Source organism: Chryseobacterium joostei (assembly GCF_003815775.1).
GTDB classification, from domain to species: domain Bacteria; phylum Bacteroidota; class Bacteroidia; order Flavobacteriales; family Weeksellaceae; genus Chryseobacterium; species Chryseobacterium joostei.
This window is the reverse complement of sequence record NZ_CP033926.1, coordinates 4092784-4208126: the sequence shown is the minus strand read 5'-3', so window position 1 is coordinate 4208126 and position 115343 is coordinate 4092784. Positions and strand designations below refer to the sequence as shown.

83 protein-coding genes and 4 tRNA genes (2 of these 87 only partly in view) are annotated in these 115343 nt (G+C 36.1%); 29 read left to right on the top strand and 58 right to left on the bottom strand.

What is annotated here, in order from left to right; translation table 11 throughout:
- From EG359_RS19190 to gwsS, 3 genes are all read left to right on the top strand, one after another.
- Positions 1-257 carry the 3' end of a hypothetical protein gene (locus tag EG359_RS19190; RefSeq protein WP_123867448.1) on the top strand. It extends 607 nt beyond the left edge of the window, so 257 of the gene's 864 nt are visible here — the last part of the coding sequence; the start codon falls outside the window, past its left edge; its stop codon occupies positions 255-257.
- A complete protein-coding gene (gwsG, locus tag EG359_RS19185; protein WP_076356488.1) occupies positions 254-1159 on the top strand; it encodes a grasp-with-spasm system ATP-grasp peptide maturase in 906 nt (301 codons plus the stop codon). The genes EG359_RS19190 and gwsG overlap by 4 nt, the downstream gene beginning before the upstream one ends.
- Positions 1160-1331: 172 nt before the next feature.
- Positions 1332-2399 carry a grasp-with-spasm system SPASM domain peptide maturase gene (gene gwsS / locus EG359_RS19180; RefSeq protein WP_076356484.1) on the top strand — a complete coding sequence of 356 codons (1068 nt, stop codon included), beginning with the start codon at positions 1332-1334 and terminating at the stop codon, positions 2397-2399.
- A gap of 15 nt (positions 2400-2414) precedes the next feature.
- On the opposite strand, the gene EG359_RS19175 is transcribed toward gwsS, so the two are convergent.
- From EG359_RS19175 to EG359_RS19165, 3 genes are all read right to left on the bottom strand, one after another.
- Positions 2415-2792: a hypothetical protein gene (locus EG359_RS19175; RefSeq protein ID WP_076356482.1), complete on the bottom strand. Its 378-nt coding sequence runs from the start codon at positions 2790-2792 to the stop codon at positions 2415-2417.
- Positions 2793-2861: 69 nt separating this feature from the next.
- On the bottom strand, positions 2862-3332 hold the full coding sequence (locus EG359_RS19170; RefSeq protein WP_034682046.1) for an Lrp/AsnC family transcriptional regulator: 471 nt from the start codon (positions 3330-3332) through the stop codon (positions 2862-2864).
- A 134-nt stretch (positions 3333-3466) separates the two neighbouring features.
- Positions 3467-8269 (bottom strand): translocation/assembly module TamB domain-containing protein, encoded by a 4803-nt coding sequence (locus EG359_RS19165; RefSeq protein ID WP_076356480.1) that lies wholly within the window; start codon positions 8267-8269, stop codon positions 3467-3469.
- A 4-nt stretch (positions 8270-8273) separates the two neighbouring features.
- On the opposite strand from EG359_RS19165, the gene tsaD reads away from it, so the two are divergent.
- Genes tsaD through EG359_RS19150 form a run of 3 tightly spaced genes read left to right on the top strand, consistent with a single transcriptional unit; the run spans position 8274 to position 10374 of the window.
- Positions 8274-9290 (top strand): tRNA (adenosine(37)-N6)-threonylcarbamoyltransferase complex transferase subunit TsaD, encoded by a 1017-nt coding sequence (tsaD, locus tag EG359_RS19160; RefSeq protein WP_076356478.1) that lies wholly within the window; start codon positions 8274-8276, stop codon positions 9288-9290.
- Positions 9287-9682 (top strand): hypothetical protein, encoded by a 396-nt coding sequence (locus EG359_RS19155; protein WP_076356476.1) that lies wholly within the window; start codon positions 9287-9289, stop codon positions 9680-9682. Before tsaD ends, EG359_RS19155 begins: the two co-directional genes overlap by 4 nt.
- Entirely contained in the window at positions 9679-10374 is a 696-nt protein-coding gene (locus tag EG359_RS19150) for an RsmE family RNA methyltransferase (protein WP_076356474.1), read from the top strand. Before EG359_RS19155 ends, EG359_RS19150 begins: the two co-directional genes overlap by 4 nt.
- 32 nt (positions 10375-10406) lie before the next feature.
- On the opposite strand, the gene EG359_RS19145 is transcribed toward EG359_RS19150, so the two are convergent.
- From EG359_RS19145 to EG359_RS19130, 4 genes are read right to left on the bottom strand one after another with little or no spacing between them, the layout of a single operon-like run.
- Positions 10407-11048, bottom strand: coding sequence for an XAC2610-related protein (locus EG359_RS19145; RefSeq protein ID WP_076356472.1), 642 nt, complete (start codon positions 11046-11048; stop codon positions 10407-10409).
- The gene (locus EG359_RS19140; RefSeq protein WP_076356470.1) at positions 11045-11884 is read right to left on the bottom strand and encodes a hypothetical protein; all 840 of its coding nucleotides are present in this window, start codon (positions 11882-11884) and stop codon (positions 11045-11047) included. Before EG359_RS19140 ends, EG359_RS19145 begins: the two co-directional genes overlap by 4 nt.
- Positions 11884-12315, bottom strand: coding sequence for a hypothetical protein (locus tag EG359_RS19135; RefSeq protein WP_076356468.1), 432 nt, complete (start codon positions 12313-12315; stop codon positions 11884-11886). Before EG359_RS19135 ends, EG359_RS19140 begins: the two co-directional genes overlap by 1 nt.
- A 4-nt stretch (positions 12316-12319) precedes the next feature.
- The gene (locus EG359_RS19130; RefSeq protein WP_076356466.1) at positions 12320-12988 is read right to left on the bottom strand and encodes a TrmH family RNA methyltransferase; all 669 of its coding nucleotides are present in this window, start codon (positions 12986-12988) and stop codon (positions 12320-12322) included.
- 81 nt (positions 12989-13069) lie between these two features.
- Here EG359_RS19130 and EG359_RS19125 point away from each other — a divergent pair, with 81 nt between their 5' ends.
- Both EG359_RS19125 and EG359_RS19120 read left to right on the top strand, forming a co-directional pair.
- Entirely contained in the window at positions 13070-14098 is a 1029-nt protein-coding gene (locus tag EG359_RS19125) for an asparaginase (protein WP_076356464.1), read from the top strand.
- A gap of 45 nt (positions 14099-14143) precedes the next feature.
- A tRNA-Ser gene (locus tag EG359_RS19120) sits at positions 14144-14230 on the top strand.
- A 354-nt stretch (positions 14231-14584) separates the two neighbouring features.
- Here the strand turns inward: EG359_RS19120 and EG359_RS22575 are convergent.
- The 10 genes from EG359_RS22575 to EG359_RS19075 all read right to left on the bottom strand — a co-directional run bounded on the left by EG359_RS22575 (position 14585) and on the right by EG359_RS19075 (position 31627).
- Positions 14585-14761, bottom strand: coding sequence for a hypothetical protein (locus EG359_RS22575; protein WP_164463084.1), 177 nt, complete (start codon positions 14759-14761; stop codon positions 14585-14587).
- Positions 14758-14988 carry a hypothetical protein gene (locus tag EG359_RS19115; RefSeq protein WP_076356462.1) on the bottom strand — a complete coding sequence of 77 codons (231 nt, stop codon included), beginning with the start codon at positions 14986-14988 and terminating at the stop codon, positions 14758-14760. Before EG359_RS19115 ends, EG359_RS22575 begins: the two co-directional genes overlap by 4 nt.
- Positions 14985-15266, bottom strand: a complete 282-nt coding sequence (locus EG359_RS19110; protein ID WP_076356460.1) for an RCC1 domain-containing protein — start codon at positions 15264-15266, stop codon at positions 14985-14987. The genes EG359_RS19115 and EG359_RS19110 overlap by 4 nt, the downstream gene beginning before the upstream one ends.
- Positions 15267-15295: 29 nt before the next feature.
- Positions 15296-15550, bottom strand: a complete 255-nt coding sequence (locus EG359_RS19105) for a hypothetical protein (RefSeq protein ID WP_076356458.1) — start codon at positions 15548-15550, stop codon at positions 15296-15298.
- Positions 15551-15921: 371 nt separating this feature from the next.
- Positions 15922-16443, bottom strand: a complete 522-nt coding sequence (locus EG359_RS19100) for a hypothetical protein (protein WP_076356452.1) — start codon at positions 16441-16443, stop codon at positions 15922-15924.
- Positions 16444-16510: 67 nt separating this feature from the next.
- Positions 16511-20923, bottom strand: coding sequence for an RCC1 domain-containing protein (locus tag EG359_RS19095; protein ID WP_076356456.1), 4413 nt, complete (start codon positions 20921-20923; stop codon positions 16511-16513).
- 288 nt (positions 20924-21211) lie between these two features.
- Positions 21212-22672, bottom strand: a complete 1461-nt coding sequence (locus EG359_RS19090) for an autotransporter outer membrane beta-barrel domain-containing protein (protein WP_076356454.1) — start codon at positions 22670-22672, stop codon at positions 21212-21214.
- A gap of 968 nt (positions 22673-23640) precedes the next feature.
- A complete protein-coding gene (locus EG359_RS19085; protein WP_076356452.1) occupies positions 23641-24162 on the bottom strand; it encodes a hypothetical protein in 522 nt (173 codons plus the stop codon).
- Between the two features lie 67 nt (positions 24163-24229).
- Complete coding sequence (locus tag EG359_RS19080; protein WP_076356450.1) at positions 24230-30883, bottom strand: thrombospondin type 3 repeat-containing protein; 6654 nt, start codon at positions 30881-30883, stop codon at positions 24230-24232.
- A 126-nt stretch (positions 30884-31009) separates the two neighbouring features.
- Complete coding sequence (locus EG359_RS19075) at positions 31010-31627, bottom strand: hypothetical protein (protein ID WP_123867446.1); 618 nt, start codon at positions 31625-31627, stop codon at positions 31010-31012.
- 738 nt (positions 31628-32365) lie between these two features.
- Between EG359_RS19075 and EG359_RS19070 the strand changes: the two genes are divergently transcribed.
- Positions 32366-34075, top strand: a complete 1710-nt coding sequence (locus EG359_RS19070) for a helix-turn-helix transcriptional regulator (protein ID WP_076356446.1) — start codon at positions 32366-32368, stop codon at positions 34073-34075.
- A 494-nt stretch (positions 34076-34569) separates the two neighbouring features.
- On the opposite strand, the gene EG359_RS19065 is transcribed toward EG359_RS19070, so the two are convergent.
- Entirely contained in the window at positions 34570-37041 is a 2472-nt protein-coding gene (locus EG359_RS19065) for a TonB-dependent receptor domain-containing protein (protein ID WP_084180520.1), read from the bottom strand.
- A 407-nt stretch (positions 37042-37448) separates the two neighbouring features.
- Here EG359_RS19065 and EG359_RS19060 point away from each other — a divergent pair, with 407 nt between their 5' ends.
- Positions 37449-38339, top strand: coding sequence for a DUF2490 domain-containing protein (locus EG359_RS19060; RefSeq protein ID WP_084180518.1), 891 nt, complete (start codon positions 37449-37451; stop codon positions 38337-38339).
- 105 nt (positions 38340-38444) lie between these two features.
- Here the strand turns inward: EG359_RS19060 and EG359_RS19055 are convergent, their stop codons facing one another.
- The 10 genes from EG359_RS19055 to EG359_RS19005 form a co-directional block, all read right to left on the bottom strand.
- Positions 38445-39140: a hypothetical protein gene (locus tag EG359_RS19055; RefSeq protein WP_076356444.1), complete on the bottom strand. Its 696-nt coding sequence runs from the start codon at positions 39138-39140 to the stop codon at positions 38445-38447.
- A 148-nt stretch (positions 39141-39288) separates the two neighbouring features.
- The gene (locus tag EG359_RS19050; protein ID WP_076356442.1) at positions 39289-40821 is read right to left on the bottom strand and encodes a M20/M25/M40 family metallo-hydrolase; all 1533 of its coding nucleotides are present in this window, start codon (positions 40819-40821) and stop codon (positions 39289-39291) included.
- Positions 40822-41324: 503 nt separating this feature from the next.
- Complete coding sequence (locus EG359_RS19040; RefSeq protein WP_076356440.1) at positions 41325-45941, bottom strand: hypothetical protein; 4617 nt, start codon at positions 45939-45941, stop codon at positions 41325-41327.
- A 5-nt stretch (positions 45942-45946) separates the two neighbouring features.
- On the bottom strand, positions 45947-52786 hold the full coding sequence (locus EG359_RS19035; protein ID WP_076356438.1) for a hypothetical protein: 6840 nt from the start codon (positions 52784-52786) through the stop codon (positions 45947-45949).
- Between the two features lie 103 nt (positions 52787-52889).
- Positions 52890-53804 (bottom strand): hypothetical protein, encoded by a 915-nt coding sequence (locus EG359_RS19030; RefSeq protein ID WP_076356436.1) that lies wholly within the window; start codon positions 53802-53804, stop codon positions 52890-52892.
- 4 nt (positions 53805-53808) lie between these two features.
- A complete protein-coding gene (locus EG359_RS19025; RefSeq protein ID WP_076356434.1) occupies positions 53809-57087 on the bottom strand; it encodes a hypothetical protein in 3279 nt (1092 codons plus the stop codon).
- 681 nt (positions 57088-57768) lie between these two features.
- On the bottom strand, positions 57769-59226 hold the full coding sequence (locus EG359_RS19020) for a TolC family protein (protein WP_076356432.1): 1458 nt from the start codon (positions 59224-59226) through the stop codon (positions 57769-57771).
- Positions 59198-62389, bottom strand: coding sequence for an efflux RND transporter permease subunit (locus tag EG359_RS19015; RefSeq protein WP_076356430.1), 3192 nt, complete (start codon positions 62387-62389; stop codon positions 59198-59200). The genes EG359_RS19020 and EG359_RS19015 overlap by 29 nt, the downstream gene beginning before the upstream one ends.
- Positions 62390-62410: 21 nt before the next feature.
- On the bottom strand, positions 62411-63493 hold the full coding sequence (locus tag EG359_RS19010; protein ID WP_076356741.1) for an efflux RND transporter periplasmic adaptor subunit: 1083 nt from the start codon (positions 63491-63493) through the stop codon (positions 62411-62413).
- A 145-nt stretch (positions 63494-63638) separates the two neighbouring features.
- Positions 63639-64025: a hypothetical protein gene (locus tag EG359_RS19005; RefSeq protein WP_076356428.1), complete on the bottom strand. Its 387-nt coding sequence runs from the start codon at positions 64023-64025 to the stop codon at positions 63639-63641.
- A gap of 768 nt (positions 64026-64793) precedes the next feature.
- Here EG359_RS19005 and EG359_RS19000 point away from each other — a divergent pair.
- Positions 64794-65186, top strand: a complete 393-nt coding sequence (locus EG359_RS19000) for a hypothetical protein (RefSeq protein ID WP_076356426.1) — start codon at positions 64794-64796, stop codon at positions 65184-65186.
- Between the two features lie 37 nt (positions 65187-65223).
- Positions 65224-65658, top strand: a complete 435-nt coding sequence (locus EG359_RS18995) for an META domain-containing protein (protein WP_076356424.1) — start codon at positions 65224-65226, stop codon at positions 65656-65658.
- Between the two features lie 76 nt (positions 65659-65734).
- Here EG359_RS18995 and EG359_RS18990 read toward each other — a convergent pair whose 3' ends face one another.
- From EG359_RS18990 to EG359_RS18950, 9 genes are all read right to left on the bottom strand, one after another.
- Entirely contained in the window at positions 65735-65995 is a 261-nt protein-coding gene (locus EG359_RS18990; RefSeq protein WP_076356422.1) for a SemiSWEET transporter, read from the bottom strand.
- 44 nt (positions 65996-66039) lie between these two features.
- Positions 66040-67074, bottom strand: a complete 1035-nt coding sequence (locus EG359_RS18985; RefSeq protein ID WP_076356420.1) for an NAD(P)/FAD-dependent oxidoreductase — start codon at positions 67072-67074, stop codon at positions 66040-66042.
- A gap of 54 nt (positions 67075-67128) precedes the next feature.
- A complete protein-coding gene (porN, locus tag EG359_RS18980) occupies positions 67129-68067 on the bottom strand; it encodes a type IX secretion system ring subunit PorN/GldN (protein ID WP_076356418.1) in 939 nt (312 codons plus the stop codon).
- 20 nt (positions 68068-68087) lie between these two features.
- Complete coding sequence (porM, locus tag EG359_RS18975; protein ID WP_076356416.1) at positions 68088-69680, bottom strand: type IX secretion system motor protein PorM/GldM; 1593 nt, start codon at positions 69678-69680, stop codon at positions 68088-68090.
- 48 nt (positions 69681-69728) lie between these two features.
- Entirely contained in the window at positions 69729-70427 is a 699-nt protein-coding gene (gene porL, locus EG359_RS18970; protein ID WP_076356414.1) for a type IX secretion system motor protein PorL/GldL, read from the bottom strand.
- Positions 70428-70487: 60 nt separating this feature from the next.
- A complete protein-coding gene (gene porK, locus EG359_RS18965; protein WP_076356412.1) occupies positions 70488-71909 on the bottom strand; it encodes a T9SS ring complex lipoprotein PorK/GldK in 1422 nt (473 codons plus the stop codon).
- Positions 71910-72017: 108 nt separating this feature from the next.
- A complete protein-coding gene (gene glmS / locus EG359_RS18960) occupies positions 72018-73871 on the bottom strand; it encodes a glutamine--fructose-6-phosphate transaminase (isomerizing) (RefSeq protein WP_076356410.1) in 1854 nt (617 codons plus the stop codon).
- Between the two features lie 27 nt (positions 73872-73898).
- Positions 73899-75548, bottom strand: a complete 1650-nt coding sequence (locus EG359_RS18955; protein WP_076356408.1) for a DUF4270 family protein — start codon at positions 75546-75548, stop codon at positions 73899-73901.
- Between the two features lie 13 nt (positions 75549-75561).
- On the bottom strand, positions 75562-76332 hold the full coding sequence (locus EG359_RS18950) for a glycogen/starch synthase (RefSeq protein WP_065396536.1): 771 nt from the start codon (positions 76330-76332) through the stop codon (positions 75562-75564).
- 171 nt (positions 76333-76503) lie between these two features.
- On the opposite strand from EG359_RS18950, the gene panC reads away from it, so the two are divergent.
- On the top strand, positions 76504-77352 hold the full coding sequence (panC, locus tag EG359_RS18945; RefSeq protein WP_076356406.1) for a pantoate--beta-alanine ligase: 849 nt from the start codon (positions 76504-76506) through the stop codon (positions 77350-77352).
- Between the two features lie 48 nt (positions 77353-77400).
- On the opposite strand, the gene EG359_RS18940 is transcribed toward panC, so the two are convergent.
- The 4 genes from EG359_RS18940 to EG359_RS18925 form a co-directional block, all read right to left on the bottom strand.
- Positions 77401-77739 (bottom strand): hypothetical protein, encoded by a 339-nt coding sequence (locus EG359_RS18940; RefSeq protein WP_076356404.1) that lies wholly within the window; start codon positions 77737-77739, stop codon positions 77401-77403.
- A gap of 113 nt (positions 77740-77852) precedes the next feature.
- Positions 77853-77925 (bottom strand) — tRNA-Lys (locus EG359_RS18935).
- 54 nt (positions 77926-77979) lie between these two features.
- Positions 77980-78062 (bottom strand) — tRNA-Leu (locus tag EG359_RS18930).
- A gap of 34 nt (positions 78063-78096) precedes the next feature.
- Positions 78097-78169, bottom strand: a tRNA-Lys gene (locus EG359_RS18925).
- 115 nt (positions 78170-78284) lie between these two features.
- Between EG359_RS18925 and EG359_RS18920 the strand changes: the two genes are divergently transcribed.
- Positions 78285-78800: a shikimate kinase gene (locus EG359_RS18920; protein ID WP_076356402.1), complete on the top strand. Its 516-nt coding sequence runs from the start codon at positions 78285-78287 to the stop codon at positions 78798-78800.
- Positions 78801-78818: 18 nt separating this feature from the next.
- On the opposite strand, the gene EG359_RS18915 is transcribed toward EG359_RS18920, so the two are convergent.
- Complete coding sequence (locus EG359_RS18915) at positions 78819-79256, bottom strand: RNA-binding S4 domain-containing protein (RefSeq protein WP_076356400.1); 438 nt, start codon at positions 79254-79256, stop codon at positions 78819-78821.
- A 55-nt stretch (positions 79257-79311) separates the two neighbouring features.
- Between EG359_RS18915 and EG359_RS18910 the strand changes: the two genes are divergently transcribed.
- Positions 79312-80058, top strand: a complete 747-nt coding sequence (locus EG359_RS18910) for a hypothetical protein (protein ID WP_076356398.1) — start codon at positions 79312-79314, stop codon at positions 80056-80058.
- Positions 80059-80324: 266 nt separating this feature from the next.
- Here EG359_RS18910 and EG359_RS18905 read toward each other — a convergent pair whose 3' ends face one another.
- The 5 genes from EG359_RS18905 to EG359_RS18885 all read right to left on the bottom strand — a co-directional run bounded on the left by EG359_RS18905 (position 80325) and on the right by EG359_RS18885 (position 87054).
- Positions 80325-81842: an FMN-binding glutamate synthase family protein gene (locus EG359_RS18905; protein ID WP_076356396.1), complete on the bottom strand. Its 1518-nt coding sequence runs from the start codon at positions 81840-81842 to the stop codon at positions 80325-80327.
- Between the two features lie 52 nt (positions 81843-81894).
- Entirely contained in the window at positions 81895-83241 is a 1347-nt protein-coding gene (gene mtaB / locus EG359_RS18900; protein ID WP_076356394.1) for a tRNA (N(6)-L-threonylcarbamoyladenosine(37)-C(2))-methylthiotransferase MtaB, read from the bottom strand.
- A 66-nt stretch (positions 83242-83307) separates the two neighbouring features.
- Positions 83308-83898 carry a DUF1572 family protein gene (locus EG359_RS18895; protein ID WP_076356392.1) on the bottom strand — a complete coding sequence of 197 codons (591 nt, stop codon included), beginning with the start codon at positions 83896-83898 and terminating at the stop codon, positions 83308-83310.
- Positions 83899-83993: 95 nt separating this feature from the next.
- A complete protein-coding gene (locus EG359_RS18890) occupies positions 83994-86096 on the bottom strand; it encodes a T9SS type B sorting domain-containing protein (protein ID WP_076356390.1) in 2103 nt (700 codons plus the stop codon).
- A 160-nt stretch (positions 86097-86256) separates the two neighbouring features.
- The gene (locus EG359_RS18885; protein WP_076356388.1) at positions 86257-87054 is read right to left on the bottom strand and encodes a hypothetical protein; all 798 of its coding nucleotides are present in this window, start codon (positions 87052-87054) and stop codon (positions 86257-86259) included.
- A gap of 202 nt (positions 87055-87256) precedes the next feature.
- On the opposite strand from EG359_RS18885, the gene glgP reads away from it, so the two are divergent.
- Positions 87257-88921: an alpha-glucan family phosphorylase gene (gene glgP, locus EG359_RS18880; protein WP_076356386.1), complete on the top strand. Its 1665-nt coding sequence runs from the start codon at positions 87257-87259 to the stop codon at positions 88919-88921.
- A gap of 126 nt (positions 88922-89047) precedes the next feature.
- Here glgP and EG359_RS18875 read toward each other — a convergent pair whose 3' ends face one another.
- Together EG359_RS18875 and EG359_RS18870 are read right to left on the bottom strand one after the other, a co-directional pair.
- Positions 89048-89236 carry a DUF6496 domain-containing protein gene (locus EG359_RS18875; RefSeq protein ID WP_076356384.1) on the bottom strand — a complete coding sequence of 63 codons (189 nt, stop codon included), beginning with the start codon at positions 89234-89236 and terminating at the stop codon, positions 89048-89050.
- A 10-nt stretch (positions 89237-89246) separates the two neighbouring features.
- Entirely contained in the window at positions 89247-89720 is a 474-nt protein-coding gene (locus EG359_RS18870; RefSeq protein ID WP_076356382.1) for a hypothetical protein, read from the bottom strand.
- Positions 89721-89850: 130 nt separating this feature from the next.
- Here EG359_RS18870 and EG359_RS18865 point away from each other — a divergent pair, with 130 nt between their 5' ends.
- From EG359_RS18865 to recG, 7 genes are all read left to right on the top strand, one after another.
- A complete protein-coding gene (locus EG359_RS18865; RefSeq protein WP_076356380.1) occupies positions 89851-90075 on the top strand; it encodes a bacteriocin-like protein in 225 nt (74 codons plus the stop codon).
- A gap of 89 nt (positions 90076-90164) precedes the next feature.
- Complete coding sequence (locus tag EG359_RS18860) at positions 90165-92294, top strand: S9 family peptidase (protein WP_076356378.1); 2130 nt, start codon at positions 90165-90167, stop codon at positions 92292-92294.
- A gap of 143 nt (positions 92295-92437) precedes the next feature.
- Positions 92438-94093 (top strand): peptide MFS transporter, encoded by a 1656-nt coding sequence (locus tag EG359_RS18855; RefSeq protein ID WP_076356376.1) that lies wholly within the window; start codon positions 92438-92440, stop codon positions 94091-94093.
- A gap of 132 nt (positions 94094-94225) precedes the next feature.
- Positions 94226-95980 carry a peptide MFS transporter gene (locus EG359_RS18850; protein ID WP_076356374.1) on the top strand — a complete coding sequence of 585 codons (1755 nt, stop codon included), beginning with the start codon at positions 94226-94228 and terminating at the stop codon, positions 95978-95980.
- Between the two features lie 379 nt (positions 95981-96359).
- Positions 96360-97871 (top strand): peptide MFS transporter, encoded by a 1512-nt coding sequence (locus tag EG359_RS18845; protein WP_076356372.1) that lies wholly within the window; start codon positions 96360-96362, stop codon positions 97869-97871.
- A gap of 41 nt (positions 97872-97912) precedes the next feature.
- Positions 97913-98446, top strand: a complete 534-nt coding sequence (locus EG359_RS18840) for a thioredoxin family protein (RefSeq protein ID WP_076356370.1) — start codon at positions 97913-97915, stop codon at positions 98444-98446.
- A 146-nt stretch (positions 98447-98592) separates the two neighbouring features.
- A complete protein-coding gene (gene recG, locus EG359_RS18835) occupies positions 98593-100680 on the top strand; it encodes an ATP-dependent DNA helicase RecG (protein WP_076356368.1) in 2088 nt (695 codons plus the stop codon).
- A 613-nt stretch (positions 100681-101293) separates the two neighbouring features.
- Here recG and EG359_RS18830 read toward each other — a convergent pair.
- The 4 genes from EG359_RS18830 to dapA form a co-directional block, all read right to left on the bottom strand.
- Positions 101294-101740, bottom strand: coding sequence for a response regulator (locus tag EG359_RS18830; RefSeq protein ID WP_076356366.1), 447 nt, complete (start codon positions 101738-101740; stop codon positions 101294-101296).
- Positions 101733-102314 (bottom strand): helix-turn-helix domain-containing protein, encoded by a 582-nt coding sequence (locus tag EG359_RS18825; protein ID WP_076356364.1) that lies wholly within the window; start codon positions 102312-102314, stop codon positions 101733-101735. Before EG359_RS18825 ends, EG359_RS18830 begins: the two co-directional genes overlap by 8 nt.
- Before the next feature lie 294 nt (positions 102315-102608).
- Positions 102609-103112 (bottom strand): GNAT family N-acetyltransferase, encoded by a 504-nt coding sequence (locus EG359_RS18820; protein WP_076356362.1) that lies wholly within the window; start codon positions 103110-103112, stop codon positions 102609-102611.
- A 139-nt stretch (positions 103113-103251) separates the two neighbouring features.
- Positions 103252-104124 carry a 4-hydroxy-tetrahydrodipicolinate synthase gene (gene dapA, locus EG359_RS18815; protein WP_076356360.1) on the bottom strand — a complete coding sequence of 291 codons (873 nt, stop codon included), beginning with the start codon at positions 104122-104124 and terminating at the stop codon, positions 103252-103254.
- Positions 104125-104231: 107 nt separating this feature from the next.
- Here dapA and EG359_RS18810 point away from each other — a divergent pair, with 107 nt between their 5' ends.
- Genes EG359_RS18810 through recO form a run of 4 tightly spaced genes read left to right on the top strand, consistent with a single transcriptional unit; the run spans position 104232 to position 108883 of the window.
- A complete protein-coding gene (locus EG359_RS18810; protein ID WP_076356358.1) occupies positions 104232-104990 on the top strand; it encodes a 5'-nucleotidase C-terminal domain-containing protein in 759 nt (252 codons plus the stop codon).
- On the top strand, positions 104990-105940 hold the full coding sequence (locus tag EG359_RS18805; protein WP_076356356.1) for a bifunctional metallophosphatase/5'-nucleotidase: 951 nt from the start codon (positions 104990-104992) through the stop codon (positions 105938-105940). Before EG359_RS18810 ends, EG359_RS18805 begins: the two co-directional genes overlap by 1 nt.
- Before the next feature lies 1 nt (position 105941).
- Positions 105942-108197: a type IX secretion system anionic LPS delivery protein PorZ gene (gene porZ / locus EG359_RS18800; RefSeq protein ID WP_076356354.1), complete on the top strand. Its 2256-nt coding sequence runs from the start codon at positions 105942-105944 to the stop codon at positions 108195-108197.
- Entirely contained in the window at positions 108197-108883 is a 687-nt protein-coding gene (gene recO, locus EG359_RS18795; RefSeq protein ID WP_076356350.1) for a DNA repair protein RecO, read from the top strand. The genes porZ and recO overlap by 1 nt, the downstream gene beginning before the upstream one ends.
- Before the next feature lie 34 nt (positions 108884-108917).
- On the opposite strand, the gene EG359_RS18790 is transcribed toward recO, so the two are convergent.
- Complete coding sequence (locus tag EG359_RS18790; RefSeq protein ID WP_076356348.1) at positions 108918-109391, bottom strand: GNAT family N-acetyltransferase; 474 nt, start codon at positions 109389-109391, stop codon at positions 108918-108920.
- A gap of 2 nt (positions 109392-109393) precedes the next feature.
- Entirely contained in the window at positions 109394-110011 is a 618-nt protein-coding gene (locus EG359_RS18785; protein ID WP_076356343.1) for a DUF1684 domain-containing protein, read from the bottom strand.
- 133 nt (positions 110012-110144) lie between these two features.
- On the opposite strand from EG359_RS18785, the gene EG359_RS18780 reads away from it, so the two are divergent.
- Positions 110145-111725: a GMC family oxidoreductase N-terminal domain-containing protein gene (locus EG359_RS18780; protein ID WP_076356341.1), complete on the top strand. Its 1581-nt coding sequence runs from the start codon at positions 110145-110147 to the stop codon at positions 111723-111725.
- A 2-nt stretch (positions 111726-111727) separates the two neighbouring features.
- Here EG359_RS18780 and EG359_RS18775 read toward each other — a convergent pair whose 3' ends face one another.
- The 3 genes from EG359_RS18775 to mqo form a co-directional block, all read right to left on the bottom strand.
- Complete coding sequence (locus tag EG359_RS18775; RefSeq protein WP_076356339.1) at positions 111728-112594, bottom strand: AadS family aminoglycoside 6-adenylyltransferase; 867 nt, start codon at positions 112592-112594, stop codon at positions 111728-111730.
- Positions 112595-112597: 3 nt separating this feature from the next.
- Positions 112598-112999, bottom strand: coding sequence for a hypothetical protein (locus tag EG359_RS18770; RefSeq protein ID WP_076356337.1), 402 nt, complete (start codon positions 112997-112999; stop codon positions 112598-112600).
- A 64-nt stretch (positions 113000-113063) separates the two neighbouring features.
- Entirely contained in the window at positions 113064-114569 is a 1506-nt protein-coding gene (gene mqo, locus EG359_RS18765) for a malate dehydrogenase (quinone) (RefSeq protein WP_076356335.1), read from the bottom strand.
- Positions 114570-115067: 498 nt separating this feature from the next.
- Here mqo and EG359_RS18760 point away from each other — a divergent pair, with 498 nt between their 5' ends.
- On the top strand, positions 115068-115343 hold the 5' portion of the coding sequence (locus EG359_RS18760; RefSeq protein WP_123867444.1) for a hypothetical protein. 837 nt of this gene lie beyond the right edge of the window; 276 of the gene's 1113 nt are visible here — the first part of the coding sequence; its start codon is at positions 115068-115070; the stop codon falls past the right edge of the window.

Below are 115343 nucleotides of genomic sequence, written 5' to 3'. Positions count from 1 at the left end.
TAGATGCTGAAGAGTATTCTTATTTAAAAACAAAAATGTTAGAATATATCAAATCTGGAGACTGTGTCCCCCGGGATTACGCCAACATGGTAGACAGGTATAGTCTTCAGATAAGCAAAAAAGGAATGGTGTACGGAATATATCCCAGCTATGATGCAGTGATAGACTCTGTAAAAGTAAACCGTAACAGAAAAAGCATAGGTTTACCCAGCTTTAAGCATGCTTCAAAAATCACAAAAGATTATTTAAAGAAATGATTCTTATTATTTCCAATAACAGCGAAAGAACTACTGTTAAAATCATCAAATGGCTTCTGAAAATGGATAAAAAATTTATCCGTGTACATGAGAATGAAGTCTTTGAAATTAAAGTGATCAATAAAAGTATTTTTTTGGAGAGTAACAGAAATTCTTTTTTTCTGGAAGATATTTCGAGCGTATGGTACAGAAGAGGAAGATTAAAAATAAAACGTCTGAGATATGAAAACCAAGCAGTAAATGCCCATATGAATGAGGTACAGCACTGGCTGGAAGACTATGTACGAAAAACCCTGGAATCTAAAAAACACATTAATAAGGAAAGCAATAGTGATATCAATAAGCTTTTGGTGTTGGAACAAGCACAGAAAATAGGATTGGACGTTCCCAAGTATTTTTTGGCAGACCATACAGACACTATTCTATTGGGTGATACTATTATTAAAACAATTGCAGGAAATCCAATATTAGATTCAATAGATACAGATTTGAATGGCATTATGTATACAACAGTTGTTCAAAAGAAAGAAAGGTCCAGTTTCTTTATTACTTTTTTTCAGGAGAAAATTGAAAAAAATTTTGAAATCCGGACATTTTACCTCAACGGAAAATGCTGGTCTATGGCCATCTTTTCTCAAAATGATGAACAGACGAAAACAGATTTCAGAAAGTATAATTTAACAAAGCCCAACAGAAATATTCCTTATCAACTTTCCCGTGAAATTGAGGAGAAAATTCATCTACTGATGCTTTCTCTTGATCTCAATTGTGGTTCCCTGGATTTTATAAAGGGAAAGAACGGCCGGTTTTATTTCCTGGAAGTAAATACCATTGGTCAGTTTCTAGGGATGTCATATGCATGTAACTATTCGCTGGACAAAGAAATAGCTGATTATTTATGAAGATAAAAGTTAAAGAAAAAAATAAGCTGCCTCTAACATTTAAGCATATAGAGGTTTTTGAGGATCAAAAATTGAAACAGAAAAACGATATTATCTATTTTGTAACATGTGAAAAATATCAAACAGATTTCTACATAAGAGAAAAACCTGTAAAATCTTTAAATCGTTTATTATGAGGTATTTTAATTTATTTTCTACAATACTGATTACAAAGGGTGCAGGCAGAATATTAATCTCCGACCTGCAGAGAAATATTTCTGAGTTATATCCATTAGAATTTAATGAAATGATTGAGGAATTAAAAAACCTTTCCATTGAAGAGGTTTTAGGAATGTATGATGAAGAATCAAAAAAGATCGCTCAGGAATATCTGGATATACTGCTGGAGAATGAATATGGGTTTATTACAGAGAATGGCTGGGATAAAGATTTTCCTGCCTTATCTCATGAATATTCTGAGCCGAGTGTGATAACAGATATTTTTATAGAAATAGCAGATATTAGTATGCTGGATCAACTCAAAATTTCAATAGAGAATCTAGAAATTAAACATTTGGTTATTTACAGTTCAAAATCATTTACAGTAGAAGATTTCATATATATTGACAAAGTATTTAAATCTTCTGTACTCTCAGGAATTGAAATATTCTCTCCATTTTATGAAGAAATAAACGACACATTCATGCAAAACCTCAACCAAGGAACTGAGAGGATATACAATGTCATTTTTTATAATTGTCCTAAGGAATCTTTCAAAACCAAGGATGAATTCAGGTTTACCCTAAACTTTGTGGAAGACCACCTAAAGATATCTTCTTGTGGAAAAGTAGACATGAAATATTTCAATACGAATCTTCCAAAAGTACTGGAAGCTATTAACCACAATTCTTGTCTCCATAAAAAAATAGGAATTGATAAGGATAGCCATATTAAAAACTGTCCCTTAATGCAGGAAAGCTTCGGGAACATCAGGAATGTAAGCCTAGAAGAAGCATTACAACACCCAGATTTTAAAAAATACTGGAACATCACCAAGGATCATATAGAAGTTTGCAAGGACTGTGAGTTCAGATACATCTGCACAGACTGCAGAGCCTATACGGAAAGCTCTCATTATGCCCCGAATGGACTAGACCTTTCAAAGCCTCTGAAATGTGGCTATAATCCCTATACCAATGAGTGGGAAGAATGGAGTAACAATCCGCTAAAACAGAAAGCTATCCATTCCTACAGCCTATAGTATTTTCTTTATTTCTTATTTAAAAAACTTCCACTTCGGAATAATCGCCAGCATTCCAAAACCTGTAAAAAGGAAAAGGTTGGTAACGTCTGTATATAAAAACGTTGATAAGTAGTAATTATGCATGAAAAAATGCAATACCAATAGAGCCGGAAACATAATAATTCCTATTTTTTTATAGAAAAACATCAGGATCAGACCCAGCATCATCAGCACATCAATGGAGAAGATAATATAAAAATACCACTTTGGAATATCAAGGAATTCATGCTGAATATACTCATCAACATCTATTCCCAGTCCCATTACTGTAAACAACATCAAGGCAGCAAATGCCAGTACAAACCCCCATCCTTTCTTCGGATCTTCGTCAAAATACGTGTATTCTTCCATAGGTACAAAAATAAAGAACTTATGAGAGATTTCATAAGTTCTTTTATAGTTATTCGTTTAAAATTTGAATTAAATAGAGATAGCGTTGATCAGTCTATTTTTGTCACTTAGGTATTCTTCCATGGAAATCATACTTTCAGTTCTCATTACATCCTGAATATCATCAATCTGATAAATAATTCTTTTGGCATCATCTGTATTCTTTGCTCTTACTTTACAGAAAATATTATATTTTCCGGAAATAACACTTGCCTCGATTACGTTAGGAATAGTTGACAATTCTTTCAATACTTCTTGAGTACGGTTTGATTTTGTCAAAAGGATTCCGATGAAAGCTGTAAAGTGGTAGTCCAGCTTACCATAATCGATGTTAAGAGATGATCCCAAAATAATACCTGCATCTTCCATCTTTTTCACTCTTACGTGAATTGTTCCAGCAGAAACGTCCATCTGCTTTGCAATTTCAGTAAAAGGCATTCTTGTGTTTTCTACTAAGAAATCAAGAATCTTCTTGTCTATTTCGTCCAGTTGATAGTTCATATTAGTTAAATTACAATTTCTTTAAAAAATCTATGTATTTTTTGCAAATTTACGAAAAATAATTTAACTAAAAAATATATATCAAATATTAACAATAATTAACACGGATGATAAAAATCATTAAAATATTCTGATTATTTAGCATGTGATTTTATAGAATCTGTTTTTATTTCTGCTTTGTCCGTAACGGTTTTTTTATCTTTTTTCTTCTTTTTAAACAAAGAATTGAAGCTTTTACTCCACATAACTCCTACTCCATAAGCTTGATTAGCAGCTCCGTTTGTACTTATCATACCGATGTTTGTAGGCTTGGAATACCCTCGTAGAACCAAAGTACCATCATTTTTCTTGGAAAGGTCATATTCTATAGATCCCTCACCGGAAAGATAATTATTTTGTGCTCCGCTGCTATTGGCGTCGGTTTTAGACAATGGAATTCCTAGTCCGGTTTTAATATTTATCCTAGGTGAGACAGCCACGCTAAGCCCCGCATTAGCCCTGTCTCCAATGTTTGAGTTCTGGTCACCTTTTACATAATTCAGGTCAATCTGGAATTCATTACTCATGGTATTAAGAACGGACCCCAACTGCTTTAGAAGCATATTATATCCTGACGATTCGGCTACGTTCCCTACATTTACATCTACCCCACCTGTGTTGGACACATTAAATGTACTTAAAAGAAGAACGGAACCAAACTGAAGTACTTTTTCTCCCTCCTGGCTCATTTTAGCAGCCAGTGTTTCTCTTACCTGGCTGGAAACATCCATTGCTGTAAGGTTCAGTTCCACTTTAGGATCCATCAAAGATTCGGTAATGTTGGCCTGCAACATAATACTGATAGGCTGAAGTTTCCCCATACTCAGATACTCTCCCGCATTAGAAACCATTCTTACATAGTTGGCTGTAATATCAAGTGCCGGCTTCATAGCGTCACCATCCCATCTGATACTACTATTCTTTTCAATCTGGAAAGTCTTGTTAAGGATTGCCTTGGAAACAAATGTTCCGTTATCTACCTTATATGTTCCGCTCATGGCGATGTTTCCTTGTCTGTTCATCTGGAATTTCAGAGGATCTGCAACTCCCTTTACCGTAATATTTCCTACATCATCACCCACAAGTACATTTACGGTGGTTCCTTTATCTACAGCCAAATTAAAATCAATATTCATATTGGCACCTGTCTTTTTCTTTTCTTCCAGAGTTACCAAACCATCTTTTCCTTCTTTCAGGAACCTCAGCATCTTGAATTCTTCTACATTGGAGGTAGAACTGGAATTAAAGGTGAAAGTACTTCCGTTAAGAGCTTTCATATTAGGCGTTGTAATACTTAGCCCTGAAACCGGTCCATCCACATAAAGATCTCCCTGTCCATATACTCTTCCCCAAAACAGGTCAAAGTCCTTTTGAGTTGTATTAAGCATCAACAGGTTGTCTGCCCTCATTACGAGAGATACCCCCATTGAAGAAAGTGTTTCAAACTGGATCGCCCCAGAAATATTCCCCTTGGAGTTTGATCTACCGTCATGAACTTCGATATTATTGAGGATAGCCAACCCTTTGGTTAGCTGTATTACTGTGTCGTCAAATGAATAATCTACTCCCGTAAAGAGAAGCTTTAATCCAAAATCCTTTAAGGCTATATCTCCATTGTAGTCAAGGTTACGAAGCTTCCCATTAATCTTAAGATCTCCGGTTGCCTTACCTCTAAGATTTCCAAAAATGGTCTGAACAAACTGCTGTGTAAATGATAAGTCAAAGTCTCTCATTTCTGCTGTCAGATCAATAGTTGGAGAAGCGGTATTGTTATTAACCGTACCTGTAAGATTCAGACTATTGTTTCCAAGCACTCCTGCTGAATGAACTTTAACATCAATATCATATACATTCAGAGAGAATCCATTGGTGGCAGAAATAGAGATATCCCCCATTTCATTACCATTCATCTTAATATCATCCACGGTAAGATCTACCAATGGCTGTAAAGTGCTTTTATCCATTTTGATCTTCACACTTCCGTTAGCAAGCCCTTGTATATTCATGCCATTTCCTCCGGACTGCATTTCCAGCAGCTTTTCTATGGCAAAATCACTGATATCAGCATCTAAATAAAAATCCTTGGCCGATTTAAATTGTGCTTCCTTAATAAATAAGGCACTTTTATCAGAATAAACCCTCAGATTGCGAATGTCAAAATCTGCGGTTTTCTTTCTATAGGTAATAGAATGATTAAGCTCCGGACTAGTATCTATCGCCCACGTAACTTCATTGAATTTGACTTCAGTAGGTTCAAATCTAAATACATAATCACCTGCAGCATCTGTAGACTGGTCCACATTAATGGCATATTCTTTAAGGTTTTCATTCAGTTCATCATCTGGGCTTCCGTGTTTAAATACAGTTGCCAGATGAAGCGTATTTCCATTTTCATTATTCCCTTTAAGCTCAAAATCCTTAATAATATTCTTATTATATTCCAATCTGTTAATTCTGGCATACAACTGCTGATCGAGATTAGCTGTATTTATTCTTATCTTAACGCTATCTACCGAGGCACTATCTTTATTAATATTCTTCCGATCATTAATTTTATAGTCAGGATTAGAGGATGCCAAGGCTTTATCTGCATCTGTAATCTCTTCCTCTTTTGTCATGATATATTTTAAAGCTGATGCATCAAGATTCAGGATCAGGTTATTGGAGTTCCCATCATACTCTCCTTCTACCAATGCTCCATGAGGCAGCTTCAATTCGGGCAAGAAATAATTAACCAATCCTTGTTGTACATCAAACTTCATGGCGAAATTCTGTCCTCTGTATAGTTTTCTTGGTGGTGGGCCCACCAGTATTCTTCCTACTCCATTCTCTACCATTCCTGCCAGATCAGCAAGGCTATACTTACCGGAGATTTTACCTGTAGCAGCACCAGGTGCATCTACATCTATCACACGTCCTCCGGCTTCAATGAAGGTCTTTACTTTAGCGTTAGGGATATCATATTTCTGGGTGGCTGTTGCAAAGTGCAGATTATTGGCATTAACATCTAATGTAAGGTCATTAATGGATGACATAGACATTTTACCTTCCACCTGACCGCTTACAATCTGGCTTCCTGGTTTATTGGTAAAATAATTCATGTTCAGATGGGTAACATCCGCATTTACATCCATTGCCACCTTAGAAGTACTGAAATCTATCAGTCCCTTGATGGTAGCTTTTGCCTGTTCATCATTAACCGTAATAAGCCCGTTATATTTTTTATGATCCAATAATCCATCAAGATATAGATTATTGATAACCTTATCCATAATCTCAATGCTGGCAATCTGGGATTTGGTGGTAAGACGCATTGTATTCACATCAAAGCTCTGCCCATTCAGATCAAATTTTCCGGAGATTAAACCTACTGTTTTATTTTTTGTGATTACAGAGGTATTTAAATCTTTTACATCAAGATATCCTGAATATTTTGGCATTGCAGTGCTATACCCTGTTAAAGAAAGTTTGGAAATTTTTGCCTGCCCAATCCCTGTCATCAGATTTCCGTTATCCACATAGATTTGGTCCGGATTTACCTTTGCTGTTCCGTTATATTTTAACTTTCCGAAATCATCAGCAAAATTCTTCATCTTGCTGGAGATAAAAGTAGGCATCATTGCTTTTAAGTCCTTGTAGGTAAAGTCTGTAGAAAGATCTTTTGTTTCGATGGAAAAATGCCCGTTCAGAAGATTGTCTACCTTCATCGTTTTTGTAGCGATATTCACATCAGGATTTCTGATCAGGAAGTCTTCCAGATGAAATTTATTTAACGGCCCCGTCATTTTTCCAGCAAGGTTAAATGGCTTGAAATTATCCCAGTTCGTCACAAAATAGCTGATATCATACCCGCTTACCTGACTTCCCTGTTGTATATTCATATCCCAACGAACCTTATCTGCGAAGTCTGCCCATGAACCATCATGAAGATTGAATTTAATATCTCCCTGAAGTAATGTATGATCTGTATTTAAAGTAAGGTCTTTTAGGGATAAAAATTGCTTGGTTAAGGATAATTCTGTTGAAAAGGTATCAACGATATGGGATTTCCCCCATCTGGAAGTCACAAAGGACATATTATTAATAAGCGCCGAAACATTGGGTCCATTCACCTTAACGTTGGGTGCCTTTAAGTTAAAATTTGTTGCAGTAAGCCATTTTCCATGATCTCCCGAAGAGTTTTCATTAATAATAGAAACCTTGGAATCAAGAATCTGTACTCTTGAGTTTAATTGAAAGGGAGGTTTTTTGGGATCTCTTTTTTTCCCATCATCAAAGAGTTCTGTAAATCTGACAAAATTGGAGATACTGTCTCCTTTATACGTAATGACTTTTATGTCTGCATTAACAAGTGTCAGGGAATTAAAGCTTAAAGAATTACTTTTTCCTGAAATAGCATTCACAGCCAGAGATATCCAGTCTGAATCCGCACGAAATTCACGCGCTTGGATAAAATCTAATCCTTTATAATCTTTTACTTTTAACCCTTTTATCGTTACATTTCCGAAATAATTCACATCTACACTTTCCGTAGAAAATCCGGACTTAAAGTCATTGTTTACAAGTTTTAATGCCTGATCTGCCGCCCATTGCTTGGTCACCGGAAGGTTAACTGCAACCAGTACTCCTCCTACCAGAACAATACCCAACCAAAAAAGAATCAGCAAAAGCTTTGCCCACCAGCTGTAGCTGGTCACATCTTTTATAGCCTGTTTCCCAAACTCTTCTGCTGTTTCTATGGGATGATTAATTGCATCTGAAGCTAGCTCAGATGCTTCTTTAACGGTTTCCCGAACCTTGCCCTCTACATTTTCCACAGTCTTCTGTACCTGATCACCTAGGTTTTCAGTTACGGATTTTTTATTCTCATTCTCGTTATTATTCTCTAACTTTGCCATTATTATGAGCGACTCTATAATTTTAGGTATTGAATCGTCTTGCGACGACACCTCAGCAGCTATCATCAAGGGGAATTCTATTCTTTCAAACATTGCTGCGAATCAGGCCATCCATAAAGAATATGGAGGTGTAGTGCCTGAATTGGCTTCGCGAGCCCATCAACAAAATATAATCCCCGTTGTTGAAAAATCTTTTACCAAAGCAAATATACAACAAAATGCAATCTCTGCTATAGGATTTACACGCGGTCCCGGACTTTTGGGATCTCTTCTTGTAGGAACATCATTTGCTAAGTCATTGGCTATGAGCCTCAACGTTCCGTTAATTGAAGTTAATCACCTTCAAGCCCATATTTTGGCCCATTTCATCGAAGATGCAAATCCTATGCCGCCTACTTTTCCTTTTCTTTGTCTTACCGTAAGTGGTGGACATACCATGATTGTATTGGTAAAGGACTATTTTGATATGGAAATCATCGGAAAAACAATTGATGATGCCGCAGGAGAAGCTTTCGACAAGATCGGAAAGATCTTTGATCTGGATTACCCTGCAGGACCTATTATTGACAGGCTTGCAAAGGAAGGAAATCCTGATGCTTTTAAATTCAACAAACCGAAGTTGGAAAACTTCGACTATTCTTTCAGTGGTATTAAAACTTCTGTTTTATATTTCATTCAAAAAGAAGTTAGAAAAAATCCTGATTTCATTAAGGAAAACCTCAACGATCTTTGTGCTTCGGTACAAAAATGCATCATTGAGATCTTAATGAACAAGCTGGAAAAGGCTGCCAGGGAACTCAACATCAGGGAAGTTGCCATTGCCGGTGGAGTATCTGCCAACTCTGCTCTTAGAAAAGCCATGGAAGATAACAAGGAAAGACTTGATTGGAGTATTTACATTCCAAAATTTGAATATACTACTGACAATGCTGCCATGATTGCCATGGTTGCACAACTGAAGTTTGAAAGAGGAGAATTTACAGATTTGAGAACTTCAGCAACTGCAAAATATGATTTATGAAAATACTCTTAGAAGAAAAATTACTGGGAACACACTCTAAAAAGAACTCAAAATATTACTGGATATTAGAAACAATTACAGGAAAAAATGAGCACTCAGAGGATTCTTTAGATTATTTCCCATCCAGTTCTGAAAAAGGATATATTCAGGATGTAAAAGAAGAAATTTTAAAATCAATAAATTCTGAGCATCCTTTTAGTTTTCCCTACACTCCAAAAGAGGGAGATTATTTATCGATCAAAAACAACCTGAGAAAGCAGGAATACTTAAATCTGATTTTCGTTAATAACAGTTGGATAGAAGAAATATTCATGTGCTCTTATCGGGACTGTGATAACGATGTATACACAACCATCAAAACAGGAGTTGCATTTTTAACTCAGGATATATGAAATTATTTTATGGAGAAATAGCTCATCAACAAGTTATTATCAACGATGATGAGCAACAACATATGGTAAAGGTTCTTCGCATGAAAGATGGAGAAGAAATTCATGTGACTGATGGGAAAGGGAAACTTGCTTCCGGAAAACTTATTATAGAGGGAAAGAAAGCGAGCATTGAAGTAGCTGAAATTAAGGAAGACCTCCCAGACTTTAATCCCAGACTTCATATTGCTATTGCTCCAACGAAGAACATTGACCGTATAGAATTTTTTGTAGAAAAGGCTGTAGAGATGGGGATTTCTGAGATCAGTATTATTGTGACGGAAAAAACAGAGCGTAAGAACATCAATATAGACAAAATCAGAAAGCAGGCTATTGCTGCATCAAAGCAGAGTTTAAGGTTCCATTTTCCGGTTATTAATGATGCTATAAAACTACCTGATTTCCTGAAAAATATTGATCCTGAAAATACTTTTGTAGCACACTGTCATGAAAACCTGGAAAGAATAGATCTTAAAAATATTCCGTCACTGGAACAGGTTACTTTCTTAATTGGCCCTGAAGGTGATTTTTCTGAAAAGGAAATTTCATTTCTGGCTGAGAATAAAATCAAGGCTGTGTCATTAGGTAATCAGAGACTGAGAACTGAAACTGCCGGTGTATTTGTCGCAGCCTGGAATTATTATAATATGATATAAAACTTATTTTGAAAAAGGTGGATAATATATGATTATTCTGTAATCCATTTACCATTTTTTCTATACTGATAGGTTTCCCCCTGGTCATCATTAATTTGGACGCTTTGAAGAACCAATTTTCCTTTTTCCCAGGCATAAACCTTGAAGTAGGTATCTGTAGGCCCAATGTGATAATCAGAAACGATATTCTTTTTCACCGGATCTATTTTAGGATTAATGATGGTATCCAATGGCTTATAGTATTCATACTTTCTTATATTTTTGTTATAAAGCCAAAAGCTGGATGATGAAGTATAGTTTCCTGCCTGATTAACAAGTTCTATATCGTTTAATCCGTCAAAATTAATATCCTGATTAACGCTAAAAAAGGCTTCTCCCTCATTTAAAACCGAAATGGTATCAACAATAATTTTTTGATGGAGAACTTCCTTATCAAATATTCCGATGGATTTAAAATCAATGGTTTCATTGGATCTTTTTATTCCTTCAAGTGTATAAACGTACCCATTTCCTCTTAGGGTTTTTGAAAACGGGATGGTTGCTGTATCTACATCCTCTTCCACTTGTAAGGGTTTACTAATAATGTTTTCATTAGCCATATTTTCTTTTTCGGCTGTTGCTTTTTTACCACAGCTCATTAAGATCATTCCAATGAAGAACACTATTTTTTTCATACTCCCAATGACTGATTGTTACGTTTAAAAATATGATAAGGGAAAAATGCAGCAATCACAAAAGGGATAAGATTCAGGGCACCCGCAAGAACAAATTCGTAGGTGTATAAATGGAATATAATGATGAACAGCATAAAAAAGGTAAGCAATTTTCTATTAAAGGCTCCTGCAAAACAAAGAAACTGAAGCCCAATTCCCATTACAGTCAGTACCACCCAGAAATTATCATAAGTATAGACCTGCTTTATCCATTCCGGTACTACTCTGTCTGCCATCAGATAGTTTTCATAGGTATTTAACTTTGCGGCATCTTTGTCTATCCACAGCAGTTTATCGGTGTGTTTAAGAATATTTTTTGCAGTTCCTAAAAACTTACTCATCCCAGCCAGACTGTATGTAATTAACAATCCAAGATAAAAATACTGTACCTGTTTATAATCTTTTTCATCAAGATTCTTCGGAAGCAGAAAGATACTCAGGAAAAAGCCAAGTATAATGAGATGATTGGTATGGCGGATTCCAAAGTTTGCAGATATAGGAAGATTAATGACTGTAATCAGTAAAAATATCAGCACATTAAGTATATAAGATTGTTTGATAAGCGAAGCCGCGATGCATATTCCACAAGCTACTAAAAGCCCTATGAAAAGCGGCGCACCCGGATACTCCGGAAACATCATTTTCTGAATCCACAAAGCAGGTTCATACAGTTCCTTTGGTCTTCCCGTAAGTTCAGCAAACCTCCCATATTGAGCTACCAACCAATACAAACCAAATATTCTTATGGCATAGTAAGCAATTTTATAATTGAATACAGTAAGCTGAGCGTATTTCATTAGAGTTTGGTAATAAATGTTTTAGTAATATTCATCTTTTTCTCATCCACTTCTATAGGCCTATATTTCTCCTTGTATAATAGATACCCTTGAAACTCCGGCAGGGCATCTTTAGCAAAAATAAGAAGCTTTTTCATATTCCCGTTCCTGTCATTATTTTGATCTATCTCTCCTCCATAGGCATTGATAATACCATCCATATCATTATCCGTATAATGTTTTGTATTGGTATTTAAAATTCTTAAGGTATCGCCATTTTTAACTCCGTAAAGCTTATACCTCTGCCCAAATTCTTCTCCCCCGCAAGGCACTGTAAACAACTTCCAGCTGGCAAAGGGATATATTTCCTTTCTTCCAATTTCTCCCATAACAAGACTTATTAAAGACATGATGAAAGAAAAAATGAATAAATATTTGGTGTATTTTTTCATGAATCTAAAGTATATTTTGTTCGGCTAAATATTTTGCATAAATCTCCTTTCCGCTACTGATGGAGTTTACTGCCCATCGGACTTGCATTTCCAAAAGCTTTTGTTCATTAAGCTTATAATCAATATTTGATTTAAGAAGTTTCTGTTTCAGTTCATACATACAAATTCCTGCTGCCACGGAAACATTATAGCTTCTTGTAAAGCCAAACATAGGAATAGCCAGTGTCTCATCAGCAAAATCAATTACTTCTTCAGAAACTCCTGCCTGTTCAGTTCCGAAAACAAGGGCTATAGGTTCTGTAATTTCATATTCAGGAAGCATTACTGCATTTTTTTCGAGGGATACAGCCAAAATTTTATATCCTCTGTCCTTAATATTCTGCAGAGAGGCAATATTCTTAGGCATTTTTTCAACTTCAACCCATGTTTCTGCCCCTTTAGTAACCGTAAGATTGGGATTGAAAACATTCTCTTCCTCCATGGCAACTACCTTATGGAAAGCACAGGCTTCCACTGATCTTATGATAGCCGCTGCATTTCTGAACTGGTATACATCATCCATCACAGGAAGCACAAAATCAGAACTTTCCTTGGAGAAATGTTCAATCTTTGCCAATCGTTCCTCTGTTAAAAACTGTTTTAAATATTCAAAAGTTTGTGCTAAATCTTTCATTCATTTTCAAATCTTTGCAAATTAACGTAATTTTGGAGTATGAAGCCTAATTGGGGCCTAATTCTTAATTAAAAATAGTACATGAAGCGAAAAGTCCTGCTCATCTATACCGGAGGAACCATCGGTATGGAAAAAGATTATGAAACCGGTAGTCTACGTGCCTTTGATTTTGGTAATATCTTTGAAAAGATGCCTGAAATGAAGCTTATGGAATGTGAAGTTTTCGTACATCCCTTTGCAAAACCACTGGACTCTTCGGATATGGGGCCTGAGGAATGGAGAGTAATCGCCAACTATATTCTAAAAAATTATAATGACTATGATGGTTTCCTGATTCTTCACGGAACAGATACAATGTCTTATACTGCTTCGGCACTAAGCTTCATGTTAAAAGGTTTAAGAAAGCCAGTGATCATGACCGGTTCCCAGCTTCCTATTGGTGATCTGAGAACGGATGCCAAGGAAAATCTTCTGACCAGCCTTTACTATGCAAGTCTTTATGAGAATGATGAAGCGGTTATTCAGGAGGTTGCCATTTATTTCGAATATAAATTATTACGTGGTAACAGAACACTGAAGTATTCTGCGGAGTATTTTGATGCCTATTCAAGTCCCAACTATCCTATTTTAGGACAATCCGGGGTTCATTTAAATATTATCAAGGATAATCTCTTCCGTTGTGATCCTGACGTAGAGTTTCACGTGGATGAACATATTTCCGAGGATATTTTATTCTGGAGAATTTTTCCGGGTATGCATTTAAGCCACTTTAGAGAAATTCCTAAAATGAAGGTTCTTATTCTCCAGGTTTTTGGTTCAGGAACGATCTTCAGTAGTTCTAAAACACAGGAAACGCTTCAGGAAATCAGAAATAACGGTACTGAAATCGTGGTGGTAAGTCAATGTATTTCAGGAGGTATCTCTTTCGGAAAATATGAGAACAGTAACATTTTTTCAAGAATAGGAGCCATTAGCGGTAGAGATATGACTGCAGAGACGGCCATTACCAAAGCTATGCACCTGATAGATAACCCTAATTACTCCGGAAGTTTCGCGGATAACTTTACCAAAAGCCTTTGCGGAGAAATTACTGCTGAAAAAATGCACTAAAAATTTGGTATTTAAATAAAATATCCTATTTTTGCAATCTCAAAAAGAGAGGTGTCCGAGTGGTTGAAGGAGCTACCCTGGAAAGGTAGTATACGGGTAACTGTATCGAGGGTTCGAATCCCTTCCTCTCTGCAAAAAAAAGCGCTGATTATCAGCGCTTTTTTTTTATAACATTTGCATATTTTATTTTTCTGATTTGTTTTATTGAGTACAAAATATTGATAATTTAGTCCACTTTTACACAATAGAATTTCCATGAAAATAAGATTTTACTTAGATACCAAAAACTACTTTAAAAAGTGGTGAACATCCGTTAAGGCTTTATATATGTATCTGCAAAAGATAGAAAGTGCTTTTTTACTCAATATTTTTTATTTGCAAAAGATTGGGATTTCAAAAAAGAAATACCCCAAAAAAGCCCCCTCTTACATATTGCTATTTCAGACTTCTCTTAAAAAAGGCAGAAAGATTCTAAATCTTTTAAATTCATATCAAAACAGCGGTATCATATACGTAAGTAGAGAAACTTCGGAAGGTTTCAATGCCATCCCCTTTAGTATGGATAGAGGTTCCTACAAAGCCAAACTTGTCTGAGCCTTTTTTGTAGTTTACAGAGAACCCATACCCTGTTTCTACCATAATGATTTCATCGGTCATTTTCATTCCGTTAGCATTTGTACTGTTGCCCGGCATATAACAGGGTCATAGTAAGTTGTTGTGGACGAACCACCAATTATACGACCAAGTCCCCAGCCCCATAGTTTTTTATCATTGTTCAGTACGTTAACACCGGCTTTAGGAACCGTACTATTATCATGAGCATGTTCATTGGGTGAAATCCATGCGATGTTCACCAATGGTCCCGTACCCTGCCCATACTGATCGGTCATTTTTGCGGCTGTACCCAGGTAGTTTTGTCTGCGGTAGTACCATCTCCCAATTGTCTATTGCTATTCTCACCCATAGAAAAGAGTCTCCCATCGGTAGCCAGTAGATAATAGGGCTGGGATGTTGTTGTTCCCATTGTCATCCTTATCGTTTTTGGGGTAACGCCAGCCGGCACAGTTGCTTCAGTTGCATAGGTTCTGTTGGCAACGGCAGTTCCATCGCCAAGATAAGTTCCTGTATAATTAAAACCATTCGCCGGTGTTATCTCTGTTGGTGCCAATAAACTGGTTCCTAGCGCGCCCCACCTACTCAGTTCGGGTTAGCCCCTTGTCCCCAAACAGTAAATTTACCGTTGTCAGTTTTTGCTATGGTAGAAACTCCTGCGACGAAATTATCATACTCTATGGTATTAGGGTCTACGGCATTTACATAAGTATTCGGGTTACAGCCTGACACGCATTGTGCTTGTGTTATGATATTGCCCAGAAAGAGCAATATTATTAATAACAGTTTTCGTTTTTTCAGAAGCTCTTCCAGTGATTGCTTCGGATGTTTCTTCATCATAAAGATTTTGTTTTTAGTTATCAAAAAGATATATAGTAACCTACAAACATTCCAGAATCAACACAACTATATGATTAAGAAATACTTATAGGTAAATCTTATGCTCAACTCCTTAGGCACCATCAAACTGATTGATAAAGCCAAGTTTATTTTTCTACTTCTATTGGGAAATACAGATCGATGTATAATCAGATGAAAGGAAAGAGGGACGTGTTATAAAAGATATAATTCGTCATAATTTTTATTTGTTTTTGTGTTTTTTGTGTGTTTATAAAAAATAGTTTTATTCCATTCTTTTCTGTTTTAAATAAGAGCCTTTTACTAAGTAAAGTATTACTTAATAAAAAGGCTCTTTATTATCAAAAATTTAATTATGGTTTCCAGAAAGACCATACAGTGCCATTATATACGGCAAGCTGTCTTTTTGTGGTATCATACGCCATCATTCCCGGAGCGGGATTGATGATATTGAGATGCGGACTTGCCACCTTAGGAAGTATCATTGCTTTATTAGTATCTTCTAATACAAGAATTCCCGATGTAGTGTTGGTGCTTCCTGTACTATAGATCGCAACCTTTGCTCCAGGCTGTTCGGTCTTATCTGCTCCCTGAATGCTTAGATCCGAAGTACCGGAGGTATCCACACTAAAATCAAACCAGGCATTGTCTTTCAGATATTTTACCTTATGGTCTGTGGTATCATAGATCATCGTTCCGTTTTCAGTAATCCCTGATTTGTTGATATTATACGGAAGAACAAGTCCTCTGTTTTCTGTATTGGAAAACTCTAAGGAAACCGAATTGTTGGTAACGGCAGATTTCCCTACCGCCAACTGAGCCTGCACCTGAAAAGCTGACAGAGAAACAGCTAATAATGCTATTGTTTTTTTCATTGCTTTTGTTTTAAAATGGTTAAAAAGAGGCTGAGAATTGATGCTCTCAACCTCTTGTTTACTTTTATTAATCCGGACAAGTTGGTGTTGTTATACAATACCATCCGAAAGTAACTCCGTTATCCTGAGAAGTATACATCTTCATACATTTGTTGGTCGTGTCATACACCATCATCCCTTCTACGAAGTTAGCAGGTGCAATCCCCACAGGATTGGCTCCTGAGAACGCTACCCTGTTTGGTACAAAGCCTTTGGTTTTGGATTCCAAAGCAAGCCAGCCGCCTTTTCTTACCATTGGCCAGTTATCAGAATTTAATCCCGCTCGGCTAAGAGCAGTGATTCCTACCTTGGTATCTAATGCGGTACCCGCTGTAATGCCCGGTTTGTAGCAGAAACCTGAAGTATCTGCACCACATATAGAAACAGTACCGGTACTGTAAGTGTAAGTAGTAGCATTACTATTAGCACTGCTTCCATCACCCATACTACCATTGGTTCTGTGACCTACATACCCAAATTTGTTCTCGCCTTTTTTGACGTTTATTGAAGTATGACCGCCTGTTTCTACAGCAATGATCTCATCGGTCAATTTCATTCCGTTAACTGCGGCACTGTTCCCCGGCATATACATTGGATCATAATTGCCGTTATATGCTGCACCCCCAATCATATATTCATCATTACTACCCCAAGCCCATTGCTTTTTATCATTGGTCAAAACATTAATAGATCCTGTGCTATTAGAAAAAGGATAATTAGAATGCTCATTAGGAGAGATCCATGCAATATTTTCCAGCACACCTACCCCCTGTCCAGACTGATTGGTCATTTTTTGCGGTTGTACCCAAGAAGTTCTTGTTGTTGTGGTACCATCGCCAAGCTGACGGTCTGAGTTGTCTCCCATTGCATATAGCTTGCCATTGGTCGCTAATAGATAATAACTTTGGGCAGCTATAGCTTCGGTCATCCCTATCATTTTAGGAGTTATTCCTGGTGCAGATACTTGAGTGGCATAAGTTCTGTTGGCAGCGGCTCCGCTGTTGATATAGGTACCCGTGCCCCAGGTATAGAGACTACCATCTGAAGTTAAAGCAAACAAAGCATTGGCAGTACCTCGCATAGCAACCACATTGTCAAGGGTTGGATTGCCTGCTGCTGCTGTTTTTACACGGTGCCAAATCACATTATTGGTAGCATCCTGTGCTGTTCCGTCTCCATTTTTGTTACCTGTTGTAGACAATACCCAAGCCTCGCCACTACAGGTGACAATAGCTAATGTTCCGTAAGATCCGAACATCGCCTTGACTTGTTGAGGTATTACACCGGCTGGTAAACCATCAGCTTTGCCATTTACCGTGATTTTGCCAAAGGCACTGGTGTTTTTAATAGAAGAGCTTATCAACATATTGGCAAATCCCCAAACATACAATCCATCTGTAGTGAGCAATGCATATTGATGATTAATAGTAGCACCACCAAAACCGCTTCCAACAGTTGCTCTTAAAGGAGTCCCTATATAGCTAAAGCCATTAGCAGAAGTTATTGCTGTAGGAGAAAGCAAATCTCCAGTTCCATTAGGAGAAGTTTCCTGTCCCCAAGCTTTAAAAGTTCCGTTAGCTTCTTTTACTATTGTAGAGTGGTAACCAGATACCATATTATCATACTCTATGGTATTAGGGTCTACGGCATTTACAAAGGTATTTGGGTTACAATTACCTGTAGAACAACATACGACTCCTGTTACTATAGCTGCAGAGCCTGCTACTCTTTGCTTACCGGATGCTACGGTATAAAATGCATAGTAAGTACCTGGTGCTACCGCAGTAATATTGGTGATTACAGGGCTGCTGGCATCATTGGTAGCGTGCCATTCTACCTCACTTGGGGTAGCGGCTAAGTTGGCATTATTAAGGTTGGCTGTAGTGCCATTGCAGACCTGTAGGTCTTGTACAGCAGGACCAATCTCTGCACCACATGTCATCAAAACGGCAGTATCATAAGCATAAACAGGAACAACTTGAATTGTATTAGAACCATCTCCTTTATTGTAGACAGATAATCCTACAAAGCCAAACTTGTCTGAGTTCTTTTTGTAGTTTAAAGCGTAGTCTCCCCCAGTTTCTACCATAATGATCTCATCGGTCACTTTCATTCCGTTGGCATTAGTGCTGTTGCCCGGCATATAAACAGGGTCATAGTAGGTTGTGAATGAGGTCCCCCCAATTAAACGACCAAGTCCCCAACCCCATAGTTTTTTATCATTGGTCAGTACGTTAATACCAGCTTTAGTATTTGTATCATTATCAGCAGTATGTTCATTGGGTGAAATCCATGCGATGTTCACCAATGGTCCCGTACCCTGCCCATACTGATCGGTCATTTTTTGCGGCTGTGCCCAGGTAGTTTTGTCTGCGGTAGTACCATCTCCCAATTGTCTACTGCTATTCTCACCCATAGAAAAGAGTCTTCCATCGGTAGCCAGTAGATAATAGGGCTGGGATGTTGCTGTTCCCATTGTCATCCCTATCGTTTTTGGGGTAACGCCAGCCGGTACAACCACTTCTGTCGCATAGGTTCTGTTGGCAGCAGCAGTTCCATCTCCCAGATAAGTTCCTGTACCCCATGTATATAACTTACCATCAGAAGTTAAGGCAAACAACGCCAAAGCATTACCACGCATAGCCACTACACCGTTAAGATCTGTTGTAGCCGATGTTTTTACACGGTGCCAAATCACATTGTTTGCGGCATTCTGTACGGTGCCATCTCCATTTTTAGATCCTCCGAAAGATAATACCCAAGCATCACCACTGCAGGTTACAATACCCAAAGTCTGGTGAGAGCCAAACATCATTTTCACATCATTAGGTGTTACACCTGCTGGTAGGCCATCTGCTTTGCCATTTACCGTGATCTTGCCAAAAGCAGCGGTATTTTTAATGGACGAGCTCACTAATCTATTAGGAGAACCCCAAAGATACAGCCCATTAGTGGTTAATAAAGCACTTTGAGCATAATAGTAAATAAATCCCGGAGTAGAATAATCTACAAAACTTCCTGTTGTTGCTTTTAAAGGTGTCCCGGTATAGCTATATCCATTCGCAGGCGTTATCGCTGTCGGTGCTAAGAGACTGCCCCCGGCCGGGCTAGCCCCCTGTCCCCAGATTGTAAATGTACCGTTGTCAGTTTTTGCCAGGGTAGTAACAGCTGAGACGACATTGTCATACTCTATGGTATTGGGGTCAGAGCTGTTTACAAAGGTGTTCGGGTTACATCCGTTTACACAACGGCTGATTGTAATGGTCAATATATTAGAATAAGTATTAGGACAGCCGGATCCACCACTCCATATTGCCTGGTACATCTGCCCATTGGCAGCATTGGTATATGTATACGGATTGGCAGTACTTCCTAAAGATGTCCATGTACTTCCCGAATCGGTGCTGGTCTGCCATCCCACAAGCGTGTAGCCTGTCGGTATAGTAGATTGTATTTGTCCTGTATTGGTAGAAGAAGTTGGCATAGGATTAAGTAATGTAAGCGTAGGCGGTACAGCCGAGCTGATATAGGAAGAAGAACTACTCCCGTTAATCACCTGGTCTGCAGCCCATGCCCAAAGGTTGAGCCAGACTTTATCTGTATTAGAATTGATACCGCAACCACTGGAAACGCCGCCTGTAGTACTAATAATGGAGAAGAAATCACCATCTCCTAAGAGTACATCATTGTAATTATTGATGACAATAGTAGAGTTTCCTACAGCATTCTTTGCCACACTCCAAACCCCGCAAGGAGCCGTGAAATATCCCTGAGCAGATCCCCCCTGGCTAATACCGGCCGATGTTGGTGTCCCAAAGATACCGCTAAAGAGCTTTGTCGTTGTGGAGTCTATTCCACCGGCATCGACAGTGGTAGGGTCGGTATTCCCATTGATGATACTGAGTCCCATTGAGTTGGTGAAGTATTGATTCATTTGTTGCTCAGCACTAATAATAACGTGGTGAGGGTCTCTGCTCCATACTTTCAGCGCATCTATCTCGGCAGGGGTATAATAATTGGTAGCAAAACCTTCAACCAGAGCAGCCATAAATACAACATCATAATTGGCTAAAAGAGCAGCATTGATACTGCCTAATGTACCTGCAGCGGTAGTTACCGTAATGGGATGCGTCACAGTGCCCGATATGCCAAACAAATTTGTACAAGCCAGCTTTGCTTTGGCATTGGTCATGTAAGATCCTCCGAGATTATAGCTTTGCACTGCTCCGGCACCTCTCGATGCGGTGAGTTGTACGTCCAAGACTCTTATTGTCTGGGCACCGAGGCTTCCAAAAAACAATAAGAATACCGGCAAAAATGCTACATTTATATTGTAGTTCTTTACCTTGCTAATTATCCCGTTTCTCAGAAAGAGCAACAGGACAAAAAAGAGACTTTTTGTCTGTTTAAATGTTAGTTTTGTTTTCGTTTTTTTCATCATACATTTGTTTTTAATTTTTGAAATATCATATCGTGCTTAGTGTTTTGCCCCCGGTATTTGTACAGGCAGCAGGACTCAATCATCATGGCGTGCCCCGGAGGATCAGCCCTGTGAGACACGATTACTTTTCTTTTCATCATTTTTGAAATTACATTTGTGTTCTACTTAATTGTTCTATATTGTTTGTTATTTTAATTTTTCAAGGATTTGAAATCTTTTAAAGATTATTGTTTTAACCACCTCGTCCTTCGTACCCCATTTCATTGGATCGGAATTGGGTGGCTATTTTTAATACCTTACCATCAACACTCCGGTTGATGTTCTGTACAATCCACCCACAGGCAAACCCGCACTGGTGGCTGCGGCGTTATCTGCATATTCATTACACCCCTCTATAATTGCCGGTGTAAGATCGGATGCTGCTTTTACGACGTGTAGTCTGGCTTGAGGTAATGAGGTGTTGATACCAATGTTTCCTGTTGGTGTAATGCGCATTCTTTCTGTTCCGGGCACATTGCTTCCTGGTGAAGTCAAAAATCTAACATGAGCAGGTTGTGTAGTATAACTACTGCCTATATCTAATCCTCTATTTCCCGTTCCCCGAGCAATAATCTGTCCGACACCATTATTATCTGCAAAAACATCCACTATAGAATTCCCTCCAGTAACAGTCAAATTACCTCTTCCGGTACCGTTTGCAGAAATACTAGCCATAGTTCCTGAATTACTTATCATCACAGTATTTCCATTGCCTGTAAACGACAGAGAATTGCTATTGGTGGTTACGGTTCTGTTTGTTGTAAGGGTGCCGTTTGCATTGTAAATATTTATAGGAGTTGCCGGCAAACCTGCGACAGTTCCTAAAACTCCATTGGCATCAGCAACGACAGTTCTGGTTGCGGTAAAGGTTTGGTTTTGTGTGGCAGAAGCGGCTCCATTACTTTGTGTATAAATAGCATTAGTAGTACCATCTGTTGGGAGATTTCTCAATCTTGTGATGCCGTTGTTGTCTAATTTTTCGGTTGGTGCGATAGTATTGATACCCACGTTTCCTTCGCCTGTAACACGCATTTTTTCTGTCGCCAAAGCACCTCCTCCTGCGCTTGTGCTTATTGTCAACGGAGCCGATGCTGTAGAACCATTTGTTCCTATATCCAGAACAGTAGAGTTGAAAGCAGCCTGAATTTGAGCCGGACCATTTCTAAACTGTTGCAGGTATAAATTAGAGCTGCTCCCGCCTGTAATAACTATTGCTCCCTCTCCTCCTGAACTTTGAAGATTTTCCTGATATAAAACACCATCCGTCCTCCAAGAAGTTCTTTGATTCGTTCCTATGAAATTTAGTTCTTTACCATTAAGGGTCAAATTACGAGAACTTCCTGATCCCGTTAAAGAACCATTAGCATTGTAGATATTTACAGGAGCTGCTGCACCGTTGCTAACGTTCTGCCATACAGCACCGTCAAAATAGAAATAACCAATACTGGTTACATTTACGGTTTGTCCTGCGGGTGCCGTGTCTGCGGTGGTTACATATACCAGGGTTCCTGTCTGGTCTGTGGTATAGGTTTTGGCTCTCAACTGGTCGCCAGTAAGCCGTGGTGCAATGATACCGTCTAACGAACTGGTATCTGTTGCTTTTCCTACAACATCCAATGTAGCTTTTGGTATGTCCGTATTGATACCCACCTGCGAGAATGCAATACCAGACATTAATAATGTTGCTAAAATGATAATATTTTTTTTCATTTTGTTTATGTGTTAAATTTTGTTTGCTATTGATTTTCTATATTCAACAGGCTTGATACAGACTGAAGGAACCATCTCATCTTTTCTTTATGTTGAGATCCTTCGACTTCGTTCATTGACCTTCAGACAATACTCAAGATGATAATGCATTCCTTTTTAGAAGTTCCTTTGTCATGTTGAGCAGAACGCAGCGGTGTCGAAACATCTCTTTTAGCGAACTCGTTTCTCGGGATGGATATTGTAACCTGTTGGGTTTGTTAAATGATTAATCAGTACAAATCTATATAGTGATACAATGCTAAGCCGTAGAAGCATCACTTTCTTTCAGGGTGTACATCTTCATACATTTGTTGGGGTATCGTATACCATATACCATCATCCTTTCTACAAAGTTGGCAGGTGCAATTCCCACGGGATTAGCCCTTAGAATGCTACTCTGTTCGGTACAAAACCTTTGGTTTTGTACTCCAAAGCAAGCTGCCTTTTCTGGTCATAGAATGGCAGTTTTCGGTTTTTTCAGAAGCTCTTCCAGTGAATGCTTCAGTTTTTTCTTCATCATAAAGTTTTTGTTTTTAATTATTAAAAGATAGATTGTAACCTATAAACATTTCAAACCAGGGTAAATTTTCTGATTCTGAAATGTTTATAGATAAATTTTAGGTTTAAGTCTTCAGGCATCATCAAACTGATTGATAAAGCCAGGTGTATTTTTCTACTTCTACTGGGAAATACTGATCGATATATAATCAGATGAAAGAAAAGAGGGGTGTGTTATAAAAGATATAATTCGTCATAATTTTTATTTGTTTTTGTGTTTTTTGTGTGTTTTGTGTTTTATAAGAGTAGTTCGTGAGAAAAAATTCTCCGGCAGCTTTGCATTCAGGATAAAAATTTGGATGAACATTTTGCATGCTCAGACTGCCGAAGATATCTTCTCATTAAATAATTATTTATATGTTCTTATGTTCTTATGGTTTCCAGAAAGACCATACAGTGCCATTATATACGGCAAGCTGTCTTTTTGTGGTATCGTACGCCATCATTCCCGGAGCGGGATTGATGATATTGAGATGCGGACTTGCCACCTTAGGAAGTATCATTGCTTTATTAGTATCTTCTAATACAAGAATTCCCGATGTAGTGTTGGTGCTTCCTGTACTATAGATCGCAACCTTTGCTCCAGGCTGTTCGGTCTTATCTGCTCCCTGAATGCTTAGATCCGAAGTACCGGAGGTATCCACACTAAAATCAAACCAGGCATTGTCTTTCAGATATTTTACCTTATGGTCTGTGGTATCATAGATCATCGTTCCGTTTTCAGTAATCCCTGATTTGTTGATATTATACGGAAGAACAAGTCCTCTGTTTTCTGTATTGGAAAACTCTAAGGAAACCGAATTGTTGGTAACGGCAGATTTCCCTACCGCCAACTGAGCCTGCACCTGAAAAGCTGACAGAGAAACAGCTAATAATGCTATTGTTTTTTTCATTGCTTTTGTTTTAAAATGGTTAAAAAGAGGCTGAGAATTGATGCTCTCAACCTCTTGTTTACTTTTATTAATCCGGACAAGTTGGTGTTGTTATACAATACCATCCGAAAGTAACTCCGTTATCCTGAGAAGTATACATCTTCATACATTTGTTGGTCGTGTCATACACCATCATCCCTTCTACGAAGTTAGCAGGTGCAATCCCCACAGGATTGGCTCCTGAGAACGCTACCCTGTTTGGTACAAAGCCTTTGGTTTTGGATTCCAAAGCAAGCCAGCCGCCTTTTCTTACCATTGGCCAGTTATCAGAATTTAATCCCGCTCGGCTAAGAGCAGTGATCCCTACCTTGGTATCTAATGCGGTACCCGCTGTAATACCCGGTTTGTAGCAATATGGCAAAATACAGTTTGAAACAGAAGCATTTTGAGAGCTTCCTATTGCCTGACCTGTTCCTGCAATAGTAGGTACCCCCATTGTTGTAGAGGTATTGCCTACTGTATTACCCAGATTTTGAATAACAGGACCTGCTGTTCCGGTATACCCCGCTCCGGTATTACCTCCCGGCATAGAAGAGTTCACAAGATTAGTCGTAGTAAAGCCTCCTGCACCCTCTATAGCATCAGGACAGCCGTCTCCGTCAGAATCCAGGTCATGATAATCCGGAATACCATCTCCGTCCGTATCTTTATTACTACAAGCCGATTGCTGAGCCACAAAAGCAAAGATATTGGCAAAAAGTTTGTCATTAGTTGAAGTAATAGCATTACCCGCTGTAACCCCACCTTTTGTAGTCAAAATATTAACTCCAGAGATCATTAAATCATTGTAAGTTCCGTCAATATACATTTCAGGTCTAGCAGCATTACCACCATATACAGCTAATGCCCCTGTATTGCAAGCAGTTGCTGGATTAATAAAAAACCATTGTTTGCTCGCATCTTGATTATATGAAGTAATATTGCCAAAAGGACCATTAAAAATGGACGTTTGGCTTCCATATGATGTAGGAGTATGTGTGTTTGACAGCGATGTGACTGCTATGGCTCGTCCCCATTGTTCAGCTTGTAATTGTGTAGCAACAACCAAATTGTTCAACGAATCATCTGACCAATCTTTAATTGCATCAAACTCAGATGCTGACAGATAAGAAGACGAAACTTCATCTTCAATACCTCCAAGAAATATCGCATTCAGATTTAACGAGTTGATAATAGCTTTAGTAATTGGTGCAGTTCCCATATTTACCAAAACAATAGTTGCTTTCACAGTTCCGGCAGGGCCGAAGTTAGCAGGATTAGTTAACTTTAATGCTCCGGAATTATTCATATACTGTCCATCAAAAGTATATCCATTATCAGAAGAAAGATCTCTTGAATTTGGGATATATCCTATTCTAATGGTTTGCCCTGTAAGTGCACAACTTTTTTCATTTACATCAAGAATCCCATCATTATCATTATCAAGATCACACGCATCTGTCACTCCATCTCCGTCTGTATCAAACCAATACGCGGCAAATGTAATATATTTTCCATCTGCGATATTTTGGTTATAGATATACTTTCCGCTACTATTAGACACAGGGTTTATTACTTGTACATTGGTTGTAAAATTAGCATCATCTGATACTAACATTACTACCTTACCTACTATGTCTGATATTGCAAGATTATAAGCAGCAAGATCTGCTTCAAAGAATAAAGAACCTGCATCGGCATCTTTCTCCTGCGCCATCCAAGCTCTCTGAATTCTCTTATAGGTATTTGTACCTACTGTAACATCCACAGTTGTAGTAGTCACATTGTTGTTATCTCCCAATAGGAAATACGTTTTATCAGTCGCAAAACTTGTACGTGAAGCATCAAGATTTGGTAAAACAAAATCATTAGTGGTAGCCACGGTAAGTATCGTTCCTGCATTGACAGATTTAGAAACTTTCTGCTCAAAAAGACCAATGTCTTCTCTTGCCACACCAAAGATGTTGTTGTTGTAGGTAGTATTGCTTCCTCCGTTCCATACCAATGTTCCGTTCGCATCCAGATAATGATCTGTATTTACACGCCCCATCGTGATACCGTATTTAATAGCTAAATAAGAATCTACTCTTCTGCGTTCGGTTGCTGTAATATTACCGGCTCCGTAGATGATGGTTTCTCCAAGATGCCCTATAAATCCACGGTTATCGCTGGTAGTACTTAACGAAAATCGGGAATCACCAAACAAATGTCCACCATTAAGGTTTCGTACTCCTGTACCTGCATGGTTTGTCGTTGCAAAGTTCGCTGCACCGTTAAGAGCCTTTGTGGTTGTAAGCGCCGTAAACGTGTGGTACATAATACTAGGAATCGTAGTAGAAAAAGTTCCGGCAGGAAGTGATAAGCCGGTATCTGTGTTTCCTCCGGTATTGGAAAGTCTTTCTATGTAATTATCCATCTGAATACCCAAACCATCCCATCTGCGTAAACCTCCATCCAGAAAAGCATTGTCTACTGCCGATCTGAAGATACTTGAGAAAGATCCCCCACTCGCCATTCCTTCCTTAGTAAATGTAAATACATCATAAGAATCAGCAGAAAAGGTTCTTACAGTATAGTTACCAAGTGATTGTGTTCCTGCTGTGAAATTAATACCAGGGTTAAAGTTGAAATAAGTAGAAGTACCGGTTACATACTTCGGTAAAGGATTGGTTCCCAGCTGTGCAACGGTAGTTCCGTTCCATACGTCTTTCCAGGTAGTTACATCTGTTGCTGCGCCTGTGTTTGCAGCATCTACGTCAGCTCTGTACCAATAAGAAAGACCGTTGGTAACCCCTCCTGGTGCATATCCTAAGCCTGCAAAGGTGAAGAATTGCCCGTCCGCTAAAGTTACGTTAGCTGTGTTGTACACCACACCATTTACGGTAACTTCTGTAGTCATTGGTGTGAAAGTGTTGCCACTTGCAAATGTAGCGTTTGCAGACTGTACCAGATACAGGTTTTTCACTCCTTTTGGCCATGCTACCGTTACGTTTCCTACAGTTCCCGTATTTTGAGCTTTCCAGACAGATTCGAAACGGAAGTTGGTTGCTCCGTTAGAACCCGCTGTATAAGCTAATGGTATAGCAAGGCTTTGCTTCAGACCATTATCTCCTACCAGAAGGAATTGCCCGTCTGTTAGCGTATTGGTATTCGCTGCATTGGTATTGGCTAAAGAATTTCCTGCACCGATAATCAATTTTTGTCCTGAATTGATGCTATTGGACTGCATTTGGTTCAGGTCAGATAATTTATCATTTGCAATACCAAAGATATTGTTGTTATACCCTGTATTGTTTCCGGATGTCCATACAGGAATAGAGTTACTGCTAAGATAGTTTGGAGTATTAGCAATATCCAGGGTAATTCCTCCTTTTATTGCTAAATAAGAGTCTACCCTGTTGATTTCATTTACCGTAAGTGCTTTATCGAATACGATGGTTTCGGACATGGTCATTCCAACACCATTGTCATCACCACCATCATTTACATTTCTTCCCATTACAATTCCTCCATCTGGCCATGTGGTAAGAGTAGGAGTCATCGTCATCGTAGAAATAACTGCCGCACCGTTCAGAGCTCTCTGGAATTGGTTGTTGGTAAAGCTGTTTCTTACAATCGATGTATTGCTTAACTGCGCGTACTGAGCCACAACAGGTGCAACAGGTGCATTAATATGGGAACCTCCTGCATTGTCCCTCATGTTAATATAAACGGCTTCAATCGCCGGACTGTCATACTTATTTCCTCCAGTAAGTCCCGAATAATTTAACCCTACAACTCTGTCATAGCCCGAGCCTGTAACCGGTGTAGTGCTTGTGTATATTGAATAATTGGTACTGGAAACAGCATTCAGTACAGATGAATTTCCTAGAGCATTTGCCGGCACGAATGTAATCCCCGGATTAAAGTTCAGGTTAAGCCCTGTTCCATTCACTGAGGTTGGCGCTGAAGTAGTGCTTGATAATGCAGATACAACAGGTACCTGACCCACAGAATAATCTGTCCAGGTTGTTACTGCACCAGCTACCGGAGTTACTCCTTTATCGGCTCTGTACCAAAGTGAAGAAAGCACTCCTCCCGGAGCATGCTGGTATCCTGCAAAGGTGAAGAACTGCCCGTTTGCTAAGGTTACATTGGCTGTATTGTACACAACACCATTTACGGTAACTTCCGTAGTCATTGGTGTATAAGTATTACCACCTGCAAAAGTTTGATCCGAAGACTGTACCAGATACAGGTTTTTAATTCCTTTAGGCCATGCCACAGTTACATTTCCTACAGTTCCTGTATTCTGTACTTTCCATACAGATTCGAAACGGAAATTGGTTGCTCCGTTAGAACCCGCTGTATAAGATAATGGTGTATATAGTCCTTGCTTCAAACCATTATCACCTACAATAAGGAATTGCCCGTCTGTTAGCGTATTGGTATTTGCAGCATTGGTGTTTGCCAAAGAATTTCCTGCACCGATAATCAATTTCTGATTCGGGTTTTCGCTTCGGGATTGTTTCTGATACAGAGCAGAAATATTATCTCTTGCAATACCTAAAATATTATTCTGATAGGTAGCAGAAGTATTCCATACCACAGTGCTGCCAGAGTTTACATAATCCCCAATCAATGTTGATCCCCATTTAACGGATAAATAAGAATCTACACGGGCTTTTTCTGAAGCAGAAAGAGGGTTTTCAAACACAATTGTTTCATTCAGCTGACCATCGTGGCTTCCCCAATCGGTGTCACGACCGATTCTGAAGATACGAAGCGTATTACCAGTGTTAATATTTGAGGATGTATTGTTGTAAATATTTTCATTACCATCAAGCCATACTTTAGTCAATGCGTTAGTAGTCGGAGTTCCACCCCCATTTAACCAAGAAGAACCAGCCACGAAAGGCTTTTGGGAAGCAAACAAATTGGTAGATAATGTGTTGTAAGTACCTCCACTAAAAAACAATAACTTATCTGTGGTTGCATTGTTGGAAATATGCAGTCCAGGATAATTCATACTGGCATCAAAACCAGCTAATCCTGCTGCACCAAGGGTATTCATTTTACCAGAGGTATAAATACTTCCCTGTGTACGGTTTATAATTTCATTTCCGCTTCCCGGATCTGCCGCCATAAAACCACCTTGTCCTGTTCCGTGTCCTGCAGATATAAAGGTTACGGTAGGATTGAAGTTAGCCAGTGTGCTCTGATTAGAGAAGGTCGGTTTTTGTGCCGCTGCTGCCTGAGTTAAAGGGAAAGGTTTATTATTAAATTCATCCCATTGTTGAACGGTAGTATTGTCAGCAGCTGAAGTTGTTCCAGCATCTGAGTAAACCGCTGCATCGGCACGATACCAAGCTGCTGAAAGCACTCCTCCCGGGGCATACATATATCCTGCAAAAGTAAAATACTGTCCGTTTCCTAATGTAACAGTAGCAGTGTTGTACACCACACCGTTTACGGTAACTTCCGTTGCCATTGGGGTAAAGGTATCTGTTCCGTCAAAAGCCGCATCGGTAGACTGTACAAGATACAAGTTGTTCACCCCTTTAGGCCATGCAACGGTTACTGTTCCTACAGTTCCCGTATTTTGAGCTTTCCAAATTGATTCAAAACGGTAATTAACATCTCCGTTAGCACCACCGGTATAAGCCAAAGGTGTTGTAAGAGTTTGCTTCAAACCATTATCACCCACAATAAGGAATTGTCCGTCTGTTAGTGTATTGGTATTTGCAGCATTGGTGTTTGCCAAAGAATTTCCTGCACCAATAATCAATTTCTGGTTCGGGTTCTCGCTTCGTGATTGCCTCTGGTATAAAGCACTATTGTTATCTCTTCCGATACCTAGAATATTGTTTTGGTAAGCCGCATCGTAATTCCAAACTGTAGTGCCGGTAGAATTCACATAGCTGCTCAGCAAGGTAGTTCCCCATTTAACAGATAAATAAGAATCTACACGGGCTTTTTCTGAAGCGGATAGAGGATTTGCAAATATAATCGTCTCATTGAGCTGCCCGTTAAGACTGCCCCAGTTGCTATCACCACCTATTCTGAAGATACGAGTAAGATTACCTACATTAACATTTCCGTCCGTATTGTTGTAAATATTTTCGTTACCGTCCAGCCATACTTTAGCCAATACGTTGGAACCTGGAGTTCCACCACCATTCAGCCATGAAGAACCTGCAACGAAAGCTTTTGTGGCCGTAAACGAATTGGTAGAATTAGTAGTATAGCCACTTCCTGCCGTATAAAACAACAGTTTGTCATTCGGGGAAGCCTGAGAGGTGTGCAATCCGGGATAATCCATAGTGGCATCAAATCCTGCCAGTCCTGCAGCACCAATTGCATTCATTTTACCGGTAATATAGATACTTCCCTGAGCACGGTTTATAATAGCATTTCCGCTCCCGGGGTCTGCTGTCATAAAGTCAGCATTAAAGGATACAGTCGGATTAAAGTTAGCCAGCGTACTCTGGTTAGAGAAGATTGGTCTTTGCCCGGCGGTTACCTGGGCAAGATTGTACCCTGTTCCCATCTGGTCATTCCACTGCTGAACAGTGGCATTATCTACTGCGGCAGTTGTACCTGCGTTGGAATACACACCAGCGTCTGCTTTGTACCAGGCTGCCGGAATGACTCCTCCCGGCGATTGTCCAAATAGTAGTAATGGCGATGATACCGCTATTAAGAAAGTTAATATTTTTCTCATTGTTTAATTATTTAATTATTATTTTTTGTATTTCCGTGCTTCTTATTTGGGAACAAAAAAGCTGCGAAGTAACAGAGGGACGATAACTAATAAATTTTTTGTTTATATTAATTATGTCCTTTTTCTTTAAAATAATTGAATGGAAAAATAAGGTGGCGGTCGCTGAAAATTTTTACCGATAATTGATATAAAAAAAGTGTTTTCTTTGAAAAAACACACCAAGTATATGGTTACGAAAAGTATTAAGTTTAAAACGAAAAGTTTATTGACTGAAAATAATTTGAGCTGCTGAGTAGTTGTCACCACTGCTTTACCCAGCCCAACATCAAAATGGGTAAATTCTTTATCCTGGGGATTGGTGAAATAGAATTGATGAACCGAAGGTGATTTTTGTACAGACTTCTTTATAATTCTTTTATCTTTTGTACTACTTTTTACCTTCTCTTTTTTATTTTTTTTCGAGATTTCTTTTTTAGTATCGATTTTAACGATAACAATTGGTGTAGTAGTTAAATTATCTAAATTGATAAATTGGGCATCATCTGTTACGTAGATTTTGACCGTATTATCCTCCTGAATATCATTAACAAGCCTGAGAGAATCTGCCTCAATAATTTTTTCAGTTGCAATATTATCAGGGATGGTTGCGTTTAAAGGTTCACACCAAGAAATGACTGAAATAAAAAAAAGAAAGAATCTCCCCTTTGTAGCAAGGGAAGATCTTTCTTTGAATTTCTCACTCATTCGTGTTTTCATTTTATCATGTGTGTTATTAGAATCGTTTGAGCCCAATAGGTTTTACAATATTATGCTAACAAAGCACAAAACACAACCGATCTATAGCAAGAATTCCGAAAAACTTAGATCAAATTAATCACTATTTAACTATTGAAATTTAAAATAATAAAATATTGATTTTAAGTTATTTAAAATTAAAATCAAATGGAAAAACTGTAGAAATATTCAAATATAATTCTGCTATTTTAATCGATAAAATAGTCTTTAAATATTTAATTTGGAAGTTTATTAAAATACGTGCTTATCAGTCTCTTTTCAGACAATTATGTGTTGAGTAATAGATAGGAAAGAATCATTTGATAAAAAAAGAACATTGACAAAAATTCCGAATTTTTAATATTTCAAATTAAGAAAATTGTTGTTTATAAAAATTTCATTTACATCTTTGTGACCGTAAAAATTGCTGTTAAGAATATCAAATTTGTAATCTTTTATAATAATGAAAATTCAGAAAAATAAAACACTAGAATATCTATTTAATTGCTAATTTTCAGCTATTAGAAATCTATATATTAAATAAATAATTCCTTAGAATAAAATTTTGTAAAAAAACATGATTATATATTTACGATGTAAACAAAATCTAAGTTTCTAAATTATCTTTGCATATTTTAAAGTATTAAATAATTTTTACAAATAAATCCTCAATAGAATTATAAATATCACAGCATAAATTCCTTATAAATGAAAAAAAATATTTCCTTTTTTTTAACACTTATTATTTTCATCTCTTTTTATGGGCAAATTACAAGAATCGTTGGCAATCCACAAACGGACGAGATCAATGAAAAAAATAACAAGATTGCCCAAAGTATGAATGATCATACTAAAAGTCTAGCTGAAAAGGAAAAAGCATTACTGGAAGTAAAATCACAATCTGAAAGACTGGAATACAATTTCGGAACTTTACAAGCCGGAGTACAGTTGATGAGTATTTATTCTTACCAAAATAGATACAAGGACGTTGTAAGCCTGGGAAACCAGTTAAAAAAGATAACAAAAAATTCCAAAGATGAAGAAGGTCTTATTTCTAATATGTATCGTAAAATGGCATTGGCTTTAACTTTTTTGGGACTTGATAGCGAAGGTTTAAAAGACTATAAGTCTGCAATAAATAGCGCCCAAGAACTTAAAGATGTCAATACAAAATATTATACATTATCATTATTATATGAAAACATTACCGGAGTTTATGAAAACCACAAAAGGTATGAAAGTAAAATATATGATGATTCCATAGCTTATTATCTTAATAAAAGCCTTAATATCGGAAAAAAAATAAGTGATAATAGTATATCTGTTCCTAAGAATTTGAAATATGACCAGTTGGCATTTACCAATATGCGTCTTGGTATTTTTTATTTGGAACATTCAGATGCAGCTAAAGAAAATTTAGATAAGGCTCAAAAATATTTATTTGAAGGATTGAAATTTTATGAAGATAAAAAATATAATGTCTCTCTTAGTAATAAAATAACAATGCTCAATCAGATCAGTTGGTTATTTTTAGAAAAAAAAGAGTATCAAAAGTCAATTGATTATGCAAATCGTGCATTAGAACTGGAAAAAACGTTTAACAGCCCTTCTGACCGGGTAGAATCTTTTGAGTTCCTTATGTCTTCCTATATGGAGATGGGAGAAAAAGAAAGATCAAAAGACTATATGCACAAGTATAATTCTCTTAAAGACTCGCTAACATTTGTACAAAAAAAAGAGGCTGATGCTGTCACTAAAAATATCATAAAAAATATAAATAACCAGCACCAGGAAAGTGATGAAAAAGAATACACTATTATCAGTATTATAGCAATAATTGTTATTGCTGCCATTATCATTATGATCATCTTATCGAGGAGAAAAAATAGACTTCTTCGTAAGGATTATGAAAAAGTTATTGAACAACTTAAAAATCATGCGCCGGTTTTTCCTGTTGAAGAGATTGAAGATGATGAAAGCGAAAATGATTACACCATTGCTTCTGAACCAGAACCTACTGTAGCCAATTCAAAAACGATAATATCTAAATCAACAGAGAATCGTCTATTAAAAGAATTAGCTATTTTCGAAAAATCAAAAAGATATCTAAAAAATGACTTTTCAATTAGTATCCTTGCAAGCCGACTGGATACAAATGTAAAATATGCATCAGAGATTATTAAAAATAACAGATCGCAAACTTTCAATGATTATACTAATTCTCTAAGAATAAGATATATTTCTCAAAAGTTATACGACGAACCAAAGTACAGAGAATACAAAATCTCTTATCTGGCAGAAGTATGCGGATATTCTTCACCTCAGGTATTTGTTACAGCTTTCAAAAAAGTAAATGGAGTTACACCTTCTTACTTTATCCAAAATTTGAATGATGAAAAATTTAATGTTTTGATTTAAAATAATTTCAAGATTTCTAGCCATATAATAACCATTACTATAAAATTTCTTGCATCAGAAAGTCAATTGCTTTTTCATTCTGCTCTTGCTTCTCGTTTTGATTGAGTTTTGAGTTTATTAGTCCAAAAATTATTTTAAGGGATTCTTGTATCATTTCCTGCAATTAGAAGACGGAGATAAAGCAGTTGTGATTATTGGCATATAGCTGTTTAAAGGTCATGCAGTAGTACTGGAAAAAGTGGAATGTGGTAAAGTATTTTTACGTGATCCATTACCTCCGAATAAAGGAGTTTCTTATTCTATTAAGATAGAAAACTTTGAGGAAATATTATTGGCATGATACTACCCAGGGAATATTTCAGGGGAATTTCTATGTCAAAATACGTTACCGTAATAATTTTTGTCTTTGGATCAATTGAATACAATGATATAAAATAAAAATCCCAGATTATTGAGTCCGGGATTTTTTATATGGCTACACTTGAAGATTTATTTTAGAATTTCAAAGAAACACTTCCCAGAAAACGTGATGGAGCTTGTGGTGTTAATCTCACTGACCAAGCTTTTTCATTGGTAATATTATCAAACTTCAATCCTACTCTATATTTTGGCTGATCATAGAAAATACCCAGATCAAACATTTTATAAGATGGTATAATCACTTTGGCTGTTTGTGTATTTGTCTGATAGGATGAAGATCCCATATTTCCACCACCACCTATTCCAAGGCCTTTTAATTTACCTTGTGGAATTCGGTAGCTGACCCAAAAATTAAGCATACTAGCAGGACCGGATAAGGCAGGTCTCAACCCGTTAACAGAAGGGTTTGCATTCGTAAACTTACTATCGTTATAGGCATACCCTGCAACAATATTTAATCCTTCAAAAGGATTAGCCGTTAGTTCTGCTTCTATTCCCTTACTCAATTGAGTTCCGTTCTGGATAGAATAATTGATATCATCAGGATTCGTTCTTAGTATATTATCAACACGAATGTTATAATAGCTTAATGTTCCTATAAGTTTGTGATTGAAGATATCTGCTTTTACTCCAAATTCCAGCTGATTGGCATATTCAGGCTTAAATGAGTTTCCATTAATATCTACTCCACTTACATTATTAAAACCATTCATATAGTTTCCAAACAATGAAACTTTATTCTTCAATATTTCATAGACAATCCCTAGCTTTGGAGAAAAAGCGGTTTGCCCGTAAGGCCCCGATTGTGCTCCACTATTACTTAAACCTCCTTTTATTTCACCGGTAGTAATATCATAAACTCCCTTAAATTGAAACCTGTCTACCCTCAAACTGGCCATTACCATAAGCTGATCGGTCACATTAAAGACATTTGATACGTATGCTGCATAGGTATTATCACCGTTATTCTCTTTTCTGAATGCTGAAGTTGCCGTAAGAGCATCAATGATATTACGGTTTACTCTAAAGTCTGCTGACGGATGAACGAAATTAAACACCTTTGTATTGGTATGGTATCGGTCAAAATGATTAGAGTTGTTATAATAATCTAATCCTACAACCATTCTGTTTCTAAAACGTCCGATATGAAAATCTCCGATAAAGTTCTGTTGTAGATTGGTCGCTATAAACGATGTAGTCCCCACCATCACCTGAGCACTTGCAGTAGAGTCTGTTTTACCGTTTATAGCAGAAATATAGCCATTAATTGTTGATCTTGCACGAGACATAATCGTCTGGGAAGTCCAGCTTTCTGAAACCTTATAATTTAACTGGGCAAAAATGTTCATCATTTGTGTTTCATAGGCAAGGTCATCACCTAGGAAATTTTTATAGTAAGGAAACTTCATGTCTGCAATAGACTGGGTTTTATTACCTCCTGTATAAGGATTAAAACGTACTACCGAGGTTCCTTTTGCCTGATTAAACTCTACATCCAAAAGAAGCGACATACGATCGTTGATTTGATAAGAAAAACTCGGGGCAATAGCCAATGAATTGGTAAAACCTAGGTCCTGAAAACTCTTTTCAAACGTTCCCGCTGCATTAAGACGAAAAAGAGCAGTTCTGTCTTTATTAATTGGAGTGTTTACATCCACCGTTAATCTATTATAACTCCAGCTACCACCAACATAGCCAATTTCACCCCCAAAATCATTATAAGGTTTTTTAGTAACACGATTGTAAACCCCACCATAGCTGCTGGCAACACTTTTCCCGAATAAAGTTGCTGAAGGTCCTTTAATAGCTTCTATGCGTTCTAAATTAACAGGATCAATAACTGAAAATGCAGCTCCCGCCACTCCATTTCTGGCGTTAGGCTCTGTTTCAAATCCTCGTGAACGAAATGTAACTCTTCCTTGATTGGCTATCATAGGAACTCCCGCACCGGGTACATTTTTAGATATACTTCCAAGATCTACAGCGACCTGCTCTTGAAAAAGCTCCTTGGTTACTGTATTGTACACTTGTGGATTTTCCAGATTCTTTAAGGGTAATCTTGCCACAAATCCGCTTTCTTTCTTAGAAAACCTATTGGTATTTTTCATGATTACCACTTCCTGTATTGCCTGAATATTTTCCTTGGTGAGTTGATAATCCAATGTTGTAATTTCACCAGTTTTCACCTCAACCGGAATACGTACTTCTTTAGATCCTAAAATTTGTAATTTTACAGTGTATGTTCCTGCATTCACATTAGTAAAGCTATAGTTTCCCTCATCATCCGTCAACGTTTGGCGATTTGCCTCCAATAGCGAAACTGATATAGCCCTCAGGGGTTGCCCATCCACCATATTTACTCTACCTGCTATCCCACTTTGTATATCCTGTGCATATATTTTTGTTAAACTTATCAGGGAAAAGAAAAAAATCAGAAATGGCTTACCCCATTGTATCATTTTACCTGTTAAAGCGCCCTCCTGCTCTGCTTCTTTGACATGAAGCATTGGCTTCGTTGGAAGCTCATTCTTACATGATTGTATCATTTTTTCAGCCTTATTTAAAATAATTATAAATAAAGGTGCAAAATAAAGGAATAGTAAATTCCCTCACAATATTAATTTAAATTATTCTAAATAAAATCTTAAAATCACATTATTGAGCCAGTTAATTCATTTTGTTTTATTGTTATCACATTGTTTAAAACAGGCTCTATAAGCTTGATTAAAGCATATATATTGAAACGTATAATTGGTTATTCACATTTTACTAACAAGTTATCAACAATTCTATTTTTATAGGATCTATCTAAGCACTTATATTATTAAATATTATAATCAGTTTTTTATTATTCCTAAATCTATCCTAAATCACCCTTTACTTTTGTCTTGTTTTTAAACAGTATTGATTGTGTTTCAATAATTACTCAATACATAAAGCATCTAAATTTGTTATGATCAAATATTCTCAAGCGATATCTCCGTTATCCTTATCCAATCTTATGGTTTTACAAGTTTTAACATTTATAGTAAAGCAGCTATCTGATATGTTCAGTTTAAGGAAAGTTCTTGTAATTTTTGGTATATTAGGTTGTATGGGAAGTGTAGTCAATGCACAGATTAGTCCTCCAGGTCTGGGAGATGCCAATACAGCTTTCTGGTCTGCCTTTGGAGTAAAGCGTGAACTGGATTCCTTGGGAAAAAAGCAAACAATGAGCTATATTGCCATAGGGCGGAAAAGTAGTCCGGATAATAATAATCTGTTTTCAAAACAAGCCATTTTTGTATTAAATCATGAGGTTTACAATTCCTTTGCCCCTCATCAGCAATACAGCTATGCCATCAGCTACAGAAGACAACCTCAATATGAAAGTGATGCTCCTTATGAAAAAGAAAATACTGAACAGGAATTCAGGATCTACGGACGATATGCCTATACTTTTAATCTTGGAAAGAAATTTAAACTCAAAAATACTGTCCGACAGGAATTCAGAAAGTTCTTTGATGCAGATTTTCATAAGGTGGAAGAGGATTTTCAATTAAGAACCCGTATCAAAAGCCAGTTGACTTACAATTTATCTCAAACAAATAATCAAAAGCTGGCCATAAGTGCTGAAGCTCTGTTTTCTGTGAGTCATCTTAATGAACCGGAACAGCACTGGAATTCTTTTGGATATCGGGAAATGCGTCTTTCTGCTTATTATATGTTTAATATCCCTCATTCCCCTTTTACTGTAGACATCGGATATATGGATAATCTGATTCGGGACAGCAACAGTATTCACAAAGGTGGTGTGCATTATCTGGCTGCAGATCTGATCTGGAATATTCCTTATAAAAAGTAATTATATAATGAATATAAAAATCCCGGCCATTTCTGATCGGGATTTTGCTTGGAAAATACAAGGTTTTCCACAATATAATTAAGTATGAATGTTTGGTGTAAAATTTTAGTTACATAAGGTGAGAAACTGACGGCTCATCTGTACCTTGAATTTTGCTTCAGCTCTTGACTGATGGTAAATAGAATGTTCAAATGCCCGTACTGTCTTCAATTTCTGATCAATAAACTCAGCAATATCAACAATGGAAAAAATAAAGTCCTTGTAAGTCTCCATATTCACGGTCTGCCCGTAATATGGCAGATATGCTTTTAAAAATGGAATTACTTTCTGGTGACGATTGTAGCTGATACAATATCCTACCCCCTCTACGGATGTGACGATATGATGATCATTGATGTAATCCAGAATATTTCTATTTCCGTTTAAAGCAGTATTATTTTTTGAACAATACTTGTTGACTTTATCCAAAATATGCTGCGCATATTCCATCATCGAAATATTTTTAAATTCAAATATTTGGTTTAGTCCCTTTTTGGAAGAATTTTCTTTTTCGCAATCAGCACAGAAAGAGATGCCAATTCTCTCATGATAAGGAAAAAAACAGTCTTTAATTTCAATGAAAGCATCTGCCTTTAGCCTATTCTCTGTAAAGTTGTAGTACAGATAAGGGCTATATAAAGCTACAAGAGCTTTCAGATAGTCTGTTTCATTTGTATTATAATATTCTTCAAACCATTTTTCAAGGTTATCATAATAATTTCTTTCAAAGTCTTTAAAGTTTAAGTAAAACGGCAATTCCATAGCTCTGTAATTTTGATATGACAAAGCTATTACGCTAATGCGACAAAACTTGACGCAATATATTTTTCTTGTGAAATGTAATGAAGTGTAAAGAATTAATCTTCATTCGTTCATAATTCGGATGCTGAATCTTAAGTTCTACAACAACTTACTTATCATAGTTTTTCATCAGATACTCAAAATAATGGATCATTTTCAGATAATTTTCAATGCTTAGATATTCGTTGGTACTGTGAATACTCTGCTGCTCCGAACTGTTGATTTTAATAGGCATAAATCTGTAGACATTTTTACTTACAATTTCATATTTACCGGCATCTGTACCGGCCATGGTAAGGTAAGGAGATACGATGGCTCCGGGATGAATCACCTTCACTCCCGCTTCTATTAATTTGAATGCCTTTGTATTGGTAGGAGATACTGCGGAGGCTTCTCTCGTATTATCAATCTCTTCTACTTCTACGTCAAAGCCCTTGGTTGCCTTTGCAATATGCTCGCGAACATCTTTCACCGTATTGCCAGGTAAAAGTCTGAAATTAACGACAAATTCTACTTCGGGAGAAAGTACATTGGTTCCGTCGCTGCCTTTCATCATCGTTAAAGCTGTTGTGGTTCTTACCAATGCATTGGTTGTATTGTTTTTGGTGAGTTGTGAGATAAGCACGGGTTTTAAAAGCCATTGATTAGCCAATGCCAATCTGGTCGTAAATGGCATGGCTCCTCCAATATTATTAAAAAATTCTTTGATTAATGGGGTGATGACAGGTTTCATCTGATCATCTTCCAGCCGTTGCATAATCACAGCAGCCTTACCAATGGCACTTTCCATTGGAGGCATAGAGGAATGCCCACCTAGCCCCTTTACTTTTATTTTTGCGGAAAGAAAACCTTTTTCTGCACAACCTACTACAGCAACGTCTGCATCTACCCCTGCTACGTTTCCTTTTCTCATGATTAATCCGCCCTCATCATATACAGCATCAAACTTCAGCCCTTTTTTCTTAAAATAATCTGCAATCTGTATGGCTCCTTTCTGCCCGCCTACTTCTTCATCAAAACCAAAAGCAAGGTAAATATCGCGTTGTGGAATTTGTTTATTTTTAATCAAATTATTCATGGATTCCATTAAGGAAAAAAGCATACCTTTCATATCTATGGCTCCTCTACCATAAATTCTTCCATTAGCAACAGCACCTGAAAAAGGGGCATAATCCCAATCTTCAGCAACTTTGGCAACAGGTTCGGATGGTTTGTCATCGGGTCTGAAAACATTTTCCTCATTATTTTTTATATCGGCATCTCCAGGAGGAACTACATCCATATGGGACAGAAATAAAATGGGTTCCAACTTCGTATTACTTCCCTTAAGTCTATAAACTAAACCGTACTGATTTACTTCAACATATTCTGTATTCTGGTATACCAAAGGATAGGAATTTTTTAGATATTCTTTAAACTGACCAAAAGGGGCGTAATTAAATTCTCCCAAACTCCCTGTAGAAACAGTTGGAATCTTTATTCCTCCTGACAAGCGCATGACTGCTGAATCATTTTTTACAGGTTTCCATTCCTCGCCGGATCCGGATGTATTTTTCTTAAAAGGATAGGTGTAAGTCTTGATCAGGAGTATGGCAGCAAGAATAATAAGAATACCCAGAATGGATAAAAGAACTTTTTTCATGGCAGAGAGGTTTTGTGATGTGGTTTGATTGTATAAATATAGTAAAGTATTTGATTTTTAACAATTTTAAAACCGGGCTTTTCAATATTACAATGCAATTAAAAATCTGTTTAGTCTATACTTTATTTTATGTAAACAAATAATCCCTTTCTAGATTTAGAAAGGGATTATATTTATTTAAATCAGTAGCATATTAATTCAAAATATCATTCATTTGGGTCAGAATGATTGGTTTTCCGCCTGTCACTACAATTGTATGTTCATACTGCGTCATATAGCCTGTAAGCAACGGCTTCACCTACTTTCTGCATTCCGATTAGCTGATCGTCGCTTGTAATTGACATAATTACATTTTATTTGTTGATGTTATTTCCATAGTCACGGGAAACAACAAAGTTAAAGAAATAAAATATTCATTTCTTAAGTCAATAAAAATAAAACGAGGAGTACCCGATGATACTCCCCGTTATAGCTACTTGCTATGTAGATGTTTTTAAATACAATTAAAATCCTCTACCTATGGTTAAAATATTTTCATCCTTACTAAACATCCCTGAGGTGTTTTCTGTAACAACTTTAAAATGATGAGCCAATATATTTCCCTGTTCATCATAGTAACCTAGAGAGCCTGAACCCCAATTAGTATCCTTTAATGCTAGTTTAATTGAGGCTTTCAATCCAGAACTATTATCTTCCAGAGTTTTTATCTTTCTCCAATTTCCTTGCTCAGACATTTTATAAACATGGTATTTTGCTTTATAGGCCATTCTAGCCCATGTAAATGTTACATTACTTAACCCCTGTCTTCCAAAAGTCCCTTTATATTGCATGAAAGGAGATTTTGGCAACACATTTTCCGTAATCGTAGTCACCATAATCTTGGATGCTTCAGACGGAGCATATTCTGTTACAACAACATCAGATTGAGGATTTCCGGTATAGTTTGCTTCTGCATATTCTACCTCAGCTTCAACAGTTACACGATAGTATAACGGATCACTGAATGGTACTTCCAGTAAATCTGCAAAATCATCTTCCAATGTCCATACTTTATCATTCAAAACACCTGCAGCTTCCAAATCCAGCTCTTTTACAAGCTTCATTGTTCTTACAGAAACAGCATCCTGCATGGTAAGGGCACGATAAAGTTTTGCTTTCTTAACATTATAAATTTTCTTGTAGGAATTAATTGTAACCTGCATTTTTGGTGAAATACCCAGTTCTTCATCTTGTAAAACAGGAATTACACTTTTAATTTCCGGTGTTTTTAATGGGAATGAATTGACCATTTTTACAGGTCCTACCGCTGTACTCATTTCTCCCTGTACAAGCTGTGCATTGACTTCTTTTACAGAGTAGAAATAAACACTTGTAGAAGCACCGTCTAATGTAAAATCTACAAACGTTGTTTTATTATTTCCTACCACTTTCATCATTGGTGCCATATCGAAATCCGGAGAGGTAGGGTTAAGATATGCCCCGTTTTTGGCCCTGATTACCTGTGCTTTTGGAATAGGCTGATATTCTCCTCCTTTAATATGCTGGTACAGAATTGGAATTTCCGTTAATGGAACATATGAATTCTGAATGGTTTGTTTAATAAAATCATAGAATGTTACTTTACCATATTTTCCACTTGGATGTTTCGGGATAATTTCATATTCCAGATTAGTCATCTGAGGTGGAGTTACAGGGCTGATATTCTCCTGAAAATGTTTATTATGGTCTTTAATAAACAAGTTGATATTCTTGAATAAATCTTCATTATCGGGAAGCGGAAATCCAAATCCATTATACTTTTTGAAGAGCTTTGTAGAGTGGTCATATTCTGCATTGGCCAATTCCAGAAGTCTTGAATTAAAGAATTCATCACTGTTTTTTTCTCTGATAAATTCTATAGAATTCTCAGCCGGAACCTGATTATCGGCGGTATAATTATACAATGAACTCAATAAAATATCGTCGTTACTACGAAGATACATTACACTGAATGGTCTGTGATTAAACTGCGTTGTAAATGCATAAGATGAACGTCCGAAATAATCCGGTCTGGTTGCATACTTAGATCCCAAAGGTGCCTGTGGAGTTGCAGGAGCTTCAATTCTTCTTCCAAACATCATGGTTGGAATAGAAATTCTCGAATTATATCCGACATAGGTATTGTCTATGGCTCTGGCTCCGAAAATGCTGTATTTTTCTAACACATCCGGGTCTTGAGGAATCACATGATCCTTGGTCAAACGACATGGTGCATTGTAGTGAAGATAAGCTCTGTACCCTGGATAGAAATTCACTTCTTCTGTTCTTGGAACATCAGGCTGCAGAGGATTTGTATCACTATGGGATTCGTCTAAAGCAAAAACTCTTAAATCACCGCTTCCAATATTATCAATACGAATCACCTTAAGTATTCTTTTCTCAGCTCCCTGCTGTCCTACAGCAGAAACACGAAGACTTCCTCTATACCATTGTACACTGTCTTTACCTGGAATATCAGAAAATTGAGGATGCTTATTCAAGGTATATCCAGGGAAATTAAATTCATATAGTCCTGTAAATGGAACTCCCGGTTCGTTAACCCTCGTGATGGTTGCATTCTTTTTAATACCTCTAAATTTCCTGTAGTATGTATTGTAGGTAATATCCGGTGCCTGTCCTGATTCAATGGTAACTTCTTCTGTATGAATCGGCCAGTTATCTCCAATCTGAATTTTAAGAGAATGAGGGTTTACGGCTCCCCATGAACTTGTATTTTGCATATTCTCAGCTACCATGAAAGATACATTGGCACTTGGCACTAAGAAGTTCGCAGGATCAAAAGGAATCGGGGTATTTTGTCCGAATGCATTTCCAATCTGCATTTTCAGAATATGAAAAATCGGAAAGTCCGGACTTGAACCTGGCACAATATTATGGATAATATAATCATCTGTACCTACGGTAAAAATTCCTCCAATATAATTAGGAAAAGCTGATCCAGGAATCGTTGGGGTCACACTCTGGATAACTCCAGGATCTACTAATCCGGCACTGGCTAATGGTAAAGCCTTGGTTTTAATTACAGAAATCAGAGGATTTCCTGGCAGATCCGTTACCGTATCAATCATTCCAAAAACCTGCTTTAATGCTTCAGGACGATAGAAAACTTCAATTTTATCTGCAAATAACTCCTCATTATCCGGCAAAGGATTAAAGGTAGATAGATCCACTCCGTTAATTGCTTTTTGGTAGGAAATAATATCCTGTGAAGCATCATACTCCATAGTAAGCCTTACCAAAGTCTTATCAGTCGCCGGATTTAGTTTATACATATCCTGCTCATTCTGTGAGGTAAGCAATATTGGCAGCTCTTCCTGTATTAGGAACGCACTGATACTGGATGGAGGCAATAGTGTATTGACAGGCTTAATTTTTGATTCGATCTGCTGGATAATGGGTGAAGACTTTGCTCTTGAGAACCAGTTAACACCATAAGAACCATACATATGGATTCCTGATTTTGTTTCTTTATGTACAAATGCAGGGTTTCCAAAATCCGGGATAGCAATGGCTACCGTTTCGTTATGTGCTTCATCTCCATTTGAATATACATTCAGGAAATTAGGATCGTTTGGTAATTCAGGCAGATTCCATTTCGTGTCTCCTTTAGTTTTATATTCAATTCCTACGGATACGGGATAGGTGAATTTGGACATATCAAACTCTTGAGTCGAGTAATAAAACGGGCTGTTTGCCGGCTCATCCGGAGTTAGCTCTTCAATCATCAGGCTTAAATATCTTCCTGTACCGTCATGGGTATATCCATCTGCATCGGTAAGGCTGCTCATAGTAGTTCCCGCTGTAGGGTCTGCTGAAACCATTCCCGGAACCGGTGCTTTTAAACGAACGGGAAGAGACAGACGCTGATCTTCTAAGGAAGTTGGCAATGACATTGAGAGGTGATCAATTTTAGTTGATGGCTCACCTGTTTTCAGATCTACAAGAGTTTCATAATGGGCAATATACAGATACTGACTTCCATCGTAAACTTCGTCTCTTAAATCCAAATGCCCTAACCCAAGCATTCTTGCTACGTGATAGTCTAATGCCGCCATCTGAAGATTATTGAAATGAGAGAACTCCAAAGGGGTTGAATCGTCAGGGTTATCAGTAGAATAATATTGATCAATGGCTAAAGGATTATCCGGATTCTGGCTAAGATCTATATACCTTTTAACAGAATCTCTGATGGTATTTCCTTGATCAGGCATATGTCCCCATTTTGTCTCATAGTTTCTGATATTTACAAATTCATCATCGTTATATCTGGCCCAGACTGCATGAACAGGTCTATCCGGATTAGGTTCTAGTCTACGTAAAACCTCTCCATCATCCACGGAAAGTCCAAATTTTCCGATTTGTTCCCAGTTTCTTTTGAAAATAATATCTTCATAGAACTCAAAACTAATCTTGGTAATAATTGTTGCTGTTGGAATAAAACGAATACTTCTTCCGTTTTCTGCAAAGATTTTTTGTGAAAAGTCTGAGATAGTCCTTCTGAAAGTTACATTTTTAGAAAGCCCTGCAAGATTGGTTTCTACAGAAAGTACTTCTGTTTTGGCAACCCCATTATTACTGGATGTAAGCTGTGTTGCAAAGAACAATTTCTGATTGGATTCTACCTCAATAAGATTACTTCCATACTGCTCTAGAAACCCCATAGGATTTGAAAAAGGATCCGTTTGGTTTCTTACCTCGTTATATTTGTTTTTATTTCTGAAGTATACACGGAACATCCCGTCTTCACTATTACCATATAACCACAATCCTTCGGAATCAATAACCGTGGTTGGCTGATTTGTAAGATAAAGTTCTCTTACCTGAGGTTCGTATCTGGTTCTATAAACATTGACGTAGTCATTTTGCTTGTTAAATCCTTTAGGCGGACCTGCATGGTGGTCTCCTTTTGGTAAATGCTCTGTTAACTGCCCTTTTAGGGTCCATCTTAGGTGAATACCTGAAGTACTTTCTTCTCCCTTGGACCCAGCCGCCTGTAGATACAGGCAGTTGGATTGTACAAGAGGGTTAGTAACAGGAAGAATTCCTGAAGATGCTTTTTTATTATTTATATTGAAAGACATTTCTATTAGTTTATTTTGATATTTTCTACTTTAATTTTATCTGCCAGCTTGTATTCACCACCATTCCATGTTTTATAGATAAACTGGAACATCATATTTGTTTCTGCAATATGCTGTTCTGCATTCATGATAAGAACCTGTGAATAATCTTTTGAATAGATCATTGAATAGTTCATATCTCTTTCAGGTTTCAATCCTACACCTACCTCTTTAAGAACTTCAACCATTCCGTCCAGATCTAAAGCTACATTTCTGCTAACAGCCTCAATAGGAATTCTAGGGTGGTTGAATGGCTCTGGGTTTCTGACAAGAATAGCCACTACATTTCCTGTTGTAGTATCAATAATTTTATTGAACTCATTTGTAGGTGCATCTTCCTGTGGAGTAATTCCAAATAATCCCTGAACGATTCTGTCAAACGGATGCTGATACTGCATTGCAATAGACTGGCTTAAAGGATTGTCACAGATTTTCTTTGGATCTGCTTGAACAATTGCCCAGGCAGCCTTAAGCTTTTCTGATGTTAAAGCTTTTCCAATGCTATAAACTGCTTGTTTTGTCTGCTCAGCACCATTTGCATCTTTATACTTAATGAAGCAGCTGTTAACCTGTTCTGCAAAGTCTGCATAACGGGAAGTCTGGAATACAAACTTGTGAACTTCTTTCGCATATTTCTGTTTAATTTCCTCGGTCATATTGGTAACATCTACATTGTTATTTTTTCCCCAATAGAAGTTCATAACCTGTGCTGTATAAAGTTTTTGAGGTTTCAGCCCTTTAAACTTAATGGTACGATACACAGATTTTGGAGGTTCCATATTCACAATTCCGGTACAGTTTTGTCCATTATTCAACATACTAAAGTATTGCTGCATTACTGGTGGAATTGCCGGGCTAGGATCTACTGCCCAATTTTCAATAGTCTGAGCGATATTAGCAGGGTTAGTTATTACAGTGGTTTCATCAGAAAACAGTCTTGGTGGATTCACAAGAGTAATATCTTCTACAGGATCCTTGATAAGGATCTTCATAGAACCTCCTAATTTTTTCATTCCATTATACTCATCCCATCCGTCCAATAATTTGGAAACATAGCTAGATGTAAAGTACATTGATACTTTCGTTGTTTCATCATTATAGAATAATGGTTTGGCACTTACTATATTTCCATCTGCATTTGGATAGGAACGTTCATAATCAATATAAGGTCTCAATGATGTATGAGGGTATAAATCCGGATGCGGAGTAAGTTCTTCTCCCGCAACAACAGGAAGCAGATTTCCGTCTTTATCACGGATTCTTCCGATGGTATCTTCTATAACATTGGTAGAATCTTTAATCTTAATTTCCCCATAGGTAGAATCCTTATCTAAATGGAAGAAGCCTAAAGGTCCTGCTGTACGGAATGCATAAGCATAGCTTAATGACTGCGACGGAGCTTGTCCGTTATCTACAGTATCCTTTAATGTAAACTTCACATAATATCCCGTATCTGGTCTCCATACTGGCTGAATAGACCTTGTAATTGCATTTACTGCTGCTTGTGTCTCCGTTGTAACAGCTGCCAGAGAAGGAATATTCACATTGTAAAAATGATCTTCCACAGATAACCAACTTACTTCATGGAATAGTGTGAAACATTTTTTCTGACTGGAACAGTTTCCTAGATCTCTTAAAATAGAGATCATGTCTTCACATGCAGTATCGAAATCTCCGCTATACATGGCATACCCTGACCATCCCATAAACCTAATGGCTACAATTGTATTGATTTGTCTCTCTAAAATTTTATTCAGATATTCATAAGAAGGATTATTACTAATAAACTCTCTATAAGCTGAATATAAAGGAGTTTCGGAACGAGGTGGCTTATCATTAAATATTCCGAATTCTTTCTGTGAAAGATAGGCACTCAGATTACATAGTACAGAATCTTCGCACGGGTTCATGTATAGCAATAAGTTATTAATCTGCTTCAGTTTGTCTTTTAAACGATCAAAATAACCAATAACTACCTGTTGGTCAGGATTACTTACATTGATACTACCTATAAGATCTTCTAACAATGCTCCATACTGTTCAACATTTAGTTCATACGCCAGAGTTGGGATCCAGCTGCCTCTTAATGTTTCCAATATTGACTGATAAATACCTGCATCAAGATTTCTTCTGATAAAATCTACATCTAAAAGTACACTTCCACCTCTTCTATCAAATGATGTGAAGAAATAATTATTATACATTTCAACCATCTTAGGATACAATGAGCAAGCTTCCTCATACTTTTCCTTTGCAACACCTTCGCAACCTCTGGATTGTAGTTTTTCCAGTTTTCTTTCAAGCTCAGTATATAGCTCAGGATTACTTGGGGATACAGTACCTACTACACCACCTTGTTGTAGAGCTATTTGGTACCCCTGGCTCATAAGTTCTGCCATCTGTTGCAGAATAAGGTTAACCTCATCGTTATCCACCGAATCCGGAGTGATTACAATTTTTGTAATTCCACCTACCGGAATAACTGAAGGTGAGATTGGAGCCTCAAGATCCTGTTTTGAATAATACTCTTGCTGAACATCATATTGTACAAAGGACTGCGTATTGGTTAAATCAATCAAAGGAGTGTAATAAGACACGGTTACCCCTGTGCTGTATGTACTCAACTTCAGTTTGATCTTGGCAGCCGGATTTGGCAGCATGATCGTAAGCGGAGAATGATTTTTAAACAATAATGACTGTGCAAAACCATGGTTATTTGCTTCATCTGAAACTTTTGCATGATCCCCCTGCATAACAGGATTTCCATTTGGATCTACTGTATATTGTACATCCCCGGCAATCTGGTAAGAAGCACCTTCACTTTGGAAGAAGTTGGATGAAGAAGCATAATACAATGTATTCAAAGGTTTCTCAAGGAAATCAGACGTTGAATCTTGGATAGTTTGCCCCTGACAGAATAATGTAGATGGCATTATTCCGTATTGTTCAGGAATAAACCATCCGGCATTTCCCTGCTCTGTATAAGAGAATGGGGTCATACCCAATAATCTGATCGCATTGTACTGATTATCTTTTTTCTGCCATTGTCCTACTCTCAGGTTATCTAATGCCAGGTTGCCAGGTTCCATTGCTTTGAACGGATCATACTTCTTCCAGCCTGAAGTTCCATCATTGGCCATAATTTCAATGGCTTCTAATGTATACTGGTGTTTTACCTGTCTTAGTTCCAGGCCTTTCATTACTTTATCCGGCGGAATCATATCAGTAGAATTGGCTGCAGGATTGGTAAATCCACCAATGGTAGCACTTGTTGCTGCTATCGGAAGCAATCCTTTTGTTGTCTTAATATCAATATAGGTATCAAGAGGTACTACTTTTTTAATAGTTGAAACATCAGGGTACATTGTAGTACTTGCTCTCTGAAGATCAAATGTTTCATTGGTTAACATACTGATTCCTTTCACCAGACTATCTTCCTGACCCGGGATTTCTGTAAATGGCTTCACCGGAGTTCTGTCCACTTCTTTATTAAATTCCCATTTCAGTTCCAGTTTTGCAGAGAAGCTGATCTTAAAGAACAGAATCTTCAACTTAAATGCGACCGTAAATGCTCCGTAGATCAGGAACGGTTTTGGTGATTCTACTGCGAGAAGAATGGTTACCGCCGCATAAATACGGAAGATCTTCACATTGATATCAATCACTAATCCCGCTTCAAAATAAGCACCCATCTGAGGTTTCTGGAAACTGATTTTTCCACCTAATTCCAGATAGGCTAAAACAAAGATACTCACAGGGCCGAATTTTCTGTCAAACCTGAATTCTCCTCTTGCACCGGCCTGAATTCCTTTTCCGGAAATCATCAGGAATGCTTTCAGTGTAAAGAGATCCTTTAATAGTTTGGCCTGAATTGGCTTCTGCTGTGTTCCAAAGTTAATGTACCATGCTGATGGATTATTAAAGAAGAAACCTGCCTGAATTTCTGCGTACAGTTTAATAATATCTCCTGAACTTTCAGGGAATTTATAGTCTGCACCAAACCCGAATTCCAATGAATTATCTCCAAAAATGAAGAACGCAAAGAATGGTGGATCATCCTGGAAATTAACTCTTTTTGCCAGAAGCTTCATTCTCGCATCCACCATAACCATGGATGGAAGTGATAATAATAACATAGCATTGGCTGAAATAATATTTCCGTTGGCCATGGTATCCCCAAGTAATGCTCCAACTCCTAAAGAGAATGGGAAATTGTATTTCTCCGTTTTATCCGGACCACTAAATTTCTCAACACCTACTCCTCTTTCCGGAGCTGTATAGTATTCATACCAGGTATTTTGAGAAGTCATATTAATGGCTGCTTTTTCAGCAACATAACGATATCCTAATAATCCACGGAAGCCGTAAATAGATACCGGTCCTAATGCAATTGGATTCGGAAGTTCAATATTGGCATCAATCAGGAACGCAGGATACTTCGGAGCTAAACGCATGTTTACACCTCCTGCAATTCTAGGGTTTTTAACTTTAAGGCTTACTCCACCTTTATACTCCTGGAATGCTCCCGGCTCTGGAATAGACAGCCATCCTTTGATCGCCACATTCGGGTCACTTGAGTTAGCCGGAATAACCATATCAATATGGATCGTCTGAATATGAAGATAAGAATCCGGATCTTTTTGAGGATCATTTTCATTATTATCAGTTGTATAGTAATATTTAATTCCGTCTCCACGGGCATCAATTCCTGCTACTCCGATACTTACTCCTCCGTCAAATCCGAAGTAGTTGTATTTACGCATCACTCCTTTTCTTTCTCTTTCATGAGAACCGAAGTGAATAGCAGTAACTGAAATTTCCGTAGGTCCAAGTGGAATTTTAATTGGTTTTGGAAGAACCATATTTCCTCCGTTTACGCGGAAATCAATATGCCCGTCGCTGTAGATCCTTAATGCGGAAATACTTAGTTTTTGGCCTTTTAAAAGTTCACCAAAAGTTCCCAAGAATTCAATGTCTGCAGCAGCGCCAATATAAAACTTATTGTCCTCTTTTCCGAGTTCAACAGAGCTTAAATGCAGTTTCATAACATTCCCTAGCTGTACAGGAAAAGGTGGAGCAGTAGCGGCTGTAAGACGAAAATCTCCGTCGGCTTCGATATGACCCGCCACTTCAAGCTGAACTGGCTGTCCGCCTACAACAGGCATATCTGTAGGATAGGTGAATTTAGGAATAATCAAACCTCCTTTAATATTGGATGAAACCACTGAATTCTTGTTCAATGTGACATCAAAGGATTTGAAACCTACCTGAAATCCATTCTTTCCACCTAACCTTTTCCACATCATGGCATTATTACCATTTAAAGTGGATAAATAATTCTGGTAATTGGCACCGTTGTTAAAAACAATTGGATCTGCCTGTGCCAGAGGTGTCAGAGAAAGCGGAAACTTAAATGCAAATGGTGCATCTGAAGCTGCTTTTAAACCTTGTAAGATAGTTTTCAACTCTGCATAATTATTGGCTGTTACTAAACCAATTTCTCCTGTAGTCGCATCCTTATTGTATAATGACACGGGATAACTGAATGCAAACTTATCGTTGTAGTATTCAAAACCACCTCCCTGATGAGCCACAGGAACAGATTCCAGCATAATAGTTCCGGAAACACCTCCTGTTCCTACAAGCATGTCATAACCTCCCAGTCTTAGTGTTGCACTTGAGCTGCTTGGTGGGTTAGTTTCATCGTAGAACCATTTTGGTGGGAATGTTACAGAGACAGCTCTTGCATAAACTCCTGTAAAATCTGGTGAATATCCGTAGGCATCTGCTTCAGGGATATTTTTTGTTTTACTTAAATCCAGCTTCAGTCTGTCCAGCTGAACCAGTAATCCTGTATTCCCAATTTCAGAATATGTGCTTGGGCCTAATGATCCTGCAATATCTACATCATATCCGATTCCTGAAACAGTATCTGCATAAAGCACCGCTTTTGCAAAGTTGAAATAGGTTTTAGCATCCGGAGTTGGATCTGGTATTAATTCGCCACTGCTATTAGTAGTCCAAGGCTTCAGGATATTTCTTGGGAATTCGATGGATGCGGATGTTTCAAGGGTAATCTTTGCACTAGGTGTAATGATACTTCTGATATATTCATCAATATCTTCTGGTAAGATATTCTTAAAGAAAGATTTTAGTCTTTCTTTGGGATTAAAACTATTTATATTACTTACAATATATGTTGCAAAGGCCGCTAAAGCTGCACCTTCTCCATATGCTGTATTAATAGAGCTAATTAATTCCTCAATTCTATTATCAGAACTTGGATAAGGAATTGGAGACGAAATTAAACCGCTCAATTCAGCATTCAAATCATCAACAAATTTATTAACAGGATCACCTGTAGTATTAACGAAAACATTAATGGCTTGATTAATTACATCACTCTCTGTTAGATTAAGTGAAATTAAGGCTACCTTAAAAATTTCTTTTGGTGAGAATGAAAAATTATTGAGATTAAATCTTGATAGATAGCCAATGATTGGCCAATTGTATTGAAGTGTGACAGGAAAGGAAGAAATTGTATTATCTTGGTGATCTTTGTTTAGTATAAACTTTAAACCATAGACTAAATCAAATTCTATTCTCTTTTTTGCAACAAGACTCATGCTATAAAAAGCACTCTCTCCCGAAGGACTTACACTTGCCTGATAATTTTTATAATATAAATTAGAAAAAATATCCTGAGATAAACTTGAAACAAAATCTAAACCCGTCGGTAAATTATTAAAGCTAATTAAATTTGATAGCTTTGGATAATAGGGTTTTTGTATTATTGTGGTTGGCATAATTTATTAATATTTTATTATTTAGTGCTATAATTCTTCAAGAAGAATTATAGAATATTACTTTGATTGTTTTATTGGTGAAATATTTGTCCATATATAATTTTTACTTATTATACACACTTAGTATTTTACCAGTATTCCCATTCAAAATAATAACTATTCCATACGTAATTTTCCAGATTGGAGTATTATTATTGCTAATAAGCTTTTCAAACTGTATGGACTTTTTATAATCTTTAAAATCATTATTGAAATTTTTCGAAATCTGATCTAAATATTGGTAGGCGACTTTTAAATCATCATTACTGAGAATCGCTCCTGAACCCATATCCTTGCCAAGCATATTTTTAACATTCTGTTTTTGTATCTGAATAGCTTGCGGGAATAAACGAGGTAACATTTTTAATAGAATGTCGTCAGAAATTTTAAACTTTTTATCCCAGTCTGTAAATACAATCTCCTGTCCATTATCTATTAAACTATTTCCAACAAGTACATTACTCATGTAGGTGTCCATTATAGAATAAGTACACTTTCCAGGTTTTGCAGAATAAATTTCCTGCATTTTGTATCTATTGGCATAGATTTCAACAGTGAACCCTCCATCAGTAAGGAAGTCTACCGTTTCCAGATGTTTATTATTTCTTAAAATATCTAAAGAATATAAATTACTTGCTGTTGAAGATGGTGATCTTCCATAGACATTATAGTTTTTATATTTGAAATTAAATTGATACCTGTACTTCTGATCTTCCAGATTAAGATCTGCCAGATCTTTTATACTTTTAGCAGCCATAACACTATCCAGTTTGCTTTTAATGTAAAAGTTGTTATTTCTATTAATAACTGACTCCAGATTTTTTTGCAAATGCTGTAAATATTGCTCTTTAATAGTCTGATATTCTTCAAAAGCTATTTCAGAACAGTTTTGACCAGTAATATTTCTAATTGATTTATACTCTTGTCCTGATGAAAAGATATAAATACACAAAAAAGGTATCAATAAAAAATTTCTCATATTTCTATGTGTCTTTAATTAGTTTGTTATTATTGTAATTCATTTTCCAAATTTTATTCATTTGCCATTTCCAAATAAATTTTCTTAATTTATCTTCATCTGTAGGCTTGAATTGAAAATAGTCCATAACATTATCTGTAGGCACTGGTGATGGACTAGGAATTATTGATCCCAAAACTAACCAAGTTATTCGGAAAGTATACTCGCCATCATTATCAAAGCTATGATATAAAGCAATGGAATGTAATGCCTCATGAGCAATAGTATTTCTTTTCAATCCATGCCTATAAATCCTAGCTCCTCTATAGCCACTTATTTTATCAGCAATTCCGGCAGTTCCTCCATCAGTTCCTCCAGGCTCGTCAAAGAAAAATAAAACCAAAAAGTCATCTATCTTAATACCCGGATTCTCATCTTTTAATTTTGTCATACAATGGGCAAATACATCCTCCGTATCCTTTACGGCATAATAGGTAATACCACTATCTGTATAAGGCGTTAAATAAGATCCCACATTAGTACCTGCAACTTTAAAGCCCGGATCATTTGTTAAGTCTAAATTAAGATATTTAGTAGTATCTCCATCTTTTACTTTCAGAAAAGCTTGATTTAAAAAATTATTGAGTATTGACTTCGATTGAACCAAATCTGTACTTGGCAAACCACTTTTCACTGTTCCTGTTGTATTTGTTTGAACATTTACCAAGATGGTTTTAAGTATATAAGCTTCCGAATTTTTCAATAACCAACATTTTCCTGCCAACAGTTTTTTACTTCCCTCTACTGCAAACACTTCAATAGGAATGTCTACGTTTGAAGCCTGTAAAGACTTTATTTTTATCGTATAATTTGTATTGATGGTAGTATAGTTTGTAGCTGGGATTTCAAATTCTGCAAATTCATCATCTGATGAGGGGGTTGCAGTAGAATTATTTATAGCTACATATTTCTTATTATACTTTATATACAGCTTCGATGGATTCTGAGATTTTGTAAATTTCAACTTTACAGTGGTCTCTTTCCCAGGATAAAGAGTTATAAATGAATCTGTATGAAAAGCGAAATCAGTTCCTGAATGTCTCCAATTTGAAGGTTTATGATTATAGTTTTTACTTAAGAGCTTAAAATAGTTTAGTTTATTATTTCTAAATTGATAATCGATTCCATTGGAAACATCTATATTATCAAGTTGTCCTGTAGATTTATTATAATATTTCCCTATAACATCGTAGTATTTTTCTCTACCCTCAAAGCCGATAAAATCAAAACCACATTCATATCCAAAATTATAAGACGACAGATTTATGGGTAAAAAATCTACTGCAATATTGGCAAACTCTTCGAAGAATTTAAAATTATCAGAATAATCCTTGCTAAAGAAGAAACAACCATCAATAGTATATACTGTAACGTATTTTATTGTTTGTTTACGTTCTCCATTTTTATTATCAAATTTTACTTTCAGATCATACTTATAAAATGAACTTTTGGCATCAGTTACTTCATTCTCAAAATGGAAAGTTAAATTTGTTGCCTTATCATCTATAGTATAAACTTCATCCACCATTTTCTTATAATCTGCCTGTGAAATTCCTAATTGATAAATAGGAGCATTATCATCATCATTATCTTTTCTCCTATACAATAATGCATTAACGTCCTGAACATCACGTATCTTACCTTTCCATATGTTACCTTTCTCATATATTGTTTTACAATAGCTCTCAGCATCATTTACAGCAGTATAGTATCTGGCATTAAGTCCTCCTTTGCTTACATCTGATAATGAAATGGTAGATTCCTGAGGCAAAAGGATATAAGTTCTAAGAGTTTTGGACAAAACTGTAGGATCTGTTGGTATGTTTGTTGGGTTTGTATCTGCTAAGTATCCTTCCAAAACAAGTTTACTCTTATAAATTCCTATATTACTCCCTTCTTTTATCAGTACAGGTCTTAGGTTGTTTACTATTGATCCTTGATTACTTGTATAATCCTCTCTCTCAAAAACAGATTCCAAATTTACAGGACCAAAAAAGGAGTCAAGCGGGCTGGTAGGTTTATTGTAAACCAAATAGGTGAAACTACTAAAAATCTTATTTCCTGAAGAATTAACAAATGGTAAATTACATACATAATTCGACACAATTTTTGAAAAAAAGTAGCTTTTTTGAGGCACAGAAAAACTGCTGCTGCTTGATAAAAAAGTGGTACTGAAAAATGAATCATTGGGAACAACATTTGCAAATTCTATATTGCAGTAAGGTAACGGAAGAACAATAATAGGCCAATTTAAAGTACTTAAATTATAATCGGTACCATTTACTTTCAATATATTGTCTGAATTATAAAAATTTAAACTCCTATTATCATTTCCTTTAACGTAAAAGTAGGTCTTAAGATTGTTTTTAAACTTTTTAACAAAATTGTTATAAATGTCATCCATTGTAGAATAAGATGTACCGGTACCTCCTATACAAATACTTCCTGTATTACCATTAGGTGCATTATTTGTTACGTGTGAACCATAAAAAGCTGCAGGATCTAAAAATTTAAAAATATTCTCCCGGAAAATTTTAGCATCAATATTTGAATTTTCATTTCCTCCAAAAACATCAGGTAAAGAATTAGAACCATTCAATTTCAATGTACAAGAGGTTGCGGTAGCAAACTTCAAATCAAATTCTAATCCGGTATCAGATTTTTTCTGGGAAAAGTCACCTTCATCTACTACAATTTCAAACCCTCCAGAACCACTGAAAAAGTTACCTATATGAGTACCTGCTTTTACACGTACTAAATTATGAGAATCTTTTGGGAAAAATTTTTTAATAATTTCAGAAGAAGATCCAGAAGAAGTATCTGATAAATACCCGATTTTATCTGCTGTAAATTCTGAATTTGATCCATAAAAGCTTATATACTCCTGCCAAAAAGTATTTAAATATTCTAAGCTGCTAGAATCATTAAGCTGAACTTTTCCATTCACTGTCTTAAATAAATCACTTGCATTAACTCCTCTGTAAACGAAATATTTAACTTTAACACCGAGGTCAACTGGTGTGGAAGGTTTTAATAGGATATTAACTTTATCATTTGTACTGCCATGCCTGGCAAAAAATAGAACTCCATCTGTTACAGCATACGCTTTAAGCGCTCCAGGAAAGCTGGTTGTTATCTGGAATTCATTTGCATTGAGCTCACCAAAACTCTTATCTCCTGCTCCCTGACTAAAGGATAACTCAGTAAAAAAATAAGAAGTGGGTGATTTAATATTTACTGACATATTTTTTAAATATTAAAAATTAAAATTTGGTGTGATTCAATAAATTCCAAATTTTAGAATTCATTGAAGATTGTTTTTGTAATAACTTCATTGTGTTATTATCAAAATTTAAATGTAATCTCTGCAAGAAACGCAGGTACATTGTATAGTTAAAAATTTGGTGTTTTTGTGTTGTTTCATATTTTTTTTGTGTAGTTGGTTACATAAAATACATTGGTATTGTAATGTGAATAGCATCACTTATCATCGTCAATGTGATTTTAAAAATTGGTTAATTAATGTGTTGGTAAGTTTTAGAATTTGTGATTTCTTCTTCTTGATGAAGCAATCGAGTGTTTGAAAAAATGTGGTCATAGTTGTTGTATTTTTATTACAATACAAAAGTATTTGTGACCAACGTCAAAACTCGTCGTGTTATATTTTTTGGTATAAAAAAATTATAATTATTAAAGCATGAGTATATAAGTATTAACCAAGACGTGTTCTGATATAAAATTTTCCCAGTCTATTTACTGTATTTTTTGAATTGGAGGGATCCTAGCCTTTGTTTAGAATTAAAATCATTCTCTTTCTCTTTTAACTTACAGCCATCATAGCAAAGTATACAATAACAAAAGGGGCCAACTCCGAAGAATTGACCCCAAAACATTAACTGTTTATTGACTGAATTATGATATTTCTTTATTTCCAGCCGCCACCCAGACTCTTGTAGATATCCACCACAGTGCTTAGCTGTTTTTGTTTGGCTTCTATAAGCTCCATTTTGGCATCCAGTGCATCTCTTTGGTTCAAAAGAACTTCAAGATAATCTGCTCTGGAGTTTCTGAATAATTGATTGGCAATATCAATGGACTGATCCAGGGCTTTTGTCTCCTGAGATTTTAATTGATAATACTGATCTATATTTTTGATCTTAGACATTAGATTGGCTACATCCAAATAAGCATTCAGAATAGTTTTATCATATTCGTACAATGCTTGTATCTGTTTTGCATCCGCAGTCTGGAAGTTGGCTTTAATAGCACTTTTATTAATAAGCGGTCCTGCCAGTTCTCCAACCAGATTATAGGCTATAGACTCAGGCATTTTTACTAAATAAGATGGCTTGAATGCTTCCAACCCTAGTGTTGCGGAGATTTCCAGGGAAGGATAAAACTCTTTTCTCGCTGCTTCAACATCCAGTTTTGAAGATTTTAGTTCCAATTCTGCCTCCTTAATATCAGGACGATTGGCCAATAATTGTGACGGAATCCCGGTATATACAGTCGGCGGAATAGTAGACATGAAGTTCTCCTTTGTTCTGATAATCGGTTGTGGATATCTTCCCAATAAAGCATTGATCTCATTCTCCTTTTCCGTAATCTGCTGACGAATGGTATATTCTGAAGCCTTGGACTTTGCCAGTTCTGCTTCAAATTTCTTCACAGCCAGCTCTGTTGCAGCTGCAGCCTCTTTCTGAATCTTGGAAATCTCCAAGGCTCTTTGCTGAAGCTTAATATATTGCTGTATGATATCCAATTGATTATCTAGAGCCAATAATTCATAATAATTATCTGCAACTTCCTCAATAAGATTAGACAACACAAAGTTTTTACCTTCTACTGTAGAAAGATAGTGAGCAACCGCTGATTCCTTTTCTGTTCTCAGTTTCTTCCAGATATCAACTTCCCAATTGGCCATTAATCCGCCACCGAAATTACCTAGTGGATCAGGCATTTCTCTTCCTGGTTCTATCTCTGTAGTAGCATCCCCGGCTCCTTCACTGGTATAACGTCCTGCTTTTTTCAATCCGGCACCTATCCCTGCTGAAACAGTTGGGCTTAATCGGCCCTTTTTAGCTAAAACTCCACTCTTGGCAATTTCAATTTCCTGAAGAGTGATAAGTAGCTCCTGATTGTTCTTTAAAGCTGTTTCAATAAGGCTTACCAGGTTTGGATCGGTAAAAAACTGTCTCCAAGGGGTTGTTCCACTGTTATTATTGGCGTCTTGTTGTTCTTCCTGATTGAAGTTTTGAGGTATATTGGTCTTAACTTCATCTTTTATGACTGTAGCCATTGGAGCCTTACAACTTGCTAAAACAAGAGATAAGGCAATGGCAGCTATTATATTTTTAGTCTTCAAATTTTCCATCATGTTCATAAGGTTCAGTTTGTTCTGTTAAAGGATTTTCCTCTTCATATTTTGCCAGTCTCGACTTTTCAGCAATGGTTCCAAAGATGTAATACAATCCCGGAATAATCATCAACCCGAAGACCGTACCTATCAACATCCCTCCTGCTGCTGCTGTACCAATGGTTCTATTTCCTACGGCTCCAGGGCCTGTTGCAATAACCAAAGGAATCAATCCCGCAACAAAGGCAAAGGAAGTCATCAAGATCGGACGGAAACGGATAGCAGCTCCCTCTATAGCAGCTTTTGCAACCGGAATTCCCTCTTCTGCTTTTTTCTGTACAGCAAATTCTACGATCAATACGGCATTCTTACCCAAAAGCCCGATAAGCATAACCATAGCCACCTGTGCATAGATATTATTCTCCAATCCTAGAAGCTTCAAGCATAAAAATGCTCCGAAAATACCCGTAGGTAAGGATAAAATTACCGGTAACGGAAGAATAAAACTCTCATACTGCGCAGAAAGAATCAGATATACAAACCCTAAACACACCAGGAATATAAATACGGCTTCGTTTCCACGGCTTACTTCATCTTTGGAAATACCTGCCCAGTCAATACCAAATCCTCTTGGGAGTGTTTTATCTGCAACTTCCTTAATGGCTTGAATTGCCTGACCACTACTATATCCCGGCGCCGGAGTTCCACTCACCTCTGCTGAATTATACATATTGTGCCTTGTGATTTCTGATAAACCATATACTTTTTCAAGATGCATGAAGTCCGAATAAGGTACCATTTGATCCTTATCATTTTTAACATATAATTTTAAAAGATCAGTAGGTAACGCACGATATTGTGGACCTGCCTGAACAATTACCTTGTATGGCCTGTCGAAACGGATAAAGCTGGTCTCATAGTTGGAACCTATCAATGTTGATAAATTATCCATCGCCTTTGCAATTGTTACTCCTTTTTGTTCTGCAAGATCATTATCTACCTTAAGCATATATTGTGGAAAACTGGCTGAATAAAATGTAAATGCAGATCCTAGCTCCGGTCGTTTCTTCAATTCTTTAACAAAGTCATTACTTACCTGTTCCATTTTATGGTAATCGCCGCTTCCTGCTTTATCCAGTAAACGTAACTCAAACCCTCCTGCAGCACCATACCCAGGAATGGATGGTGGCTGGAAAAATTCAATATTGGCTCCCGGAATATTTTTAGCTTTTTCTTCCAGTTTTTCAATGATCTCCGCTGCAGACTCCTTACGTTCTTCCCAACTTTTAAGGTTGATCAGACAGGTTCCTGAGTTAGATCCTGTACCCTCTGTAAGAATCTCGTATCCTGCAAGAGAAGAAACAGACTGTACCCCATCAACATCTTCAGATTCTCTTAAAAGCTCCTTAGCAATCTGATTGGTTCTTTCCAAAGTAGATCCCGGAGGCGTCTGAATAATTGCATAAATCATTCCCTGATCTTCTGCCGGAATAAATCCTGAAGGAAGGGAGTTACTCAAGAAATAAGTACATGCACAAAATGCCAGTAACAATGGTAACGTAATCGTTTTTTTCGTAACCGTTTTATTAAGCATTTTCTCATATTTTCCGGCACCTTTTGTAAATAGGTTATTGAACTTATCTAGGAAAATACTTATCAGTGTTTTCTTTTTTGCTTTCCCATGATTATTTCTCAGGATTAAAGCACATAATGCCGGTGTAAGCGTAAGGGCTACAACTCCTGATAAGATAATGGAGGAAGCCATCGTAATAGAAAACTGACGATAAAATACTCCCACTGGTCCGGACATGAATGCAATCGGGATAAATACAGATGCCATTACCAACGTAATTGCAATAATTGCCCCACTGATCTCGTGCATTGCTTCTTCCGTGGCCTTTAATGGAGAGAGATGCTTTTCCTCCATCTTGGCATGAACTGCTTCTATTACAACAATGGCATCATCTACAACTACCCCAATCGCCATTACTAAGGCGAAGAGTGATATCATATTTAGCGTAATTCCGAAAGCTGACATTATCGCAAAGGTTCCTACTAATGACACCGGAACTGCCAGTGCCGGAATTAATGTCGAACGCCAGTCTCCAAGAAAAAGAAATACAACAATTGCTACCAATATAAAGGCTTCAAATAAAGTATGTATAACCTTTTCCATTGAGGCATCAAGGAATCTGGAAACATCATAGCTGATATCATAATGCATCCCTTTTGGAAAATTATTTTTTTCCAGTTCTGCCATTAAAGTTTTTACATTTTTGATAACGTCACTCGCATTGGATCCATAAGACTGTTTTACAGTGATTGCAGCAGAAGGTTTACCATTCAACGTAGAATAAATATCATACATTGAACTTCCGAATTCAATATCTGCAACATCTTTCAAACGTATAGACTCACCATCAGGCTTTGCCCTTAGAATGATATTTCCATAATCTTTTTCATTATTAAAACGACCCGGATACTTTAGTACGTATTCAAAAGACTGCGAACGTTTTCCAGAACTTTCTCCCGTTTTACCCGGAGATGCTTCCAAACTTTGTTCATTCAGGGACTCCATTACTTCATCAGCTGAAATATTGTAGGCAGTCAGTCTGTCCGGCTTAAGCCAGATACGCATTGCATATTCACGGGTTCCAAGGATATCGGCAAAACCAACCCCACTTACCCTTCTCAATTCGGACATCACATTGATATCTGCATAATTGAACAGGAATTTCTGATCGGCTTTAGGATCGTCACTGTACAGGTTAATGTACATCAACATATTCGGTTCTTCACGGGTAATTTTCACCCCTTCACGAACTACCAGCGGTGGTAATTTATTTACTACTGAAGATACACGGTTTTGAACGTTTACGGCAGCTACGTTGGGATCTGTTCCCAAGTCAAATACTACCTGAATAGAAGCTTCTCCATCATTACCGGCATCCGAGGTCATGTACTTCATGCCCGGAACACCGTTTAACCCTCTTTCTAATGGAATAACAACAGATTTAATCAATAATTCGTTGTTGGCTCCAGGGTATTCTGCGGTGATGTTTACCTTAGGTGGAGAAATAGATGGGAACTGGGTCACCGGAAGTTTTACCAATGACAAGATCCCTAAAAACACAATAATCAATGAGATTACAATAGACAGAACAGGTCTGCGGATGAATTTCTTAAACATACTACTTCACTTTAGAGACCATTACTCTGCTTTTAATTTCAATGATTGAAGAACTTTTTTAGGATCCTGGAATTTTGTTTTCACTTTCTGATCATCCTTCACTTTCTGAACACCCTCCAAAAGAATTTGATCTCCTTTTGAAATACCAGAGCTTACCACATACAAATCCTGAAGTTCATAGCCAATTTTTATATTTCGGGATTTTGCTACTCCGTTTTTGTCTATCACAAATACATATTTCTGATCCTGGATTTCATAGGTTGCTTTCTGCGGAATGATCAATGCATTGTGAACCGGCATGGTCATCTGAACCTTTCCGGTTTCACCGTTTCTCAAGAGTTTATCCGGATTGGGAAATTTTGCACGGAAAGCAATATTCCCTGTTTCATTGTCAAATTCTCCTTCAATAGTCTGGATCTCTCCTTTTTGTGAATAGGTTTCTCCATTAGCGGTAATCAAGGAAACCTGATTGCTTCCTCTGTCTGCTGCATGGGTTTGATAACTCAAGTATTCAGGTTCAGAAACGTTGAAATACGTATAGATACTTGTATTATCTGATAATGAAGTTAAAAGATCACCTTCATCCACCAAGCTTCCAAGCTTTAAAGGAATTCTATTGATTATTCCGGAGAACGGAGCCTTGATATCTGTAAAAGACAGGTGAATTTGTGCCAGTTTCATTTCTGCATTGGCTGCATCCAGTTTAGCTTTTGCCATTGCTTTTTCATTTTTAGAAACAATATTGTTTCCAGCTAATGTACTTGCATTTTTCAGCTCAATGGAGGCTTGCTCTACTTCAGCTTTTGCCTTTAGTAACTCAGCCTGATACAGTTTTGGCATAATGCGGAATAAGGTTTGTCCGGCCTGAACATACTGCCCTTCGTCTACAAAGATTTTCTCAAGAAAACCTTTCTCCTGTGCCCGAACCTCAATGTTCTTTACAGATTGGATCTGAGCTACATATTCTTTGTTAATCACAGTATCCATCACTACCGGTGAAGTTACCGGATAGGTTGTTACTTCTTCTTTTTCTTCCTTTTTCTTGTTGCAACTAACAGCAAGTAACAGGATACTCAGTGCAATGCCTGAGGTAACTCTTTTTATCATAATTCTAGAGTTTATATAAATCGTTAATGTTTTGAAATAGAAATGGTAATAGAAGATAATACGATGTGATGATTACCAGCAAACACAGCGTGAAACCTCCCCACCTGAGGTCAGGCAGAAAATAAATGGAAAAAATGAATTTTTAAATTCTAATGGAACGGATCAGAATAAACCTTTTGGTAGCAAGACCAAAAATAAAACCGTGAATATCCGGATTAAACCGTTTTTTGTTTTTTAACCCAAAAATATAGATCAAACTGAAAACACCTGCAAAAACAACAATTGCCTGAAATACATCAGACAGTTGAAAATCATTCTCAGTAAGTTCCAGACTAGAATTGTCTACATTATCTGCCATCTGCTGAACCGAAAGTTTTTCATAGGTTTGATTCAGACGGTTGGCTCTTTTGGGCATATGATGAGAAACATGACCAGAGTAGTCATTTCGAAGTGTTTTAACGTTAAGTCTGCTTTCCACTACAAAGAGCAGAAAAAGACCTGTTAAAAAATATACTATAAAGTTTCTCATTTTGAAGTGGCAAATGTACACTTAGATTATGATATCATCATAATAGATTAACAAAATTTAACGCTTCTTTAAATAACCTGAAATCAAAATTTTATTAATTTTTCAATGGCTATTTTTTAGCATTCATCAATTTTATTAAGTGTAATTGAAATTTTTATAAGAACATATTTAATAGTATTTCACACTACAATTTAACCTTAAATAAAAACCCATTAATTATTTCTAACCTTATTTCAGGTATTTATAAAAGATAATACTATACAATAAATAGCGAAGCAAAATTCAATGTACTTTCTCTTCTACAGCTTCCACACGGAAGATTTTGTAATAGTGATGTAATCCGGTTCTTTTCTCAGGTATATTAAAATTTTATTCCGAATTAATTCTTCATCTCGGGAAAACGCAAACACACAAAGCTAATTTTTATCATGATTTTCAATTATTTACAAAACCCTATTGGCATTCTATGATATTTAAATTACTTTTGCCGAAAATTTAAACCACAAATGAACAATGAATAAACTATCCTTTTTCCTATTGAAAATAAAACTGTTAAAAATTCCGAATTAACTATTTCAATTTCAAACTTTTTATCTTAATAATTACTTTTCGTTTTCTGAATAATGTCTTAAAAAGGTGACAAACAGCTCCTTTATTTAAACATAATGTTAGTTTATGTAAAATTAACATATAATTAGTAAAAATATTTGTATTTTTATATAGTATTAACACCATAATTCATGAAACACTTTAAAATCACTTATCACTATGAAAAAATTATTATCAACAATCCTTTTGGGGTTGGCAGTTCTTTCCTCAACAGCGTGTAAACATCCCGGAAAAGAAGCTGAACAAATTACTTCCGTTAATCCTGAAAATACAGATGACATTTCAAAAGATGTATATGTTGACAGCTATGGAGAAAAAATAGAAGTAACCATCAATCGTTCTAAAAATACAGCTACCGTACATTTAAACGGTAAAACTTATGACCTTAAAAAAAGTGATGCTTTGCCTGAGTATACGGCCTCCAATGAAGAGTATCAATACTCTGAAATTAAAGGCAATATAACTTTTTTAAAGAAGAATGTAGATATGGTGCTCTTCCATCTTAAACAGGCAAAAAAAGAATCAGGACCTGCAAAAATGGCATCGTATTAGCATAGGAACAAAACATAATATTTAAAATTAAAAATTTATGAAAAGCTTATATTATTATTTATCCGCTCTTTTCCTAGCTGTATTTCTAGTTTCTTGCCAGACTCAAACTGCAAAGAAGCCTGCTACAACTGATATTACAGGAAAAACATGGAAATTAACGGAGCTTAATGGCCAGCCGATCAAATTGAAAAATCCAAAAAACAATCCTTCGTTCAAACTTAACATGGACGGAATGAGATATGAAGGTCATGCAGGATGTAATGGTTTGGGAGGTACTTTTGAAATCAAGCCTGAAATCATGAGAATTAAATTCAACCAAGGAATGTCTACCATGATGGCTTGTGAAGATCTGGATATTGAAAACCAGTTTACAAAAGCAATTCTTGCTGCAGACAACTATTCTGTTAACGGGAATACATTAACTTTAAACAAAGCAAGAATGGCTCCTTTAGCTAAATTTGTTCTTGAATAATTGTATCCTTTTACAATAAAAATATAAAGACGCCTTATTTCTATAGGGCGTCTTTTTTTATAGGGTATGAAATATTTTATGCTTTTTTACTGTATATAATATAGCAAATCAGAAGACATATATTAACCAATACAGCAAATGAATTTGATATAATAATAGGCAATTCATCCTTCATAAAGCCATACCAAACCCACAATGATAGCCCGGAAATAAGCACCAAAAGCATAAGCAAGGATATCTCTTCTACATTTTTTTCCCTGATCACCTTTACAAGTTGCGGAATCATGGATACGGAAGTCAGTATTCCTGCTATTATTCCCAGTAGGTTTTCATTCATAAGCTATATTTTTGAAAAAATGAATTTCTTCAGAACTAATGTAGTTACTTAAATCTATTCCATGAAACTTCATCGTGCAGCGGAATATTTTCTTCTACAAAACGGAATAAATCCCTTGAAAAATAGCAGCCATTCAATATTCCTCGTGCCCCCAATCCGTTAAATACATACAAATTATTAAAAGTTTCGTGTCTTCCTATAATTGGTCTTCTATCTTTTACAGTGGGTCTGAAACCAAAGTTAGCCTCCTCCACTTCAAAATCGTAGGGATAAAATTCTGAAAGTCCTTTCACCAATTGAGCAACCGCAGAGTCATCAATATGATGATGAAGCTGCTCTCTGTCATAGGTTCCGCCATAGAAATGGATACCATTTCCTGTCGGGAAGAGAAAATGTTTCTTCTTAATCGTTATATTCTCGGGAATTGGCTGAGAAAGCTTGACTTTTATATGATGACCTTTATTTGCATTCACAGAAATTTCAGAAAAGTATGGATTATTTTTCACTCCCATTCCCTCACAAAAAATAATATTTTTGAAGCTGAAGTCTTTATAAGAAGATTCGGATGGGTCAAGTTTATCATACTCGAATTTTTCTTTCATCAAAAAGGCATTTTTTTCAAAATAACTGAATAAACCTGCGAAAAATCCACTTACATTCAATCTGGCAGACTGATTCACCTTTCCGGTCTGAAAATCATTTTTTACTATGTTTAAAGACTCAAATTTTTGATCCAAAAAATTTGATAATTCTTCATTTCCTGATTTCTTAAGCCAAAGCTTCTGTTCATTCTCATCATGGAAAATTCTGTGTATTGGAGCATTGATGAGGTAATTCTCTCCAGTATATGACTCAATTTCCTTAAGACTGTCTTTAAGAAAATCTATTTGCTCCTGTGCTTTCCAGAATGTGGTAAACTTCTTAAGAACAACGGGATTAATAATCCCCGCAGAAACCAGAGAGGCACTTTTCCTCTCTTCAGAATAGATCACAAATGACTTGTTATTCTTAATTAACTGGTGTGCAAAAAAGAGTCCGGCATACCCATCTCCTACAATAATATAATCTACATTTTTCATAATAAAAAAACCTGAGTAAAAATACTCAGGTTTTATATAAATATCAAGTGAAATCTAGTAATTCCACATATCATTTTCCATTTCAAGGATCTGCGACTTGATTCTGTTGCTTTCCTCTAGCTGATCATCAGCATCTTTAGGGATATAATCCTTAATAGTACCATCTCCTAAACCGCCTGAAGATTTATAAATGACAGAAGAGAATCTTCTTGCATTGATAATATCATCGAAAGAAAGGTCTGCAGAAGAGTTTTTTCTATTGAAAACATAATTGTTTGCCAAAATATCTCTTGCATTCGGATAGAAAATCCAGAATAGGTCAATAAGCTCGTCATTGCTTGCAATTGGCTTACCATCTGGTCCTATAACTCCTTGTACTGCTGGATCTGGTCCCATAGCTGCAATACCAAGAGGTCTGTATTTCATTTGTCCGTCTCTCTTATCTACGAACCACATACCCATTATTTTAAGAACTTTTACTTTATCAGTAGTCGTTTTAAATACGTCGGTATATTCTTTCTTCTCTTGTTCAGTTAATTGTCTTCCTGAGTTTAAGATATCGATTGCGGCATCATTGATTCTCACATTCTCTAATCTTTTCTGTATTCCTTCAGGTGAAAGTTTCACAGTAAAGTTTTCATCATCATACACCTGCTCAATTTTACCGGTTAAAGCTGCATCTAACAGTAACTGATATAGAGATCTTGTAGGTGTAGAAAGAAGACCGTCCGGATTGTCATAATAGAATGGCTGATTAATCTTGTCATTCATATCAATGATTTCCCAAACAAACATACTCTTAAGAATGTCCTTATCTTCAACAAATCCATATTCAAGAGGTTTTACTGTTTTATCAATAATAGTATCACCAACTTTTTGTTTATTCTCCGCTCTCATCTGTCTAAACTCTTCTGGAGAAGAAGCGTTCAGAATAGTTTGGGAAAATGCAAATCCCGAAACTAATACTAAAAGGGTGCTAATATATTTTTTCATAATAAATTACAATTTTAGTCCTATTGAACATTAATAATTATAGGAGTAATGTTTTTAATCTGTTGTCCTTCCAAACCTTGAGCTGTTGCTTTAATATCGAAGATAGAAACTACGTCTCCAGATCTTAGGTTCTTGATTAATCCTGCAGCTTCATTTAATGAATTTCCGTGGATCAATAATGCGGCTCTACCAGGTACTCTTACCATGAACTGAGTTACATTGAATGAAACCGGGAAGTCAAAATCAGGAATCGCTGCCTGTACAGATTGATTAGGAATAGAAGTTGCCGGCATGGACAATACATTCTGACCTCTCATCTGACCTTGAGGTGGCGGAACATTCTTAATTCTATATTCAAATACCTGAGATACAGATTTACCGTGTGGATCTACTCCAGATAATGTCAATTTCACTGTAGTACCTGTTGAAGGCTTCACAATCCATTTACCAGGTCCTGTATTTCTTACACTAGCTCCCGGAGCTGATAATGAAAGTTTAGAATTGTCTGCACCTAAGATTGATCCTGAAACAGGGTTCTCAAGTCCTCTATACATTACATTCATTTTATCAGCAGAAAGTAATAATCCTTTTTCAAGTTTTACTTCTCTAGGGCCTGCGATTACATTATAGGTATGTGTCCAAGGGAAAACTTGCGCCTTACCTGTAGCATCTGTTAAAGTAATTGTACCACCTAGTTTATGTTCACCAATTCCAGAACCTGAAATTGCAATGGTACCTTTACCATTCTCATCCTTGCTTACGCCAGAAATCTTAATCTTGTTACTATTGGAGTAGTTACCCAACATTACTTTTATTTCTGCCTGTTTACCCGCTTGGATATCTGTAGGACCAGAAACAATTGGCTCATAGCTTGTAAACTTGATGCTAGCATCTACTTTTTCTTGTAGCAATAATGCCAATGCATCAGACTGAACGTTTCTGGCATCATTTTGGATAATCTCCAAGTTAGAAATTGCAGCAATTAATGGCTGATGATAAAATTTATTTTGGAACCAAGTCTTGTCATTTGGAGATTTTCCTTTAGGATACTCTGCAATAAGAGACTTATTCGCTCTCTCAACTAGGTCATTAAGTTGAGGATTTTTACCAAAAGTAGCATTAATGTAATTTCTTACATCATCAATTTTAGCTTTTAGGTCTGTAGCATTTTTTGATGGTGCATTTTCATCTCCTTCTTTAAAGAAGTATTCAGTGGTTGCTTCATTGTTATTCAATGCAGCAAAGTTTTCACTTACATCTATCTCTTTTCCTGTTTTAGGATCTTTGTCATGAAACTCAGATTGTTTCTTTAACAAGTCTTTGATATCCTGAGCAGATTTTACCAATACATCAATCTTAGTCTTCAATACTTTGTAGTCTTCCCAAGGTTTTGCGTAGGTATCCGGAACCTGCTGAGCCTTAGCTTCCAGCGTTCTTTCAAAAATCTTTTCGTTCTTTTTTTCTGTTAAAGTTCTTGTATCATTTAACGCTCTGGTAGAATCATAATATGATCTGATGATCTCTGCATCAATATTTAGGGCCATCATCGCGATGAACACCAAATACATTAGGTTGATCATCTTCTGACGAGGGGTCTGTTTTCCTTGTGCCATTCTCTTTTCTTTGTTTGTTGATTAAGTAGTTTAAGTAATGGTTAGGAATTAAGATTTCATAGCAGTTAGCATACCACCATAAACTCTATTTAAGTTATTAAGATTAGACGTTAAACCTTGTAGCTCTTGATTGAATTTCTCAGAATGCTCTACAGATTTTTGCATATCTGAAACATATTTAGTTGCAAATTCAGCTTGCTTCTTTCCACTTTCCAATTGCATAGCATATAATGCATTCATACTTTCCATATGCTGAGCAGCCTTGTTCAACTGATCATTATATTTATGAGTAGAAGCAGAAACGTCTACAGTTTGGTTAATTTGATCTACAGAACTTGAAAATTTATCGATTCCTGTTCTTAATCTTTCGAATAACTGAACATCTAATCTAGCGTCTTCAAGCATTTTATCTAATTTGGTAGAAAGAGAGTTTTCTAATTCAGCAAATTGAGCTGCAGCGTTGTTATTTCTAGAAGATACGTTAGAATGTAATGGGTTTGGGTTAGCATGCTTATCCAATAATTCAGGATAAACATTTTCCCAAGCATAAGACTCCTCAGATTTTGGTGGGTCAAATGCGAAAATAATAAAGATAATCGCCTCTGTAATAAGCCCTACAGTAAGAGCGATATTACCGTTAATTGGTCCCAGGGTAATGTGAGTAATTTTAAGCCAAGCTCCAAGAATTACAATTGCAGCACCGAATGAATAGAAGAAATTCATCCAAGCATCTTTAGTCTTAAACATATTGAGTTAGTTTTTTTAATGTTAAATAAAATTGTTATTGAAAAATAATTGTCTGGTTTATTATCTGTTAACTCTTCTTGGCTTAACAGCTGCTTCAGGAATATCCTGTACAGTTCTAAATCCGATATAGCTTCTTGCTGAATCTTTTCTTTCCCAATCTCTGGCCCCCGTCATTAACGCATATCCTATATCTTTCCAAGATCCACCTCTTACAGATTTCTTAGTATCCTTTTTATCTTTAGTAGAAGGATTTAATGTAGAAGAGAATCCATATGAAGAATTGTTGTATGCAGATTCTGTCCATTCAGAAACGTTTCCAGCCATATCAAATAACCCAAATCCATTTTTCTTAAATTTCTTAACTGGAGCTGTATATGTATAAGTACCTTTTTTCTCGTCTTCCATGTAGTTACCTCTCTTCGGTTTAAAGTTTGCCAGGTAGCAACCTCTATCATCCATTAGATATGGACCTCCCCAAGGGTAAGTAGCATTTTGCATTCCTCCTCTTGCAGCATATTCCCATTCTATTTCGGTAGGAAGACGGAACTGCAATGGTCTTTGTTTTTTTCTTTTTAAACTTTCGTTGTAATCTGTTTTCAATTTAGATCTGAAGTTACAGTAAGCTCTTGCCTGATCCCAGGTTACCCCAACTACCGGGTAGTCTTTGTAAGCCTTGTGCCAGAAATATTGTTCGAATAATGGCTCATTGTAAGCAAAGTGGAAATCCTTTACCCAAACAGTCGTATCAGGATAAATCGCAATACTTTGACTCTTTAGGTAATTGGCTCCTCTTTCATTATCTGCAAGTGCAGCATCCATATCTCCCCAACGGTAAGTATACTTAAGTTTACTTACATCTAAAATTCTTTCATTTCCGATTCTTGAAGAAGCAGGTAGATACAGAGATTCTAAAACTTCCGCGTATTCTACGTCCGGATATTTTGATGTGCTCCAGTGTAGAGGAATTTTCCAGTCTAATCTTTTGCTTGCATCATAGCTTCCGTCTTCTCGGCCACCCTGGCCTTCCATATATTCTTGATAAGGTGTTAAGTTTTCTTCTTTCTTAGCAAGGTATGCATAGTCTCCTATGCTAGCTCCTTTACGCCCTCCTTCATCACCACCTTCTCCGGCAGCTTCAGCAAGTAGAGTTCTCGCAATAGAGTCTCTTACATAGTTGATGAATACCCTGTATTCTGAATTGGTAGTTTCTGCTTCATCCATGAAGAAAGAAGAAACAGTAACAGTCTTCAATGCTGCTTTTTCAGGTGTATTTGTTGGATCCTGATCTGCCAGACCAGCAACAAATGAACCTGCAGGAATTGCAACCATTCCGTATGGTCTTTCCGCAACAAATGATTTTGTTTTTTCTCTTGGTATCAATTCTCCTTTTGTTCCTGGCTTCCCTACAGAAGAGCTGCCACCACCAGAACAAGATACCGATGCTACCGACGCAGACAATAATAAAAGAAATATCCTTTTCATGTTAATTTTTATAATTAAGCCGTAAATATATAATTTTTTTAAGAAACTTTTAAGATTTTTTTTGAAATAACGGAAGAAATCTAAATTTATTTTATTTACAACTACTTTTTATTCCACAGTCACAGATTTCGCTAGGTTTCTCGGCTGATCTACGTTTGCACCTCTATATACTGCTATGTAATAAGCAAGCAACTGTAAAGGTACTGACGCTACTATAGGAGAGAAACATTCTGATGTTTCCGGAATTTCAATAACATAATCTGCCATTTCGCTAACCTGACGGTCACCTTTATTAACGACAGCGATAACTTTTCCTTTTCTTGCTTTAATTTCCTGAACATTACTCACAATCTTATCATAGTGTCCTTTTTTAGGTGCTATAATAACAATTGGCATATTTTCATCAATTAAGGCAATAGGACCATGCTTCATTTCAGCAGCCGGATATCCTTCAGCGTGGATGTAAGAAATTTCTTTTAATTTCAAAGCTCCTTCTAATGCTGCAGGATAGTTGTATCCTCTTCCTAAATAAAGGAAATTTGTTGCCTTCACGAAGTCTTTTGCAATTTCCTGAGTTAGTTCATGAGTTGTAGCTAATACTTCTTCAATCTTCTTAGGAATAGCATCCAGTTCAGCAATTAAGCTCATAAATTCAGCATTACCCAGATTTCCGTTGTGCTTACCTAGCTTGAAAGCAATTAGGGTAAGGATCGTAAGCTGTGCTGTAAATGCTTTTGTAGAAGCAACTCCAATTTCAGGACCTGCATGCGTATATGAACCAGCATCTGTAATTCTTGCAATGGAAGAATCCACCACGTTACATATACCATATATAAATGCACCTTTTTCTTTTGCTAATTTTAAAGCAGCCATTGTATCCGCTGTTTCTCCTGATTGAGAAATTGCAATTACAACGTCTTTATCTGTAATGATAGGGTTTCTGTATCTGAATTCTGAAGCATATTCTACTTCAACCGGGATTCTAGCATACTCTTCAATCAAGTATTCTCCAATAAGTCCCGCATGCCATGATGTACCACATGCTATAATTGTGATTCTATTAGCATTCTTGAATCTTTCTAAATGATCCCAGATTCCAGCCATCTTGATAATTCCCTCATCTACAAGAAGTCTTCCTCTCATCGTATCGTGGATAGACTTAGGCTGTTCAAAGATTTCTTTAAGCATGAAATGCTCATATCCACCTTTTTCAATTTGCTCTAAGCTTAACTTAAGCTCTTGAATTTCAGGCTCAATTTTAGAATTTTCATTAATTGTTCTGATATCTACTCCGTTTTCCAGAGATATAGTCGCCATATGGCCTTCTTCAAGGTAGATTGCTTCTTTTGTAAACTCTACGAAAGGAGAAGCATCAGAAGCAATAAAATATTCTTTATCTCCAATACCGATTGCTAAAGGAGAACCTAATCTTCCTACAACCAAAACTCCAGGATAATCCTCATGAAGAACTGTAATGGCATATGCTCCATATACTTCGTTCAACGCATATCTTACTGCTGTTGGAAAATCAATCTCAGGATTAAGATCCATAAAATACTGAACCAGGTTTACCAATACTTCAGTATCTGTTTCAGATTGGAAAGTAAATCCTTTTTCGGCCAGCATTTTCTTAATGGTATCATAATTTTCAATAATACCATTATGTACAAGTGCTATTTTTCCATTATTTGACAAATGTGGGTGAGAGTTTCTATCACTAGGAACTCCGTGAGTTGCCCAACGGGTGTGTCCCATACCAATTTTGGCTGTTCCTTTCAATTCTTTCGAAATATTCACCAAATCCTCTACCTTCCCTTTTGTTTTTTGTACTTCAAACTTATTGTCTGAACCTTCTAAAACAATTCCTGCACTGTCATATCCTCTGTATTCCAATCTTCTAAGACCGTTAATTACGATCTCATAAGCATCTTGAAAACCTGTATATCCTACTATTCCGCACATATTTTTTGTCTAGTGTTTTATTGTGTTTTAATTTATTTTCTTTGTTGCATAGGTAACCATCAACTGAATTTTATTGGCATTCGAAGCATCACTTCCTACAAAAATAGCTCTGTTCATATCGATTGCTCTTGTGGTAAATTTAGCACCAGCTGCCGCTCCTTGTGAATTTTTCACAAAAGTTCCCAAGTTAACAAGCAATGGTCTATTTTCCAACTCCGCCGCAGTAGCAGTAGCTGGCCTTTCAACAATATTCTTCAATGTCTTTGTCACTACGAAGTCGTAGTATTCAGGAGTTGTATCTGTTTTCTTACCATAAATATACATATTAAGTCCAGCCACTACATCTGATGAAAAACTTAAATTTGAATAATCAAGTTTACCATCTTTAAGTACCAGTGGTACCAATGTAAATTTGCGGTCTCCATCTACAGAATGTGTATTTTTCCAGGTTAAAGGATCTGCATACATCCTAATTTTAGCACCTACAATACCTATTTTATCTTTTGCAAATAATTCTTTAAGCTTATTAATTGTCTGATCAGGAATCTGAAGTCCTATTGATGGACCTCCCATTCCCTGAACATAAAGTTTTGGATCACCATCAGTCTTATTGATTGCATTCAATACATCTTTCACTTTAGATGTTGTTCTGTCATATTCATATTGACCAATATGAGCATTCAGGTTTCCTAGGTTAAACTTAAGCGTTGTTTGTGGCCTTGATGCTACACCGTTTTCAGTCTTATCATATTTATAATACATGATCAATTCCATATCATCTGGTGAGAACTGGAAAAGATATCTATCAGTTTCCTGTACAGAAAGCTTAATCCCTTTAAAGTATCTGGTAAAGTTGGAAGCATCCTGAAGTTCAGGTTTTCCTTTTTTATCTATAATATGGGTTTTGAAGAAATCTGTATTGCTTAATTTAATTCTGAATCCAAGATTTCCGGTAAACAAATTAGAATTATCAGATTTTTTTGTAACAGTTACCGTACTTACGTTTCCATCAAAAACAGCAGATCCTAACAATTCACCAGTACTAATATTTGCATTAGAACGCTGAAATGATTCATTATTGGTATCTAAAAATGTAGTAACTTCATGTACATTAATCGTCATGGATTTAGAAGCCCCACCTATTTTACCATATTTACGAACAGGGTAAGATTTCTTTTCGATAGAAACCGGAACCGTTTCCGTACCCACCATAAAGTCATTTTTGTCATATGCTCCAGGTGCCTTTATAGAATCGGCAATATAATAAGTATCATCCATAGTATTAGCCGGAGGTCTTACTACCAGTACCACAGAGTCTATTTTAGCATTATCCCCGTTGAAGTCAAAATTATCTACAGGCATTCTCAGTTGGGTAACATAAGATGCTTTCTGCATTCCAAACTGGCTTTCTGTAAAAGAACCAAGAACCCCGGCACTTAAAGCCACTCCTGTTCCACTTAATCCGGTAATAAGCTTAGAAGCATCACTTCTTACAGTGTCATTATTATTAATATTATAAGCAATAATAGGATATGAAACTTCTTCACCCTTTGCTGCATCTTTATTAAAGAGTTGCTCACCAAGAGAATCTGGATCTGGTTCACAATTATAAAGAATTGCACTTCCGAAAATCGCCAATGAAAGTATGGCGAAAGTCTTTTTAAGATTATGAGTCATTAAAAATGTGTTTTTAATAAAGTTGATTTATAGAATCTACGTCAAGATACTCCGACTTTTGGATCGTCGTTTCGTTAAAAGCCTTATCAAGGTCTTCATCCAGAAATTCATCTCCTTTTACAACGGCATCTACATAGTTCATACTTTCGATAACAAAACTTTTGATTGTTGGATTATCTAACGCTTTTAATCCTGAAATATTATCGAACTTTAGCTTTTCATCAATCTTTTTATCAAGGTCTGCATCTTTCTCATTGTATAGGGAAAGAACAATTTTAGCATCCTTGAAGTAAGTATCTGATTCGTAGTAAGTCTTAAGATAAATTGGAACAAAAGAAGACATCCATCCATTTAAATGGATCACGTCCGGAACCCAATTCAGCTTCTTGATTGTTTCAATAACCCCTCTGGCAAAGAAAATAGCTCTTTCGTCGTTATCGTCGAAAGGCGTTCCCTCATCATCAAAATAGTATTGCTTTCTTTTGAAGTATTCTTCGTTATCAATAAAGTAAACCTGCAGTCTTTCCCCCGGAAGAGACGCTACTTTAATGATTAGAGGCTGATCCAGGTCATTGATAATAATGTTCATCCCCGAAAGACGGATCACCTCATGAAGTTGGAATTTTCTCTCACTTATTTGTCCAAATCTTGGCATAAAAACTCTTACATCATTGCCTTCATTGTGCATCTTAAGTGCCATTTTGTTTACAACAGCAGCCATATTCGTGTCTTCTTGGTATGGATACATCTCTGTCGTAATGTACAGTATTTTTTGATTCGGCATAAATTTTCTATCTAGTTTTTGTAAAAATGCTTTAATGTGCAAAATTACAAAAAAACATCCAACATTATTTTAATTAACATTTTTTTACGAAATTTCCCTTTCCCAAACTATTAAAAACACACTTTATTATATGATATTTTTAGTATTTTTGAATAAGTATTAAAATAAACTATGGAAGTTATAAAAAACAGGAAAATCCTTCAGGACTTCATTGAAAGACAGAAGGAAATGGGGAAAAAAATTGGCTTCGCCCCTACGATGGGAGCTCTGCACAAGGGGCATCTTTCCCTGTATGAAGAAGCAAAAAAGGAGAATGACCTTGTTATTTCTTCAATTTTTGTAAATCCGACCCAATTCAACAATCCTGAGGATCTTGAAAAGTACCCAAGAGACATTAACAGGGATATTTTAATCCTGGAAAACTCCGGACTTGTAGATGCTGTCTATATCCCGGAAGTGACAGATATTTACCCTGAAAAGGCAGAAAGCCAGCATTATGACTTTGATGGATTGGAAAATGAAATGGAAGGGAAATCCAGACCGGGACACTTTGACGGTGTAGGAACAGTTGTAGAAGAGCTTTTCAGACAAATACAGCCGGATGTTGCTTACTTTGGTGAAAAGGACTTTCAGCAACTTGCCATTATCAGAAAAATGGTTGACAAGAAACATATTCCTGTTAAAATAAAAGGAGTTTCTATTTACAGAGCAGAAAACGGACTGGCATTAAGCTCAAGGAACCAAAGGCTTCATGAAGATAGAAAAGAGGCCTCAAAAATCATTTATGAAACTTTAAATAAAGTAAATGACTGGTTCCGAACTGTTACAATACCCGAAATTAAGGAACGTGTAGAAGATATTTTTGACGAACAACAAGGAATGCAACTTGAATACTTCCTAATTGCGGATGAAAATACTTTACAGGAAACTGATTTCTTCTATAAAGACAGAAATTTCAGAGCCTTTATTGTAGTGGTTGTGGATGGAGTAAGATTAATTGATAATATGCATTTGGATTAGTATAACAATCCATATATACTTTATAAAACAAGAACTCTGATGGTAACGTCAGAGTTTTTTTGATTTATTGTAATAAGAACCAATTAACCAAATAATTATGGGAGAAAAAAACAATACCACAGAAAAGATTCCTGTTGCAATATTTTTAATAATCTCACTTTTTGCTTCAAGAAATAGTAGACAAAAAAATTCAAAGCCGATGATAGAACCACCTCCTAAAATATAACCATATGATCTGGTATCTTTAAATTTTACTTTTTCTTTATTGGATTTTATATAGGCACGAATTATATGATATAAAAAAATCACAAAGAAAATTCCGGCAGACAATAATACTGCAACAATCATCCACGCTAATTCTTCATCAATAATACTAATATCACTCATATTTTTTTAGAATTGATTATTAATACAAAAATCAAAGGCCTCTTGAAAGAGACCTTTGAAACACCAAATCACAAAATATTAATATGAAAAAAATTTACTTTTCAGTAAACTTGTGACCCGGCTGGGATTCGAACCCAGGACCCATACATTAAAAGTGTATTGCTCTACCAGCTGAGCTACCGAGTCGGCCACAATTAAAATGAAATTGTTTTCACTATAATTATAAAATTTTCTTTGCAGTGCCTGCGACTGGACTCGAACCAGCACATCCTTAGGAAACCACCCCCTCAAGATGGCGTGTCTACCAATTTCACCACGCAGGCAACAAAACTACAGGTATCGTAATTTTATTGCTAGTGACCCGGCTGGGATTCGAACCCAGGACCCATACATTAAAAGTGTATTGCTCTACCAGCTGAGCTACCGAGTCGGCCACTTACCTAACAAGTTTTCATTTAAGTAATGCCCCTTGTTTTAAGTGGTGCAAAGATATGACTTTTTTCTTTATCTCAAAACTTTTTCGCAAATTTGTTTAAAAAAAATTCATGATAATTTCACTAATTGGATACATGGGGTGTGGCAAATCTCACATTTCCAAAATATTAAGCGAAAAAATAGATTTTAAACTGATCGATCTTGATAAAGAGATTTCCAGAAAGAGTAAATTAACCATTCCTGAAATATTCGAAAAAAAGGGGGAAATTTACTTTAGAAAGCTTGAAAGAGAAGCCCTTGAAGAAATATTGGCTTCTGAGGAAAATGTAGTTTTAAGCCTTGGCGGAGGAACTCCAGTATATTATAACAATATGGAGATCATCAATCATAACTCTAAGAGTATATTTCTAAGAGCTTCTGTGGGAACTTTGGTTGAGAGGCTTTCCAAACAGAAAGAAAAAAGGCCAATCATTGCCAATATTTCAGATGAAGATCTACCGGAATTCATAGCCAAACATCTATTTGAAAGAAATCAATTTTACAGTAAAGCTCAGTTCAGCATCGGCACAGATGCCAGAGAACCGGACGACATTGTAAAAGAAATAATAGAAAAGCTCTATCACTAGAGCTTTTTTATTTTAATTTTAATCTTCACTTTCGGTATCATCAGCAGTTTCTCCGAAGAAATCATCCCAATCTGTAAAGTCTGCGGCGATATCATTACCTACATAGTCATCCATATCTCTCCTGTCCTTTTTCGTAGGTCTTCCCTCTCCTTTATTTCTGTAATAATCCTGTGACATTTTGCGAAGTTTCAGAAGTTCATATTGTTCCTTATCTGTTACATCCTGTATATGCATTGGAACTAATTTTGCCCCAATTCTGCTTTTAGGGATCTGAATCACTTTTATTTTATAATCAATTTGATTCTTGCGGATCTTAATAACATCTCCTTCTTTTACCTCCTTAGATGACTTTACGGCAGAGGTTCCTATGGAAACCCTATTCTTTTTAATCTCCTCTGACGCAATATTTCTAGTCTTATAAAAACGAATGCTCCACAAAAATTTATCTATTCTCATAATTTTTTATACTTTTGCCGTTATATTATTTGTAAAGTAATTAAAGTTTTTTGAAATGAAAAAAATATTTTTATATATCCTTGCGGGATCTTTGTGTTTTTCTGCATGTAAAAAAGATGATGAATTGGATTATTATGTAGAGCCGGAAGACATCAACGTCCAGAATAGCTATGATGAACAGGCTATTAATAAATTTATGGATGAAAATTATCTTGATGTACAAGGAAATATAAAACCTTTCAGTGCTACCGATACTGCTGATGATAAGGAAAAGAAATTATCTGCACTAGACGTTAAAAGGCTTCCTTCAGGAACAATTTATATCATGAGAAATGGTGCACAACCAGCTCCAACTGACGCTCAACCAATCTTAGAAGGGAATATTATTAAAATAATGGGTAGAGGTTATTCTTACCTAGCTGCTGATAACAATGGAAGTGTAGTATTTACAGCAAAATCTGCATTTCTAAATACCATAGATGGAAGTACTCTTCCTTTGATAGATCCAATGTATTATCACGTTAAAAAAAGTGTGTTAGATAAAGCGACCACTACAGCAGCACAGCAACCCGGTTATTATGAAATAGCAGGATTTAAGGAAGCATTGCAAAAATTCAGTTCTTTTAATGATTTACCAAGTGAAACTCCTTATAACTTACAAGGGGTAATCATTGTGCCATCAAAAGCAGCTTTTGCAAGAAATGCTCATTATCAATATCTAGGGCAAACTTATAGAAATAAGTCTTTTGTTTTCAATTTCCAAATCTATGGAAGTAAAACGAGAACTCCAGATCAAGACTAAAAAATATAAACAAATAAAAAACCGCCTACCACAGGCGGTTTTTTATTTATAAACGTTTTCAAGAACTTTATATAAAGAGGGTTGATTAAGATCTTAAAATCTCACTTTATGAGCCGAAAACCTGTAAGAACCTCATCTTTATTATATCATAATTCTAGTTCACAAGATCTTATTTGTAAAGCAAAAAAATCAGAATAGACAATATGCTATTCTGATTTTTTTATGTTTTAAATCATCTGCTTAAGACAGCTTTATTTATTCTGTTATTAAGATCTTGCTTTTTGCTTTACATTTCCTAAAATATCCGGGAAATATAGGTCTGCAAGATGGTCGAATTCATCTCCTCTCATAAACATTGTTGCATCTACTTCTTCATAGGAACTTCTTCCGGCTGCAGCAATTAGCTCATTGCAGGTATGAAGTGTGTTTTTATGGAAGTGATACACCCTTTCCGCCTTGTCCGTCACATCAAGTCCTTTAATAAGCATTTTATCCTGTGTTGCAACTCCCGTAGGACAGTTGTTTGAATTACATCTTAATGCCTGAATACATCCTAAAGAGAACATAAATCCTCTTGCATTGTTACACATATCTGCTCCCATAGCAACCGCTCTTAAGATATCTAAACTCGTAAGAACTTTACCACTGGCAATAACTCTTAATTTATGTCTAAGGTTATAATTGTTCAATGTTCTGTTTACAAATATCAAGGCTGGCTCCAAAGGCATCCCTACTCCATCTGAGAATTCAGGTGGTGCTGCACCTGTTCCTCCTTCTGCTCCATCAATAGTAATAAAATCAGGGTAAATCTTCAGTACATTCATTTGTACACAGATATCCTCAAATTCTTTTGTATCACCAATACAAAGCTTAAACCCAACTGGTTTTCCTCCTGAAAGTTCTCTTAGCTCCTGTACAAACCTTAATAATCCGGCCGCATCAGAAAAAGAAGTATGAGATGGTGGTGAAATAACGGTCATACCAGGTGTTACGTGACGAATTGCAGCAATTTCCGGAGTGTTTTTAACCCCTGGAAGTACTCCTCCATGCCCCGGTTTTGCTCCTTGTGATAATTTGATTTCTACCATTTTCACATTAGGAAGTGTAGAATATTTTGCAAATAATTCAGGATTAAATTTCCCCTCATCATCACGACATCCAAAGTATCCTGTTCCAATCTGCCAGCATAAATCTCCTCCTTCCATGTGGTAAGGTGAAATTCCTCCTTCTCCTGTATTATGATAAAAATTCCCTTTTTTTGCTCCTCTATTCAATGAAATCTGTGCTCTGTCACTCAAAGCTCCAAAACTCATTGCTGAAATATTAAACAGTGATGCATGGTAAGGCTGTGTACATTGCTCTCCCCCTACCCAAACTCTTGGTAGCTCTTCTGAAGGAGATTTAGCATAAATTGAATGCTTAATTCCCTCATATTTTCTATGATTAACTTCCAGCTGTGTACCAAAAGCAACCGTATCACTTAAGTTTTTAGCACGTCTGTATACTGCAGAACGCTGATTTCTTGGAAAAGGCTTCCCATCGGTCTCCCTTTCTATGAAATATTGCTGCATTTCCGGTGAAATACTTTCGAAAAAATACCTGAAGTACCCCAGCACAGGGAAGTTCCTCAAAATAGCATGTTTCGATTGGTAAGCATTGTAAACACCCAATGCATAGATTGCGGATAACAGCGTAGGTATCCAATAATGCGCTCTGATTAGTAATGCTACAGCCCATGTAGCAAGTACTAATACAATTCCCCAAGATAAAAACTTATCTCTCATGAATGTAGTATTTAAAGTTAAAAATAAATTTAGTGGAAATTTTGCAAAGAGCCTATGCTTTTGCTAAAAAGTTTTGGTAAGAAGATTGCACAGAAACTGTGCCATCTGACAGGATTTTTTCTAAATTTAGAAATTCGATTTGATTGACGAATGCAGGATCAAAGTCTTTCTGAACTCTCACATAATTTTCTGTGAAGCCAAACATTTTCCCGTCTTTATTTTCATGCTCCCAAAGTACAGGAAGCGTTTTTCCTAGCTGCGTCTGATAAAATGCCATTTTTTTCTTTTCAGAAAGAATTCTAAGCATTTTATTACGTTTTTTTCTTTCTGGAATAGGAACAACATCACCCATTTCTGAAGCTTCCGTATTTTCTCTTTCAGAATAAGTAAATACGTGAAGATAGGTAATTGGAAGATTATTAAGGAAATTATAGGTTTCCATAAATTTCTCCTCTGTTTCTCCTGGAAATCCTACAATCACATCCACACCAATGGCTGCGTCAGGCATTACCTCACGGATTTTGTTTACTCTATCATTATATAGCTTAGTAAGGTAACGACGCTTCATTTTTTTCAATAAATCATCGCATCCAGACTGTAAAGGAATATGAAAATGCGGAACAAAGCTTCTGCTTTTAGAAACCAGCTCTATACTTTCATCCTTTAAAAGGTTAGGTTCAATGGAAGAGATCCGGATTCTTTCGATTCCGTCTACTTTATCCAGTTCAGAAATTAGATCAAGAAAAGTATGTTCGTGTCTTTTGTTACCGAACTCACCTTTACCATAATCACCAATGTTTACACCGGTAAGTACAATTTCCTTGATATCTTTAGCTGCAATTTCTGTAGCATTTCTCAGAACATTTTCAATAGTATCTGAACGAGAAATTCCTCTTGCCAATGGAATGGTACAATAAGTACACTTATAGTCACATCCATCCTGAACTTTCAGAAAAGCTCTTGTTCTGTCACCGATAGAATAGCTTCCGATAAAGAAATCAGTTTCTTCAATCTCACATGAATGAACAATTCCTTCATTGTCAGTTTTCTCTAAATCGTCAAGGTAGCTTAGAATATTGAATTTTTCTTTAGCTCCCAAAACAAGATCAACTCCCTCAATCTGTGAAATTTCTTCAGGCTTCAACTGTGCATAGCAGCCTACAATAACAACCAATCCCTCTGGATTAGCCTTCATTGCTCTCTTTACATGCAGCTTACACTCACGGTCAGCATTTTCTGTTACCGAACATGTATTGATTACATAGATATTTGCTCTTTCATCAAAGCTTACCTTATCATAACCTGCATCTGTTAATTGACGGGCAATAGTAGATGTTTCTGCAAAGTTTAATTTGCAGCCAAGTGTATGAAACGCGGCAGTTCTGTGAAAAGTAGACATTTGTTACTCCTGAATTTTATGGGTGCAAAGATAGTAATTTTAATAATAATCCAAGATTGATTCAATCTATTGTTTATATTCATCCCTTACTTCCGGACTGTTTTGAAAGCAAACCGGCGATGAATTGGAATCTGGTTCTCCACCTGAAAATTTACTTTTCATTTCATTATTAAACTCCTGGGATTTGTTTCTAGCAATGGAAAGGGTGTTCCAGTCATTATTTTTTATCATTTTCGCAATATAAATAATCTGTCCGATGTGGTAAGGATAGTGAGCCAACTGCCGAAAAACAGCGTCAATAACAGGATGCGACTCTCCTCTTATCTGAATTATTGTGTAAAGATTTTCATCATTAATCTGATCTAAGGCATTAAAAAAACATGCCCAGCCTTTTTCCCAATATTCAATAACTTCAGCTTTTGTTTTAAATGCGCTTACAAACTCTTCATCACGATGGCGCCAGGATTTCTCTCCATCTTCAGTCAAAAAGTTAGTCCATCTCGACAGCATATTTCCTGCAACATGCTTTACAACTACCGCTATGGAATTACTTTCTTCATTATACTGCCAGAAGATCTGTTCATCAGATAACTGGCTAAATGTTTTATCACCAAGAGATTTATAATACTCAAAGCGTTTTACAAAAAGGTCTTTCATTCTTTCTATTTTCAATAACTAATGTAAAAAAAGTATAGATAAAAACCACCTCTTCTGAAGTGGTTTTATCTATGTATAATATTTATAACAGATAATTATTCCCTATTTTTAACTAGTACCCAGCCTGTAAATTTAACAGGTGTGCTTTTCTTGTCATTTTCATTCCATAATACGGAATACCAATAGGTTCCTGTAGGCACTCTCCTACCAGCAACAGTTCCGTCCCATTTATAGCCATTAAGCTTATCTGCCTGATGAATTTTTGTTCCATATCTGTCAAAAACATTGATGATGAGGTTTTGTTTTCCGCCTAATGCAGAGTAATCGATGACATCATTGATTCCATCTGCGTTGGGAGTAATAACATTAATTAAATTCGGCACAACAATTTCAACTACAATAGGATCACAGTCGTAAGCATCCTTTACAAATATTTTATAATCTCCTCTTGGAAGGTTGCTGAAAACATTGGAATCCTGCCAAACAATATTATCCAGAGAGTATTTGTAAGCCGGATTTCCTCCTATTACCGATACTGTTACTGAACTATTTGTAATATCAATGCTGGAAACAACCGGCTGTTCAGATGCTATCACTTTCACAGTTTGGGTAGTCACACATTCTCCAGTTTTAAGTTTTACCCAATACACTCCAATTCCTACATTAATGGTCTGGGTTGTAGCACCGGTACTCCACTCATAACTTTTGAATCCTGGCCCAGCATCCAATATCGTCTTATCTTCAGCACAAATAATTTTATCTTTAAGGATAGCAGAATATACTGGCGGAATTACCACTAAGGTAATCTTGGCTATAGCATAACAACCTTGAGCGTTTAAAACTCTTACATATACTACTCCATTCGGAGCTATATAATTGGCAGGAGTTGGAATTTCATTGGTTTGATTAATTGCATCAGAAAGAGATGGATAATACTTTTTCACTGTATTTTGCGGACCTGTCACTGAAGCATTGATAAGATTAAATGATGCTGTAGCAGAATTAGTTTCAATAAAACAGGATCTAAGAGTAGTTTCATTTACAACCACTACAGGATGAAATTTTAAAGTAATCTTAGCCACTGAAAAGCATCCAAACTCAGAGATCACTTTCACATAAATGGTTCCCTCAGCCGAAACAAAAGCTGTAGGTGTTGTAATCTCATTGGTCCCAGCATTGAGATCTGCCATCGTGTGATAATATTTCTTCGTCACATTTGGAATACCAATAACATCAGCAGTTGTCAGGTCAAATAATGCCGTTCCCGCATTATTATTGTTACACTCGGTTAAAGTTGCATTTTTAACCGTGATGGAGCCATCTTTGAATTTAAACTTTCCAACCTGCTTACACTTATTGAGCGGATTACCGGGATTAGCAGCATCCGTATAACTAATACTGTAATAGAAAACCGTAGTTGTGTTTACTGTTATTGGAGTTGTAATAGGATTATTCCCGGTTAAGGCATCATTTTGAGTGGTATGATAGCTTACACTAAAATGTTGATTACCATTTATAATGCCCGGTGATAATGTAGAAAAATCAAACAGAACCGAGCTAGAACAAATAACAACCTCTCTTGGGTCTGAAGGATTAGCTGGAGAAACCCCTGGAGGAATAAAAGGATAAGTCTGAATATTTGGGTCTGTAAATGGTGACGCCAATGTTGCCGTTCCTCCCCATGTCAAAGAAAATGGTGCCGTTGTACTGCTTGTACTGCTCACCCAGTTATCGATAAATAAATAATAAGTTTGTCCCGGTAAAACATCCAAATATTTACAATAAGGCGTTAGTGATCCTCCTAAGGCATTTGTAATGGTACTTGTCATATTCAATCCTGTAGCAGGTCCGGGTCCTATCACCGTTGCTGCATTACAACGTATAGGCGCTCCTAAACTTCCACAGTTTACATTGGGACCAAAAATTGCCCAGTCATAATCGGCATCCGGATTATTCGGAACCAAATCAAAGGTAAGGGTTCCTCCATTAGCAATTGTAATTTTATACCAAATCGAATTATGCTCACCCGTTGCATCCAAGCAGCTCCCTGAATTCACCAATTCCTTGATGGTACCATAACCTGATGGACTATATGTAATATTTGAGTTACCACAAACAGCCAGTGCCGATGCACAATCTGCCTGAGAATAAAAGGTATGGGATATACATAGAAGAATAAAAAGTAAAGTTTTTCTCATAGATATATAGTTTTTATGGTTGAATCAGTTAACAGTCAGGCAAATACCCAACCCATACCAAATATACCTATAATTTAATAACAAACAATAAAATTCAAATAATTTTGAAATATTTTAAATCAATACATAAATTTATTACTAATAATATAATGAATTTAACTTATTTTATACTTGTAATGTTCCCACAAAGGTTTTCAAGATGAAAGATTTTATGAAAAGGACTTTTCACTTCATTCAAATGCTCCTTATCCTGAATAAAGGTATATCGGGAAGCAATGGAGTTCATGTCTGAAACAATCACCAGCCAGCATTCATCTACAGAAGTATCGTAGTAAGGAAACTTTTCATTTTTCTTTTCGATAAGTTCCAGAATTTTCTCGGAACATAATTCATCAAAAAGATTCATGCTGTATTCGTGGGTAATAAAGACATTTCTTCGATGAAAGGATTTTCTCACACTTTTCACACATCCTATTCCTTTATTTTTTTTAATGCTTTTATAAATACTGATAATATTTTCTTCCTGCTCCTCTATATGATCAAACTTTATATTGGGATGGAATTCTAAAAAATAAACACCACGATATTTCGTGGTGTCTTCTTGTTCTAATAATATTTCTGCCTGACGGAACATTTTATTCAAAGTGCTTTCCACTTTTTTCATTTCCAGATGGTTGATAACTTCAGTCAACTCTATTCCGATTTTTTTGTCGTTTAGCTTTGCGATAAAGTCGGGACTCTCGCAGGTAAAGTTTTCAAATTTCACTTCGGGGAAATGATGCATAAAAGAGTTGAGAAGAAGAATCTCTGATTTTTTTCTATATTTTTCACGATCATGAAGCGGAGATTCATCTATGGTACGGTGATACTTTTCTATGGGCTTTTTTTTCAAATGCCTGTTCAGGTAATACAAACTCAGATTCTTGATCAGATCTTCCTCAGAAAATGTCTTTTTCATGTGTGATTTTTTTATTTAATTAGAACACATGCAGCCATTGGCCCTCACCGTTAAAAGTTTTTGATAATCAAAATTTTACACTCTTAAAGATAAGTAAAAAAACTATTCAACACCTACTTTTAAAATTAATTTATCTATTAATTAATGTAAAGTTTATTTTCATAATCAATACCTTTGCTTCTTCTAACACAAATCAGTATTTATGGATTTCAGGAATTTTAAAATACCCTACCACATCAATCCCCAATATTCAAAAAGAACCGCTTATTTTTCAATGGAATTTGCCCTTGAGCAGGTATTAAAAATATATTCAGGAGGACTTGGTTTTCTGGCAGGATCTCATATGAGAAGCGCTTATAACCTAAAGCAGGATCTTATCGGAATCGGTATTCTTTGGAAATTCGGTTACTATGACCAGGCAAGAAATCATGATCAAACCCTGCAACCAGTATGGACGAGAAAAATGTACAGTTTTCTTGAAGATACAGGAATAAAATTTCAAATCGAAATCCACAGTGCACCTGTTTGGGTAAAGGTTTGGTACCTTGATCCTGAAATTTTCAATACAGCACCTATGTTTTTTCTTTCTACGGATGTTCCTGAAAACGATCATGTTTCCAAAACAATCTGTCACAAATTATATGATGCCAATGAATCCACAAAACTGGCTCAATATATTCTGCTAGGAAAAGGAGGAGCAAAATTACTGGATGAAATGAACATTGAAAGAGATGTTTATCATCTGAATGAAGCCCACGGACTTCCCGCAGCATTTTATCTGTTAAAAAAATATAATGGGGACCTGAATAAGGTTAAAGAGAAACTGGTTTTCACCACCCACACTCCTGAAGAGGCAGGAAATGAAAAGCATAATTTTAAACTATGCTATGACATGTCTTATTTCTCCGGATATAGTATGGATGAGGTAAAAAGCATTGAAGGTATTGAGGATGAACGTTTCAACCACTCTCTTTGTGCCCTTAAAATGGCAAGAATAGCCAATGGTGTTTCACAGCTTCACGGTGTAGTTTCCCGAGCGATGTGGAATAAATACCCCGGAATCTGCGAGATTACATCCATCACCAATGCACAGGAATTTAAATATTGGGCCGATAAACCTCTTTACAATGCAAAGGATGAAAACGATGATACTGTTTTTGACTATCGTAAAAAGCATTTGAAGAAAAAATTGTTCAGCATTGTAGCTGACCAAACCGGAAATTTATTCAACCCCAATGTTTTCACCATTGTCTGGGCCAGAAGATTCGCAGGTTACAAACGTGCAGATCTTCTCTTACATGACAAAGACAGATTCTACAGACTTCTGAACAATCCCAAATATCCGGTGCAAATTATTTGGGCTGGAAAACCTTACCCAATGGATTATTCTGCGATTTCTACTTTCAACCTCTTAGTCGAAGAAAGTAAAAATCACAAAAACATGGCTGTTCTTACAGGCTATGAGCTTTCTTTAAGTAAATCATTAAAGCAAGGTTCTGATCTATGGCTAAATAACCCAAGAGTTCCAAGGGAAGCTTCAGGAACTTCAGGAATGACTGCCGCGATGAATGGCTCCGTTAACTTATCCACAGATGATGGCTGGATTCCTGAGTTTGCAAAGCATGGAGAAAATTCATTTGTTGTACCAAAGGCAGATTATCTGAATATGAGCATTTATGAACAGGACAACTATGATTTGAACAAATTATATGAAATCCTTGAAAACGAAATTCTCCCATCCTATTATGACAATCCTGATCAGTGGAGAAAGATTCAGCAGAATGCTATGAACGATGTAAAAGAACAGTTCAATAGTGATAGAATGGCTGATGAATATTATAGAATACTTTATAATCAAGCTGAATAGCAAGAAAGTAAAGCAACGATACAAAAGCAATCACCTATATCTATTTTTTTAGTGTTTACAAATTAGATTATTTGCTTTTCAATAAAAAAATGCCTGCAAAATTTTGCGGGCATTTTTTTATTGAAATTATTTACTTTTTTTCTTTGGAGGCACTTTCAATCCCTCTTCTCTTGCTTCAGAAATACCGATAGCAATAGCTTGTTTTCTGCTTGTCACTTTCTTTCCGGAAGAAGATTTCAACTTTCCCTCCTTGAATTCGTGCATCACTTCTCCTACTTTGTCCTGAGCTTTATCTGAATATTTTGTCTTGCTCATGATATTTTTTTTAAGATTTTGGCAGGGATACCCCTAATTCATAAACTTTGGCATGTTTCAAATACTTTGAACGCTCTCTTGATGTTACCGATTCAAAATGGTCATTTTTGATCACAATGATTGGATCTTCTATATTCTCAATTTCAAAATTGGCAAAATATCTTTCATCGGGACTTGTTTTATCATTCTTTGCCTTAATTTTCTGCAGTTCTTCTGCATATTTTCTAAATCCGGGATCAGATGAGTGGATAAACTTGTATTCATCGCCTGCATACACATAGTAATGAAGTTTTTTTTCTATCAACCCAGCTTCATCCATAATCTCAGGGTTATCGTTACCGCCCTTAAACCCCACTTCCACCAATATTCCACCTTTCTTGTGAGCATATTCTGTGGCATCATCAAAACTGGAAAAACCTGTATAGACAATTTGGTCGTTCAATACATAGCGGTTCAGTTTCTGGTTGTATGCATTCGTTTCCATAATTATTATTTTTGATTTGATTTGTAATTATATACATTCAATTTTTCTGCCAAATTATCTTTTTTTTAAAATTTCACTATTCAATGAATTTTTTACTTAGCTTAGGGTTACTAATAAAAAAATATTTACCATGAAAAATTTCAAAAAAATTTCAAGAGTACAATTAAAGGAAGTAAATGGCGGAGTTTTACCGGGGATGAGAAGATGTGTAGATGGGGTAACCTGTAAGCTAAGAATCTGGTGGATTGGAGGAACAGAGGAAGTTCCGTGTAATTCTTCTTATCCAACCTGTGCTACCGAGGGATATTATCCACCGGAGACAGGAGATCCAGGGACAGTTCATGTAGCAAATTAGCATACAAGATCAGGACCTAGTGTTCTGATCTTTGTTTTATATTGCTATGTAAGTAAGAATTATTAAATTTGGAATCATTAAAATTAGAAATGAAAAAAATACTTTTAACTCTTACTATAGCTGCTGCATTTCATAATGTGTCTGCACAGGAAATTACTTTAGATAAAATATATTCAGGATATTATCGTGGCAAAGGCATTGCCGGGATTACTTCCATGAAAAGCGGTGAAAATTACCTGGTTATTGAACCAACAGGAATTGCAAAGTATTCTTATAAAACATCTCAAAAGGAGGGAAATATTGTAGACGGAAACTTTGAAAGCTATGAATTTTCTGATGATGAATCCAAGATCCTTTTGCTTAAAGAAAGTCATCCTATCTACAGACATTCTTTTCTGGGAAAATTTGAAGTGAAAGATTTAAAATCCGGAAAGGTAATGAGTCTAAATGATGGAAAACCTGTACAGGAGCCAAGATTCTCACCTGATGCAACAAAAATTGCTTTCATTTCAGATAATAATCTATTCTTTCAGGATCTGAATTCCGGAAAAATTACACAAATAAGTAATGACGGGAAGAAAAATGCAATCATCAATGGCTTGGCAGACTGGGTGTATGAAGAAGAGTTTGGGCATGCAAGACAGTATGAATGGACTAAAAATTCAGATGCCATTGTATTTGTAAAATCTGATGAAAGCCAGGTTCCTGAGATTTATATTCCTATCTACGGAAAAAATCTTTATCCGGGAGAAATGCGTTATAAATATCCTAAAGCAGGAGAAAAGAACTCAATAGTTTCTGCACAATTATACCGTCTAGATACTGGAAAAACGATGCAGTTGAATCTGGGTTCATTCAAAAATTATTACATTCCTAATGTTTTGCAAACCGCAAAGCCTGATGAGGTTGTTTTGATTACTTCCGAAAGAATTCAAAATGCTTCAGATATTTTAAAGGTAAATACTAAAACAGGGGGTGTTCAGAAATTATTTACTGAAACAGATGATAAATGGATTGATACAGACAGCCCAACAATGGAGTTCCTTGAGGATGATTCTTTCCTTTGGGCTTCCGAGAGAGACGGAAATCGTCATTTATATTGGTATGACAAGGATGGCAAACTAAAGAAACAGATTACTAAAGGAAACTGGGAGGTAACAGATTACTATGGATTCAATCCAAAATCCAAAGAAATTTATGTTCAGACTACAGAAAAAGGAAGCATCAATAAGGTTGTTTCTAAAGTAAATATCGAAAGTGGCAAGTCTCAGCTTATTTCTAATGCTGAGGGAAATAATTCTGCCAATTTCAGCAAAAACTATAATTATTTCATTGAAACATCTTCTACTGCGGCAAAACCATATACCTATGTTTTAAAAGATGGAAGTGGGAAAACAGTAAAGGAACTTCAAAATAACAATGATCAGCTTCAGAAATTAAAGTCTGATAATTTTGTTGAAAAGGAATTCATTACCATTCCTAATGCGGTAGGTGATCAAATGAATGCATGGGTAATGAAGCCTAAAAATTTTGATCCTAACAAAAAGTATCCATTATTTATGTTCCAGTATTCTGGTCCGGGGTCTCAACAGGTTGCTAACTCTTGGGACAATGGTAATGCCATGTGGTTCAATCACCTTGTACAAAAAGGGTATATTGTTGCTTGTGTAGATGGGCGTGGAACTGGTTATAAAGGAGCAAAATACAAGAAAGTTACGTATATGAACCTTGGAAAATATGAAATTGAAGACCAGATCACAGCAGCAAAATGGTTCGGAAACCAATCTTATATTGATAAAGGAAGAATCGGAATGTTCGGATGGAGCTTTGGTGGCTACATGACCAGTTTAGCAATGACAAAGGGTGCCGATGTTTTCAAAATGGGTATAGCAGTAGCTCCCGTAACCAACTGGAGATATTATGACTCAGTATACACGGAAAGATTCATGAGAACGCCTCAGGAAAACCCTGATGGATATGACAAAAACTCTCCTACTGAATACGCCAATTTATTGAAAGGAAAATTCCTCCTAATCCACGGAACTGCTGATGATAATGTACATTTCCAAAACTCTATGGAATTATCTGAAGCTTTGATTCAAAATAAAAAACAGTTTGATTTCATGGCTTATCCAGATAAAAACCACGGAATCTATGGTGGACAAACCAGGCCACAGCTGTATCAGAAAATGACAGATTTTATCCTGAGTAACTTATAATCATATCGCCGATTAAAATGATACATCCCTTTCAATTTTTTGAAAGGGATTTTTATTTATTTCATTAATCATTTACCTCTTTATTATTTATTTTATCAATTGAAATTAAAAACTTATTTTTGGGGGAATTGAAATTTGAATATATGAAGACTAAACATCCTAAAGGGCTGCCTTTTCTCTTTTTTACAGAAATGTGGGAGCGTTTCGGGTACTACCTGATTCTTGGAATCTTTGTTTTGTATGTGATAGAGCCTACCGGAATGAAAGGTGGTCTGGGATTACCTGACAAAACTGCTGACGATATTTTTGGAACTTATATTGCACTAACATACCTTACGCCATTTATTGGTGGTTTTCTGGCAGACAGAGTTTTAGGATATATTAAATCTATTTATCTTGGAGGTTTCTTAATGGCTGCCGGATATATAGGAATGGGTGTTTTCAAGGATTTACCTTTATTTTATGCTTCCCTTGCATTAATTATTATTGGAAACGGTTTCTTTAAGCCTACCATTTCTACTCTTTTAGGAAACCTTTATTCTGAAGAACCTTATAAAGCCAACAAAGATTCCGGATACAATATTTTCTATATGGGAATCAACATTGGGGCATTTATCTGTAACATTATTGCTGCATTTATGCGTAATAAATTCGGTTGGGGTGAAGCTTTCATTACTGCCGGAGTTGGAATGCTGATTGGTATGGTTATTTTTACGATCGGAAGAAAACACTATATCCATGCAGCACAAATGAAGCCTGTACAGGAAGGAGACACAAAACTTTCTGAAATTATGCTTAAAGTATTTGTTCCTGCTATCGTAGCTGGAGGAATTGGTTGGTTTATACCTAATAACATCTTTGGAAGCGACAGTACAGATGCCTTTATTTTTGCATGTATTCCTGTTATTTATTTTTATGCTTCACTTTACTTTAAAGCTAAGCCTGATGAAAAAGCATCTATTGGTGCATTACTTTCTGTATTCCTGATCAGTATGTTCTTCTGGGCAGTCTTCAAGCAGAATGGTACTGCATTAACAAGATGGGCTAATTATTATACAGACAGAAGTGTTCCTGCTTCTCTTGAAAAACCCTTGGAAGGTATTTATATGGTGGAGGGTAAGAGCTACGAAGACAAAGAAACTCCAGTTTATGATAATCAGTTCCGATCTCAAAAGGATGACAACGGAGATACCAAAAAAGAAACCGGAAAAGATGTTTACTTTAAAAACATTTCTCCTGAGCAGCGTGCTGTTCTAGAGAAAAATCCTGAAAATAAGGTATATCTATACAATACCGAATTATTCCAATCCATTAATCCATTCTGGGTAATTGCACTCACTCCTGTTATAGTTGGATTCTGGGCGCTGTTAAGAAGAAAAGGAAAAGAACCTTTAACGCCAACCAAGATTGTTTTAGGACTCTTCATTTCAGGATTATCATGTCTTGTCATGGTTTTAGCAGTAATGGCCGGAGAAAACGGGTCAATAAAAGTCTCTCCTTTATGGCTGGTAGCCAGTTACGGAGTCATTACAATTGGGGAATTATGTCTTTCTCCAATGGGACTTTCCTTCGTTTCTAAGCTTTCTCCTGCTAGAATTACAGCCTTAATGATGGGTGGATTTTTCCTTGCGAATTCTGTGGGTAATAAACTTTCGGGAATTCTGGCGAGTACTTGGTATAGCTACGAAAACAAAACGAATTATTTCCTTGTCAATTTCGCTTTGTTAATATTTGCTACATTATTAGGCCTTTCAATGTTAAAAAGATTGAATAAAATTATGAAAGAAAAAGGACACTAATCCTTACTATTATAACGAATAACAAGCTGCGGAATGGTTCCGCAGCTTTTTTATTTAAAAATAAAATTAAAACCTTGCCAAAAACCCAAAATAAACTATATTTGTCAGTCTTAACAAAAATTAACAATAGAAATGGATAATATTGAAGCATTGAGTCCGAAACCGGATGAATTTGTAGAGAATAAGAGCTCCAGACATCCGAAAGGGTTATGGGTTCTGTTCGGCACGGAAATGTGGGAGCGTTTCAACTTTTATGGAATGAGAGCACTTTTGACGCTCTTTATGGTAAATTCCTTATTGATAAAAGAAGCTGATGCGGCGATCATCTATGGTGGATTTCTAGCGTTATGTTATTTAACACCTCTTTTGGGAGGATTTATTGCTGATAAATATATTGGAAACAGATTTGCGATCATCGTTGGAGGATCTTTAATGGCGATTGGTCAGTTTTTATTATTTATTAGTGCCTCTACTTTCTCCGCAGACATTGGAAGTGCTAAACTTATTATGTGGCTGGCTTTATTCGTTATTATTTTTGGTAATGGATTCTTTAAGCCAAATATTTCCTCAATGGTAGGAAGTCTTTATCCAAAACAGGAGAAATCTAAACTGGATTCTGCTTTCACTATTTTCTATATGGGGATTAATATTGGAGCATTTTTAGGTCAATTTATCTGTCCATATGTAGGAGATGTAAAAGATGCTACAACCGGAGTAAGAGATATTTTCGCGTTCAAATGGGGTTTCTTAGCGGCTTCAATTGCAATGGTAATTGGAACTGTAACATTCTTTATCCTTAAAAACAAATATGTAGTAACACCGGAAGGAAGACCTATTGGTGGACTTCCAAAAAATAACTCAACTGCAGATTTTGAAGAGGGAGAATCTCAAACAGCAAAATTCTCAGGTGGTTTCTTGGCAGCTACAGTAGGTATATTTGTTGTTCTTTTCTTTGTATTCAGATACTTATTGGTAGGAGAACTTGGATTTAACTCAGTGGAAATGGGACAAATGATTAAAGGAATCATCTATCCATTCATCTACGCAGCAGGTATTTCCCTAGCATTCCTGATTATGTCTTCTGCAGAAAATAAAATTGAAAGACAAAGAATCTGGGTAATCTATATCGTTTCGTTCTTCATTATCTTTTTCTGGGCGGCTTTCGAACAGGCAGGATCTTCATTAACATTCATTGCAGATAACCAGACAGACAGAAACATTTTCGGATGGAATATGCCACCTTCAATGGTTCAGATCTTCAATGGTATTTTCGTAGTTTTACTAGCTTTTCCTTTCAGTTTAATGTGGGATAAATTAAGAGCGAACGGAAAAGAACCTGTATCTCCTCTTAAACAAGCTATTGGTCTTGCTGTAATTGCTCTTTCTTATTTCATCATTGCACACAATGTAAAAGATCTTGGAAGTTCAGGTTTATTAGCAATCAAATGGCTAATGCTTTTATACTTCATCCAAACTTGTGGTGAGCTTTGTTTATCTCCAATCGGATTATCATTGGTGGGTAAATTAGCTCCAAAAAGATTCGCTTCATTATTATATGGTGTTTTCTTTATCTCTAATGCTGCAGGATATGCCTTGGCAGGTTCATTAGGAGCACTTATCCCTGCAACAGGTGATAAATTTAAAAAAGCACAGGAAATTGGAGTAAACCTACAGGATGTTTTGGATAAAAAAGTAACTTTAACTACTGAACAGGTTGCTGCATTTGAAAAAGCTCAGCTACCATTACATAACCCTACTTTTGTAGGATTTGAAATTCACAACTTATTTGAATTCTTCATGGTATTCGTTGTACTTTGTGGTATTGCGTCTGTAATCTTAGGCTTACTTTCACCTATCTTAAAGAAAATGATGCACGGTGTAAACTAATTGCATTAACAAAATATGAATAAAACCTCTGCTAAGTCAGAGGTTTTTTTTATTTTCGTATGATGAAAATTCCCGAAGATTCTTTATTCCAATCCGTAAAGGAAATTATTAGGCAATCGCGTGAAAAAATTTTTAAGATGGCGGATGGCTCATTATTGATTGCTTTCAACTCAGGATAATATAAAGTGCAGACAAAGACAGAGCTCGGTTATATTCTGGAAAAGATAAGCACTCTGTCCTCTAAAAATATTCACCAGCAAATATCTGCTGTACCTCCAAAAAAAATAAGAATTAAAAATAAATCATCGATCAGGACAGAATTCGTTTTGAACTGGATCAGGATAATAAAAACCCTTAATTAAAACAATCATATATCATTATGAGCTTAACTTTAGATGAAATACAAAATTTCAAAGGAAAATACCCTAGACAAATCTGGAGTCTTTTTTTCTCTGAAATGTGGGAACGTTTCTGTTTCTACGGAATGCGCGGTATGCTGGTATTCTTCATGATCTCCCAGCTAAACTTCCATGAAAAAGAAGCTAACCTTCAATATGGAGCCACGCAGGCCTTCGTATATGCCTTTACCTTTATAGGTGGACTTTTTGCAGATAAAATTCTAGGTTTCAGAAAATCCCTTTTCTGGGGTGGACTTCTGATGATTGTCGGAAGCTTAATTCTGGCTACAGATCCACACAAATACTTTTTTCTGGGGATTGCATTTACCGTAGTGGGAACAGGTTTCTTCAAACCGAATATTTCATCCATGGTAGGCCAGCTTTACAAGCCAAATGATTCAAGAGCAGATGCCGGATTTTCACTTTTTTATGCAGGAATTAATCTTGGTGCGCTATTAGGAGGATATCTTTGTATTGCGATTGGTAAAGGTGAATTTTTAAGTAATATCATCGCTGAAGAAATGAGATGGCATATTGCATTCGGATTAGCTTCAATCGTAATGGTCATCAGTTTGATCAATTTTGTCTTTACTCAAAGAACATTAGGTACAATTGGACTTCAGCCGGGACATCCTTTAGCAGAAACAAAATCAGCACCCATTCCAAAATGGAAAGAATACGGAGTATATGTTTTATCTCTGGTTTTTGTTCCAATTATCATGACCATGGTAGCTAAAACAGAATATACCGATTATTTTATGTGGACTATTGGACCATTAACATTAATCTATTTATTCTATGAAATGTCTAAGGTAACAGCTGCAGAGCGTAAGAAACTTTGGGCAGCCTTAGTTTTCATTATTTTCTCAATTATATTCTGGGGAATTTATGAGCAAAGTGGAGGTTCTTTAAGCATTTTTGCAGCAAAAAACCTAAACAAAGACCTTTTTGGATTAGATCCCAACGGGGTTAATAATTCAGGAGGTGCATTTTTCATCATTTTCCTTGCTCCATTAATCGGACTTCTTTGGATTTGGTTGAATAAAAGAAAAATTGAACCGAATACCATCATTAAATTCGGATTAGGATTTATTTTCCTGGGATTAGGATATTATGTTTTATTCGCAACCCGTTTATTTGCAGATCTTCAAGGAATCACTTCATTGAATTTCTTCACATTGGCATTATTAATTATCACCCTTGGAGAACTTTGCCTCTCTCCTATTGGATTATCCATTATGACCAAGCTATCCACAAAAAATCTTCAGGGAATGATGATGGGGATGTGGTTCCTGGCATCAGCTTATGGACAATACGTTGCTGGTATTATTGGAGCAAGTCTTGCAACAGCAAAAAAGGGGTCTACCAATTATGATGAACTTATCACTTATACTGATGGATATAAACAATTGGGATTGTACGCTGTAATTGCCGGAGTGGTATTAATTTTGATATCACCGTATGTGAAAAAATTAATGCAGGAGGTAAAATAAAGAATAAGTAATTATGCTTATTTTTATATAAATATCAAATTATGAAAAAAATTTTAAGCATAGTTCTCTTACTCCTATTAAACTTTAGTTTTGCACAGGTGAAATGGATGACCATTGAAGAAGCACTGAAGGCTCAAAAAGAAAATCCCAAGAAAATTCTTATTGATTTTTATGCAGACTGGTGCGGCCCATGTAAAATCATGGACAAAAAAACATATGGACATCCTGTTATTGCCCAAATTTTAAATGAGAATTATTATCCTGTAAAATTCAATGCTGAAGAAAAAAATACAGTTGAAATTTTTGGAAGAACATTTTCCAATCCTAATACAGAACATAAAAAAGGAAGAAACTCCCTGCATGAGTTTACCCAGTATATGAATGTAGGAGCAGTCCCAAGTACTGTATTCCTGGATGAACATGGTGATCCTATCACTATTCTTCAAGGGGAATTATCTGCCAAGGAACTGGAACCTTATCTGGAACTGATCTCAAAGGATCTCTTTAAAAAGATTCGTACCAGAGAACAATGGGAAGATTATCAGAAAAAATTCAAATCTAAAATTAAAGATTAACAGACAATCCAATTTCGGATTAATACCTATAAACAAACTTAAGACTTTCAATTTTTTTTGGAAGTCTTTTTTATTTTACCGAAATTCGAGACTTTATTTTTCTCATTCTAAATTCGACTCTCAAAATTCGAGTTTCAAAATAAAAAATGACTTTAGATACTTCCATAGAATACGTAAAAGGGATAGGTCCGGAAAGAGCCAAACTCATCAAAAGTGTGTTAGGATTATCCACTGTAGAAGATATGCTCAACTTCTATCCTATCCGTTATCTGGATAAAAGTAAAGTCTATAAAGTTTCCCAGCTTCAGGAAGAAACGAGTCAGGAAATCCAATTGAAGGGAAGAATTACCCAGGTTCAGGAAATTCAAACAGGAAAGACCAAAAGATTATCTGCCAAATTCAATGATGATACGGGCAGTATGGATCTTGTTTGGTTCCAGTATTCAAAATGGTTGAAAGAGCAGCTTCCCATTAACCGCGATGTTTATATTTTTGGAAAGATCAATGTTTTCAATCGACAGTTTTCTATGCCACATCCTGAAATAGAGGCTGAGGAAAACAAAGAAGGGGATCTACGTTTAAAGCCCATTTATCCAAGTTCTGAAAAACTTACGAAAAGAGGGTTAGGCCAAAGATTTTTTCAAAATGCATTGAGAAATATTTGTAAGGAAATTCCTAATCTGATTGAAGAAAATTTCCCTGAATACTTAATGAAAACATTCAAGTTTATGTCGAGGCAACATGCTGTTCTCAATGTACATTTCCCTAAAGACATGGAGCATTTTGATAAGGCAGATTTCAGGCTGAAATTTGAAGAATCATTCTTTTTCCAACTAGGATATGGCTTAAAAAAGCTTCATCATAAAACTCAGTCATTCGGCAATCCCTTTCCCGTTATAGGAGATCATTTTAATGATTTTTATGAACATCATCTTCCTTTTGAACTGACTAATGCACAAAAGAGGGTTTTAAAGGAAATCCGAATGGATATGAAAAGGCCGATTCAAATGAACAGGCTTCTACAGGGAGATGTAGGCTCCGGAAAAACAATGGTGGCATTATTGACAATGCTTATTGCCATGGATAATGGTTTTCAGAGCTGTATGATGGCACCTACAGAAATTCTTGCCCAGCAGCACTACAATGGAATTAAAGATTTACTGGAGAAAACAGGAATCAATATTAGGCTTTTGACGGGCTCTACTAAGGCTGCAGAGAGAAGAATTATTCATGAGGAACTTGAAAATGGTACACTTTCCATTCTTGTAGGAACTCATGCTGTTTTAGAGGATAAGGTAAAGTTTAAGAATCTTGGGCTGGCTATTATAGATGAGCAGCACAGGTTTGGGGTAGTACAAAGGGCAAAACTTTGGGCCAAGAATAAGATTCCACCGCATATTCTGGTAATGACTGCCACTCCTATTCCAAGGACATTGGCCATGAGTTTTTATTCTGATCTTGATGTTTCTGTAATTGATGAGATGCCGGTAGGAAGAAAGCCTATTATCACGGCTCACAGACGTGAAAAAGACAGACTTTATGTTTATAACTTCTGTAGGGATGAAATAAAGAAAGGAAGACAGATTTACTTTGTATATCCGCTGATTGAAGAATCTGAAACACTGGATTACAAAAATCTAATGGAAGGCCTTGAACATGTCATGGACTTTTTCTCAGATTACAATGTTACCATGCTCCATGGAAAAATGAAACCGGATGAAAAGGATGCTGCCATGGCTTATTTCGCCTCAGGAAAAGCAGAAATTATGGTAGCTACCACTGTTATTGAAGTAGGTGTAAATGTTCCCAATGCTTCTGTCATGGTGATTGAAAGTTCTGAAAGGTTTGGTCTTTCACAGCTTCATCAGCTTAGAGGCCGTGTGGGAAGAGGTGCAGAACAGAGTTATTGTATTTTGATGACCTCAGATAAATTATCCAAGGAAAGCAGAACCCGCATCAAAACTATGACAGAGACGAATGATGGTTTTAAAATTTCTGAGGTGGATATGCAACTTCGCGGCCCGGGAGATATCCTGGGAACACAGCAAAGTGGTGTTGTAGATTTCAAGAGGTTAGATCTTGTGAAAGATTCTGCCATCATTAAGACAACAAAAAATACTGTAGATAAAATTCTGGAAGCAGATCCTATGTTGGCTAGACCAGACAACCTGATTATCAAGAATTATTACATCAGGTACTACAAAGGAAAAAATAAATGGAGTAAGATTTCATAAAAAAACCGCAGAAAATATTTTCCTGCGGTCCCCTTATAAAACTGTTATTTAGAAGAAATTACTTTTGACTTGCTTAAAAAATTTATTTTAATAGTTTGGCCTTAATATTTTGTGATGTGGTGTGTGGTGTGAAAATATCTATATATTATTTGAATAAGATAAAGATTAAGCCAGAACTATTAAAATAAATTATAAAAAACAAAATGAATTATTTTTCCAACTTGCTTATTATAAAAACTAACTGTGTTTAGGTGGAGATGAGGGAATGAAACGAATAAAAATATCTCCAACTACTTCAAGTTTTCATGATTGTACCGTTTTGTTTAAAGATCTTCTATGCTTTAAAATTGGAAATTAATATAATTCATTTTGTTAACTAACATCGTGATTTATATATTTTCTGTAGAAACAATTACTCTTCATTCATCTGTATCTTGAGGTATATAGTCAAATTTGTGTCACTGAATTTATATTTACAAATGTCCGGATATTAACTGAATTTTATTTTATATTATTTCAATTATTAATTATAAAATTCTCACTTATTTGTGAATAGTATGCAATAAATACCATTCCATTTCTTTAAAGTGAAGATGCCGAAACTATTTATTGATCATACTTTAAGAATAAAATTTTCTTTATTCAACCCTGAAGTATGATACTGCCAATTGATCGTAATAACATCTGTAAGCACCTTTTTCAGACTTTCAAAATCGGACGGTTTCTTCATACAAATATTAGTTCCTTTTACGAAAATATCTTCTATTTCATTTTCACTAATTTGATCATAATAAACTGTTGTCACCATATTACTGAATTTCTCCTGCTTCTTTATTTCATCCATACATTCCAGACTATTCTTTTCGGGAATATTGTATTTCATAAAAACTATTTCAGGGACAACCGCATCATTGTTATTGAGATACTCCATCAAGTCTTTTCCATTACAAAAACATTGAGTTTTTATTGAGATTTTAAGCTCTTTAAATATGTTTTTAAAAAAAATTAAGGTGTTTTCATCGTTATCTGTTACTATTACGTTCAGAAATTCTTTATTCATACTGCATTTTAGGGTTTGTTTCCACACTTTGGGCTCTTCTTCTTTTTCCTATAATTTTTTGAAACTGAGAGGGTGTAATTCCTGTTGTATTTTTAAACTGTGTACTTAGATGGGCTACACTGGAGTAGTTCAGTTTATGGGCTATTTCCGTAAGGCTTTGCTTATTTCTTATAATCAATGCCTTGGCATGTTCTATTTTCTGGAGGATGATAAAGTTTTCTATGGAAGTATAAGCAACCTCTGAAAATAGGTTAGAAAGGTATCCATAGCTGTGATTCAGTTTTTCAGAAATATAAATGGATGCCTTTACAGGAATAATCTCTTCAGAAAAGACAAGCTCTACAATTACATCTTTTATTTTCTGTACTAAAGCCGTTTTTTGGCTTTCAATGATCTCAATACCATAATCTTCAAGGTTTTTCTTAAAAAGACTATGTTGTTCCTGCGTAAAGGGTTCATAGAACTCTACCTCACCGAAATTCAGCAAACGGTATTTCAACCCATGCTCTTTCAGTTTTTCGTCCAACACCTTCTTACAGAGGGCATTGAAATCAAATTTAACGTACATTTTCATCCTAGTATTAGTAAGCCTATTTTTTTAGTAAATATAATAATTTATTTCAAGTAAAAGTGAAATAGCGCCATATTTTTTTAACTTTACCCCTACAACAAAAAACTCCTGTATTCTTTAATACAGGAATTTAAACACTAAGGATGAAAAAAATATACTGATAAAAAGCTAAATAAGCTCAAAACCAAGCATATGAATGTATTGTTATAAGTGATTTGGTTCTGAGACAAAGATGAATCAAAAAAAGAAATCACTTGTTATAGAATTACAGGATAAAGTTACAGAATTTTAAGTCAATTAATCGTGAATTAGAAATTCCATTAAGAAATCATCCATCACAAACCCATTCCCAATATCAAATACTCCCTCGTCATAAACCCTGTATCCTTGGGATTCGTAGAATTTTTTAGCTGCATTATGTTTATTCACATTCAGGATAATTCTTTCGTTTCCGTTTTCAGAAACTTTTTCATTTAAAAACTGAAGTGCTAATTTTCCTAATCCTTTTCCTTTGCTTTCCGGAATCAAGTAAATGCGATGTAGTTTTGTCGTTTTGTCTTCATAATTGTGTTCGTATCCAATAAATCCTTCATAGGAATCATTATCCTCATCCAAAATCAGGTAATAGTGATAATTGGGATTTTGGAGCTGGCTTTCAAGTTCAGTATTAGAATACATTTCGGAAAGCATATACTCCATTTGGTCATCAGAAAGGATGTCTGCATAGGCGTTCTTCCAGCTTCTGCGTGCAAGATCCTGAATTAAGGTGACGTTGTCTTCGGTTGCTTTTGTTAATTTCATATTTTTCCTATTATGATTAAAAAAAGTGAAAAGCCGAAGCCTTTCACTTAATTATATTTTGTTAATTGTAAATCATCAATTTTATCACATAAGTGAATTTCAAATTGACATTAAAATCAGTTATTAACGATTTCATCAATTAAATCTTTGACATTTCAGCTTTAATTTTAGCATATAGCCCCTCTGATGCAGGAACCAACGGAAGTCTCAGATAGTTCTTAATAATTCCCTTTTCAGCCAACACTACTTTGATACCACAAGGATTTCCTTCTGCAAAAATAAGACGTGTGATCTCAACCAATTTGTTGTGAATCTCATAGGCTTCTTTTACCTTTCCGTCAAATGCCAATTGTACCATGGTAGAAAATTCTTTTGGATACCCTTGCCCGATCACAGAAATTACCCCATTTCCACCTGCCAAAGTAACAGGAAGTGTATATTCATCATCTCCTGAAACCAATGAGAACCCTTCAGGCTTCTTTCTAAGGATATCAAAATATTGTAAGATATTTGGTGCTGCCTCCTTAATCATAAAAAGATTCGGGAATTCTTTTGCAAGACGAATGGTAGTATCCGCATCAACATTCTGTCCCGTTCTCGACGGAACATTGTATATAATAATATTTTTTCCTGTAGAAGCCAGCGCTTTATAGTGTTGGTAAAGACCCTCCTGATTAGGTTTATTATAATATGGAGATACAGAAAGTACAGCATCAAATGCAGAAAGATCTGCTTCTTCTATCTGTTTCTTGACCTCAAGAGTATTGTTTCCGCCTATTCCCAATACAAGAGGAAGACGTTTATTATTCACCTTAATGATATGCTCAATTACCTGTTTCTTCTCATCATCAGAAAGCGTTGCGGCCTCAGCCGTTGTTCCTAATACTACCAAATAATTGGTTCCGTTTTCAATATTGTATTCAACAAGTTTTGTTAAACTATCGAAGTCAACGGATAAATCTTCATTAAAGGGTGTTACCAATGCAACACCTACTCCTTTTAAAATGCTCATCTGTTCGAATTATTTTCGTCAAATTTAATCATTTACACTAAGAATTTATAATAAATAATAATGTTTTATTATACATATAGTTATATTTGCATATACTAAAAGATATTATGAAAAATAAATTCTTGTTACTAGGAATTGCTCTGGCAACGCTTACTGCATGCAAAACGGCGTCTACATCGCAGCTTGCGAATGTAAAGCCCCAGAAAAATATTTCTATTAATAATGAGCTAAAAAATGATGAGGAGTTTGTAAAGTTTATTGAACCCTATAAGCAAAAACTGGATAAAGAAATGAACCAAAAGATTTCTCATACCAGTGTAGATCTTACAAAACAGGGAGATAACAGCAATCTGGGGAATCTTTTAGCTGATTATACTTTGGAAGGAGGAGATCAATGGACAAAGGCTAATCTTAAGCAAAATGTAGATGCAGCCTTAATCAATATCGGAGGAATTCGTACTACTATTGGAAAAGGGGACATTATGCTGAAAAATGTTTTTGAAGTAATGCCTTTTGAAAATGAATTGATTATTGTGAAAATGAAAGGTGCTGATTTACCCGGACTTTTTGAATATTATGCAAAAACACAGGTAAACAACCCTGTTTCTCACTTATATATTGAAACAAAAAACGGACAATTAACCCAATCTTTAGTTAACGGAAAAACAATAGATCCGAACAAAGACTACTATATTGCGACTTCAGACTATCTTGCTTTGGGAGGTGATAATATGAAGTTCTTTGGGAAAGGAGAAGCAATCCCAACGGGAGTGAAACTTAGAGATCTATATATTGAATATTTCAAGAAAAATCCTGAAATAGTTCCTGCTACAGATGTTCGTTTAAATTTTATTGGTAAAAAGTAATGGATAGAAAAAGTTTTTTAAAAGCAATAGGTGGTGGATCTTTAGCAATGGCTTTGGCTCCCAATATGATGATGGCGGAAGAATTAAACATTCTTGACTTAAAGTCCACCAATAAACTGACCATTCTTCATACTAATGACCAGCATAGCAGAATAGAACCTTTTGATGCAAGTTATACAAAGAATCCCAATCAGGGAGGTTTTGCAAGAAGGGCAAGCTTAATTCAGCAAATCAGAAATCAGGAAAGTAATGTTTTACTTCTTGATTCGGGAGATATTTTCCAGGGAACTCCTTATTTTAATTTCTTTGGTGGAGAACTGGAATTCAAATTAATGTCCATGATGAAGTATGATGCTTCCACCATGGGAAATCATGACTTTGATAATGGGCTTGAGGGATTTTTAAAGGTTCTTCCTAATGCACAATTTCCTTTTATCTGCTCCAATTATGATTTTAAAAATACCATTTTGGACGGGAAAACCTCACCCTATAAGATTTTTAATAAGAATGGAATAAAAGTAGGAATCTTCGGTGTTGGAATTCAACTGGATGGCCTTGTGGGTAAGAAACAATATGGCGAAACGGTTTATTCTAATCCAATTGATGTAGCACAGCATTATTCAAACTTTTTGAAAAATGAACAGAAATGCGATCTTGTCATTTGTCTTTCACACATTGGGTATGATTATAAGGATGAACCTAGTAAGATAAGTGATAAAATTTTAGCAGCTAGTACAGAAAATATTGATATTATCTTAGGTGGCCACACACATACATTTCTACCGGAACCTCAAACGTTTACCAACAGACAGGGCAAAAATGTACTTGTTAATCAGGTGGGCTGGGCAGGTCTTCTTTTGGGTAGAATTGATTTTTATTTTGATACAAACAAAAACGTAAAGCATATCTCCTGGAATAATCAGGCAATTGACAGCAGCATAATAGCATAATATGAAAAAACTCTCTTTAATTTCTCTTGGTATTTTAGCATCCCTGCAGTTTACAAAAGCTCAGGTCATTTCATCAAAAAAATGGGCAGATCTCTTTTCCTATAATAATGTCTTAGCCATGAAGGAAGACAATGGAAAAATAATAGCTGCAACAGAAAACGGGATCTTCTATTATACAATATCAACAGGAGAAATTACGAAGTTATCTAAGGTTAATGGTCTGCATAATGTAGGAATCACTGCATTTGATTATGATCCCAAAAGTAAGATAGGAGTGATTGGTTATGAAAACGGCTCTATGGATGTCATTACTCCTAATGAAATCAAATATATCGTTGATATTCCTATTGCTGCAGGCTATAATGGGAACAAAAAAATCAACCATATCTCTATCACAGGAGATCAGGCTGTTATTTCAGTAGGTTATGGTGTTTCTATATTCAATATAAAAAAGAAAGAATTTGGTGACTCATCATTTTTCTTAACTGCAGGGGTTTATGAAGCAAGTAACGAAGCTACCATTTTCGGAAACAAGGTATATTCTGTAACAAACACAGGTTTAAAAAGCCACGAACTGAATACCACGTTCCCTGTATTTTCTACCTGGACCACAGAAATTCCCGGAGCATTTAGACATATTGATTCTGAATCTGAATTAGTATTTTCATCGGCTACCGCAGCTTTTATCTATAATAATGGTACTCCCATGCAGCTTCCTACCAGCTTTGGAAACATCAATGATGTGGTAGTAAACTCTAACAGTATTGTAGTTACTGATAGCAGGGTATATACTTTTGGAATCAATGGAACCTACTCTAACGCCATAGATTTTGGCGAAAAGTGTAATACATCTATTATTGCCAACGGAAAAATATTTGGTGGAACAACGTTCTCCGGAATAAAAGACGAAGGTAATACAACCTATAAACCATCAGGCCCTAATTTCAATTTTGCACATAAGATAAATCTTTACGACAATAATCAACTTCTTGTATCCAGCGGAGCAAGAGCTGACAGATATAATTTCCCAGTAGAAATTCCTCAAAAACCAGGATTCTACTATTTCAATGGTACAGAATGGCTTTACTCATCATACTTTAATAAATTAGGAAATATAAATGTACTAGATGCTGTAATAAGTCCTTTTGATAATAATGAGATATTTTTCACAAATTATACCATGTTTGGTCAGGGAGTTTATAAAATGAAATATAATGCAGGGAATAAGGACTTTGACTTTGTAAAATACTATAACCTACAGGCTACTCCATATTACAGACGTGCTGTGGGTATTACAACTGACTCTAAAAGCAATATTTTTGTATCTATTGCCTATGGTGAAAATGGCGCGCCAATTCTAGCTATGTATGACAAAGCTAAAGATGATTTTATCACTAAGGAACTTTCTTTTAAAACCCTGGGAATACAGAAACCAATCGTTTATGAAAATATGTTATGGATCCCTCTATCAAGAGCTAATGCCTTTTGGGTATGCGATTATAAGGATGCCCTTAATATTTCCGACGACAATGACTATATCTTAAAAGAATCAAACGGGTTTGCCGGAAACTCCAACGGAACTGTATCTGTAGCTATTGATAAATCCGGTGATGCATGGATTGGTACAGACAGTGGCTTAAGGATATTATCTAATGCAGCCTCAGAAATAAAAACTCCGGCCCCTCAGGTTAATCCTATAATAATAGAGCAAAATGGACTTGGAGAAGAACTTTTCAGAGATTCTCACATTTTACAGGTTGAAGTAGATGGCGGAGATTACAAATGGGTTTCCGTAGAAGGAGGTGGTGTTTATTATCTATCTTCTGATGGTCAAAAAACAATAAAACACTTTACGAGAGAAAACTCTCCCCTACCAACCAATAGTGTTACAGATATAAAAGTAGATAAGAAGACTGGTAAAGTATATTTTGTGACCTATCAAGGTATTGTAACCTATCAAAGTGATGTTTCTGATGTAAATGCTAATTTCGGGGATGTTGTAGTTTACCCTAACCCTGTTGTTTACTCTAACTTCAAAGGAAAAGTTACCATTAAAGGCCTAGCAGAAAAAACAAACATAAGAATCACTGACGCTGCAGGAAATGTAGTACACTCAGCTGTCGCTCGAGGAGGATATTATGAATGGGATCTTAATAATCAGAAAGGAACCAGAGTTGCATCAGGAATTTACTTTGTACTGATGACCAATGAGGATGGCTCTGATAAAGCTACAGCCAAAATAGGAGTAGTTAATTAATGAATTCACAAAACGGTTTTTTACTATCATTCATCAAATATGGAGAAAATGATGCTGTACTGCATTGTTTTACAGAAGAGGATGGTTTTCAGACCTATTTCCTGAAAGGAATATATTCCAAAAGAAATAAAAAGAAAGCCCTCCTACAGCCATTAAATAAACTTACCTTTTCTATTAATCCTGTAAGAGGAAATGGAATACAGTCTATTTCAAAATTTGAGCTGGTAAAAAACTGTGATGTTGATGCAGATATAAGAGCAAATACCGTTATATTCTTTATTTCAGATTTTCTGAACCAAATCCTTAGACTTGAAAATAAAAATCCAAATATCTTCCTTAGCATAGAAAAATTCATAGAAGAGCTGGAAAATAAAAACTACCAGTCGCATTTGCTTTTTTTAATGGTGATATTAAAGATTCAGGGTGTTGCGCCTTTAATGAATGAAGGTAATTTTTTAGATCCGGAAACCGGAACTTTTTCCACTACTCCGACTCACCAATTGTTTGGTGAAGAGATTTCAGCGATCTGGAAAAATGTGCTTTGTACTGAGAACCTTTACGCAACAAAAATTCATTCTTCCTTAAGAAAAGATTTTCTGGATAGTCTTTTGGTATATTACCATTACCATATCTCTGACTTTAAAAACCCAACGTCATTAGAAGTTATACAGCAGATATTTGAATAGTTTAAAAGAGAATTCTAACCTGATTATTTTTTTATTAAACTTTTTTATGCATCAGATATTGACGTCCGCTTCTTCCAATTCTGGTTTTTCCATCATAAATATACCCTGCCTTAAGATAAATATGATAAGCCAATTCATTTTTCTGGTTGACGGCCAAGACAATCTCACTACAATCCTTAAAATGTGTTCTCACAAAATCATCCACCTGCATCATAGCCTCCTTGCCTACTCCTTTCCCCTGCATTTCAGGATTCACAGATAAAGACCTTATCAAAACGGCGCTTGTATTATCCGTTAGCTCAAATTTATCTTTTCCAAAATCAAGAACAAAAAAACCTACAGGAATTCCATCTTCCAGAATTGTAATAGGGAATGCATCATTATCATCCCTTTTTTCGATATTTTGCAAAGCCTGTTCTGCCGTTGCAGTAAAGCGTAACTGATTCTCATCCAAGCCATAGTTAACCTTTGAGAAGTCTTCTTGCTTAAAGAATTCTAACCTGATCATAATTAGTGATGATAGATATCTTCATACATTACTCCGGCGCGTATTTCCACCGGAAGTTTATTCTCCTCGGGAACAATGGGACAGTTGTAATCATAGGCATTATAAGCGCAAAACGGTTGATAGGATTGATTAAAATCTAAAAGAATAGTATTTCCTTTCGGAATTTTAAGATCCATGTATTTTCCACCACCATAGGTTTCCTTTTCATTGGTAGCATCTCTAAATGGAAGGAAAAGATAATCTTTATATTTTTCCTGTTTAATCAGGTCCAGACTTTGATATAAAGTTAGAGTATAAGGCTTCCCATCCAATTCAAAGATTGCTTTTCCATACTCCTTGTAGGATTTTGTTTTACCTGAAGAAGTAGGCAACTCAAAAGGCTTGGCTCTTTTTGTTTTAACAAATTTTGCAGTCACCCTGTATTTCATATCAAATGGAAAGAAAGGGTGTCCTTTAAAGTTTGTAAAATTATCCCCACGTAAAGGCGTGGTTTTAGGATCCAGATATTCAGTATCAAGATCTTTCTGAAATTTCTTAACATCCATTACTTCCTGCGAGACCATTTTTTGAGAAAAAGCCAATAAAGGTAGAAGTAAGAAGATCAATATATATTTTTTCATGAACTTTAAAATTATAAGTAAAACTATGAATTTTTGAGGGGATCAAAAGTTAAAATTGTAATAAAAAAGCATAATCTGTTTTAAATAAAATATATTCCCTTTAATCTAGCATAATTTTTGAGAACCAAAGCCCATGAACAGAAAGGAATTCATTAAGACAAGTGTACTGGCTATTTCCGGTTTTTATTTTCTTCAATCCAATCTTTTTCAAGCTGCGGAACGAAGAACAAATACCATAAAAGAAATTGTGGAAGCCCCTATCATTATCATTGGAAGTGGCTATGGAGGTGCAGTTTCTGCCTTACGACTTTGTGAGGCCGGAAAAAAAGTTGTTCTATTGGAAATGGGCCTTAACTGGGAGAAAGCAGGAATTCCGTTTTCCAATCTTTTAAAACCCGGAAAAAGTTCAGCATGGCTGAAAAAGAAAACCATTGCTCCTTTCATGAATATCTTTTCTTTAACTCCCTTTACCGGAACACTTGACCGATTGGACTTCGATAATATCAATATCTGGGTTGGAAGAGGCGTTGGTGGAGGCTCATTGGTAAACGGAGGTATGGCCGTAACTCCTAAAGAAGATTACTTTAAAGAAGTTTTCCCCAATCTGGATGCTGAAAGATTTTACAATCATTACTTTCCTTTGGTACGGGAAGAACTCAAGGTAAATGTCATTGATGAGCAGTTCTTAAAGGACTGCCCTTATTACAAATTTACAAGAGTAGGTGAAGAAGAGGCCCATAAGGCAGGCTTTAAAACGATGCGGGTTCCTAATGTATATGACTTTAAGTATATGGAAAAGGAATTCCGTAATGAAGTTCCCCGCTCAGCCCTGAATACAGAGGTGATTTATGGAAATAACCATGGCAAAAACAGTTTAGACAAAACCTACCTTAAAAAAGCTATGGACACAGGAAACCTTGAAATCCTTGACCTGCATAAAGTGGATCATATTAAACTTAATGACGATAAAAGCTATACATTAAATGCTCAGCAAATTGACACCTCCGGAAATGTAATCACTGATAAAGTTTTTCATTGTAAAAAATTGATTCTTTCAGCAGGAACCATGGGAACCTTACAGCTTCTTCTACGGTCCAATGCTGTAAATAATCTTCCGATACATGAGAAAATAGGAAAAAATTGGGGTAACAATGGTAATTTCATGACCGGAAGAAACTGGGTAAAACCATTATCCGGAGGAACAGGATCAAAACAATCTACAATTCCTGTGGGCGGAATCGATAACTGGGATGACAAGGAACATCCTTTTTTTACAGAAATTGCACCCTTACCTATGGGAATGGATGTTGCAACAGCTTTATATTTGTTAATCAACAGAGTAGATAAAAAAGGAGAAGTAGCCTATGATAAAGCCACCCAAATGCTGAAATTGAATTGGGATGAAAGCAACACGGTCAACATGAGGCAAAACGCCAAATACTTTGTCAGAAAAATGAATAAGGCCAATGGTGGCACCAGAAGTCATTTTCTGTTCAACAATGGCTTTGGAGCGGATATCTGCTATCATCCACTTGGCGGATGTGTATTGGGTGAAGCTACCAATGAATTTGGAAAACTAAGGGATCATGACCATCTGTATGTTTTGGATGGATCGCTTATTCCCGGAACAATTGGAGTAAATCCATTCGTAACCATTACAGCTATTGCAGAGTATTGTATTGAAAACCTAATTAAACAGAATGAATTTGCCTAGAGCTAAGACATTGTTTTTACTTCGGTAAGATAGTTTCGGATATCCATTTCAAGTTGGGCGGGATATGTAAAATTAAGTTTCTCAGCTAAATCAGTTCCTAGCTCATGCACAAAATCTGCGCAGGCAAACAGGGCCTGCCAATTTTCTTCAATATTACTTCCGGAAAAAGTGGCCTCTACCCTATTCCACATCTCGGTAGAAAGATATTTTTTGAACAATCTCCCATGTTTATTGGTCATGATATTGTTCCAGCCATGGGAACTCGCAATATACCATTCAATTAAAGGAACCAAATAATCTGTCCGTAAAATATTCTCAGACATGAACTTAGCATAAAAAATATCTCCACGTTTAAGGCATTTTGCCACATAGGTTGCATCCCACCAAAAATCATTGAACAATTGTTTAAAATCTTGTTCAGTAGGTTTATGAATCATGATGGTTTGATAGGTTGGCGCCTTCAAGTCTTTAGTTAGGCCATCTTTATCCACCAAAACCTTATATCCAAGGTCCCAGTCTTCCGGAAGCCTTTCCTCTTTAACTTCTTCACAAAACTCTGATACCTGATAAAGTTTAAAATCCACCTTTACATGGTCTTTATACAACACCATTTTCATGGCATGTTTTCCATCAAAAACGGTGTCATTTTCCTCTATCATGGAAATTGGTTCTCCAAAAAGACGGATCCATTCGTTATTAACTTCGTAGGCATTTCTGTTCTCAAAAACCAGCTCCACATCAAGATCACTGAAGTTATCCACAGGAGCATACGGATTGACCAATGAGCTTGTCAGAAGAACAGCACGGATATCCGGATTCCTCTCTGCCCATTGGATGATCTGCTCCAGCTTTTCTTCTCTTCTTTTCATGACTTAATAGGATTCTGATATTTTTACACGATAGACGTCAGAAGAATTTCTTTTAATAGATTCCACAAAAAAGCCTCCCTCCTCAGGAATAACTTCTTTTAGATCAAAACTTTTACAGTCTTTCGGAAGTCCTGAAAATATAAGGGTAAACCAAAAGTCCTTCATAAACGGAACGGGTGTCCAATAAGGAGAAATTGAAATATTCTCCGCATGAATCATTTTGCTTCTATGCTCAGACTGATTATCAAAAAGATAGGTTGAATGCCAAATCCTGATCAGGTTTCCTAAAAATGGCGATGCCGGAAAGCAGCAGTGTACAATCACCTGCCTCTCCTCTTCTGTTTTTGCCTGAAGAGATTCCAGGAGTTCCTTTGCAATAACCGGTTTAATAATGACTTCTTCCACCTTTTTATAAGTAATAAATAATAAGCAATGAATAAGTATATCTATCCATTGCTCATTACTGTTGTTAGTATTCTAATTCTAGCTTTTCTTTTGTATAATTTCTTACCTTTTCAGTAAGTTCAGGATTTTCTGCCAACTTTTGTCCATATGATGGAACCATTTCAAGCAGCTTCTCTTTCCATTCTCCATTCAGTTTCTCAGGGAAACATTTTTCAAGAACATCCAGCATTGCATATACTGCTGTTGAAGCTCCCGGTGACGCTCCCAGTAAAGAGGCGATAGTACCGCTTTTGTTAACAACTACTTCAGTTCCGAACTCCAGCTTTCCTCCTTCTTTTTCATCTTTTTTGATAACCTGAACTCTTTGCCCTGCTACTTTCAATTCCCAATCATTTTCATTGGCATCCTTGATAAATTCTCTCAAATGCTGCATTCTTTGAGACTTAGTCATCGCAACCTGCTGGATAAGGTATTTAGTCAGTGGAATATTATGCCACCACGCACCAAATAAAGATTTTAAGTTTTTGGTATTCACACTTTCAGGTAAGTCAAGATAACTTCCTTCTTTCAGGAACTTTGTAGAAAATCCGGCAAAAGGTCCGAAAAGAAGCGCTTTTTTACCATCAATGATTCTAAGATCAAGGTGTGGAACTGACATTGGCGGAGCGTCCACTGTTGCCTGTGTATATACTTTGGCCTGATGCTTCTCTACCAGCTCCTGATTATGAGTTACCAACCACTGTCCTGAAACAGGGAAACCTCCATATCCTTCACTCTCCTTAATATCCGAGCTATCCAATAACTGAAGTGCATATCCCCCAGCTCCAATGAATACAAAATCTGCAGTAACCTCTTGCTTGTGGTTATTAATTCTATCTTTCACCTTCATTTCCCATTTCCCATTTTCCTTTGGATCAATATCCTTCACTTCATGGTATAGGAAAACCTCAACATTAGAATCCTCAAGCAGATGTCTACCCATTTTTCTGGTCAATGTCCCGAAATTCACATCCGTCCCCATGTCCATTTTGGTAGCAGCCATTACTTCAGATTTATTTCTTTTGCTCATTACCAAAGGAATCCATTCTCTCAGTTTCTCATGATCTGAAGAAAATTCCATTCCTGAGAAAAGGACAGATTCAGACATTTTATCATAACGTTTTTTAAGATATTCGGCATCTTTTTCACCAAATACCAAGCTCATATGTGGGCAGGAATTGATAAAATCCTTTGGATCCTGAATATAACCTTTGCTTAGCAAATAGGCCCAAAACTGCTTTGAAATTTCAAACTGCTCAGCAATACTTTCTGCTTTCTTAATATCAATGCTTCCGTCAGGCTTTTCAGGCGTATAATTTAGCTCACAAAATGCGGAGTGCCCTGTTCCGGCGTTGTTCCATGCTGCTGTACTTTCCTTGGCAAATCTTCCAAGTCTTTCGAAGATAGCAATTTCAAGATTTGGATCAAATTCATGGAGCAGCGTGGCTAGCGTGGCACTCATGATTCCGCCCCCTATCAGTACAACGTCGTATTTAGGTTTCGGTGTTCTGCTTGTAAGCGATTGTGACATAATTTTAAATTTTACTTCAAATTTCGGGAAAAGTTTTAAAAAGAGGAACGCGTTTAACGATTTTAACACGTTATTTTTTCCGGCAAAAACACTTCTTTAGTACACAACAAAAAACCATCGAAATTTTCAATAAAGCATCATTGAAATGATTGATGATATATGATATTATTAAAAAAAATTAAAATAATATATATTTTTAATTCACTGAATGGTAACTAATTAAACTTTATTTCAATATCTTAATTTTATAAAAATTTAAGTTTATTATAATAAATACTTTAGCCATAGCTATTTACGAGAATATATTTTATCAACAATACGTGAAAAATATTATATAATATACATTAAATATCACTTTTTATTGAAAAATAATTAATTTTGTAGATATAATTCTACACAAAAACCATAAAACGGTCATTTTTTTTACGTACCTTTCAATTGATTTAATACATATTCCACTAGGTATTTAATTAAAATTATCTTATAAACATAGTAAAGATGAAAATTATTAACTTCGTTAGTACATTTTTCGCTACCATGGCATTAGCCCAAAGCGGAAGTGTAGGAATCAACACGTCTACACCATACCCCAGTGCAATTCTGCATATTGAGAACTTTAATGGAGTTCCGGCTACCGCTACCGCTACTATATCAGGAGGTGCCGTAACCGGTGTTACCATCACTAATGGCGGAAGTGGTTATACAACTCCACCAACTATTAATTTTTACGGAGGTGGCTCAATAGTAAACGGAGGCTCTAAGGCCCGCGCTACA

Excerpts from the sequence above, each read along its gene's own strand:
- porK (WP_076356412.1), bottom strand. The coding sequence starts at position 71,909 with ATGAAAAGGATATTTCTTTTATTATTGTCTGCGTCGGTAGCATCGGTA.
- EG359_RS18845 (WP_076356372.1), top strand. The coding sequence starts at position 96,360 with ATGAGCTTAACTTTAGATGAAATACAAAATTTCAAAGGAAAATACCCT.
- EG359_RS18955 (WP_076356408.1), bottom strand. The coding sequence starts at position 75,548 with ATGACTCATAATCTTAAAAAGACTTTCGCCATACTTTCATTGGCGATT.
- porN (WP_076356418.1), bottom strand. The coding sequence starts at position 68,067 with ATGAAAAAATATATTAGCACCCTTTTAGTATTAGTTTCGGGATTTGCA.
- EG359_RS18885 (WP_076356388.1), bottom strand. The coding sequence starts at position 87,054 with ATGAAAAAGACATTTTCTGAGGAAGATCTGATCAAGAATCTGAGTTTG.
- EG359_RS18865 (WP_076356380.1), top strand. The coding sequence starts at position 89,851 with ATGAAAAATTTCAAAAAAATTTCAAGAGTACAATTAAAGGAAGTAAAT.
- EG359_RS19080 (WP_076356450.1), bottom strand. The coding sequence starts at position 30,883 with ATGAGAAAAATATTAACTTTCTTAATAGCGGTATCATCGCCATTACTA.
- EG359_RS19100 (WP_076356452.1), bottom strand. The coding sequence starts at position 16,443 with ATGAAAAAAACAATAGCATTATTAGCTGTTTCTCTGTCAGCTTTTCAG.
- EG359_RS19095 (WP_076356456.1), bottom strand. The coding sequence starts at position 20,923 with ATGATGAAAAAAACGAAAACAAAACTAACATTTAAACAGACAAAAAGT.
- EG359_RS19155 (WP_076356476.1), top strand. The coding sequence starts at position 9,287 with ATGAAAATACTCTTAGAAGAAAAATTACTGGGAACACACTCTAAAAAG.
- EG359_RS19170 (WP_034682046.1), bottom strand. The coding sequence starts at position 3,332 with ATGAACTATCAACTGGACGAAATAGACAAGAAGATTCTTGATTTCTTA.
- tsaD (WP_076356478.1), top strand. The coding sequence starts at position 8,274 with ATGAGCGACTCTATAATTTTAGGTATTGAATCGTCTTGCGACGACACC.
- mtaB (WP_076356394.1), bottom strand. The coding sequence starts at position 83,241 with ATGTCTACTTTTCACAGAACTGCCGCGTTTCATACACTTGGCTGCAAA.
- gwsS (WP_076356484.1), top strand. The coding sequence starts at position 1,332 with ATGAGGTATTTTAATTTATTTTCTACAATACTGATTACAAAGGGTGCA.
- EG359_RS18990 (WP_076356422.1), bottom strand. The coding sequence starts at position 65,995 with ATGAATGAAAACCTACTGGGAATAATAGCAGGAATACTGACTTCCGTA.
- porL (WP_076356414.1), bottom strand. The coding sequence starts at position 70,427 with ATGTTTAAGACTAAAGATGCTTGGATGAATTTCTTCTATTCATTCGGT.
- EG359_RS18790 (WP_076356348.1), bottom strand. The coding sequence starts at position 109,391 with ATGATCAGGTTAGAATTCTTTAAGCAAGAAGACTTCTCAAAGGTTAAC.
- EG359_RS19020 (WP_076356432.1), bottom strand. The coding sequence starts at position 59,226 with ATGAACATGATGGAAAATTTGAAGACTAAAAATATAATAGCTGCCATT.
- EG359_RS19075 (WP_123867446.1), bottom strand. The coding sequence starts at position 31,627 with ATGAGTGAGAAATTCAAAGAAAGATCTTCCCTTGCTACAAAGGGGAGA.
- EG359_RS18855 (WP_076356376.1), top strand. The coding sequence starts at position 92,438 with ATGAAGACTAAACATCCTAAAGGGCTGCCTTTTCTCTTTTTTACAGAA.
- EG359_RS18995 (WP_076356424.1), top strand. The coding sequence starts at position 65,224 with ATGAAAAGCTTATATTATTATTTATCCGCTCTTTTCCTAGCTGTATTT.
- EG359_RS19040 (WP_076356440.1), bottom strand. The coding sequence starts at position 45,941 with ATGTCTTTCAATATAAATAATAAAAAAGCATCTTCAGGAATTCTTCCT.
- EG359_RS19090 (WP_076356454.1), bottom strand. The coding sequence starts at position 22,672 with ATGAAAAAAAATATTATCATTTTAGCAACATTATTAATGTCTGGTATT.
- EG359_RS19065 (WP_084180520.1), bottom strand. The coding sequence starts at position 37,041 with ATGATACAATCATGTAAGAATGAGCTTCCAACGAAGCCAATGCTTCAT.
- EG359_RS18820 (WP_076356362.1), bottom strand. The coding sequence starts at position 103,112 with ATGAAATTAACAAAAGCAACCGAAGACAACGTCACCTTAATTCAGGAT.
- EG359_RS19175 (WP_076356482.1), bottom strand. The coding sequence starts at position 2,792 with ATGGAAGAATACACGTATTTTGACGAAGATCCGAAGAAAGGATGGGGG.
- EG359_RS18830 (WP_076356366.1), bottom strand. The coding sequence starts at position 101,740 with ATGAATAAAGAATTTCTGAACGTAATAGTAACAGATAACGATGAAAAC.
- EG359_RS18825 (WP_076356364.1), bottom strand. The coding sequence starts at position 102,314 with ATGAAAATGTACGTTAAATTTGATTTCAATGCCCTCTGTAAGAAGGTG.
- porM (WP_076356416.1), bottom strand. The coding sequence starts at position 69,680 with ATGGCACAAGGAAAACAGACCCCTCGTCAGAAGATGATCAACCTAATG.
- EG359_RS19055 (WP_076356444.1), bottom strand. The coding sequence starts at position 39,140 with ATGGAATTGCCGTTTTACTTAAACTTTAAAGACTTTGAAAGAAATTAT.
- EG359_RS18950 (WP_065396536.1), bottom strand. The coding sequence starts at position 76,332 with ATGCCGAATCAAAAAATACTGTACATTACGACAGAGATGTATCCATAC.
- EG359_RS18890 (WP_076356390.1), bottom strand. The coding sequence starts at position 86,096 with ATGAGAAAAACTTTACTTTTTATTCTTCTATGTATATCCCATACCTTT.
- panC (WP_076356406.1), top strand. The coding sequence starts at position 76,504 with ATGGAAGTTATAAAAAACAGGAAAATCCTTCAGGACTTCATTGAAAGA.
- EG359_RS19030 (WP_076356436.1), bottom strand. The coding sequence starts at position 53,804 with ATGAGAAATTTTTTATTGATACCTTTTTTGTGTATTTATATCTTTTCA.
- EG359_RS19115 (WP_076356462.1), bottom strand. The coding sequence starts at position 14,988 with ATGACCGATCAGTATGGGCAGGGTACGGGACCATTGGTGAACATCGCA.
- EG359_RS19035 (WP_076356438.1), bottom strand. The coding sequence starts at position 52,786 with ATGCCAACCACAATAATACAAAAACCCTATTATCCAAAGCTATCAAAT.
- EG359_RS19060 (WP_084180518.1), top strand. The coding sequence starts at position 37,449 with ATGATCAAATATTCTCAAGCGATATCTCCGTTATCCTTATCCAATCTT.
- glmS (WP_076356410.1), bottom strand. The coding sequence starts at position 73,871 with ATGTGCGGAATAGTAGGATATACAGGTTTTCAAGATGCTTATGAGATC.
- EG359_RS18810 (WP_076356358.1), top strand. The coding sequence starts at position 104,232 with ATGAAAAATAAATTCTTGTTACTAGGAATTGCTCTGGCAACGCTTACT.
- EG359_RS19070 (WP_076356446.1), top strand. The coding sequence starts at position 32,366 with ATGAAAAAAAATATTTCCTTTTTTTTAACACTTATTATTTTCATCTCT.
- EG359_RS18850 (WP_076356374.1), top strand. The coding sequence starts at position 94,226 with ATGGATAATATTGAAGCATTGAGTCCGAAACCGGATGAATTTGTAGAG.
- mqo (WP_076356335.1), bottom strand. The coding sequence starts at position 114,569 with ATGTCACAATCGCTTACAAGCAGAACACCGAAACCTAAATACGACGTT.
- EG359_RS19105 (WP_076356458.1), bottom strand. The coding sequence starts at position 15,550 with ATGATGAAGAAACATCCGAAGCAATCACTGGAAGAGCTTCTGAAAAAA.
- EG359_RS18905 (WP_076356396.1), bottom strand. The coding sequence starts at position 81,842 with ATGAGAGATAAGTTTTTATCTTGGGGAATTGTATTAGTACTTGCTACA.
- EG359_RS19025 (WP_076356434.1), bottom strand. The coding sequence starts at position 57,087 with ATGTCAGTAAATATTAAATCACCCACTTCTTATTTTTTTACTGAGTTA.
- dapA (WP_076356360.1), bottom strand. The coding sequence starts at position 104,124 with ATGAGCATTTTAAAAGGAGTAGGTGTTGCATTGGTAACACCCTTTAAT.
- recO (WP_076356350.1), top strand. The coding sequence starts at position 108,197 with ATGAATTCACAAAACGGTTTTTTACTATCATTCATCAAATATGGAGAA.
- EG359_RS19000 (WP_076356426.1), top strand. The coding sequence starts at position 64,794 with ATGAAAAAATTATTATCAACAATCCTTTTGGGGTTGGCAGTTCTTTCC.
- EG359_RS19130 (WP_076356466.1), bottom strand. The coding sequence starts at position 12,988 with ATGAAAGATTTAGCACAAACTTTTGAATATTTAAAACAGTTTTTAACA.
- gwsG (WP_076356488.1), top strand. The coding sequence starts at position 254 with ATGATTCTTATTATTTCCAATAACAGCGAAAGAACTACTGTTAAAATC.
- EG359_RS18940 (WP_076356404.1), bottom strand. The coding sequence starts at position 77,739 with ATGAGTGATATTAGTATTATTGATGAAGAATTAGCGTGGATGATTGTT.
- EG359_RS18785 (WP_076356343.1), bottom strand. The coding sequence starts at position 110,011 with ATGAAAAAATATATATTGATCTTCTTACTTCTACCTTTATTGGCTTTT.
- EG359_RS18895 (WP_076356392.1), bottom strand. The coding sequence starts at position 83,898 with ATGAAAGACCTTTTTGTAAAACGCTTTGAGTATTATAAATCTCTTGGT.
- EG359_RS18870 (WP_076356382.1), bottom strand. The coding sequence starts at position 89,720 with ATGGAAACGAATGCATACAACCAGAAACTGAACCGCTATGTATTGAAC.
- EG359_RS19140 (WP_076356470.1), bottom strand. The coding sequence starts at position 11,884 with ATGAAATACGCTCAGCTTACTGTATTCAATTATAAAATTGCTTACTAT.
- EG359_RS22575 (WP_164463084.1), bottom strand. The coding sequence starts at position 14,761 with ATGAAAATGACCGATGAAATCATTATGGTAGAAACAGGGTATGGGTTC.
- EG359_RS18840 (WP_076356370.1), top strand. The coding sequence starts at position 97,913 with ATGAAAAAAATTTTAAGCATAGTTCTCTTACTCCTATTAAACTTTAGT.
- EG359_RS18805 (WP_076356356.1), top strand. The coding sequence starts at position 104,990 with ATGGATAGAAAAAGTTTTTTAAAAGCAATAGGTGGTGGATCTTTAGCA.
- EG359_RS19005 (WP_076356428.1), bottom strand. The coding sequence starts at position 64,025 with ATGAGAAACTTTATAGTATATTTTTTAACAGGTCTTTTTCTGCTCTTT.
- EG359_RS19015 (WP_076356430.1), bottom strand. The coding sequence starts at position 62,389 with ATGTTTAAGAAATTCATCCGCAGACCTGTTCTGTCTATTGTAATCTCA.
- recG (WP_076356368.1), top strand. The coding sequence starts at position 98,593 with ATGACTTTAGATACTTCCATAGAATACGTAAAAGGGATAGGTCCGGAA.
- EG359_RS19135 (WP_076356468.1), bottom strand. The coding sequence starts at position 12,315 with ATGAAAAAATACACCAAATATTTATTCATTTTTTCTTTCATCATGTCT.
- EG359_RS19145 (WP_076356472.1), bottom strand. The coding sequence starts at position 11,048 with ATGAAAAAAATAGTGTTCTTCATTGGAATGATCTTAATGAGCTGTGGT.
- EG359_RS18875 (WP_076356384.1), bottom strand. The coding sequence starts at position 89,236 with ATGAGCAAGACAAAATATTCAGATAAAGCTCAGGACAAAGTAGGAGAA.
- EG359_RS19150 (WP_076356474.1), top strand. The coding sequence starts at position 9,679 with ATGAAATTATTTTATGGAGAAATAGCTCATCAACAAGTTATTATCAAC.
- EG359_RS18920 (WP_076356402.1), top strand. The coding sequence starts at position 78,285 with ATGATAATTTCACTAATTGGATACATGGGGTGTGGCAAATCTCACATT.
- EG359_RS18860 (WP_076356378.1), top strand. The coding sequence starts at position 90,165 with ATGAAAAAAATACTTTTAACTCTTACTATAGCTGCTGCATTTCATAAT.
- EG359_RS19165 (WP_076356480.1), bottom strand. The coding sequence starts at position 8,269 with ATGGCAAAGTTAGAGAATAATAACGAGAATGAGAATAAAAAATCCGTA.
- EG359_RS18985 (WP_076356420.1), bottom strand. The coding sequence starts at position 67,074 with ATGAAAAATGTAGATTATATTATTGTAGGAGATGGGTATGCCGGACTC.
- glgP (WP_076356386.1), top strand. The coding sequence starts at position 87,257 with ATGGATTTCAGGAATTTTAAAATACCCTACCACATCAATCCCCAATAT.
- EG359_RS18910 (WP_076356398.1), top strand. The coding sequence starts at position 79,312 with ATGAAAAAAATATTTTTATATATCCTTGCGGGATCTTTGTGTTTTTCT.
- EG359_RS18780 (WP_076356341.1), top strand. The coding sequence starts at position 110,145 with ATGAACAGAAAGGAATTCATTAAGACAAGTGTACTGGCTATTTCCGGT.
- EG359_RS18775 (WP_076356339.1), bottom strand. The coding sequence starts at position 112,594 with ATGAAAAGAAGAGAAGAAAAGCTGGAGCAGATCATCCAATGGGCAGAG.
- porZ (WP_076356354.1), top strand. The coding sequence starts at position 105,942 with ATGAAAAAACTCTCTTTAATTTCTCTTGGTATTTTAGCATCCCTGCAG.
- EG359_RS19125 (WP_076356464.1), top strand. The coding sequence starts at position 13,070 with ATGAAGCGAAAAGTCCTGCTCATCTATACCGGAGGAACCATCGGTATG.
- EG359_RS19085 (WP_076356452.1), bottom strand. The coding sequence starts at position 24,162 with ATGAAAAAAACAATAGCATTATTAGCTGTTTCTCTGTCAGCTTTTCAG.
- EG359_RS18915 (WP_076356400.1), bottom strand. The coding sequence starts at position 79,256 with ATGAGAATAGATAAATTTTTGTGGAGCATTCGTTTTTATAAGACTAGA.
- EG359_RS19050 (WP_076356442.1), bottom strand. The coding sequence starts at position 40,821 with ATGAAAAAAGTTCTTTTATCCATTCTGGGTATTCTTATTATTCTTGCT.